The 108,074-nt window shown below is 66.8% G+C and carries 122 protein-coding genes and 1 riboswitch (2 of these 123 only partly in view); of the genes, 83 read left to right on the top strand and 39 right to left on the bottom strand.

Going from position 1 to position 108,074, the window contains the following annotated elements; all coding sequences use genetic code 11:
* The 30 genes from tuf to rplQ all read left to right on the top strand — a co-directional run.
* Positions 1 to 413 carry the end of an elongation factor Tu gene (tuf, locus tag IPP91_11900; GenBank protein MBL0142770.1) on the top strand. It extends 778 nt beyond the left edge of the window, so 413 of the gene's 1,191 nt are visible here — the last part of the coding sequence; its start codon lies off the left edge, out of view; it ends in the stop codon at positions 411 to 413.
* A gap of 4 nt (positions 414 to 417) precedes the next feature.
* Positions 418 to 738, top strand: a complete 321-nt coding sequence (gene rpsJ, locus IPP91_11905) for a 30S ribosomal protein S10 (protein ID MBL0142771.1) — start codon at positions 418 to 420, stop codon at positions 736 to 738.
* Between the two features lie 110 nt (positions 739 to 848).
* Positions 849 to 1,508, top strand: a complete 660-nt coding sequence (rplC, locus tag IPP91_11910) for a 50S ribosomal protein L3 (GenBank protein MBL0142772.1) — start codon at positions 849 to 851, stop codon at positions 1,506 to 1,508.
* Positions 1,508 to 2,128, top strand: coding sequence for a 50S ribosomal protein L4 (rplD, locus tag IPP91_11915; protein ID MBL0142773.1), 621 nt, complete (start codon positions 1,508 to 1,510; stop codon positions 2,126 to 2,128). The genes rplC and rplD overlap by 1 nt, the downstream gene beginning before the upstream one ends.
* Entirely contained in the window at positions 2,125 to 2,433 is a 309-nt protein-coding gene (rplW, locus tag IPP91_11920) for a 50S ribosomal protein L23 (GenBank protein ID MBL0142774.1), read from the top strand. Before rplD ends, rplW begins: the two co-directional genes overlap by 4 nt.
* A 1-nt stretch (position 2,434) precedes the next feature.
* Positions 2,435 to 3,256, top strand: coding sequence for a 50S ribosomal protein L2 (gene rplB, locus IPP91_11925; protein ID MBL0142775.1), 822 nt, complete (start codon positions 2,435 to 2,437; stop codon positions 3,254 to 3,256).
* Between the two features lie 10 nt (positions 3,257 to 3,266).
* Entirely contained in the window at positions 3,267 to 3,563 is a 297-nt protein-coding gene (gene rpsS, locus IPP91_11930; GenBank protein MBL0142776.1) for a 30S ribosomal protein S19, read from the top strand.
* Positions 3,564 to 3,573: 10 nt separating this feature from the next.
* A complete protein-coding gene (gene rplV, locus IPP91_11935) occupies positions 3,574 to 3,912 on the top strand; it encodes a 50S ribosomal protein L22 (protein ID MBL0142777.1) in 339 nt (112 codons plus the stop codon).
* A 10-nt stretch (positions 3,913 to 3,922) separates the two neighbouring features.
* The gene (rpsC, locus tag IPP91_11940; protein MBL0142778.1) at positions 3,923 to 4,633 is read left to right on the top strand and encodes a 30S ribosomal protein S3; all 711 of its coding nucleotides are present in this window, start codon (positions 3,923 to 3,925) and stop codon (positions 4,631 to 4,633) included.
* Complete coding sequence (gene rplP, locus IPP91_11945; GenBank protein ID MBL0142779.1) at positions 4,617 to 5,030, top strand: 50S ribosomal protein L16; 414 nt, start codon at positions 4,617 to 4,619, stop codon at positions 5,028 to 5,030. Before rpsC ends, rplP begins: the two co-directional genes overlap by 17 nt.
* A 10-nt stretch (positions 5,031 to 5,040) precedes the next feature.
* Positions 5,041 to 5,241 carry a 50S ribosomal protein L29 gene (gene rpmC / locus IPP91_11950; GenBank protein ID MBL0142780.1) on the top strand — a complete coding sequence of 67 codons (201 nt, stop codon included), beginning with the start codon at positions 5,041 to 5,043 and terminating at the stop codon, positions 5,239 to 5,241.
* Positions 5,238 to 5,504 (top strand): 30S ribosomal protein S17, encoded by a 267-nt coding sequence (rpsQ, locus tag IPP91_11955; GenBank protein ID MBL0142781.1) that lies wholly within the window; start codon positions 5,238 to 5,240, stop codon positions 5,502 to 5,504. The genes rpmC and rpsQ overlap by 4 nt, the downstream gene beginning before the upstream one ends.
* 270 nt (positions 5,505 to 5,774) lie before the next feature.
* Complete coding sequence (gene rplN / locus IPP91_11960) at positions 5,775 to 6,143, top strand: 50S ribosomal protein L14 (GenBank protein ID MBL0142782.1); 369 nt, start codon at positions 5,775 to 5,777, stop codon at positions 6,141 to 6,143.
* A gap of 10 nt (positions 6,144 to 6,153) precedes the next feature.
* Positions 6,154 to 6,471 carry a 50S ribosomal protein L24 gene (rplX, locus tag IPP91_11965; GenBank protein ID MBL0142783.1) on the top strand — a complete coding sequence of 106 codons (318 nt, stop codon included), beginning with the start codon at positions 6,154 to 6,156 and terminating at the stop codon, positions 6,469 to 6,471.
* 20 nt (positions 6,472 to 6,491) lie between these two features.
* Positions 6,492 to 7,091, top strand: a complete 600-nt coding sequence (gene rplE / locus IPP91_11970) for a 50S ribosomal protein L5 (protein MBL0142784.1) — start codon at positions 6,492 to 6,494, stop codon at positions 7,089 to 7,091.
* Positions 7,091 to 7,396 carry a 30S ribosomal protein S14 gene (gene rpsN / locus IPP91_11975; GenBank protein ID MBL0142785.1) on the top strand — a complete coding sequence of 102 codons (306 nt, stop codon included), beginning with the start codon at positions 7,091 to 7,093 and terminating at the stop codon, positions 7,394 to 7,396. The genes rplE and rpsN overlap by 1 nt, the downstream gene beginning before the upstream one ends.
* A gap of 10 nt (positions 7,397 to 7,406) precedes the next feature.
* Complete coding sequence (gene rpsH, locus IPP91_11980; protein MBL0142786.1) at positions 7,407 to 7,802, top strand: 30S ribosomal protein S8; 396 nt, start codon at positions 7,407 to 7,409, stop codon at positions 7,800 to 7,802.
* An 11-nt stretch (positions 7,803 to 7,813) separates the two neighbouring features.
* Positions 7,814 to 8,347, top strand: a complete 534-nt coding sequence (rplF, locus tag IPP91_11985) for a 50S ribosomal protein L6 (GenBank protein MBL0142787.1) — start codon at positions 7,814 to 7,816, stop codon at positions 8,345 to 8,347.
* 32 nt (positions 8,348 to 8,379) lie between these two features.
* On the top strand, positions 8,380 to 8,736 hold the full coding sequence (rplR, locus tag IPP91_11990) for a 50S ribosomal protein L18 (GenBank protein ID MBL0142788.1): 357 nt from the start codon (positions 8,380 to 8,382) through the stop codon (positions 8,734 to 8,736).
* Positions 8,737 to 8,767: 31 nt separating this feature from the next.
* Entirely contained in the window at positions 8,768 to 9,277 is a 510-nt protein-coding gene (gene rpsE, locus IPP91_11995; protein MBL0142789.1) for a 30S ribosomal protein S5, read from the top strand.
* A 14-nt stretch (positions 9,278 to 9,291) separates the two neighbouring features.
* On the top strand, positions 9,292 to 9,477 hold the full coding sequence (gene rpmD, locus IPP91_12000) for a 50S ribosomal protein L30 (protein ID MBL0142790.1): 186 nt from the start codon (positions 9,292 to 9,294) through the stop codon (positions 9,475 to 9,477).
* 1 nt (position 9,478) lies between these two features.
* Positions 9,479 to 9,913 (top strand): 50S ribosomal protein L15, encoded by a 435-nt coding sequence (rplO, locus tag IPP91_12005; GenBank protein ID MBL0142791.1) that lies wholly within the window; start codon positions 9,479 to 9,481, stop codon positions 9,911 to 9,913.
* Between the two features lie 17 nt (positions 9,914 to 9,930).
* A complete protein-coding gene (secY, locus tag IPP91_12010; GenBank protein MBL0142792.1) occupies positions 9,931 to 11,253 on the top strand; it encodes a preprotein translocase subunit SecY in 1,323 nt (440 codons plus the stop codon).
* 12 nt (positions 11,254 to 11,265) lie between these two features.
* Positions 11,266 to 11,484: a translation initiation factor IF-1 gene (gene infA / locus IPP91_12015; protein MBL0142793.1), complete on the top strand. Its 219-nt coding sequence runs from the start codon at positions 11,266 to 11,268 to the stop codon at positions 11,482 to 11,484.
* 10 nt (positions 11,485 to 11,494) lie between these two features.
* On the top strand, positions 11,495 to 11,608 hold the full coding sequence (rpmJ, locus tag IPP91_12020) for a 50S ribosomal protein L36 (protein MBL0142794.1): 114 nt from the start codon (positions 11,495 to 11,497) through the stop codon (positions 11,606 to 11,608).
* A gap of 38 nt (positions 11,609 to 11,646) precedes the next feature.
* Positions 11,647 to 12,015, top strand: a complete 369-nt coding sequence (gene rpsM, locus IPP91_12025; GenBank protein MBL0142795.1) for a 30S ribosomal protein S13 — start codon at positions 11,647 to 11,649, stop codon at positions 12,013 to 12,015.
* A 29-nt stretch (positions 12,016 to 12,044) separates the two neighbouring features.
* Positions 12,045 to 12,437, top strand: coding sequence for a 30S ribosomal protein S11 (gene rpsK, locus IPP91_12030; protein ID MBL0142796.1), 393 nt, complete (start codon positions 12,045 to 12,047; stop codon positions 12,435 to 12,437).
* Positions 12,438 to 12,474: 37 nt separating this feature from the next.
* The gene (rpsD, locus tag IPP91_12035) at positions 12,475 to 13,095 is read left to right on the top strand and encodes a 30S ribosomal protein S4 (protein MBL0142797.1); all 621 of its coding nucleotides are present in this window, start codon (positions 12,475 to 12,477) and stop codon (positions 13,093 to 13,095) included.
* A gap of 64 nt (positions 13,096 to 13,159) precedes the next feature.
* Positions 13,160 to 14,137 carry a DNA-directed RNA polymerase subunit alpha gene (rpoA, locus tag IPP91_12040; protein MBL0142798.1) on the top strand — a complete coding sequence of 326 codons (978 nt, stop codon included), beginning with the start codon at positions 13,160 to 13,162 and terminating at the stop codon, positions 14,135 to 14,137.
* Between the two features lie 93 nt (positions 14,138 to 14,230).
* Positions 14,231 to 14,629 (top strand): 50S ribosomal protein L17, encoded by a 399-nt coding sequence (gene rplQ / locus IPP91_12045; protein MBL0142799.1) that lies wholly within the window; start codon positions 14,231 to 14,233, stop codon positions 14,627 to 14,629.
* A gap of 63 nt (positions 14,630 to 14,692) precedes the next feature.
* Here the strand turns inward: rplQ and IPP91_12050 are convergent, their stop codons facing one another.
* Both IPP91_12050 and uvrA read right to left on the bottom strand, forming a co-directional pair.
* Positions 14,693 to 15,964, bottom strand: coding sequence for a glycerate kinase (locus IPP91_12050; GenBank protein ID MBL0142800.1), 1,272 nt, complete (start codon positions 15,962 to 15,964; stop codon positions 14,693 to 14,695).
* The gene (gene uvrA, locus IPP91_12055; GenBank protein ID MBL0142801.1) at positions 15,964 to 18,807 is read right to left on the bottom strand and encodes an excinuclease ABC subunit UvrA; all 2,844 of its coding nucleotides are present in this window, start codon (positions 18,805 to 18,807) and stop codon (positions 15,964 to 15,966) included. Before uvrA ends, IPP91_12050 begins: the two co-directional genes overlap by 1 nt.
* A gap of 118 nt (positions 18,808 to 18,925) precedes the next feature.
* Between uvrA and IPP91_12060 the strand changes: the two genes are divergently transcribed.
* The 10 genes from IPP91_12060 to clsB all read left to right on the top strand — a co-directional run bounded on the left by IPP91_12060 (position 18,926) and on the right by clsB (position 28,253).
* Positions 18,926 to 20,149, top strand: a complete 1,224-nt coding sequence (locus IPP91_12060) for an MFS transporter (GenBank protein MBL0142802.1) — start codon at positions 18,926 to 18,928, stop codon at positions 20,147 to 20,149.
* 15 nt (positions 20,150 to 20,164) lie between these two features.
* On the top strand, positions 20,165 to 20,632 hold the full coding sequence (ssb, locus tag IPP91_12065) for a single-stranded DNA-binding protein (GenBank protein ID MBL0142803.1): 468 nt from the start codon (positions 20,165 to 20,167) through the stop codon (positions 20,630 to 20,632).
* 105 nt (positions 20,633 to 20,737) lie between these two features.
* Positions 20,738 to 21,607: a protease HtpX gene (htpX, locus tag IPP91_12070; GenBank protein ID MBL0142804.1), complete on the top strand. Its 870-nt coding sequence runs from the start codon at positions 20,738 to 20,740 to the stop codon at positions 21,605 to 21,607.
* The gene (locus IPP91_12075) at positions 21,604 to 22,770 is read left to right on the top strand and encodes an MFS transporter (GenBank protein MBL0142805.1); all 1,167 of its coding nucleotides are present in this window, start codon (positions 21,604 to 21,606) and stop codon (positions 22,768 to 22,770) included. The genes htpX and IPP91_12075 overlap by 4 nt, the downstream gene beginning before the upstream one ends.
* Before the next feature lie 77 nt (positions 22,771 to 22,847).
* The gene (locus IPP91_12080; protein ID MBL0142806.1) at positions 22,848 to 23,135 is read left to right on the top strand and encodes a zinc ribbon domain-containing protein; all 288 of its coding nucleotides are present in this window, start codon (positions 22,848 to 22,850) and stop codon (positions 23,133 to 23,135) included.
* 45 nt (positions 23,136 to 23,180) lie between these two features.
* The gene (locus IPP91_12085; GenBank protein MBL0142807.1) at positions 23,181 to 23,846 is read left to right on the top strand and encodes a DUF502 domain-containing protein; all 666 of its coding nucleotides are present in this window, start codon (positions 23,181 to 23,183) and stop codon (positions 23,844 to 23,846) included.
* A 114-nt stretch (positions 23,847 to 23,960) separates the two neighbouring features.
* The gene (gene aspS, locus IPP91_12090; protein MBL0142808.1) at positions 23,961 to 25,787 is read left to right on the top strand and encodes an aspartate--tRNA ligase; all 1,827 of its coding nucleotides are present in this window, start codon (positions 23,961 to 23,963) and stop codon (positions 25,785 to 25,787) included.
* Between the two features lie 60 nt (positions 25,788 to 25,847).
* Positions 25,848 to 26,321: a dihydroneopterin triphosphate diphosphatase gene (gene nudB, locus IPP91_12095; protein MBL0142809.1), complete on the top strand. Its 474-nt coding sequence runs from the start codon at positions 25,848 to 25,850 to the stop codon at positions 26,319 to 26,321.
* Positions 26,318 to 27,076: an endonuclease/exonuclease/phosphatase family protein gene (locus IPP91_12100; GenBank protein MBL0142810.1), complete on the top strand. Its 759-nt coding sequence runs from the start codon at positions 26,318 to 26,320 to the stop codon at positions 27,074 to 27,076. Before nudB ends, IPP91_12100 begins: the two co-directional genes overlap by 4 nt.
* 19 nt (positions 27,077 to 27,095) lie before the next feature.
* Positions 27,096 to 28,253, top strand: coding sequence for a cardiolipin synthase ClsB (gene clsB, locus IPP91_12105; protein MBL0142811.1), 1,158 nt, complete (start codon positions 27,096 to 27,098; stop codon positions 28,251 to 28,253).
* 18 nt (positions 28,254 to 28,271) lie between these two features.
* Here clsB and argB read toward each other — a convergent pair whose 3' ends face one another.
* The gene (argB, locus tag IPP91_12110) at positions 28,272 to 29,180 is read right to left on the bottom strand and encodes an acetylglutamate kinase (protein MBL0142812.1); all 909 of its coding nucleotides are present in this window, start codon (positions 29,178 to 29,180) and stop codon (positions 28,272 to 28,274) included.
* 117 nt (positions 29,181 to 29,297) lie between these two features.
* Positions 29,298 to 29,723 (bottom strand): Hsp20/alpha crystallin family protein, encoded by a 426-nt coding sequence (locus IPP91_12115; GenBank protein MBL0142813.1) that lies wholly within the window; start codon positions 29,721 to 29,723, stop codon positions 29,298 to 29,300.
* A gap of 201 nt (positions 29,724 to 29,924) precedes the next feature.
* Between IPP91_12115 and IPP91_12120 the strand changes: the two genes are divergently transcribed.
* The 3 genes from IPP91_12120 to IPP91_12130 are packed head-to-tail and all read left to right on the top strand — an operon-like array spanning position 29,925 to position 31,858.
* Entirely contained in the window at positions 29,925 to 30,203 is a 279-nt protein-coding gene (locus IPP91_12120) for a DUF2282 domain-containing protein (protein MBL0142814.1), read from the top strand.
* A gap of 12 nt (positions 30,204 to 30,215) precedes the next feature.
* Entirely contained in the window at positions 30,216 to 31,082 is an 867-nt protein-coding gene (locus IPP91_12125) for a DUF692 domain-containing protein (protein ID MBL0142815.1), read from the top strand.
* Positions 31,079 to 31,858, top strand: a complete 780-nt coding sequence (locus IPP91_12130) for a putative DNA-binding domain-containing protein (protein MBL0142816.1) — start codon at positions 31,079 to 31,081, stop codon at positions 31,856 to 31,858. The genes IPP91_12125 and IPP91_12130 overlap by 4 nt, the downstream gene beginning before the upstream one ends.
* On the opposite strand, the gene IPP91_12135 is transcribed toward IPP91_12130, so the two are convergent.
* The 15 genes from IPP91_12135 to IPP91_12205 all read right to left on the bottom strand — a co-directional run bounded on the left by IPP91_12135 (position 31,855) and on the right by IPP91_12205 (position 44,842).
* The gene (locus IPP91_12135; GenBank protein MBL0142817.1) at positions 31,855 to 32,703 is read right to left on the bottom strand and encodes a nuclear transport factor 2 family protein; all 849 of its coding nucleotides are present in this window, start codon (positions 32,701 to 32,703) and stop codon (positions 31,855 to 31,857) included. The two genes, IPP91_12130 and IPP91_12135, sit on opposite strands and share 4 nt — an antisense overlap.
* A gap of 4 nt (positions 32,704 to 32,707) precedes the next feature.
* Positions 32,708 to 34,012, bottom strand: coding sequence for an ATP-dependent protease ATPase subunit HslU (hslU, locus tag IPP91_12140; protein MBL0142818.1), 1,305 nt, complete (start codon positions 34,010 to 34,012; stop codon positions 32,708 to 32,710).
* A gap of 64 nt (positions 34,013 to 34,076) precedes the next feature.
* Positions 34,077 to 34,616: an ATP-dependent protease subunit HslV gene (gene hslV, locus IPP91_12145; GenBank protein MBL0142819.1), complete on the bottom strand. Its 540-nt coding sequence runs from the start codon at positions 34,614 to 34,616 to the stop codon at positions 34,077 to 34,079.
* A 7-nt stretch (positions 34,617 to 34,623) separates the two neighbouring features.
* Positions 34,624 to 35,733: an anti-sigma factor antagonist gene (locus tag IPP91_12150; GenBank protein MBL0142820.1), complete on the bottom strand. Its 1,110-nt coding sequence runs from the start codon at positions 35,731 to 35,733 to the stop codon at positions 34,624 to 34,626.
* 13 nt (positions 35,734 to 35,746) lie between these two features.
* On the bottom strand, positions 35,747 to 36,247 hold the full coding sequence (locus tag IPP91_12155; GenBank protein MBL0142821.1) for a DUF3299 domain-containing protein: 501 nt from the start codon (positions 36,245 to 36,247) through the stop codon (positions 35,747 to 35,749).
* 10 nt (positions 36,248 to 36,257) lie between these two features.
* Positions 36,258 to 37,409, bottom strand: coding sequence for an ABC transporter permease (locus IPP91_12160; GenBank protein ID MBL0142822.1), 1,152 nt, complete (start codon positions 37,407 to 37,409; stop codon positions 36,258 to 36,260).
* A gap of 17 nt (positions 37,410 to 37,426) precedes the next feature.
* Positions 37,427 to 38,053, bottom strand: a complete 627-nt coding sequence (locus IPP91_12165) for an ATP-binding cassette domain-containing protein (GenBank protein MBL0142823.1) — start codon at positions 38,051 to 38,053, stop codon at positions 37,427 to 37,429.
* Between the two features lie 19 nt (positions 38,054 to 38,072).
* Positions 38,073 to 39,068, bottom strand: coding sequence for a GTP-binding protein (locus tag IPP91_12170; GenBank protein ID MBL0142824.1), 996 nt, complete (start codon positions 39,066 to 39,068; stop codon positions 38,073 to 38,075).
* A gap of 9 nt (positions 39,069 to 39,077) precedes the next feature.
* Positions 39,078 to 40,094 carry a GTP-binding protein gene (locus IPP91_12175; protein ID MBL0142825.1) on the bottom strand — a complete coding sequence of 339 codons (1,017 nt, stop codon included), beginning with the start codon at positions 40,092 to 40,094 and terminating at the stop codon, positions 39,078 to 39,080.
* Between the two features lie 29 nt (positions 40,095 to 40,123).
* Positions 40,124 to 40,564, bottom strand: a complete 441-nt coding sequence (locus IPP91_12180; protein MBL0142826.1) for a transcriptional repressor — start codon at positions 40,562 to 40,564, stop codon at positions 40,124 to 40,126.
* Positions 40,565 to 40,617: 53 nt separating this feature from the next.
* Complete coding sequence (xerC, locus tag IPP91_12185; protein ID MBL0142827.1) at positions 40,618 to 41,523, bottom strand: tyrosine recombinase XerC; 906 nt, start codon at positions 41,521 to 41,523, stop codon at positions 40,618 to 40,620.
* Entirely contained in the window at positions 41,492 to 42,166 is a 675-nt protein-coding gene (locus IPP91_12190) for a DUF484 family protein (protein ID MBL0142828.1), read from the bottom strand. The genes xerC and IPP91_12190 overlap by 32 nt, the downstream gene beginning before the upstream one ends.
* On the bottom strand, positions 42,163 to 43,047 hold the full coding sequence (dapF, locus tag IPP91_12195) for a diaminopimelate epimerase (GenBank protein ID MBL0142829.1): 885 nt from the start codon (positions 43,045 to 43,047) through the stop codon (positions 42,163 to 42,165). Before dapF ends, IPP91_12190 begins: the two co-directional genes overlap by 4 nt.
* A gap of 5 nt (positions 43,048 to 43,052) precedes the next feature.
* Complete coding sequence (locus IPP91_12200) at positions 43,053 to 43,940, bottom strand: lysophospholipid acyltransferase family protein (GenBank protein ID MBL0142830.1); 888 nt, start codon at positions 43,938 to 43,940, stop codon at positions 43,053 to 43,055.
* Entirely contained in the window at positions 43,934 to 44,842 is a 909-nt protein-coding gene (locus IPP91_12205) for a lysophospholipid acyltransferase family protein (protein ID MBL0142831.1), read from the bottom strand. The genes IPP91_12200 and IPP91_12205 overlap by 7 nt, the downstream gene beginning before the upstream one ends.
* A gap of 57 nt (positions 44,843 to 44,899) precedes the next feature.
* Between IPP91_12205 and IPP91_12210 the strand changes: the two genes are divergently transcribed.
* Positions 44,900 to 46,099: a methionine adenosyltransferase gene (locus tag IPP91_12210; GenBank protein MBL0142832.1), complete on the top strand. Its 1,200-nt coding sequence runs from the start codon at positions 44,900 to 44,902 to the stop codon at positions 46,097 to 46,099.
* 84 nt (positions 46,100 to 46,183) lie between these two features.
* Here the strand turns inward: IPP91_12210 and IPP91_12215 are convergent, their stop codons facing one another.
* Positions 46,184 to 47,407 carry a hypothetical protein gene (locus tag IPP91_12215; protein MBL0142833.1) on the bottom strand — a complete coding sequence of 408 codons (1,224 nt, stop codon included), beginning with the start codon at positions 47,405 to 47,407 and terminating at the stop codon, positions 46,184 to 46,186.
* A 423-nt stretch (positions 47,408 to 47,830) separates the two neighbouring features.
* Here IPP91_12215 and IPP91_12220 point away from each other — a divergent pair, with 423 nt between their 5' ends.
* The 9 genes from IPP91_12220 (at position 47,831) to IPP91_12260 (ending at position 57,712) form a co-directional block, all read left to right on the top strand.
* Entirely contained in the window at positions 47,831 to 49,021 is a 1,191-nt protein-coding gene (locus tag IPP91_12220; protein MBL0142834.1) for a cation:proton antiporter, read from the top strand.
* Positions 49,022 to 49,023: 2 nt separating this feature from the next.
* Positions 49,024 to 50,154 (top strand): glutamate--cysteine ligase, encoded by a 1,131-nt coding sequence (locus tag IPP91_12225; protein MBL0142835.1) that lies wholly within the window; start codon positions 49,024 to 49,026, stop codon positions 50,152 to 50,154.
* Between the two features lie 93 nt (positions 50,155 to 50,247).
* Positions 50,248 to 51,030 carry a GGDEF domain-containing protein gene (locus IPP91_12230; GenBank protein MBL0142836.1) on the top strand — a complete coding sequence of 261 codons (783 nt, stop codon included), beginning with the start codon at positions 50,248 to 50,250 and terminating at the stop codon, positions 51,028 to 51,030.
* 25 nt (positions 51,031 to 51,055) lie between these two features.
* The gene (locus IPP91_12235; protein ID MBL0142837.1) at positions 51,056 to 52,297 is read left to right on the top strand and encodes a sodium:proton antiporter; all 1,242 of its coding nucleotides are present in this window, start codon (positions 51,056 to 51,058) and stop codon (positions 52,295 to 52,297) included.
* A gap of 217 nt (positions 52,298 to 52,514) precedes the next feature.
* Positions 52,515 to 52,590: riboswitch (S-adenosyl-L-homocysteine riboswitch) on the top strand.
* A 66-nt stretch (positions 52,591 to 52,656) separates the two neighbouring features.
* Entirely contained in the window at positions 52,657 to 54,087 is a 1,431-nt protein-coding gene (locus tag IPP91_12240; GenBank protein ID MBL0142838.1) for an adenosylhomocysteinase, read from the top strand.
* Positions 54,088 to 54,132: 45 nt separating this feature from the next.
* Positions 54,133 to 54,978, top strand: a complete 846-nt coding sequence (gene metF, locus IPP91_12245) for a methylenetetrahydrofolate reductase [NAD(P)H] (protein ID MBL0142839.1) — start codon at positions 54,133 to 54,135, stop codon at positions 54,976 to 54,978.
* 130 nt (positions 54,979 to 55,108) lie between these two features.
* A complete protein-coding gene (locus tag IPP91_12250; protein ID MBL0142840.1) occupies positions 55,109 to 56,245 on the top strand; it encodes a magnesium transporter in 1,137 nt (378 codons plus the stop codon).
* A gap of 85 nt (positions 56,246 to 56,330) precedes the next feature.
* On the top strand, positions 56,331 to 56,840 hold the full coding sequence (locus IPP91_12255) for a hypothetical protein (GenBank protein MBL0142841.1): 510 nt from the start codon (positions 56,331 to 56,333) through the stop codon (positions 56,838 to 56,840).
* The gene (locus tag IPP91_12260) at positions 56,837 to 57,712 is read left to right on the top strand and encodes a M48 family metalloprotease (GenBank protein ID MBL0142842.1); all 876 of its coding nucleotides are present in this window, start codon (positions 56,837 to 56,839) and stop codon (positions 57,710 to 57,712) included. Before IPP91_12255 ends, IPP91_12260 begins: the two co-directional genes overlap by 4 nt.
* A 47-nt stretch (positions 57,713 to 57,759) precedes the next feature.
* On the opposite strand, the gene IPP91_12265 is transcribed toward IPP91_12260, so the two are convergent.
* Genes IPP91_12265 through IPP91_12275 form a run of 3 tightly spaced genes read right to left on the bottom strand, consistent with a single transcriptional unit; the run spans position 57,760 to position 60,674 of the window.
* Positions 57,760 to 59,013 (bottom strand): alanine--glyoxylate aminotransferase family protein, encoded by a 1,254-nt coding sequence (locus tag IPP91_12265; protein ID MBL0142843.1) that lies wholly within the window; start codon positions 59,011 to 59,013, stop codon positions 57,760 to 57,762.
* 1 nt (position 59,014) lies between these two features.
* Positions 59,015 to 59,929, bottom strand: a complete 915-nt coding sequence (gene ttcA / locus IPP91_12270) for a tRNA 2-thiocytidine(32) synthetase TtcA (protein MBL0142844.1) — start codon at positions 59,927 to 59,929, stop codon at positions 59,015 to 59,017.
* A gap of 4 nt (positions 59,930 to 59,933) precedes the next feature.
* A complete protein-coding gene (locus IPP91_12275; protein ID MBL0142845.1) occupies positions 59,934 to 60,674 on the bottom strand; it encodes a pteridine reductase in 741 nt (246 codons plus the stop codon).
* A 105-nt stretch (positions 60,675 to 60,779) separates the two neighbouring features.
* On the opposite strand from IPP91_12275, the gene IPP91_12280 reads away from it, so the two are divergent.
* The 3 genes from IPP91_12280 (at position 60,780) to IPP91_12290 (ending at position 63,868) form a co-directional block, all read left to right on the top strand.
* Complete coding sequence (locus tag IPP91_12280) at positions 60,780 to 61,961, top strand: SAM-dependent methyltransferase (GenBank protein MBL0142846.1); 1,182 nt, start codon at positions 60,780 to 60,782, stop codon at positions 61,959 to 61,961.
* A 107-nt stretch (positions 61,962 to 62,068) separates the two neighbouring features.
* Positions 62,069 to 63,037 carry a TAXI family TRAP transporter solute-binding subunit gene (locus IPP91_12285; protein ID MBL0142847.1) on the top strand — a complete coding sequence of 323 codons (969 nt, stop codon included), beginning with the start codon at positions 62,069 to 62,071 and terminating at the stop codon, positions 63,035 to 63,037.
* Between the two features lie 270 nt (positions 63,038 to 63,307).
* Positions 63,308 to 63,868, top strand: coding sequence for a phasin family protein (locus tag IPP91_12290; protein ID MBL0142848.1), 561 nt, complete (start codon positions 63,308 to 63,310; stop codon positions 63,866 to 63,868).
* 161 nt (positions 63,869 to 64,029) lie between these two features.
* Here the strand turns inward: IPP91_12290 and IPP91_12295 are convergent, their stop codons facing one another.
* From IPP91_12295 to IPP91_12310, 4 genes are read right to left on the bottom strand one after another with little or no spacing between them, the layout of a single operon-like run.
* On the bottom strand, positions 64,030 to 65,136 hold the full coding sequence (locus IPP91_12295; protein MBL0142849.1) for a multifunctional CCA tRNA nucleotidyl transferase/2'3'-cyclic phosphodiesterase/2'nucleotidase/phosphatase: 1,107 nt from the start codon (positions 65,134 to 65,136) through the stop codon (positions 64,030 to 64,032).
* Positions 65,137 to 65,157: 21 nt separating this feature from the next.
* Positions 65,158 to 65,832, bottom strand: coding sequence for a glutathione S-transferase family protein (locus IPP91_12300; GenBank protein MBL0142850.1), 675 nt, complete (start codon positions 65,830 to 65,832; stop codon positions 65,158 to 65,160).
* Position 65,833: 1 nt separating this feature from the next.
* On the bottom strand, positions 65,834 to 66,781 hold the full coding sequence (locus IPP91_12305; GenBank protein ID MBL0142851.1) for a complex I NDUFA9 subunit family protein: 948 nt from the start codon (positions 66,779 to 66,781) through the stop codon (positions 65,834 to 65,836).
* Positions 66,781 to 68,706 (bottom strand): lytic transglycosylase domain-containing protein, encoded by a 1,926-nt coding sequence (locus IPP91_12310; protein ID MBL0142852.1) that lies wholly within the window; start codon positions 68,704 to 68,706, stop codon positions 66,781 to 66,783. The genes IPP91_12305 and IPP91_12310 overlap by 1 nt, the downstream gene beginning before the upstream one ends.
* A gap of 154 nt (positions 68,707 to 68,860) precedes the next feature.
* Here IPP91_12310 and IPP91_12315 point away from each other — a divergent pair, with 154 nt between their 5' ends.
* The 6 genes from IPP91_12315 (at position 68,861) to IPP91_12340 (ending at position 74,265) form a co-directional block, all read left to right on the top strand.
* Entirely contained in the window at positions 68,861 to 69,604 is a 744-nt protein-coding gene (locus IPP91_12315) for a TerC family protein (GenBank protein ID MBL0142853.1), read from the top strand.
* Between the two features lie 45 nt (positions 69,605 to 69,649).
* Positions 69,650 to 70,075, top strand: coding sequence for a universal stress protein (locus tag IPP91_12320; GenBank protein MBL0142854.1), 426 nt, complete (start codon positions 69,650 to 69,652; stop codon positions 70,073 to 70,075).
* 225 nt (positions 70,076 to 70,300) lie between these two features.
* Complete coding sequence (locus IPP91_12325) at positions 70,301 to 71,311, top strand: tripartite tricarboxylate transporter substrate binding protein (protein ID MBL0142855.1); 1,011 nt, start codon at positions 70,301 to 70,303, stop codon at positions 71,309 to 71,311.
* A 60-nt stretch (positions 71,312 to 71,371) separates the two neighbouring features.
* Positions 71,372 to 71,881 (top strand): tripartite tricarboxylate transporter TctB family protein, encoded by a 510-nt coding sequence (locus IPP91_12330; protein MBL0142856.1) that lies wholly within the window; start codon positions 71,372 to 71,374, stop codon positions 71,879 to 71,881.
* Positions 71,882 to 71,897: 16 nt separating this feature from the next.
* Positions 71,898 to 73,424 (top strand): tripartite tricarboxylate transporter permease, encoded by a 1,527-nt coding sequence (locus tag IPP91_12335; protein ID MBL0142857.1) that lies wholly within the window; start codon positions 71,898 to 71,900, stop codon positions 73,422 to 73,424.
* 1 nt (position 73,425) lies between these two features.
* On the top strand, positions 73,426 to 74,265 hold the full coding sequence (locus IPP91_12340) for a cytidylate kinase family protein (protein MBL0142858.1): 840 nt from the start codon (positions 73,426 to 73,428) through the stop codon (positions 74,263 to 74,265).
* A 4-nt stretch (positions 74,266 to 74,269) separates the two neighbouring features.
* On the opposite strand, the gene IPP91_12345 is transcribed toward IPP91_12340, so the two are convergent.
* A complete protein-coding gene (locus tag IPP91_12345; GenBank protein MBL0142859.1) occupies positions 74,270 to 74,767 on the bottom strand; it encodes a hypothetical protein in 498 nt (165 codons plus the stop codon).
* 84 nt (positions 74,768 to 74,851) lie between these two features.
* The gene (locus IPP91_12350) at positions 74,852 to 75,460 is read right to left on the bottom strand and encodes a Crp/Fnr family transcriptional regulator (protein ID MBL0142860.1); all 609 of its coding nucleotides are present in this window, start codon (positions 75,458 to 75,460) and stop codon (positions 74,852 to 74,854) included.
* Positions 75,461 to 75,636: 176 nt separating this feature from the next.
* Between IPP91_12350 and oxc the strand changes: the two genes are divergently transcribed.
* The 5 genes from oxc to IPP91_12375 all read left to right on the top strand — a co-directional run bounded on the left by oxc (position 75,637) and on the right by IPP91_12375 (position 81,540).
* The gene (gene oxc / locus IPP91_12355; GenBank protein ID MBL0142861.1) at positions 75,637 to 77,439 is read left to right on the top strand and encodes an oxalyl-CoA decarboxylase; all 1,803 of its coding nucleotides are present in this window, start codon (positions 75,637 to 75,639) and stop codon (positions 77,437 to 77,439) included.
* A gap of 131 nt (positions 77,440 to 77,570) precedes the next feature.
* On the top strand, positions 77,571 to 78,842 hold the full coding sequence (gene frc, locus IPP91_12360) for a formyl-CoA transferase (GenBank protein ID MBL0142862.1): 1,272 nt from the start codon (positions 77,571 to 77,573) through the stop codon (positions 78,840 to 78,842).
* Between the two features lie 196 nt (positions 78,843 to 79,038).
* Entirely contained in the window at positions 79,039 to 79,971 is a 933-nt protein-coding gene (locus IPP91_12365; GenBank protein ID MBL0142863.1) for a methionyl-tRNA formyltransferase, read from the top strand.
* A 100-nt stretch (positions 79,972 to 80,071) separates the two neighbouring features.
* Positions 80,072 to 81,046: a quinone oxidoreductase gene (locus IPP91_12370; protein MBL0142864.1), complete on the top strand. Its 975-nt coding sequence runs from the start codon at positions 80,072 to 80,074 to the stop codon at positions 81,044 to 81,046.
* 86 nt (positions 81,047 to 81,132) lie between these two features.
* Positions 81,133 to 81,540, top strand: a complete 408-nt coding sequence (locus IPP91_12375; GenBank protein MBL0142865.1) for a DUF1499 domain-containing protein — start codon at positions 81,133 to 81,135, stop codon at positions 81,538 to 81,540.
* On the opposite strand, the gene IPP91_12380 is transcribed toward IPP91_12375, so the two are convergent.
* Genes IPP91_12380 through IPP91_12395 form a run of 4 tightly spaced genes read right to left on the bottom strand, consistent with a single transcriptional unit; the run spans position 81,541 to position 85,312 of the window.
* Entirely contained in the window at positions 81,541 to 82,194 is a 654-nt protein-coding gene (locus tag IPP91_12380) for a hypothetical protein (protein ID MBL0142866.1), read from the bottom strand.
* On the bottom strand, positions 82,191 to 82,838 hold the full coding sequence (locus IPP91_12385) for a hypothetical protein (protein MBL0142867.1): 648 nt from the start codon (positions 82,836 to 82,838) through the stop codon (positions 82,191 to 82,193). The genes IPP91_12380 and IPP91_12385 overlap by 4 nt, the downstream gene beginning before the upstream one ends.
* A 42-nt stretch (positions 82,839 to 82,880) precedes the next feature.
* A complete protein-coding gene (locus tag IPP91_12390; GenBank protein MBL0142868.1) occupies positions 82,881 to 83,630 on the bottom strand; it encodes a DUF3047 domain-containing protein in 750 nt (249 codons plus the stop codon).
* Positions 83,627 to 85,312, bottom strand: a complete 1,686-nt coding sequence (locus IPP91_12395; GenBank protein ID MBL0142869.1) for a SulP family inorganic anion transporter — start codon at positions 85,310 to 85,312, stop codon at positions 83,627 to 83,629. The genes IPP91_12390 and IPP91_12395 overlap by 4 nt, the downstream gene beginning before the upstream one ends.
* Before the next feature lie 207 nt (positions 85,313 to 85,519).
* Here IPP91_12395 and ppk2 point away from each other — a divergent pair, with 207 nt between their 5' ends.
* The 6 genes from ppk2 (at position 85,520) to IPP91_12425 (ending at position 90,422) form a co-directional block, all read left to right on the top strand.
* A complete protein-coding gene (ppk2, locus tag IPP91_12400; protein ID MBL0142870.1) occupies positions 85,520 to 86,344 on the top strand; it encodes a polyphosphate kinase 2 in 825 nt (274 codons plus the stop codon).
* A gap of 27 nt (positions 86,345 to 86,371) precedes the next feature.
* Entirely contained in the window at positions 86,372 to 86,524 is a 153-nt protein-coding gene (locus IPP91_12405; GenBank protein ID MBL0142871.1) for a hypothetical protein, read from the top strand.
* 127 nt (positions 86,525 to 86,651) lie between these two features.
* Positions 86,652 to 87,242, top strand: coding sequence for a DUF3302 domain-containing protein (locus IPP91_12410; GenBank protein MBL0142872.1), 591 nt, complete (start codon positions 86,652 to 86,654; stop codon positions 87,240 to 87,242).
* Positions 87,242 to 88,462, top strand: a complete 1,221-nt coding sequence (locus IPP91_12415) for an HlyD family secretion protein (protein MBL0142873.1) — start codon at positions 87,242 to 87,244, stop codon at positions 88,460 to 88,462. Before IPP91_12410 ends, IPP91_12415 begins: the two co-directional genes overlap by 1 nt.
* 3 nt (positions 88,463 to 88,465) lie before the next feature.
* The gene (locus IPP91_12420; GenBank protein ID MBL0142874.1) at positions 88,466 to 89,878 is read left to right on the top strand and encodes an efflux transporter outer membrane subunit; all 1,413 of its coding nucleotides are present in this window, start codon (positions 88,466 to 88,468) and stop codon (positions 89,876 to 89,878) included.
* Positions 89,879 to 89,924: 46 nt separating this feature from the next.
* Complete coding sequence (locus IPP91_12425; GenBank protein MBL0142875.1) at positions 89,925 to 90,422, top strand: hypothetical protein; 498 nt, start codon at positions 89,925 to 89,927, stop codon at positions 90,420 to 90,422.
* A gap of 225 nt (positions 90,423 to 90,647) precedes the next feature.
* Here IPP91_12425 and IPP91_12430 read toward each other — a convergent pair whose 3' ends face one another.
* Positions 90,648 to 91,088: a hypothetical protein gene (locus tag IPP91_12430; protein MBL0142876.1), complete on the bottom strand. Its 441-nt coding sequence runs from the start codon at positions 91,086 to 91,088 to the stop codon at positions 90,648 to 90,650.
* A gap of 302 nt (positions 91,089 to 91,390) precedes the next feature.
* Between IPP91_12430 and IPP91_12435 the strand changes: the two genes are divergently transcribed.
* From IPP91_12435 to IPP91_12450, 4 genes are read left to right on the top strand one after another with little or no spacing between them, the layout of a single operon-like run.
* A complete protein-coding gene (locus tag IPP91_12435; GenBank protein MBL0142877.1) occupies positions 91,391 to 92,068 on the top strand; it encodes a hypothetical protein in 678 nt (225 codons plus the stop codon).
* Between the two features lie 7 nt (positions 92,069 to 92,075).
* Positions 92,076 to 92,777, top strand: coding sequence for a glycine zipper family protein (locus IPP91_12440; GenBank protein ID MBL0142878.1), 702 nt, complete (start codon positions 92,076 to 92,078; stop codon positions 92,775 to 92,777).
* Between the two features lie 35 nt (positions 92,778 to 92,812).
* A complete protein-coding gene (locus tag IPP91_12445; GenBank protein ID MBL0142879.1) occupies positions 92,813 to 93,367 on the top strand; it encodes a GNAT family N-acetyltransferase in 555 nt (184 codons plus the stop codon).
* On the top strand, positions 93,364 to 93,702 hold the full coding sequence (locus IPP91_12450) for a hypothetical protein (GenBank protein ID MBL0142880.1): 339 nt from the start codon (positions 93,364 to 93,366) through the stop codon (positions 93,700 to 93,702). Before IPP91_12445 ends, IPP91_12450 begins: the two co-directional genes overlap by 4 nt.
* Before the next feature lie 33 nt (positions 93,703 to 93,735).
* Here the strand turns inward: IPP91_12450 and IPP91_12455 are convergent, their stop codons facing one another.
* Positions 93,736 to 94,998: a hypothetical protein gene (locus tag IPP91_12455; GenBank protein ID MBL0142881.1), complete on the bottom strand. Its 1,263-nt coding sequence runs from the start codon at positions 94,996 to 94,998 to the stop codon at positions 93,736 to 93,738.
* Positions 94,999 to 95,190: 192 nt separating this feature from the next.
* Here IPP91_12455 and IPP91_12460 point away from each other — a divergent pair, with 192 nt between their 5' ends.
* Complete coding sequence (locus tag IPP91_12460) at positions 95,191 to 96,066, top strand: VOC family protein (GenBank protein MBL0142882.1); 876 nt, start codon at positions 95,191 to 95,193, stop codon at positions 96,064 to 96,066.
* Between the two features lie 371 nt (positions 96,067 to 96,437).
* On the opposite strand, the gene IPP91_12465 is transcribed toward IPP91_12460, so the two are convergent.
* From IPP91_12465 to IPP91_12480, 4 genes are read right to left on the bottom strand one after another with little or no spacing between them, the layout of a single operon-like run.
* Positions 96,438 to 97,367, bottom strand: a complete 930-nt coding sequence (locus tag IPP91_12465) for an amino acid ABC transporter substrate-binding protein (protein ID MBL0142883.1) — start codon at positions 97,365 to 97,367, stop codon at positions 96,438 to 96,440.
* Between the two features lie 16 nt (positions 97,368 to 97,383).
* Positions 97,384 to 98,667, bottom strand: coding sequence for a dicarboxylate/amino acid:cation symporter (locus IPP91_12470; protein MBL0142884.1), 1,284 nt, complete (start codon positions 98,665 to 98,667; stop codon positions 97,384 to 97,386).
* Positions 98,668 to 98,707: 40 nt separating this feature from the next.
* Positions 98,708 to 100,033 carry an anaerobic C4-dicarboxylate transporter gene (locus tag IPP91_12475; protein MBL0142885.1) on the bottom strand — a complete coding sequence of 442 codons (1,326 nt, stop codon included), beginning with the start codon at positions 100,031 to 100,033 and terminating at the stop codon, positions 98,708 to 98,710.
* 40 nt (positions 100,034 to 100,073) lie between these two features.
* The gene (locus IPP91_12480) at positions 100,074 to 101,474 is read right to left on the bottom strand and encodes an aspartate ammonia-lyase (GenBank protein MBL0142886.1); all 1,401 of its coding nucleotides are present in this window, start codon (positions 101,472 to 101,474) and stop codon (positions 100,074 to 100,076) included.
* 235 nt (positions 101,475 to 101,709) lie between these two features.
* Between IPP91_12480 and IPP91_12485 the strand changes: the two genes are divergently transcribed.
* The 5 genes from IPP91_12485 to sucD all read left to right on the top strand — a co-directional run.
* Positions 101,710 to 102,669, top strand: a complete 960-nt coding sequence (locus IPP91_12485) for an ornithine cyclodeaminase family protein (GenBank protein ID MBL0142887.1) — start codon at positions 101,710 to 101,712, stop codon at positions 102,667 to 102,669.
* A gap of 163 nt (positions 102,670 to 102,832) precedes the next feature.
* Positions 102,833 to 105,427, top strand: coding sequence for a CHASE2 domain-containing protein (locus tag IPP91_12490; protein MBL0142888.1), 2,595 nt, complete (start codon positions 102,833 to 102,835; stop codon positions 105,425 to 105,427).
* Entirely contained in the window at positions 105,427 to 105,999 is a 573-nt protein-coding gene (locus IPP91_12495; GenBank protein ID MBL0142889.1) for a DUF2889 domain-containing protein, read from the top strand. The genes IPP91_12490 and IPP91_12495 overlap by 1 nt, the downstream gene beginning before the upstream one ends.
* A 91-nt stretch (positions 106,000 to 106,090) precedes the next feature.
* On the top strand, positions 106,091 to 107,254 hold the full coding sequence (sucC, locus tag IPP91_12500) for an ADP-forming succinate--CoA ligase subunit beta (protein MBL0142890.1): 1,164 nt from the start codon (positions 106,091 to 106,093) through the stop codon (positions 107,252 to 107,254).
* A gap of 13 nt (positions 107,255 to 107,267) precedes the next feature.
* Positions 107,268 to 108,074, top strand: partial view of a succinate--CoA ligase subunit alpha gene (sucD, locus tag IPP91_12505; protein MBL0142891.1) — the 5' portion only. Its footprint extends 69 nt past the window's final position; 807 of the gene's 876 nt are visible here — the first part of the coding sequence; its start codon is at positions 107,268 to 107,270; its stop codon lies off the right edge, out of view.

Raw genomic sequence — 108,074 nt, forward strand, 5'->3', positions numbered from 1 at the left:
GGGTGGAGATGTTCAGGAAGCTGCTGGATCAGGGGCAGGCCGGGGACAACGTGGGGGTGCTGCTGCGGGGCACGAAGCGCGAGGAGGTGGAGCGCGGCCAGGTGCTGGCCAAGCCCGGCTCGATCACGCCGCACACGAAGTTCGAGTGCGAGGTGTACGTGCTGAGCAAGGAGGAGGGCGGTCGTCACACGCCGTTCTTCAACGGCTACCGTCCGCAGTTCTATTTCCGCACGACGGACGTGACCGGTTCGCTGGAGTTGCCGTCGGGCGTCGAGATGGTGATGCCTGGCGACAACATCAAGATGGTGGTGACGCTGATTGCGCCGATCGCGATGGAGGACGGGCTACGCTTCGCCATCCGCGAAGGTGGCCGCACCGTCGGTGCCGGCGTCGTCACCAAGATCCTGGAGTAGGACCATGGCCCAGAATCCCGGCAAGCAGAAGATCCGCATCCGCCTCAAGGCGTTCGACTACAAGCTGATCGACCAGTCGGCGCAGGAAATCGTGGAAACCGCCAAGCGCACGGGTGCGGTCGTGAAAGGGCCGGTGCCGATGCCCACCCGCATCGAGCGCTTCGACGTCCTGCGCTCGCCGCACAAGAACAAGACGTCGCGTGACCAGTTCGAGATCCGCACGCACCTGCGCCTGATGGACATCATCGATCCGACCGACAAGACGGTCGATGCACTCATGAAACTCGACCTGCCGGCCGGGGTCGACGTGGAGATCAAGCTGTAGCGAATGGATGGACCGTCCCGGCAGCCGCCCGGACGGAAGGTGAATGGCCGGCCAATTGCAGCTGGCACCCGCGGGGAATCCGGCGGGCGAACAAGAAGAAAGGAAAGAAGATGAGTCTCGGACTCGTCGGCCGGAAGGTCGGCATGATGCGCATCTTCAACGAGGACGGCAGCAGCGTCCCCGTGACGGTGCTCGATTGCGCGGGCAACCGCGTCACCCAGATCAAGACCGCCGATGGCGACGGCTATTGCGCCATACAGGTGGCGTTCGGCAAGCGTCGCGCATCGCGCGTGACCAAGGCCATGGCCGGCCACTTCGCCAAGGCCGGGGTCGAGGCAGGCAGTGTCCTCAGCGAATTCCGCGTCTCTCCCGAGGCTCTCGCCGAGCTTGCGGTGGGCGCCGAGCTCAAGGTGGACATGTTCCAGGTCGGCCAGAAAGTCGACGTCACCGGGACTTCCATCGGCAAGGGGTACGCGGGCGTCATCAAGCGCTACCACTTCTCGTCGAACCGCGCGTCGCACGGCAACTCGCGGTCGCACAACAGCCCCGGTTCGATCGGCATGGCGCAGGATCCCGGCCGCGTCTTCCCGGGCAAGCGCATGGCCGGCCACCTCGGCAACGTTCAGCGCACGGTCCAGTTGCTCGAAGTGGCCCGCGTGGATGCCGAGCGCGGCCTCGTCATGGTGAGGGGATCGGTGCCCGGCGCGAAGAACGGCAGCGTGGTGCTGCTTCCCAGCGTGAAAGCCAAGGCGCCGAAGGGAGGCAAGTGATGGAACTCAAGGTCATCAACGAAAGGGGCGAGGCTCTCGCCCCAGTGGCCGCCTCCGAGGCCCTGTTCGGACGCGCATACAACGAGGCCCTGGTCCACCAGATCGTGGTCGCATACCAGGCCAACGGCCGCGCGGGAACGCGCGCGCAACTGGACCGCGGAAACGTCAAGCACTCGACGAAGAAGCCGTGGCGCCAGAAGGGCACCGGCCGCGCCCGCTCGGGCATGACGTCGAGCCCGCTGTGGCGCGGCGGCGGGAAGATCTTCCCGTCCTCGCCCGAAGAGAACTTCACGCACAAGGTCAACCGCAAGATGTATCGAGCGGGCATGGCTTCGATCCTGTCGCAGCTCGTCCGCGAGGAACGCCTTTCGGTGGTCGACGCACTCACGGTCGACCAGCCCAAGACGAAGCTGCTCACTCAGAAACTCAAGGCGATGGGGCTCTCCGAGGTGCTGATCATCACCGACCAGCCGGACGAGAACCTCTACCTCTCCTCGCGCAACCTGCCCAATGTGCTGGTTCTCGAGGCGCGCCATGCCGATCCGGTGAACCTCGTGCGCTTCCCCAAGGTCCTGCTTACCCGCGGCGCGGTCAAGCATTTCGAGGAGGCGCTCGCATGAATGTCGAACGTCTGATGAAAGTCATCCGCGCCCCGATCATTTCGGAGAAGGCGACGATGGTGGGCGAGAAGCACCGCCAGATCGTGTTCGAGGTGCTCGCGGACGCGACCAAGGCCGAAATCAAGGCTGCCGTCGAACTGCTCTTCAAGGAGCAGAAGGTGGAAGTCGCCGCTGTGAACGTGGTGAACCTCAAGGGCAAGCAGAAGCGCCACGGCCGCTTCGAGGGCCGGCGCCGCGATGTCAAGAAGGCGTACGTGAGCCTCAAGGGCGAAGGCGACATCAACTTCGTGGAAGGAGTGGCATAACATGGCCCTCGTCAAGACCAAACCCACCTCACCCGGCCGCCGGTCGATGGTGAAGGTCGTCAACCCCGACCTGCACAAGGGCAAGCCGCACGCCCCGCTCCTGGAGAAGCAGTCCAGGCGGGCCGGCCGGAACTCCTTCGGCAACATCACCACGCGCCACCAGGGCGGCGGGCACAAGCAGCACTATCGCCTGATCGACTTCCGTCGCAACAAGGACGGGGTCCCGGCGACGGTCGAGCGGCTCGAGTACGACCCGAACCGCAGCGCCAACATCGTGTTGCTCTGCTACGCCGATGGCGAGCGCCGCTACATGATCGCCCCCAAGGGGATCGCCGTGGGCCAGAAGGTCGAGAGCGGTGCGGAGGCGCCGATCAAGACCGGCAATTCGCTGCCGCTTCGCAACATCCCGGTGGGCACCACGGTGCACTGCGTCGAGATGCTTCCGGGCAAGGGTGCGCAGATCGCGCGCGCCGCCGGCGCCGGGGTGCAGCTGCTCGCGCGCGAAGGGGAGTACGCGCAGCTTCGCATGCGCTCTGGCGAGATCCGCCGTGTCCACGTCGACTGCCGCGCCACGATCGGCGAGGTGGGCAACGAGGAGCACAACCTGCGGCAGATCGGCAAGGCCGGCGCCAATCGCTGGCGTGGCATCAGGCCGACCGTCCGGGGCGAAACGATGAACCCGGTGGACCACCCGCTCGGCGGCCGCACGCGCGGCAACCGGCATCCGGTCTCCCCGTGGGGCCAGCCGGCCAAGGGCAAGAAGACGCGGTCCAACAAGCGCACGCAGACGATGATCGTGCGCAGCCGACACAAGAAGGCGTAAGGGGACCGACATGTCACGATCAATCAAGAAGGGCCCGTTCGTCGATGGGCATCTCATGAAGAAGGTGGAGACCGCTTCCGCGGCCAAGGACAAGCGCCCGATCAAGACCTGGTCGCGCCGTTCCACTGTCCTGCCGGATTTTGTCGGCCTCACCATCGCAGTCCACAATGGCAAGCAGCACATCCCCGTGTACGTGACCGAGAACATGGTCGGCCACAAGCTGGGCGAGTTCGCGCTCACGCGCACCTTCAAGGGCCACTCGGCCGACAAGAAGGTCGCGGCGCCCTCGGCCCCGGCGAAGAAGTAAGGAGACCGCGATGCAAGTTGACGCAAAGCTTTACGGCGCGAAGCTCTCGGCCCAGAAGGGCCGGCTCGTGGCCGACATGGTGCGCGGCCAGAAGGTCGATCGCGCGCTCAACATCCTCGCCTTCACTCCCAAGAAGGGCGCGGTGATCATCAAGAAGGTGCTCGAGAGCGCGATCGCGAACGCCGAGCACAACAACGGCGCCGACATCGACGAACTCAAGATCACCCGCATCGTCGTCGAGAAAGGCCCGGTGCTCAAGCGCTTCCACGCGCGTGCCAAGGGGCGCGGCAACCGTGTGCTGAAGCATTCCTGCCACGTGTTCGTTACCGTCGGCGACGGCAGGAACTAAGGGGAAAACCATGGGACAGAAAATCAATCCGATCGGCTTCCGCCTTTCGGTCAACCGCAACTGGACGTCGAAGTGGTACGCGAACTCCAAGAATTTTCCCGGCATGCTGCTGGAGGACATCCGGGTCCGCGAGTACCTCAAGAAGAAGCTATCGCACGCCGCGGTCGGACGCGTCGTCATCGAGCGCCCCGCCAAGAACGCGCGCATCACCATCTACTCGGCGCGCCCGGGCGTGGTGATCGGCAAGAAGGGCGAGGATATCGAGGGCCTGCGCCACGTCCTGCAGAAGCTCATGGGCGTGCCGGTCCACGTGAACATCGAGGAGATTCGCAAGCCCGAGCTCGACGCGCAGCTCATCGCCGACTCGATCACGGGCCAGCTCGAGAAGCGGGTGATGTTCCGGCGCGCCATGAAACGCGCGATGCAGAACGCCATGCGCCTGGGCGCTCAGGGAATCAAGATCACCAGCGCGGGCAGGCTGAACGGTGCCGAGATCGCGCGCACCGAGTGGTATCGCGAAGGCCGCGTGCCCCTGCATACGCTGCGCGCGGACATCGAGTGGGGTTTTTCCGAGGCCCGCACGACCTACGGCAAGATCGGCGTGCAGGTTCTCGTCTTCAAGGGTGAGGTCCTCGGCAAGGGTGAGCAGCCGGCGGCCGCAGCGCCCGAAGCGGAGAGAAAGACCAGGAAACCGGGGGTGAAACATGTTGCAGCCAGCTAGAAGGAAATATCGCAAGGAGCAGAAAGGCCGCAACAAGGGGGTCGCGACGAATGGCGCCAAGGTGTCGTTCGGCGAGTTCGGTCTCAAGGCCGTCGGCCGGGGCCGCCTCACCGCGCGCCAGATCGAGGCTGCCCGCCGCGCCATGACACGCCACATCAAGCGGGGTGGCCGGATCTGGATCCGCATCTTCCCCGACAAGCCGATTTCCAAGAAGCCGGCCGAGGTCCGCATGGGCAACGGCAAGGGCTCGCCCGAGTACTTCGTGGCGGAGATCGTGCCGGGCAAGGTTCTCTACGAGATGGACGGAGTCGAGGAAGCGCTGGCCCGGGAAGCGTTCGCGCTCGCCGCGGCGAAGCTCCCGATCCGGACCACATTCGTGCACCGCCTCATCGGTTGAAGGGATTGACATGAAAGCGAGTGAACTCCGAACCAAGAGCGTCGAGGTCCTGCAGAAGGAACTCCTGGAGCTGCGCCGCGCGCAGTTCGGCCTGCGCATGCAGCTGGCTACGCAAAGCCTCACCAAGAACAGCGAGATCCAGCGCGTGAAGCGCGAGATCGCGCAAGTGCACACCGTGCTCACCGAGAAGGCGAAAGCGAGCAAGCAATGAGCGAGACCGCGAAGAACCAGCGCCAGCTCACGGGCAAGGTCGTGAGCGACAAGATGGAAAAGACCGTGACCGTTCTGGTCGAACGCCAGGTGATGCACCCGGTCATCGGCAAGGTGGTGCGCCGCACCCGGAAGTACCACGCCCACAACGAGGGCAACGAGGCCAAGACGGGCGACACCGTGATGATCGTGGAATGCCGCCCGATCTCGAAGACCAAGGCGTGGAAGGTTGCGAAGCTGGTCGAGCGCGCCCGGCCGGAGTAGGCTTGCGCCCCGCGGCAAAAACCTGCTAATATTGCAGACTTTACTGCTTCCGGCCGCGGCTTCGTCGGCCGGAAGTCCGCTCTGACCCCGGGTAATTCCGGGGGCAACCCGGTCGTCGGCCGAAGCCGATGCACCCCAAGCGCCCGGGCCCAGAACCACTTCACGCCAGCCGGAGGCTTTCCCCGCGTGGGAGCGCCAACCGGCGGAAGACGGATCCAAGACTGGCCGGACGGGATTTGAACCCCGCCGGGTCAAGTTGGAGAGAAAACAATGATTCAGATGCAGTCGATTCTCGACGTCGCCGACAACACCGGCGCGCGTTCGGTGATGTGTATCAAGGTGCTCGGAGGCTCGAAGCGCCGCTACGCCGGCATCGGCGACATCATCAAGGTGAGCATCAAGTCGGCCGCCCCGCGCGGCCGCGTGAAGAAGGGCGAGGTCTACAGCGCCGTGGTGGTACGCACCGCGCACGGCGTTCGCCGCCCCGACGGCTCGGTCATCAAGTTCGACTCGAACGCCGCGGTGCTCCTCAATCCGAAGCTCGAGCCGATCGGAACCCGCATTTTCGGGCCCGTGACGCGCGAACTCCGTAACGAGCGCTTCATGAAGATCGTCTCGCTCGCGCCTGAAGTGCTGTAGGGAGCCACCCATGAAGAAGATCCGCAAGGGCGACCAGGTGGTCGTCAACACCGGCAAGGACAAGGGCAAGCGCGGCACCGTGCTGCGCGTCCTCGATACCGGCAAGGTCGTGGTCGAGGGAATCAACCGCGTCAAGCGCCACACCCGCCCCAACCCCATCAAGGGGCAGACCGGCGGCATCGTGGACAAGGAGATGCCGATCCAGGCCTCGAACGTGGCGCTGTTCAATCCCGCCACGGGCAAGGGCGATCGTGTGGGCTTCCGCGTGCTCGACGACGGCCGCAAGGTCCGCTTCTTCAAGTCGAACGGCGAAGTCGCCGACGCCTGAGAATCCGGGAGAACCATTCCATGGCAAAGGCCAAAGAACAGAAACCCGCCAAGTCAGAGTCGTCCGCGCTGCCGCCGCGCCTCCAGACCCTCTATCGGGAGACGGTCGTTCCGGCGCTGATGAAGCAGTTCGGATACAAGACCGTCATGCAGGTCCCGCGCATCGAGAAGATCACGCTCAACATGGGCGTGGGCGAGGCCGTCGCCGACAAGAAGATCCTCGACAACGCCGCCGGCGACCTCGTGAAGCTCGGCGGACAGAAGCCGGTCGTCACCAAGTCGCGCAAGTCGATCGCGAGCTTCAAGGTCCGCGCCGGCTATCCCGTCGGATGCATGGTGACGCTGCGCTCGCGCCGCATGTACGAGTTCCTCGACCGCCTGGTGACGATCGCGCTGCCGCGCGTGCGCGACTTCCGCGGGGTGCCGGCCCGGGCCTTCGACGGCCGCGGAAACTACAGCCTGGGCGTCAAGGAACAGATCATCTTCCCCGAGATCGAGTACGACAAGGTCGACGCGCTCCGCGGGATGAACATCTGCATCACCACGACCGCGAAGACGGATGCGGAGGCGAAGGCCCTCCTCGCCGCCTTCCGCTTCCCGTTCAGAACTGAGAGGGCGTAATGGCCAAGCTCGCACTCATCAACCGCGAGGCGAAGCGCCGCGCAACCGTGAAGAAATACGCGGAGAAGCGCAAGGCGCTCTTCGCGATCATCCAGGACTCCAAGGCGACCGACGATGCGCGCGACGAGGCCCTGGCGAAGCTCCAGGCGATGCCCCGCAACGCCTCGCCGGTGCGCCTGCGCAATCGCTGCGCGATCACGGGCCGCCCTCGTGGCACGTTTCGCAAGTTCGGCCTCGCGCGCAGCAAGATCCGCGAGATCGCGATGCGCGGCGAGGTCCCCGGCATGATCAAGGCGAGCTGGTAGGAGGCCATTTATGAGCATGAGTGATCCCATCGCGGATATGCTGACCCGGATCCGGAACGCCCAGGCAACGGAGAAGGTCAGCGTCGCAATCCCGTGTTCGAAAGTGAAAGTCGCGATCGCCAAGGTCCTGAAGGACGAAGGCTACATCGAGGACTTCGCGCAGCGCGCGGTGGACGGCAAGAGCGTCCTCGAGATCGGCCTGAAGTACTACGCCGGGAAGCCCGTGATCGAGAAGATCGAGCGCATCTCGCGACCCGGGCTGCGAATCTACAAGGGCCGCGACGACATTCCGCGCATCCTCAACGGCCTGGGCGTCGCGATCGTCTCGACATCCCGTGGCGTGATGACTGACCGGCGCGCCCGTGAATCGGGCGTGGGCGGCGAAGTCCTCTGCATCGTGGTGTAAGGAGGCGCGCCATGTCCCGCATCGCAAAATATCCCGTCGAGATTCCCGAAAAGGTCGAGGTTTCGCTCGGTCAGTTCGACCTCACCGTGAAGGGGCCCCTGGGCACCCTCAAGCAAGCGCTGTCGACCGACGTCGTCGTGAAGATGGAGGGCTCGCAGCTCACCTTCGCTGCGGCCAGCGGCTCGATCCAGTCCAATGCGATGTCCGGCACCATGCGCGCGCTCGTCGCGAACATGGTGCACGGTGTGAAGCAGGGCTTCGAGAAGAAGCTCACGCTGGTGGGCGTCGGCTACAAGGCGCAGGCGCAGGGTAACAAGCTCAACCTCGCGCTGGGATTTTCCCACCCGATCGTCCACCTGCTTCCCGATGGCGTGAAGGCGGAGACGCCGACCCAGACGGAAATCCTCATCAAGGGCGTCGACCGCCAGAAGGTTGGGCAGGTCGCCGCGGAGATCCGCGCGTACAAGTCCCCGGAACCCTACAAGGGCAAGGGCGTGCGCTATGCCAATGAGACCGTGGTGATCAAGGAAACGAAGAAGAAGTAACCCGGCGACGGCAAAGCTACGGAGAATCCCCCATGACCGACAAGAAAACATCGAGACAGCGCCGCGCCGCGAAGACGCGTGCTCGCATCCAGCGCCAGGAAGCCGTCCGCCTCACGGTGCACCGCACGAACCTGCACATCTATGCGCAGGTCGTCGCTGCTGACGGCGCGAAGGTCCTCGCCTCCGCTTCGACGATCGAGAAGGAAGTGCGCGCCCTGCACCCGAAAGGAAGCAACAAGGAAGCCGCGGCGCTGGTCGGCAAGCGCATTGCCGAGAAGGCCACGGCGGCCGGCGTTACGGAAGTGGCGTTCGACCGATCGGGATTCAGCTACCACGGCCGCGTGAAGGCACTTGCGGAGGCCGCCCGCGAAGGCGGACTCAAGTTCTAGGGCCGCTCAGGCAAGATCACAGGAAACCGACATGGCGAAATACGAGCAGAACGACGAGCGCAGCGACGGCCTCCGGGAGAAGATGATCTCGGTGAACCGGGTGACCAAGGTCGTCAAGGGCGGCCGCATCCTGGGCTTTGCCGCACTGACGGTGGTTGGCGACGGCGACGGGTCCATCGGCATGGGGAAGGGCAAGTCCCGCGAAGTTCCCGTGGCGGTCCAGAAGGCGATGGAGCAGGCCCGCCGCAACATGGTGAAGGTCGCCCTCAAGGGCGGCACGATCCATCACGAGGTTCTCGGCCAGCATGGCGCGACGCGCGTGTTCATGCAGCCCGCGGCCGAAGGCAACGGCATCAAGGCGGGCGGCGCCATGCGCGCGGTCTTCGAGGTGATGGGCGTGACCAACATCTCGGCCAAGTGCCACGGCTCCACCAACCCCTACAACGTCGTGCGCGCCACGCTCGACGGGCTGCTCCAGCAGCATCGTCCGTCGGAAATCGCGGCCAAGCGCGGCAAGAAGGTCGAAGAGATCGTCGGCTGAGGATGAACCCCGAGATGACTGCCTCCAAGAAAATCAAGGTGACCCAGCTCAAGGGCCTGCGCGGCGCGCTCAGCGAGCACAAGGCATCGGTGCGCGGCCTCGGCCTTCGCCGGATCCGGCACACCGTCGAGGTCGCCGACACGCCCTCCATCCGCGGGATGATCAACAAGGTGAGCTATCTCGTGAAAGTCGAGGACTGAGATGGAACTCAACACGCTCAAGCCCGCACCGGGCTCGAAGAAGAACAGGCGGCGCGTTGGCCGCGGAATCGGTTCGGGGCTCGGCAAGACCGCCGGCCGCGGGCACAAGGGCCAGAAATCGCGCGCCGGCGGCTTTCACAAGGTCGGCTTCGAGGGCGGGCAGATGCCGCTCCAGCGCCGCATGCCCAAGCGCGGCTTCGTCGCGGTCACGATCCAGCCGGCCGTCGAGGTGCGCCTGGGCGACCTGAAGAGGATCGAGGGCGACACCGTCGATATCGTCTCGCTGCAGGCGGCGGGTCTCGTCGCCGGTGGCGTGAAGCGCGCCAAGATCATCCTGACCGGCAAGGTCGAGAAGGCCTTCAAGGTACAGGGCGTGGGCGTCACGAAGGGCGCCAAGGCGGCCATCGAGGCCGCCGGCGGCTCCATCGCGGCCTGACGTCCGGGACCAAGCACTTGTCATCCAATCCCCTCTCAACCCTCGGAAAGCTGGGCGACCTCAAGCGTCGCCTGTGGTTTCTCGTGGGCGCGCTCGTCGTCTACCGCATGGGGACCTTCATTCCCGTGCCTGGGATCGACCCTGCGGAGCTCGCGAAACTCTTCCAGCAGACCAAGGGCGGCATCCTGGACATGTTCAACATGTTCTCGGGAGGGGCGCTGTCGCGATTCTCGATCTTCGCGCTGGGCATCATGCCCTACATTTCCGCATCGATCATCATGCAGCTCCTGACGGTGGTTTCGCCCCAGCTCGAGGCGCTCAAGAAGGAAGGCGAGGCGGGCCGCAGGAAGATCACGCAGTACACGCGTTACGGCACCGTCGTGCTCGCCGCCTTCCAGGCGCTCGGGATCTCCGTTGCGCTGGAAGCCCAGCCGGGCCTCGTCATCGACCCGGGTCTTGCGTTCCGGCTCGTGACGGTGATCACCCTCATGACCGGCACGCTGTTCCTGATGTGGCTGGGCGAGCAGATTACCGAGCGGGGCCTGGGCAACGGTATCTCGATGATCATTTTCGCGGGCATCGTGGCGGGTCTTCCGCATGCGATCGGGGGGACACTCGAGCTGGTGCGCACCGGCGCGATGACCATCTTCGTGGCGCTGTTCATCTTCGCCCTGGTGTTCGGGGTCACGTTCGTCGTCGTGTTCGTGGAGAAGGGCCAGCGCCGCATCCTGGTGAATTACGCCAAGCGCCAGGTAGGCAACAAGCTCTACGGTGGCCAGAGCTCGTTCCTGCCGCTCAAGCTGAACATGTCCGGCGTCATCCCGCCGATCTTCGCCTCGTCGATCATCCTGTTTCCCGCCACCCTCGCGAGCTGGTTCGGCGCCAACGAGAAGATGACCTGGCTGAAGGATCTTTCCGCGGCGCTCTCGCCCGGGCAGGCCCTCTACATCGTGCTCTACGCCTCGGCGATCATCTTCTTCTGCTTCTTCTACACGGCGCTGGTGTTCAATTCCAAGGAGACGGCGGACAACCTCAAGAAGAGCGGCGCTTTCGTCCCCGGAATCCGGCCCGGCGACCAGACGGCGCGCTACATCGACAAGATCATCACCCGGCTCACGCTGATCGGCGCCATCTACATCACGCTCGTCTGCCTGCTGCCCGAGTTCCTGCATACGCAGTACAACGTGCCGTTCTACTTCGGGGGCACCTCGCTCCTGATCGTGGTCGTGGTCACGATGGATTTCATGGCGCAACTCCAGGCCTACCTGATGTCGCACCAGTACGAAAGCCTGCTCAAGAAGGCGAACTTCAAGGGCACGGGCGGCTTCCCGGTGCGCTAGGGAAAACCGGGAATGGCGAAGGAAGAGACGATTCAGATGCAGGGAGAGGTCGTTGAGACCCTCCCGAATGCGATGTTCCGGGTGAAGCTCGAGAACGGTCACGTGGTTCTCGGTCACATCTCCGGGAAGATGCGGATGCACTACATCCGGATCCTGCCGGGCGACAAGGTGACCGTCGAGCTCACCCCGTACGACTTGACGAAGGCCCGGATCACGTTCCGGGCGAAGTGAGGAGAAAACGATGCGAGTTCAGGCTTCGGTGAAGAAAATCTGCCGCAAGTGCAAGATCGTGCGACGCAAGGGCGTCGTGCGCGTCATCTGCTCGGACCCGCGCCACAAGCAGCGCCAGGGCTGACCGCCCCGGCCCGCCCAGGATAAAGCTAAGGAAAAGCCATGGCCCGTATTGCCGGCATCAATATCCCGAACCACCAGCACGCCTCGATCGCGCTGACCGCCATTTTCGGCATCGGCCGCGCCCGCGCCCGTCTTATCTGCGACGCAGCCGGCGTGAAGCAGTCCGCGAAGATCAAGGATCTCACCGACGGCGAGATGGACAAGCTGCGCGAGCAGGTGTCGCGCTTCGGCGTCGAGGGAGACCTCCGGCGCGAGACGTCCATGAACATCAAGCGGCTCATGGACCTCGGTTGCTATCGGGGGGTTCGCCACAAGAAGGGCCTGCCTGTCCGGGGCCAGCGCACGCGTACCAACGCGCGTACCCGCAAGGGGCCGCGCAAGGCCGTGCGACTGTCGAAGTCCGCCTGACCCCATTCACGAGTTGAGGAATCCATAGCATGGCAAAACCTGCCGCCACGAGAGTCCGAAAGAAGGTCAAGAAGAATGTGTCCGAGGGAATCGCGCACATTCACGCCTCCTTCAACAACACGATCGTGACCATTACCGACCGCCAGGGCAATGCCCTGTCGTGGGCGACATCCGGCGGCGCGGGCTTCAAGGGCTCGCGCAAGTCCACGCCATTCGCGGCGCAGGTCGCCGCAGAGGCTGCCGGACGAGCCGCGCAGGAATGCGGCGTGAAGAACCTTGAAGTGCGCATCAAGGGTCCCGGCCCCGGCCGCGAGTCCGCGGTGCGGGCCCTCAACGCCCTCGGGCTCAAGATCCTTTCGATCGCCGACGTGACGCCGGTGCCGCACAACGGCTGCCGTCCGCCGAAGCGCCGCCGGATGTAACCCGGCCGGCCAGACGAAAAGAACACAGGAGAACACCGTGGCACGCTATCTCGGCCCCAGTTGCAAGCTCGCCCGTCGCGAGGGCACCGACCTGTTCCTGAAGAGCGCCCGCCGTGGGCTGGACACCAAGTGCAAGCTTGATGTGCGTCCCGGCCAGCACGGCGCGAAGATGACCCGCGTGTCGGAATACGGACACCAGCTTCGCGAGAAGCAGAAGATCCGCCGCATGTACGGCGTGCTCGAGCGCCAGTTCCGCAATTACTTCGAGAAGGCCGCGCAGAAGAAGGGCCCGACCGGCGAAACCCTGCTCCAGCTGCTCGAGAGCCGGCTGGACAACGTGGTGTACCGCATGGGGTTCGCCTCCACGCGCGCCGAGGCCCGCCAGCTCGTATCGCACAAGGCGATCGAGGTGAACGGCAGGCCCGTCAACATCCCCTCCTACCTGCTGCGCGCGGCCGACACCATCACCGTGCGCGAGAAGTCGCGGGCGCAGCTGCGCATCAAGAGCTCGCTCGAACTGGCCGAGCAGAACGGCTTCCCGAGCTGGGTCGACGTGGAACCGAAGAATTTCAAGGGTGTGTTCAAGAGCGTGCCCGACCGTTCGGAGATCGCCTCCGACGTGAACGAACAGCTGGTGGTCGAGCTCTACTCCAAGTAAGCGCTGCTCAAGCGGCACGGACGCAAGCTCGCTCCCTCAACCGACACTGGCAGAGGTTCCACGCATGCAAAGCAACGCCACGAATTTCCTGAAGCCCCGCATCATCGACGTGCAGAACCTTTCCCCCACGCACGCCAAGGTGGTGATGGAACCGTTCGAACGCGGCTACGGGCACACACTCGGCAACGCGCTTCGCCGCATCCTCCTGTCTTCCATGCCCGGCTACGCGGCGACGGAAGTGAAGATCGCGGGCGTCCTGCACGAATACTCGACCATCGAAGGCGTGCAGGAGGACGTGGTCGACGTGCTCCTGAACCTCAAGGGCATCGTGATGAAGCTGCACGGCCGCGGCGAGGTGGGGCTCAAGCTCAAGAAGGACAAGCCCGGCCCGGTGACGGCGGCGGACATCGAGCAGACCCATGACATCGAGATCATCAACCCCGATCACGTGATCGCGCATATCACGCAGGGCGGCAAGCTCGAGATGACGGTCAAGGTGGAAAGAGGCAGGGGCTACGTGCCGGCCACTTCCCGGCGCTCGGAGGATACGCGCGCGATCGGCGCAATTCTTCTCGACGCCTCGTTCAGCCCGATCCGCCGCGTGAGCTACCAGGTCGAGAGCGCCCGGGTCGAGCAGCGCACCGACCTGGATCGTCTCGTGATCGACATCGAGACCAACGGCGTCATCGAGCCGGAGGAAGCGGTCCGCTACGCTGCGAGTGTTCTCGTGGACCAGCTCTCCGTCTTCGCCTCGCTCCAGTCCACCAGCGAGGAGCGCATCGAAAGCGCGCAGCCGCAGGTCGACCCGATCCTGCTCCAGCCCGTCGATGACCTCGAACTCACCGTGCGTTCGGCCAATTGCCTCAAGGCCGAGAACATCTACTACATCGGCGACCTGATCCAACGTACCGAGAACGAGCTCCTGAAGACGCCGAACCTCGGCCGCAAGTCGCTCAACGAGATCAAGGAAGTCCTGGCCTCCAAGGGCCTGACCCTCGGCATGAAGCTCGAGAACTGGCCGGTGGCGGGTCTCACCAAGTAGGGCCAGGCGAACACCAGCCCCGGCAATCCGGGGTTTCCGAACACATAACGATAACAAGGCCGCACAGGCCAAGAGTGCCGAAAGGAAATCGACATGCGTCACCGTCACGGACTTCGCAAGCTGAACCGCACCAGCAGCCATCGTCTCGCGATGCTGCGCAACATGACCGTCTCGCTGCTCAAGCACGAGGCGATCCGCACGACGCTTCCGAAGGCGAAGGAACTGCGCCGCGTGGCCGAGCCCATCATCACGCTCGGCAAGAACCCGACGCTCGCCAACAAGCGCCTCGCCTTCAACCGCCTGCGCGACCGCGACATGGTCGTGAAGCTCTTCGCCGAGCTGGGCCCGCGCTACAAGAGCCGCAACGGCGGTTACCTGCGCATCCTCAAGTGGGGCTTCCGCGTGGGCGACAACGCGCCGATGGCGCTGGTCGAGCTGATGGACCGCCCGGAGCCCAAGGAAGAGTCCGGCAAGGGTGAAAAAGCGGCCTGAGCACCACCGCTGCTGCCGCAAGGAAAAGCCGACCCTCGCGTCGGCTTTTTCATGGCAGGACGATCATTGGACGAGGATGATCCGGTAATCGTTCACGTTGGTGCGCGTCGGCCCGGTCACCACCAGGTCGCCCAGCGCGCCGAAGAAGCCGAAACCGTCGTTGTTCGCGAGCATTCGCCTCGCGTCCAGCCCGAGCGCCGCCGCGCGCTCCAGCGAATCGGGCGCCGCGATCGCCCCGGCATTCGCCTCCGCGCCGTCGATGCCGTCCGTGTCCGCGGCAAGCGCCCAGATGCGCTCCAGGCCGCCGAGCTCGATGGCGAGCGAGAGCAGGAATTCGCTGCACCGGCCGCCTTTTCCGTTCCCGCGCAGCGTGACGGTCGTTTCACCGCCTGAAATGACGGCCACCGGTGGCTTGAACGGCTGCCCGTGCAGGCGCAACTGGCGTGCGATCGCGGCGTGCACCTTCGCGACTTCCCTCGACTCGCCCGTCACCGAGTCGCCCAGGACCATCGGCGTCACGCCCCGCTGCTGCACGAAGGCTGCCGCAGCCATGAGGCTTGCATGCGCCGTGGCGATGACGCGGACCTCCACGCGGTCGAACCCCGGGTCGCCGGGCTTGGGCGTCTCCGGGATCTCCCCGGCCGCGCCCCGGGCCAGCCGCGACGCGATCGAGGCGGGCGCCGTCACGCCGAAGCGCGAAAGGATGTCGATTGCGTCGCGGTACGTAGTCGGGTCTGGCGAGCAGGGCCCGGAGGCGATGTGGGTGGGCTCGTCGCCCGTCACGTCGGAAATCACCAGCGCGAGCACGCGCGCACGTGTTGCAAGGGCGAGGCGCCCGCCCTGGATGACGGAAAGGTGCTTGCGGATGACGTTCATGTCCTGGATGGGCGCACCGCTTGCGAGCAGGTCGCGCGTGACCGCCTTCAGGTCGGCCATCGCGACGCCATCGACGGGAAGCGATAGAAGGCTGGAACCGCCGCCCGACACGAGAACGAGCAGGAGATCGCCCTCGCCGAGCGCGGAGGCGAGCGAGAGTATCTGCCTTGCCGCCGCCTCGCCGGCTTCGTCTGGCACCGGATGTCCCGCCTCGATCACCTTGATCCGCTGCGTGGGCAACCCGTGGCCGTAGCGGGTGATGACCCGTCCCTCGAGAGGCGCGTCGGAGGGCCAGTGCCGCTCGACTGCCACGGCCATCGAGGCGGCTGCCTTGCCCGCACCCACCACGACCGTCCTTCCCTTCGGCGGCGCCGGGAGGTGAGCCGGCACGATCTGCAGCGGATCGGCCGCGGCGAGCGCTGCCCTGAAGCTGCCCTCGAGAAGTTCCCGCGGGTCCATCAGGCCGAAGCCTTCCGTCTGCCTGCCGGCACGAGCACCGGCGCGAGGAAGCGCCCGGTGAAGCTCGCCGGCGTGGCTGCGATGTCCTCCGGCGTTCCCTGCGCGATGACGGTGCCGCCGCCATCGCCACCCTCCGGCCCGAGATCGATCACCCAGTCCGCCGTCTTGATGACGTCGAGATTGTGCTCGATCACGACCACGGTGTTGCCGTGGTCGCGCAAGCGGTGCAGGACGCGAAGTAGCAGGTCGATGTCGTGGAAATGCAGCCCTGTCGTCGGCTCGTCGAGTATGAAGAGGGTCCGGCCGGTGTCGCGCTTGGACAGTTCCAGGGCCAGCTTCACGCGCTGCGCCTCGCCTCCCGAAAGCGTCGTGGCGCTCTGGCCCAGGCGAACGTACCCCAGTCCCACTTCCATCAGCGTCTGCAGCTTCCTCGCGATGGCGGGGACGGCGGAGAAGAGCTCGAGGGCCGCCTCGACGGTCATGTCGAGGACCTCGCAGATGTTCCGGCCCCGGTAACGCACATCGAGCGTTTCGCGGTTGTATCGCTTGCCGTGGCAGACGTCGCAGGTGACGTAGACATCGGGTAGAAAGTGCATCTCCACCTTGATGACGCCGTCGCCCTGGCACGCCTCGCAGCGGCCACCCTTCACGTTGAACGAGAAGCGCCCCGGCCCGTAGCCGCGCGTTCTCGATTCCGGCGTGCCCGCGAACAGGTCCCGGATGGGCGTGAACAACCCGGTGTAAGTGGCCGGGTTGGAGCGCGGCGTGCGCCCGATGGGACTCTGGTCGACGTTGATCACCTTGTCGAAGTGATCGAGGCCTTCTATCGCCTCGTGCTCGGTGGGCTCCGTCGTGGCGCCATAGAGGTGCCTCGCGGCAGAGGCATAGACAGTATCGTTGATGAGGGTCGACTTGCCCGAGCCCGACACGCCCGTCACGCACACGAAAAGCCCGACGGGAATATCCACCGTCACGTCCTTCAGGTTGTTGCCTCGGGCCCCCACGATGCGAAGGCCGGCGTTCGGGTCGCGCCGGTGACGCCGCGCCGGCAGCGCGATCGTCCGGCGCCTGCCCAGGTACTGGCCCGTGAGGGAGGACGGGTTCGCCTCGATTTCCGCGGGCGTTCCCTGCGCGACGACCTCGCCCCCGTGTTCGCCCGCGCCGGGCCCCATGTCGACCACGTGGTCGGCCGCGTGGATGGCCTCCTCGTCGTGCTCGACCACGATCACGGAATTGCCCAGATCGCGCAGGCGCTTGAGCGTCTCGATGAGCCTTGCGTTGTCGCGCTGGTGCAGGCCGATCGAGGGCTCGTCCAGCACGTACATCACCCCGGTGAGTCCCGAGCCGATCTGACTCGCCAGGCGGATGCGCTGCGCCTCCCCGCCGGAAAGCGTATCGGCCGAGCGGGTGAGGGAAAGGTAGTCGAGGCCCACGTCGTTCAGGAAGCGGATGCGGTTGGCGATCTCGCGCAGGATCTTGTCCGCGATGGCCTGCCGGTTGCCTCCGAGCTGCAGCGTTTCGAAGAAGGGCTGCGCGTCCTTCAGAGGCAGCGCCGAGACGTCCTGGATCGACCGCCCGGCCACGCGCACGTGGCGCGCCTCCTGGCGAAGCCGGGTGCCCGCGCAATCGGGGCAAGCGCGGTTGTTGAGGTACTTCGCGAGCTCCTCCTTCACCGCGGCGGAGTCGGTCTCCCGAAGGCGGCGCTCGAGATTCGGGAGGATCCCCTCGAAGGCATGCTCGCGCAACGCCGACTTGCCGCGCTCGCCGGGATACCGGAAGGCGATCTTCTCCTGGCCCGAACCCTCCAGCACCACCGCCTGGGCGCGTTCAGGAAGGTTCTCGAATGCGCTCTCCACGTCGAAGTCGAAATGCCGTGCGAGACTGACCAGCATCGAAAAGTAGAACTGGTTGCGACGGTCCCAGCCGCGAATGGCGCCGCCGGCGAGGGACAGGTGGGGGAAGGCGACGACGCGCTTCGGATCGAAGAAAGTGATCTGCCCGAGCCCGTCGCATCGCGGGCACGCGCCCATCGGGTTGTTGAACGAAAAGAGCCGCGGCTCGAGCTCGGGGAGCGAGAAGCTGCACAGCGGGCAGGCGAACTTCGCGGAGAAGAGGTGTTCCTTCCCCGAATCCATCTCCACTGCCAGCGCCCGTGCGTCGGCGTGCCGGAGAGCCGTCTCGAAGGACTCCGCCAGGCGCTGCTTGGTGTCGGGCTGGACCTTGAGCCGGTCAACGACGATCTCGATCGTGTGCTTGCGGTTGCGGTCAAGTTTCGGCAACTGGTCGATCTCGTGCACCTCGCCATTGATGCGAAGCCGCACGAAGCCCTGCGACCGAAGCTCCTCGAAGAGCTCGGCCTGTTCCCCCTTGCGGCCGGTAACCAGTGGGGCCAGCACCATGACGCGCGTTCCTTCGGGCAGGGACTGCACGTGGTCCACCATTTGCGAGACGCTCTGCGCGGAAAGCGCCAGGCCGTGCTCGGGGCAATGGGGCTCGCCCACGCGCGCGAAGAGAAGGCGCAGGTAGTCGTGGATCTCGGTCACTGTCCCGACCGTCGATCGCGGATTGTGCGACGTGGCCTTCTGCTCGATGGAGATGGCAGGCGACAAGCCCTCGATCAGGTCCACGTCCGGCTTTTCCATGAGCTGCAGGAATTGCCGGGCGTAGGCGGACAGGGATTCGACGTATCGCCTCTGCCCCTCCGCGTAGAGCGTGTCGAAGGCAAGGGAGGATTTCCCCGAGCCCGACAGGCCGGTGATCACCACCAGCCGGTTTCGCGGAATGTCGAGGTGGACGTTCTTGAGGTTGTGCGTGCGGGCGCCGCGGATTCGAATGTGGTCCATGCCCTGGATGGGAATCGAGGTCCTGTCGTGGCTTCTGGCGCCCCCACGGCGCCGAGGCGGACCGTGGAGGCAATCTGCTAATATACCTGAGCGTCCTACCCCGTTCGAACCCCCCCAGATGGCCCCATCTCCGGCCCGCATGAGCGCCGCGGAGCTCCGGGCGAGCCTTTCTCTCGCCTCGATCTTCGGGCTGCGCCTTTTCGGGATGTTCATCATCCTGCCTGTCTTCGCCCTCTACGCAGAGCGGCTGCCGGGCTGGAACCTCACGCTCGTGGGCATTGCCCTGGGCGCGTACGGGCTCACCCAGGCATTCCTGCAGGTCCCGTTCGGGTGGGCGTCGGACCGCCTCGGCCGCAAGCCCGTGATGGTGGCGGGACTCGCGATCTTCGCGCTCGGCAGCGCCACCTGCGCCTTTGCGGAAGCGCCGTGGGCGGTCATCCTCGGCCGGACGATCCAGGGCGCCGGGGCAATCTCGGGCGTCGCCCTGGCGATGGCGGCCGACTTCACACGACCCAGCCAGCGCACCAAGGCGATGGCGATCATCGGCTCCACGATCGGCCTTTCCTTTGCCGTTTCGTTTGCGCTGGCGCCGTACCTGCAGAAGGCGATCGGTGTTCCCGGGATCTTCGCGATGACCGGGTTCCTTGCGCTGGCCGCGATCGCGATCGTGGCATGGGTGGTGCCGGAGCAGCCGCCACGGCGCGATGGCGGCGACCGGGTTCCGTTTTCCGTCGTGCTGCGCGACCCCGAGCTCCTGCGGCTCAACGTCGGCATCTTCGGCCTGCACGCCATCCTGATGGCGCTCTTCGTCGTCGTGCCGTTCGCCCTCGTGCATTCGGGATTGCCGTCCGGATCCCACTCGGTCATCTACGTGGGCGCCGTCGGAACGGGCTTCCTGCTGATGCTCCCCTTCGTCGCGATCCGGAAGGTCGCCCGCCACGAGCGGGCAGTGTTTCTCGGCGCGATCGCCGTCCTCTTCGTTGGCATTGGCGTCCTGGCCTCGGGCCTGGATCGCCTCGCGTCGATCACCGCCGGACTTGTCATCTTTTTCGCTGCCTTCAACGTTCTAGAGGCAAAGCTTCCCGCGCTCGTGTCGAAGGCGGCGCCGCCCGCAGCCAAGGGCGCGGCATCGGGCCTTTACTCGAGCGTCCAGTTCTTCGGCACCTTCGTCGGCGGCGCGGCGGGCGGTGCCATCGCGCAGCATTTCGGCCCGGTGGCCGTCCTCTCGTCCTGCCTGGCGATCACCGCTTTCTGGTTCGCTGCCGCCTGGCCGATGGGAGACCCTGCAACCCGCGAACCCGAACCGCAAGAGCCCCACGAACCGCAAGCCTCCAACCCCTGACCCCGGGAGAAAACCATGGCATCCGTCAACAAAGTGATCCTCATCGGCAACCTCGGACGCGACCCCGAGACGCGCTACATGCCCGACGGCGGCGCCGTCACCAACGTGTCCATCGCCACCACCGAGTCGTGGAAGGACAAGAACGGCGAGAAGCAGGAGAAGACGGAATGGCACCGCGTGGCCTTCTTCGGCAAGCTCGCGGAAATCGCGGGCGAGTACCTGAAGAAGGGCAGCCAGATCTATGTCGAGGGGCGCCTGCAGACTCGCAAGTGGCAGGACAAGGACGGCCAGGACAAGTACTCGACGGAAATCGTCGCCGATCGCATGCAGATGCTGGGTTCACGGCAGGGCATGGGCGGCGGTGACCGCGAGCGGGATGCGGGCGGCGAACGGGAAGGGGCGGCCAAGCCCGCGGGCAAGCCGGCCGCAGGCAAGCCGGCCGGCACCAAGTTCGACGATTTCGAGGACGACATCCCGTTCTGACCGCCGGCTCGCTGCTCGACCACGTTTTCCTGCCGGCTCTTTCCTCGACGGCGCGGGGAGCGCCGGTAGAATGATCCCTCCATCGCGTATGCACCGGGTGCCACCATGAAGCGCATCGTTCTCTTCCTCGTCACGAACCTGTCCGTGATGCTGGTGCTTTCCATCACGCTCAACGTGCTGGGCGTGAACCGTTTCATGACGGCGCAGGGGCTCAATGTGGGCATGCTGGTGGTCTTCTCGGCGGTAGTGGGCTTCACGGGGTCATTCGTCTCGCTACTCCTGTCCAAGACCATGGCCAAGTGGTCCACGGGCGCGCAGGTGATCGACACCCCGCAGGGCGCGGATGAGCAGTGGCTCGTGAACACCGTGCGCCGCCTGGCTGAGAAGGCCGGCATCGGCATGCCCGAGGTCGCGGTGTACGAGGGCGAGCCGAACGCGTTCGCCACCGGCGCCTTCCGCGATTCCTCGCTGGTCGCGGTGTCCACCGGGCTCCTGCACTCCATGACGAAGGATGAGGTGGAGGCCGTCCTCGCGCACGAGGTGGCGCACGTGGCCAATGGGGACATGGTGACGCTCACGCTGATCCAGGGCGTCGTGAACACCTTCGTGGTGTTCTTTGCCCGCATCGTCGGCTACGTGGTCGACAAGACCGTGTTCAGGACCGAGCGCGGCACCGGGCCAGGCTATTACATCACCGTCATCGTCTGCGAGATCGTGTTCGGCATCCTCGCCTCCATCATCGTGGCCTGGTTCTCGCGCCAGCGCGAATTCCGGGCCGATGCGGGCGCAGCCAGCTTCCTTGGAACGCCGCGGCCCATGGTGTCGGCGCTGCGCCGCCTGGGCGGACTCGAGCCCGGCGAGCTCCCGAAGGCTTTCCAGTCGTCGGGCATTGCCGACAAGCCGGGCTTCATGGCGCTCTTTTCCAGCCATCCGCCCATCAAGGCGCGCATCGCTGCCCTAGAGTCGCGCGGTTGACCGACGACTCTCCGGCCGGAAGGAAGCCCGCCCGGCTCGCCTTCCTCATCGTCCTCACGGTCTTCGCGCACACCGCCTTCAACGGCAGCCGAGTCACCGTTTCGCTCTATGCGTTGAGCCTGCAGTCGAGCCCGCTGACCGTCGGCACGCTGATCTCGCTCTATTCGCTCCTGCCGATGCTCCTGTCGGTGAGCGCCGGACGCATGATCGACCGCGTCGGCATGGGCAGACCCGTTCTCTGGTCGTCGGTGGTGCTCGCCGTCGGCGTGGGGCTCCCCGTCCTATCGCCCGGCCTGCCGACCCTGTACCTTGCCTGCGTCGTGATAGGGCTCGCGTTCATGTTCTTCCACATCGCGGTGCAGAATGCGGTGGGCGCCCTGAGCCGACCGGAAGATCGAGCCGTAAACTTCAGCTGGCTGGCCCTGGGGTTTTCCATCTCCGGATTCCTCGGCCCAACCACGGCGGGGCTTGCGATCGACAACGCCGGGTATCGCGTCACGTTCGCCATCCTTGCCGTGTCGGCCATCGTGCCGGCGCTCGCGCTCGCCGTGAGAAAGCCGAGTCTTCCCCGGGCCCACCCCGGCCCCGCTCCGGGCGCGCGCCTGAAGGACCTGGTCGGCAGTCGCGAGTTGCGGCGCGTCTTCCTCGTGACCGGGTTTCTCGCGATGGCCTGGGACCTCTTCTTCTTCGTGATGCCCATCTACGGAACCTCTATCGGGCTTTCCGCTTCCACGATCGGGGGCATCCTGGGGTCGTTCGCGGCCGCCACGTTCGTCGTGCGGATGGTGCTTCCGTGGTTCGCGCGGCGACTGCCCCAGTGGCAGCTCGTGAGCGCCACCCTGTTCGTCGCCTGCGTGGCCTACACGCTGTTCCCCCTCGTCCGAACGGTGCCGCTCATTGCGACCATCGCCTTCCTGCTGGGGCTAGGGCTGGGCGCCTCGCAGCCCAGTCTCATGTCCCTCATCCAGCAATCGACACCGGAGGGGCGGCTGGGCGAGGCGCTCGGCATGCGAACCACGGTCATGAACGCCAGCCACACGCTTCTGCCACTCTTCTTCGGCGTCATCGGAACGGCGCTCGGCATGGCCTCCGTTTTCTGGTCCATGGCAGTTTGCCTCGGCACCGCCGGCGTTTATTTTCGCCGACATCGCCCTGGCGGCTGAACCCCTGGGGCGCCGCCGGGCACGATGCGCCAAGTGCTTGTGTTAAAATGGTTATTTTCTCCGATTCCGAGGCGTTGATGCCCATTTACGAATACCGCTGCTCGAATTGCGGCCACCAGCAGGAGTTCCTGCAGAAGATGAGCGACGCCCCGTTCACGCGTTGCACCCAGTGCGGCCAGGAAACGTTCGCGAAGATGGTCACCGCAGCCGGCTTTCACCTCAAGGGCAGCGGCTGGTACGCCACGGACTTCAAGGGGGGAGGAGCGAAGCCTGCCGCGAAATCCGAGGGGGCGTCCGAAGCAAAGGACAGCGCCAAGGGCCCGGCGCCCGCATCCGGCACGGGCGGATGCCCGGCCTCCTCGTAGGCCCTACTTGATCCCCTTCGGTCCGGAACGGTGCGCAGGCGAGTGATGGCCACGCTGAGGCGCTATCTCGTCGCGGGCCTCCTCGTGTGGATCCCGCTTGCGATCACGTTCTGGGTGCTCTCGCTGCTGGTCGAGCTGATGGACCAGTCGCTGCTGATCGTTCCCGCCCGCTATCGCAGCGATGCCGTGCTTGGCTTCCACCTGCCCGGGCTCGGCGCCATCCTGACGATCATGATCCTGCTTTCCACCGGCGCGGTGGTGGCCAATTTCTTGGGCAAGCGCCTGCTGCTTTTCTGGGAGTCCGTGCTGGGCCGCATCCCGATAGTGCGTTCGATATACGGCGGCGTGAAGCAGATCAGCGACACGCTCTTCTCGCCCGACGGCAAGGCCTTCCGCCGCGCGGTACTCGTGCGCTATCCCCACGCGGGCGCATGGACGGTCGCGCTCGTCACGGGTACTCCCGAGCACGAGGTCACGGACCACCTGGGCCACGACCAGGTGTCGGTCTTCGTGCCCACGACGCCCAACATCACGGCGGGGTTCTTTCTCATCGTGCCGCGATCCGACACGCTGGAGTTGCAGATGAGCGTGGACCAGGCGCTCAAGTACATCATTTCCATGGGCGTGGCCGAGCCGCCGCGCCCGGGAGCACGACCCGAGAGTCTCCACTCCGGGACCGACCCCAATCCGGTGCCGTCGCCGAAAACGTAGGCGGCGGCGCGAAGGGTCGGGCAGTCACTGCCCACGGCGTGCGAAGCCAGGCCTCCCGCGGTTGCGCGGGAGCGACGAACGAAATCGGCCCCGCGAGCGGGGCACAAAGAGAAAATGCGAACTGAATACTGCGGACTGATCGATACCCGATTCCTCGGGAAACCCGTGACGCTTTATGGCTGGGCGCACCGCCGCCGCGACCACGGAGGCGTCATCTTCGTCGACCTTCGTGATCGCGAGGGGCTCGTCCAGGTGGTGAGCGATCCGGACCGGAAGGAGACCTTCGCCAACGCCGACCGGGTCAGGAACGAATTCGTCCTTCGGGTGACCGGCATCGTGCGGCGCCGCCCGGAGGGAACGGTGAACCCGGGCCTCAGAAGCGGGGAAATCGAAGTGCTCGCCCACGACCTGGAGATCCTGAACCCTGCGGTCACGCCGCCGTTCATGATGGACGACGAGACGATTTCCGAGGAGGTGCGGCTTCGCTACCGCTACCTCGACCTGCGCCGCGAACCGATGCACAAGGCGCTGAAGATGCGCCACCGCACTGCGAAGGCGGTGCGCGACTACCTGGACGACCTGGGCTTCATCGACATCGAGACACCGGTGCTCTACAAGTCCACGCCCGAGGGCGCGCGAGAATTCCTCGTGCCTTCACGCATCCATGACGGGCAGTTCTACGCGCTGCCGCAGTCTCCGCAGCTGTTCAAGCAGCTCCTGATGATTGCCGGCTACGACCGCTACTACCAGATCGTGAAGTGCTTCCGCGACGAGGACCTGCGCGCGGACCGGCAGCCCGAGTTCACGCAGATCGACATCGAGACATCGTTCCTTTCCGAGCGCGAGATCCAGGACATCATGGAGGGGCTCGTTCGCCACGTCTTCAAGCGGGTGCTCGACGTGGATCTGCCTGCATTTCCGCGCCTGGCCTACGCCGACGCGATGGCCCGGTATGGCAGCGACAAGCCCGACCTGCGCGTGAAGCTCGAGCTGACCGAGCTCACCGACCTCATGAAGGGCGTCGATTTCAAGGTCTTCCGGGCGGCGGCGGAACTTCCCGATGGCCGCGTCGCCGCGCTGCGGGTGCCCGGCGGCAATGCTGCGTTCACGCGCAAGGAACTCGACGACCTCACGCCGTTCGTGGCGATCTACGGCGCGAAGGGCCTGGCATACATCCGCGTGAACGACCGCACGAAGCCGGGCGAGGAGGGCCTCCAGTCGCCGATCGTGAAGTTCTTCAAGCCCGCCGAGCTCGCCGCGATCCTCGAGCGCACCAGCGCGCAGGACGGCGACGTGATCTTCTTCGGCGCGGACCGCCGGAAGGTGGTCAACGACGCGATGGGCGCGTTGCGCATGAAGGTCGGGCACGAGAAGGGCCACGCCGAAGCCGGCTGGCGCCCGTGCTGGGTGCTGGATTTCCCCGCCTACGAATACGACGAGGAGGGCAAGCGCTGGCTGGCCGCGCACCACCCGTTCACGAGCCCGAAGGACGAGCACGTGGCCCTCATGGACACCGACCCCGGCAAGGTGCTTGCGAAGGCCTACGACATTGCGCTGAACGGCTGGGAGATCGGCGGCGGCTCCGTGAGAATCCACCGCACCGAGATCCAGGCCAGGCAGTTCAAGACGCTCGGCATCGGCGACGAGGAAGCGCGCGCAAAGTTCGGCTTCCTGCTGGACGCTCTCTCGTATGGCGCGCCCCCGCACGGGGGCATCGCATTCGGTTTCGACCGGATGGTGGCGATGATGGCGGGCGTGGACCAGATCCGGGACGTGATCGCCTTCCCGAAGACGCAGCGCGGACAGGACCTGATGGTCGAGGCGCCGAGCGCCGTGACGGAGCGCCAGCTTCGCGAGGTGCACATTCGCCTGCGCAGTCCGACGCAGCCTCCATCGCCACCCTCCGCCTTGGGAGAGGGCCGGGATGAGGGGCAGGGTTGACGATCGCACTCGTGGCCCACGGCGGTGCCGGCGTGGTTGCGCGCATGCGGGCCTAGTGGCTTGGAGACGCGGTTCAAGATTCCGGTCTCGACGCTGGTGGTCATCTACACGCCGGAACTGGACGTGCTACTCATCGAGCGCGCCGACCATCCCGGATTCTGGCAGAGCGTCACGGGAAGCCAGGACCCGGGCGAATCCCTCGCGCAAACCGCCATTCGCGAGGTCGGGGAGGAGACGGGCATCGACGCGACGCGTCACGTCCTCGCCGATTGGCAGGTGTCCAACGTTTACGAGATCTTCGCGGTCTGGCGCTACCGCTACGCGCCGGGCGTCACGCACAATACCGAGCACGTCTTCGGTTTGCGGGTACCGGGACGGCTCGAGGTGACACTCGCACCGAAGGAACACCTGCGCTTCCGGTGGCTTGCGTGGCAGGAGGCGGCGAACGAGGTGTTCTCGTGGAGCAACCGACAGGCGATACTCATGCTTCCCGAGAAGGACGCATCCTTCGCAAGCACCGGAACCGCGCCATGAATCCCGAAGCTGCCCCGTCCCTCACCGTCGTCACTTACAACATCCACAAGGGTTTCTCGGCGCTCAACGGCCGGCTGGTGGTGCACGAGATCCGGGAGCGGCTGCACTCCCTGGCCGCCGACGTGGTGTTCCTGCAGGAGGTGCAGGGGGCCCACCACCGGCATTCGCGCAAGCACGTCTCGTGGCCCGAGGCGGGCCAGCACGAGTTCCTGACGCAGGAGGGCGGCCACGGAGCCTACGGCATGAACGCCAGCTACCAGGACGGGCACCACGGCAACGCGATCGTGAGCCGCTTCCCGATCGTGAAGTCGGAAAACATCGACATCTCCCATCACGCGATGGAGAGCCGTGGGCTGCTGCACTGCGAGATGGCGGTGCCAGGCTGGACGGAGCCCCTGCACTGCATCAATGTCCACCTGGGGCTCTGGGCGAGGAGCCGTCGCTTCCAGCTCGAGTGGCTCTGCAACCGCATCCGCGAAACCGTGCCTCCCCGCGCGCCCCTCGTGGTGGCCGGCGACTTCAACGACTGGCGCGGAGTCGCCACCGCGATGCTTGAGCGCGAGCTCGACCTCGCCGAAGTCTTCGAGCAGGCGCTCGGCCGGCACGCGAGGAGCTTTCCCGCGCGACTGCCGTTCCTCAAGCTCGATCGCATCTACGTGCGCGACCTGAAGGTGGGTGTCACGCAACGCCTCTCCGGGGATCCCTGGTCGCGCCTGTCCGATCACGTGGCGCTCGCCGCGAAACTGTCCCGCTGAAGGCGCGCCGGGAAGAGTCATGAGGCCGGTCGCCGGCAATCGCGTGACGCTCCTGCGCAACGGCGCCGAGTTCTTTCCTGCGCTCGTGGCCGCGATCGACTCCGCTTCCGAGGATGTGCGCCTCGAGACCTACATCTTCGCCGACGACGCTGCGGGGCGGGCGGTGGGCGAGGCCCTCAAGCGCGCGGCAAGACGGGGCGTCAAGGTGCGGCTCATGATCGACGGCTTCGGATCGCGCGAGCTGGCGCCGGCGTTCCTGGAGGACCTGGGGGCCGCCGGCGTCTTCGTCCAGCGCTTTCGCCCGGAGCGGGGCTGGTTTTCATTTCGGCGCAGCCGCCTTCGGCGCCTGCACCGGAAGATCGCGCTCGTCGATGCGCGCGTGGGCTTCGTGGGCGGTCTCAACATCCTCGACGACCATTCCGGGCACGAGAGCGAAGCGCCGCGCTACGACTATGCCGTGCGCATCGAGGGACCGCTGCTCGCGGAAATCTACCCCGTCATGTACCGGCTGTGGTGGCTGGTGGCCACGCTCTCGCGCAACGGACGTCAGCCCGGGTTCCTTCCCCCGGTCGTCCCCTCCGGGCCTGTCGGTGAAACCACGGCGGCCTTCGTCTTCCGCGACAACTTCCGGCATCGCCACGACATCGAGGCGATGTACCTCGAGGGGATCAATGCCGCGCGCCGCGAGATCCTCATCGCCTGCGCGTACTTCATGCCCGGCTGGCGCGTGCGCCACGCACTCATGGAGGCGACGGCGCGCCGCGTACGCGTGGCCATCGTCGTGCAGGGCTGGTCGGACCACCGGATCTTCCAGAACGCGAGCCGGATCCTCTACGGAGCGCTGCTCGACCGCGGCATCGAGATCTACGAGTACGAGCGCAGCGAATTGCACGCCAAGGCCGCGGTCATCGACGGTCGTTGGGCCACGGTCGGTTCGTCCAACCTCGATCCCTTCAGCCTGTTCCTGGCACGCGAGGCCAACGTGGTGATCTTCAGCGAGTCGTTCGCGGGAGAGATGCGCGAATCCATCGACCACGAAATCCGCCTGGGGGCGCGGGCCGTTCCCCGCATCCTCTGGAGACGCCGGCCGTGGCTCCAGCGCGTCGGCGGATGGCTCGCGTACGGCTGCGCGCGGGTCGCGATGGGCATTGCCGGCATCGGCCGGCGGTGGTTCTGAAGGGGGGGCGAACGCCGCCTAGCGGTGATCCGCCCGGTCGGCCGAGGCGCCGCGGATGAGGGTGCCGACGCCTTCGCTGGTGAGCACTTCCAGCAGCAGGGCATGCGAGATCCGCCCGTCGATGATGTGCGCGGTCTTCACGCCGTTCTTCACCGCGTCCAGCGCGCACTCGACCTTGGGCAGCATCCCGCCGGAGATCGTGCCGTCCTCGATCATCGCGTTCACCTTCTTGGCGGTAAGGCCCGTGATCACCTTGCCCTCCTTGTCGAGAACGCCGGTGGTGTTGGTGAGGAGTATCAGCTTCTCGGCCTGGAGGGTGATCGCGAGCTTGCCAGCCGCGATGTCGGCGTTGATGTTGTAGGCTGTCCCGTTGTCGTCCGCGCCAATGGGCGCGATGACGGGGATGAAATTGCGCTCGTCGAGGAGCTGGATGATTTCCGGGTCGATGCGGACGACTTCTCCCACGAGGCCCACGTCGATTTTCTTCTTCTTGTCCTCCTTGCTCGCGACCTTGAGCTTGCGGGCGTGGATGAAGTGGCCGTCCTTGCCGGTGAGACCCACGGCGCGGCCGCCTGCCTTGTTGATGAGGGTGACGATTTCCTGGTTGATCAGGCCGCCGAGCACCATCTCCACCACGTCCAGCGTTTCCTCGTCCGTGACGCGCATGCCCTGGATGAACTCGCTTTGCTTGCCGAGCTTCTGCAGGAGCGCCCCGATCTGCGGGCCGGCGCCGTGCACGACCACCGGATTCATGCCGATCAGCTTCAGCAGCACGATGTCCTCGGCGAAGTCCTCCTGCAGCGCGACGTCGGTCATCGCGTTGCCGCCGTACTTGATCACGATGGTCTTGTCGTAAAAGCGCTGGATGTAAGGCAGCGCCTCTACCAGCACTTCGGCTTTCTGCGTGGAGGATAGCTTGGGAGGCATGTTGGGGCAGCTCGGAGGGGAAGGGGTGGGTGGCCGCTATTGTAGGCGGCGCTCCTCCAAGTAAAAAGGGGTCCGGAAGGCTTCGGGCCTGCGGACCCCGGGAAGCGGGAGCGCGCGCTACTGGATCGCGACCCGGCGGCCTGCCGCCGCCGCCTTCTTGGGCAGAGTGAGCTCGAGCACGCCGTCGGTGTATTTCGCTTCGGCTTTCGTCTCGTCGATATCCTGCGGGAGCGCGAAGCGACGGGTGGTCTTGCCGACGTAGCGCTCAGTGCGCAGCACCCGCTCGCCTTCCTTCGCCTCTGTCTCGCGCCGGCTTTCCGCGCTGATCTGGACCTCGTTTGCCTCGATCTCGACGTGGATGTCCTCTTTCCTCGCGCCGGCGATATCGGCCTGGAGCACGTAGGCGGCCGGGGTTTCGCGAACGTCGACACGGATGGGCGCAGGCTCGGATGCGCCCGCGCAGGCCGGGACCGTGCGGAAGAAATCGTTGAAAAGACCGTCGAGTCGCCCGGTGACGGGCTCGTAGCGCAGCAGCGAATTCATGCTTGCCTCCTGTTCAGTGGATGGGGTCCGGATGCGGCCCGGAACCTTCGGGACGCAACTGCGTCCGATGGGGACTATCTTTGGCCCGCAGCGCGAAATTCAAGGGGCAGGCGGGGCGGCAATCGCCGCGGTGTATCATTTCCCGCCTGCTCGGGGCCCCTCGCGAGCCGACTGTGCAACCCATCCGCAAAGGAGATTCCCATGAACTCGAAGCGAGCCCTCATCCGGTCGGCACTGGCCGGCGTGGTCGCGCTCGGCCTCGGCCAGGTCCGGGCGGCTGACGCCCACGACGGCCAGCCGGCGGCCGACAAGGAGAAGTGCTACGGCATCGCCAAGGCCGGCCAGAACGACTGCGGTACGGCCACCCACGCCTGCGCGGGACTTGCCAGGAAGGACAATGCGCCGGATGAGTGGAGGTTGGTTCCCAAGGGCACCTGCGCGAAGCTGGGCGGCAAGCTCAAGCCCCCGGCCGTCAAGTAGCGAACGCCACTCGTGCCCGCGCGCTTCCCGGCTCGCGCACCGGATTCCGCGAAGGCCGGCATCGGCCTGCGCACCCCGCACTTCGAGGCCCTGGCCGCAAGGCGGCCGGCGCTTTCCTTCCTCGAGGTGCACAGCGAGAACTATTTCGCCGACGGCGGACCCTCGATCGCGTGGCTGGAGCGATTTCGCGCCGACTATGCCGTGAGCCTGCACGGGGTGGGGCTCTCCCTGGGCTCGGTGGATCCGCTCGACGGGCCGCACCTGTCACGACTTGCACGTCTCGTGAAGCGTATCGAACCGGCGCTCGTCTCGGAGCACCTGTGCTGGTCGAGCCTGGGCGGGCGGCACCTGAACGAGCTGCTGCCGTTGCCGTATTCGGAGGAAGTGCTCGCCCATGTGTGCGGTCGCGTTGCCGAAGTGCAGGATCGCCTCGGGCGAACCGTGCTCATCGAAAACGTGTCGGCCTATGTGCGATTCACCTCCTCGACGATTCCCGAGGGCGAGTTCGTCGCCGAGGTGGCGCGCCGTACCGGATGCGGCGTGCTCCTCGACGTGAACAACGCGTGGGTCAATGCGGTGAACCATGGAACCGATGCGAGGCAGTTCCTCGGCGCCATCGACCCCGCGACCGTCGGCGAGATCCATTTGGCCGGCTGCGAGGTGACGCCTGACGGTCTCATCGATACGCACGGTGCCCCGGTCTTTCCCGAGGTCTGGGCGCTGTTCGAGGAGACGATCGCGCGCCTGGGCCCGGTGCCGACGCTCATCGAGTGGGACAACCACATTCCGGAGCTCGACGTCCTGCTCGCGGAAGCCGGAAGGGCTGATGCGATCCTCGGCTCATCCATCGCGCGAACCGGTCGCCGGGCGGCGGCATGACGCATCCGGAACGACTGGGCCGCCTGCAGGCGCAATTCGTGGATGCCGTCCTGGAAGGCGATCGCGAGGCACTTGCGCCGCATCTTGCGGGTGAAGCCGGATTGGCGACACGCCGGCTCGCCATCTATCGCGGCGCGATTTCCGCCAATCGCCGGGATGCCCTGCGCGCTGCGTATCCGGTCGTTGCGCGTCTCGTGGGCGATGCCTTCTTCGACGAGGCGGCGCGGCGCCACTCGCAAACGACGCCGCCGGATCGCGCCGACCTCAATCGCCATGGCGCGTCATTTCCGGCGTTCCTGGCCGCGTATGCGCACGCGCAGCCGATGCCGTGGCTCGCCGATGTCGCGAGGCTCGAGTGGGCGTGGCAGGAATCGCTCATGGCGGCCGACGCGCCGCGGCTCGATTTCGCCGCGCTCGCGCTCGTGCGGGAAGACGAGCAGGCGGATATCCGATTTCGCCTCCACCCCGGCGTGCGCCTCGTGCGCTCGGCCTGGCCCGTGTACTCGATCTGGGAGGCCAACCAGCCCGATCGTGACGGGACGCCGGATCGCGAGGAAGGCGCCGACGACGTGCTCGTCTGGCGCGAGGAGCAGCGCGTTCGGCAGGCGACCCTCGACTTGCCGGAAGCCGCGTTCGTTGAAGGGCTTGCGCGCGGTCTTGCGCTCGGCGAGGTGGCCGGCAGGCAGGACGGGTGGGATTGCACGGCGATTCTCCACCGTCTCGCGGAGCACGGGATGCTCTGCGGCTTCTCGACCGGCGACCCGCCCGGGCCCTAGCGCGACGTGATGTCGTTCACGACATCGAGCGCGATGCGCCAGCCCTGCGACTCCCGCCGCCAGACGCGAACATAGTGCCCCGCCGTGGCGGCGCCTCGCGGGCCATACCGGCCCCACGCGTAGCCCAGGTCCCCGGAAGCGCTCACCTCATGAGCCTCGAGAAACCATGCCGTGCGCGATTCGCGCGCCGCGGGAGAGCCCAGCGCGGCGTCGCGGCCGAGGAACGGCGCCTGTCCCTCGCGATACATGCGTATGGACGATGAGGCCGCAGCCGCGTAGGCGGCCGCGTCGCCGGCGTCGCTTGCGCGACTGGCGAACTGCGCTTCGGCAGCCGCGATCGAGCTGGAAGGGGGCGTGCCGGGAGGCGGCGTCGAGCCTGCCTGCAGGCGCGCTTCGGCGAGGGCGGCGCCCGGGTGGGAAATGCCGAGGTCGACATGGACTCGCCAGGGGCCGCCCGCATCGCGCTTCCACAGGGAAACGAACTGGCCATGCAGGGGGGCGGCGGAAGGATCCTTGCGGCTTGTGATCGTCCAGGGCCCGGTGGAAAGCCCGATCTCGCCGGAAGCCGCCACCTCGACGAAAACGGGTCGCCAGTCGAGGACAATGGGGGGATCCGGACGGGCGGCGATCGCCGCGGGGCCGTTCACCGGCCCGTCGCGAAAGAGGATGGCGTCCGGAGCGAACCACGCGAGGAACGCGGCGCGCATGCCTTCGCGAACGGACTGAGCCGCAAAGGCGGACTCCGCGGCGGCCAGCGACGTGGGCGCCTGCGCGGGCGGGGCAGGATCGGGCAGGCAGGCGCATCCTGCCAGGGCGGTTGCTGCCGCGGCGAACAGCCGTTTCATGTGCCTAGAGCACGTAGCGCGAGAGATCCTCGCTTTTCGCCAGCTCGGCCAGGCGCGCATCGACATAGGCCGCGTCGATGCGCACTTCGCGCGCGCCGCGGCCGGCGTCGAACGAGATCTCCTCGAGGAGCTTCTCCAGCACCGTATGCAGGCGCCGCGCGCCGATGTTTTCCGTGCGCTCGTTCACCGAGAAGGCGATTTCCGCCAGGCGCCGCACGGCTTCCGGCGTGAACGAGAGCGCGACTTCCTCGGTGGCGAGGAGCGCCTCGTATTGCGTCGTGAGACAGGCATCGGTGGCCGTCAGGATGCGCTCGAAGTCTTCCACCGAAAGGTTCGAGAGTTCCACGCGGATGGGAAGGCGACCCTGCAGTTCGGGGATGAGGTCGGACGGGCGCGACAGGTGGAACGCGCCGCTGGCGATGAACAGGATGTGGTCGGTCCGGACCACGCCGTACTTCGTCGTGACCGACGTGCCTTCCACGAGGGGAAGGAGGTCGCGCTGCACGCCCTGCCGCGAGACGTCGGCGCCGCCGGTTTCCCCGCGACTGGCGATCTTGTCGATCTCGTCCAGAAACACGATGCCGTCCTGCTCCACGGCGCGCATGGCCTTGAGGCGGATCTCCTCCTCGTTCACGAGCTTGCCGGCTTCCTCGTCGGTGATGAGTCGCAGCGCCTCCCGGATGGCCAGCTTCCGGCTCTTCCGGCGGCCGCCGCCCATGTTCGCGAACATGCCCTGGATCTGCTGGGTGAGTTCCTCCATGCCCGGCGGAGCCATGATCTCCATCGCCCCGGATCCCTGGGCCACGTCGATCTCGATCTCGCGATCGTCGAGCTTTCCCTCGCGCAGCATCTTGCGGAAGCGCTGGCGCGTGGAGCCGGCCTCCTGGCCCTCGGAGACAGGCACGCCGGGGAGCAGCGCGTCGAGGATCCGCTCCTCCGCCGCGTCCTCCGCGCGCGGGCGGACCTTGTTCATCTCCTGCTCGCGCGTGGCCTTGACCGCCACCTCGGCCAGGTCGCGGATGATCGTATCCACGTCGCGGCCGACATAGCCGACCTCGGTGAATTTCGTCGCCTCGACTTTCACGAACGGGGCGTTCGCCAGTCGCGCCAGCCGTCGCGCGATCTCCGTCTTGCCCACGCCGGTCGGCCCGATCATCAGGATGTTCTTGGGCGTGATTTCGCTGCGCAGCGGCTCCGGAACCTGCGAGCGGCGCCACCGGTTGCGCAGCGCGATCGCGACGGCCTTCTTGGCCGCGCCCTGGCCGACGATGTGCTTGTCCAGCTCGTGGACGATTTCCTGCGGCGTCATCATCGACGCGGCCGGCGGGGCAGGCAGGGTGGCGTTCGGGCTCATGGAAGCGCGGCCGGGCCGCTCAGAGCGTCTCGATCACGTGGTTCTGGTTCGTGTAGATGCAGATCTCGCCCGCGATCTCCAGGGCCTTCTTCACGATGTCCGCGGGGGCGAGCTCGGTGTTCGCAACGAGGGCCATGGCGGCGGCCTGGGCGAACGAGCCGCCGCTGCCCATGGCGACGATCCCGTGTTCCGGCTCGAGCACGTCGCCATTGCCGGTGATGAGCAGGGAAGCTTCCCGGTCGGCCACGGCAAGCATCGCCTCCAGGCGGCGAAGCATCCTGTCCGTGCGCCAGTCCTTGGCAAGCTCGACCGCCGATCGCAGGAGGTTGCCCTGGTGCTTCTCGAGCTTTGCCTCGAACCGCTCGAAGAGGGTGAACGCATCGGCCGTCGCGCCTGCAAAGCCGGCCAGGATGCGATCGTTGTAGAGGCGGCGTACCTTGCGCGCGCAGGACTTGACGACGACGTTGCCGAGGGTGACCTGGCCGTCGCCGCCCATGGCGACCCGGGCGCCCCGGCGTACGCAGACGATGGTGGTTCCGTGGAAGGATTCGTCGGCCATGGCGGGTCTAGTTCACCCTTCGGCGGATGAGGATCGCGTGGCGATTGAACCCGAAGGCTTCCAGCAGCGCGGCGTTCAATTCGGAAAGATTGGAAAGGATTACCCGCTTGCCAGCGAGCTGGATTGCCTTTACCACCTCGAAGAACTGGGCCCCGGCGGCAAAATCGACGCGCAGGACCTTGCTCATGTCCACGACGATTTCCGAACCCGCGGCCGAATGGGCGGCCAGGTCGGCGAACTGGTTCTGGCTTGCGGTGGAGATCACGCCCTTCAGAACGAAGGCGGAGTCCGGCACCGAGGCCGCGGCGGCCGCGGCGGGCGCGGCCGGGACGTGGGACGCCGCGGCCGACACGGTGTTCAAGTACACCTCCCAGCTGGGCGGCGATATCTCGAACGCGACGGCATATTCCAGTCCCAGCTCCTCGAAGGGCTCCATCTTCCCCTGTACCACGTAGAGCTCGAACAGGAGCTGCCAGAAGCTGCGCGTGGCGTCCGATGCCCGCTCGTTGAGTGCGGCGCGCAGCACGTGCTCGAGCGTCTCGACGCTGTTGAACCACATCGGCAGGCCGCCGCGCCGAAGGCGCCGCAGGGCCGCGGCCAGCAGCGCCGACTCCGAGGCGGTGATGGAGGCGACCTTTCCCAGGTCGACCCGCACCGTGCCCATCGACTCGGCAAAGGCGAGGAACTTCTCGATTTCCGGAGCGAGCTCGCCCATCGGATTGGGTTTGAGGGCGAAGAAATCCTTGCGTTCGCGACCCTGGACGCGCCTCGGATCCGAGGTGGCCTCGGATCCGCCCGCCCAGGCGGGGGGTGACTGCTCGAACTTCACCGTAAACAGCATGCAAAGCGCGTCGTATTCCGTCCGGTTCTGCGTGACCTCGAACAGGTCGAACAACATGAGCCAGGGCTGCTTGTTGGAACGGCTCGCGGGATTGCGCGTCTCGGCCTTGAGGATCGCCTCGGCGGCGGCCACGAGGTTCGCGGCGTAGAGCACGGCGGCTTCCTGCGCCGGGGGCAGGGGGGCGGAGTGGAATTCCTCGCTGCCGACGCGCCCGGCAGCGCGCGGCGCAGGCCGGGAAATGCCTGCCGGGGAGCTGCCGACGCCGGGAGAGGCCACGGTGGGAATGGCCTCAGGGCTTGAAGGGCGTCGCGTTGGTGAGGCGGTAGTACACGACGTCGTTGTCGAGAACCGACAGGCGGCCTGCAATGACAACGGGTTCGAAGGTGAAGTCGATCGGCGTGTCGGCGAGCACCTCGACGAGCGATTCCGGCCCGCCGGTCAGGCAGAACGAGCAGTGCGGCGGGAAAGCGGAGAGCAGGAACCGCTTCTGCTTCCTGGCCTGGTCGAGCGGCATCATGAACCCGTAGAGCTTGACCTGCTGCTTGTCCAGTTCCCTCACTTCCTTCGCGAAGACGGGGCCGAACTTCTTGTCGGCCTTCTGCACCGTTTTCGTCGACTGGAGCAGCTGCCAGGGCACGGTGCCGACCGGCGTGGGATCCGTCCCGATCCAGAAGCCGCCCTGCTCGGGGGATTTCGCGCGATCCTGGGGCTGCAGCGCCATCGCCCCGCAGGCGGTGATCGCGGCGACGACGGCAACGGCGGAAAATCGAATCGTTCCGGAATGCGCCATGGTGTCTCGCTTATCGTTTCGAGAGCAGGTTCGCGGGATCGGTGAAGTAAGCCTGTATTGCGGGCACGAGGCAGGTGAGGGCGCCGATCGCAAGGACTGCGGCGGCAAGGACCGCCTCGCCGGCGACCCACGTGAGCCCCGTGAGCGGCCAGGACCCGGACCTAGCGAGCCACAGGCCCAGAACATGCGTTGCACCATGTCCGAGTGCCAAGCCCAGTATAACGCCCGCCATGAGGAGCGTCACGCCCTCGACCAGGGTGAGCGCGGCGAGCGATGCCGGACGTGCGCCGAGAGTCCTCAGGAGAGCGAGGTCGTAACGCCTTTCCTGCAGGGCCGAGGTCAGGGCGACGAAGAGCGACAGCGCGGCGCTGGCCATGAGGATGATCGCGAACCACCGCAGCGTCTCGACACCGGCGCCGACAAGTTCGAGGAGGCGGGCGATCTCGTACGCCGGCGAGGCGGCCTGCATCGCGGTGGTGGCGTTTATCGAGCGCGGGAGCATCGCGGCGGCAAGCGGTGTGGCGTACCGGATGAGAAGAGCGGTGATCTCGGGCCGGGCGGTGGCGTGGCGCTCGTGGACGTGCCATACGCTTTCGACGGAGGTGACGACAAGCCGGTCGATCACGGCGCCGGTGGGCGCGAGGATCCCGGTGACGCGGTAAGGATGTTCGCCGTGGGCCGGTCCCGCAGCCGCGAGCCCGTGCGAGCCCGTGATGCTCGCACCCACCGTCACGGCCTGGCGGCGGGCGACCTCCGCGCCCACGACGGCTTCCATCGCGCCCGCGAAGAGCGCGCCCTGCGCGACTTTCGCCTCGTAGAGGCCGAGGAACGAGGCGTCGGTCCCGACAATGCGATAGCCGCGGAAGGAATCCCCGAGGGCCAGCGGCGTTGCGGAGGCGACCATCGGGTTCGCGACGATCGCCTCGGCTTCCTCGACGCCGATGTTGCCGGTGGGCACGTCGGCGTGGAACACCGTGGACAGGATGAGCTGCAGGGGGCTTCCCTTGGCTCCTACCACGAGGTCCACGGGCTTCGCGTCTCGCGCCAGGCGCTCCTCGGCCTGTTGCGTCACCAGGAGCAGGAAGGTGATCGTCGCCACCCCGAGCGCCAGCATCGTCGCGTTGAGCGCCGTGAGGAGCGGGCGGCTCGCGAGGTAGGCCATCGCCAGGCGGGCGGACCTCACAGCTCGAGTCTCCTGGAGAAGCGGCCGCGGATGCGGTTGTCGTGGGTCGCCACGAGCAGGGTCGCCCCGCACGCGGCGGCCTGTTCGAGCAGCAGGGCCAAGGCCCGCTCGCAGTTGGCGTCATCCAGGGCGGAGGTCGGCTCGTCCGCGAGGATGAGCGCAGGCCGGTTCACGACGGCGCGGGCGATGGCCACCCGCTGCGCCTCGCCGACCGAGATCTCGCGGGCCCGGGCGCCCGCGAGGGCTGCGATACCCAGGCTTCCCAGGACCTCGTCGATGCGGGTGTCGTCGACCCCCGACCCGGCCAGGCGCTGCGCGAGACGCAGATTCTCGCGCACGGAGATCACGCCGATGAGGTGCAGGGTTTGCAGCACGAGGCCGATCCTGCGTGCGCGGAAGGCATCGCGTCCGGCCGGCGTGAGGCGCGTCACGTCCTCGCCCGCGACGCGCACGCTTCCCGCCGTGGGTGCCGCGAGGCCGGCGATCACGTTGAGGAGCGTGGTCTTGCCGCTGCCGGAAGGGCCGAGCACGAGGCTCGCGTCGCCGCGCGCAACGTCCCAGGCCGGCACGTCGAGGACGGTGCGGCCCGCATAATCGTGGCGCAGGTTTCGGATCGCGAGCATGGGCCGCGGGGAAGCTCGTTCAGGCGACGCAGTAAGCCAGGCCTTCCTCGAACAGGCGGCGCGGGATCCTTCGGCCGATGAATACCATCACGGTCTCCCGGGCCTCCCCGGACGCCCAGGGCTTGCCGGGGGTGCCGCCCATCAGCATGTGCACGCCCTGGAAGATCATGCGCCGCGGCTCGCCCTGGATGTTGAGGATTCCCTTGTAACGCAGCAGGTCCTCGCCGTAGTTCTGCACCATGAGCGAGAGGAACGTCTCGATCTTCTCCATGTGCATGGGTCGCGGATCCCTCCAGACGAAGCTCTTCACGTCGTCGTCATGATGATGGTGGTCTTCAGCAAGGAAGGCAGGGTCGATCTCGAGCGCGGCATTGAGGTTGAAGCCCCGGATGTCGAGGATCTCCCGGATATCGGTTTCTCCGAAGTGGACCTTCTTCTGCTGGGCCCTGGGGTTCATGCCGCGCAGGCGGTCCGCCAGGTCCGCGATCTCGCCCTCGCCGACCAGGTCCGTCTTGGAGAGCAGGATTCGGTCCGCGAAGCCCACCTGCGCGCGCGCCTCGTCGTGCTCGTCGAGCTGCTTCTGGCCGTGCATCGCATCCACCACGGTGATGACCGCGTCGAGCAGGTATTCGCCGTGGATGCCTTCGTCCATGAAGAACGTCTGCGCGACCGGCCCGGGGTTGGCGAGGCCGGTGGTCTCGATGACGACGCGGTCGAACTTCAGCGCGCCCTCGCGGCGCTTCTTCCCGAGCTCGCCCAGGATGCGCACGAGGTCGCCGCGCACGGTGCAGCACAGGCACCCGTTGTTCATCTCGATGATCTGCTCCTCGCGGTCCTCCACGAGGATCTCGTTGTCCACGCCGGTCTCGCCGAACTCGTTCTCGATCACGGCAATCCGCTCGCCGTGCTGCTCGGTGAGGATGCGGTTCAGGAGCGTCGTCTTTCCCGCCCCGAGAAAGCCGGTGAGGATGGTGACGGGGATAAGGTCCTTGTCGGGGTTCGGGACGGCGGCCATGCGTTACCTCTAGGCGGGGGCGAGGACGAAGGAATCCAATGTCTGGGCGACAAACGATTCTTCAAGGTCGCGGACGATGAATACGAGGCGCGTGCGGCGGTCCGTGTCGGGCCAGGCCGGCAGGCGCGCGGCGGGATAAAGCGTGTGCTGGACGGCGTGCACCGCGACGGGGCCGGCCTCGCTTGCGGCGTTCACGAGCCCCTTCACGCGCAGGATCCGGTCGCCGGCGAGCTCGAGCAGGGTGGCGAGGCCGTCCTCGAAGGCCGGCCAGTCGACGGGTGTACCGGCGAACCACGCGAAAGCGCGCACGTGCGGATCGTGCATGGCGGGCGCCGGTGCGCCGGCCCGACGGTAGGCGCCGGCGTTCAGCCAGGAAACCGGGTCCGGCAGGCGTTGCGCGCCCCGGTAGAGACCTGTGTCGAGCAGTCGTTCCGGGTCGGCGTCGCCCTCGGCGCTGCGGATGCGCCGGGCGCCGGGGTTGAGCGCGGCGAGTCGGACCTCGATCGCATCGAGCGCGTCCGCCTGCGCGATGTCCGCCTTCGTGATCACCAGGCGGTCGGCGACCGCGGCCTGCTTCACGGCCTCGGGATGGCGATCGAGCTCGCCCATTCCATGCACGCCATCGACGGTGGTCACGATGCCGGAGAGCGAGTACCGCGCGGAGACCAGCGGAAGTTCGATGAGCGTGCGGGCGAGCGGCGCCGGGTCGGCGAGGCCCGTCGTCTCCACGATCACCCGGCCGAACGCCGGGATCTCACCCGACGCGCGCTTGAAGTAGAGGTCCCGCATGGCCTGCACGAGGTCGCCCGCCACCTGGCAGCACACACAGCCGCTGGGCAGAAGCACCACGTTCTCGGATGCGGTGCGCACGAGGAGGTGGTCGATCCCCACCGGCCCGAATTCGTTCACGATCACGGCGCAGTCGCCGGCCGCCGGGTGCCGCAGGAGCCGGTTGAGGAGCGTCGTCTTCCCGCTGCCGAGAAAGCCCGTGAGCAGCGTGACTGGGGTGATCGGGGTGGCGGTCATTGGGGGCGGCAGGTCGCGCAATCAAGGATTCAACGGCACGCCGCGCACCGGCCCTGCACGGTGAGCTCGACCTTCTCCCGCACGAAGCCCCTCGGCAGCTTCACGTTCGGCGGCATGGCGACCTCCTCGAGACAGACGGTCGTGCCGCAATGCGAGCACGTGAAGTGAGCGTGCGGGCCGTGGGAAGCGCCGCGGTTGGCGCGAAAGCGCCATGTCCGGTCGTCGCCCGGGATGCGGTGGACCAGGCCGAGTTGCACCAACCAGTCGAGCACGCGGTAGACGGTCACGCGATCGACGGGCAGGCTTGCCCGCAGCGCGGCCTCGACCTCGTGATGCGTGAGCGCCGTAACGGACCCCAGGAGGACCGCGAGGACCGCAGCGCGCGGGGCGGTCAGGCGCTCGCCGGAAAGGCGTATCCGGGCCTGCGCGGCTGGCAGTTGCGCCGCATGGAGCGATCGGGTCTTTCCCATGGCGGAATTCTAGGCCGCGAGCCGGTGCAGATGCAATTCGGTTGCGGCTTCGGTCAGCTCTTGCGCTTGGCGCGGGGGTGGGCCGCGTCGTAAATCTTCGACAGGTGCTGGAAATCGAGGTGCGTGTAGACCTGCGTCGAGGCAATGCTCGCGTGGCCGAGCATCTCCTGCACGGCGCGCAGGTCGCCCGAGGACTGCAGCACGTGCGAGGCAAAGGAGTGACGAAGCATGTGCGGGTGCACATCCACGGCGAGTCCCGCGGCGGCAGCCCACCGCTTGATGCGGCGCTGGACCTCCCGGGGCGACAACCGCTTTCCGGAGCGGCCGACGAAGATCGCCGTCTCGCCGGGCGCCGCGAGGCGGGCGCGGATCGGCAGCCAGCGCGCGAGCGCCTCCAGGGCCGGTGCGCCCACCGGGATGATCCGCGTCTTCGAGCCCTTTCCCGTGACGCGGGCCTCGCCTGCTCTCGCGTCGATGGCGCCCATGTCGAGGCCGGTGAGTTCCGAGACCCGCAGCCCGCAGGAATAGGCGAGCTCGAACAGCGCGCGATCCCGGATGCCGCCATCGGAGGTGTCCTCGATGGCGACCAGGCGCGATGCGTCGTCGGGGGAAAGCGTCTCCGGAAGCGTGCGCGCGGCACGCGGCGCGCGCACACCCTTGCACGGGTTGGCGGAAAGTTCGCGCTGCCGCACCAGCCAGTCGAAATAGCCGCGCCAGGACGAGAGCACCCGCGCGAGCGATCGTGGCGCGAGGCCGCGCCCGTGCAGGGTCGCCACGAAGCGGCGGATGTCGGCGGATTGCACGGCGCCGGGCTCGCGTCCGGACGAAAGCGTCTCGAGGAGCATCCCGTCGCGGGAGTAGGCGGCAAGCGTGTGCGCGGCCAGGCGCCGCTCGTGCCGGAGAAAATCGAGGTAGCGCGCGAACGCGCTAGCCGGCGGGCTCACGGATGGGGGTGAGATGGCGCCACAGGGCGCAACCGAGGAGTTCGCCGATGCGCGCGAGGTAGAGCGTGCCCATTTCCGGGTAGAAGCGCTGCGGGTCTTCCGATCCGAGCGCGAGCACGCCGAAGCACTGCTCGCCGTGCCGCAGCGCCACGAGCGCGAATGACTTCAGGTGCGCTGCCGACTCGCCGAACCAGGCCTGGCTTTCGTAAACGGCATGGCTGCCGCAGTACGGCGCCGTCATTTGCGCCACGAACTCGCGTATCTCCGCGGCGACCTCGCCGAACTCCTTTGTCTCGGCGCTGCCCTCGGCGACGTTCCACAGGCGAACGGCGACGTGGGGAACGGCGAAATGGTCGAGGAGGTCGAGATAGGCCGTGTCGAGGACGCCTTCCTGCCCCGCCGCTTCCAGGAGGCGGCAGGCCAGGCGGTGAACCTTTTCCGAGACGGCGTCGTTTTCCTCGCCGAACCCGATCAGCTCCCGCAGCTTGTCCTCGAGGAGCCGCGTCTTTTCGCGCACTGCAACGAGCTGGCGTTCGCCGATCGACACCGCACGCCCGCCATGCGGATGCGGGATCTGGATGTTCACCAGCAGGTCGACGTTCTGCTCGAAGAAGCCGGGGTTCTGGCGAAGGAATTCTGCGACTTGTTCCGGGGTCAGCAAGAGGGATTCTCCAGTGAGGCGGGCGCCGGGAGCTCGATCTCGCCCGCGAAAACACGCACCGCGTCTCCCGTCATCATAACGGGAGCGAAGTGGGGCGTCACATCCGCGCCCTGTCCCGCCCAGCCGATGGTGAGGTCGCCGCCTCTCGTCGTCACGCGGACCTGGGGGTCGAGGAGCCCGCGGCGAATACCGGCGACGACAGCCGCGCACGCGCCGGTACCGCAAGCAAGTGTCTCGCCGACGCCGCGCTCCCAGACCCGCAGGCGGATGTGGTTCCGGGAGAGGACCTGCAGGTAGCCCGCGTTCACGCGCTGCGCAAAGGCGGCGTGGTTCTCGATGAGCGGGCCCTGGCTTGCGACCGGCGCGGAATCGATGTCCGCCACCACCTGCACGGCGTGCGGGTTGCCCATCGACAACACGCTCACCTCGACCGTCGCGCCGCCCACCTCGAGCTCGTAGGTCGGGCGCTCGGCCGCTGCCGTGAACGGGATCTGTGCGGGCGCGAAGCGGGGCGGCCCCATGTCCACCGTTACCTGCCCCGACGGCTCGATGCGCGGGCGGATGACGCCCCGCGCCGTCTCGACCCGCAGCTCGTCCTTCGTGGTGAGTCCCTCGTCGCGCACGAATCGCGCGAAACAGCGCGCACCGTTGCCGCACTGCTCGACCTCGCCGCCGTCGGCGTTCCAGATACGGTAGCGGAAGTCGTTCGCCGGATCCGAGGCCCTTTCCACCATCAGGAGCTGGTCGCAACCGATGCCGAAATGCCTGTCCGCGATGGCGCGAACCTGTGCCGCGGTAAGGGCGATGGGCCGGCGCACGCCGTCGATCACGACGAAATCGTTTCCCTGGCCGTGCATCTTGGTGAATCTCAGGCGCATGGGCGTCATTTTCGCCGATAGGGGGAAGGTTCGCCGGGCGGGCGCGTCTTGAAGCGCTTGTGGGCCCAGAAATACTGCTCGGGATGCTCGCGCACGCGCTCCTCGATGAAGGCGTTCATGCGGCGCACGTCGGCCTCGATGTCGTCGGTGGGATAGTCCTCCCACGGCGGGTAGATCCGAACCTCGTAGCCGTGTTCCCGCTGCCAGCAAATCACCGGCACGACGGTCGCACGGCCCAGGCGCGCCAGGCGCGGCAGGGCGGTCACCGTCGCCGCGGGAACGCCGAAGAACGGCGAGAAGATCGCGTCGCGCGCCCCGAAATCCATGTCGGGAAGGAAGTAGAGGCACTTTCCCTCGCGAAGGACCTTGACGATCGCTCGCATGCCATCCTGGCGTGACAGAAGCGTCGGGTTGCCGAAACGCAGTCGTCCCTTGAGGAACAGGCGGTCGAGGACCGGGTTCTTCTGGCGGCTGTAGATGCTCGCAGAATCGGGAAACTCGTGTGCCAGGCGCCCCCCGCCCATGTTCAGGCCGACGAAGTGCGGCGCCAGCAAGATGGTGGGCTTGCCCTGCTGGCGCTCGAGGTGCTCGCGTCCGCGCACCGTGACCAGGCCGAGGACGCGCTCGTCGCTCCCGAACCACATCACGCTCAGCTCGATCGCGCTTCGCCCGAGCGCCTCGAAGTGGCGGCGCCCGATCGCCTTGCGCTGCTCCTGCGGCACACCGGGAAAGCAAAGCGCGAGGTTCGTATCCGTGACGCGCCCGCGCCCGAACCGGTAAAGGAGCCGCCCCAGGGCGCGCCCGATCCCCCCGAGAACCGGCATGGGAAGCCAGTGCAGCAGCCACAGCAGGGCGACGACCAGCCACGATCCGAGGCCGCGCAGGATCACCATCGCATCGCTCCCGGTGCCGGCGGCGCGCCTGCCGGCCGCTTGTAGCGGTTGTAGCCCCACAGGTACTGGGCAGGCGCCATCCGGATGAGAGCCTCGACGCCCCGGTTCACGGCGAGGGCGGCGGCGGAGCGCTCGGCCGGGAGGGGAGCCTCGCTCACCTGCAAGTGCAGGCGGAATCCGCGACTGTCGGCCAGGCGCTCGGCGAAGCAGTACACGATGACCGCCCCCGAGGCCTCCTGCAGCCGGCCCGTGAGCGTCATCGTGTAGGCGGGACGGCCGAAGAAATCGATCCATTCGCCCTCGCCCTCGCCCGGCACCTGATCGGGGAGGATCACGGTGCACCCACCCTTGCGCAGGTGCCTGAGGAGCATGCGCACGCCCGCCATGGTGGCCGGTGCGACGTTGGAGCCGTCGGGCGCCGCGCCGCGGTTGCGTCCTTCCCGGATGAGTTCGTCGAGCCAGCCGAGCTTGTGTGGCCGGTACATGGCCATGATCGGCAGTCGCGACCAGAGGTAGCGCCCCGCGATGTCATAGCTGCCCAGATGTGGCGTCACGAAGATCAGGGGGCGTCCCTCGGCGCGCAGGCGTTCCACCGTATCCCAGCCAACGAGTTCCTTCACCAGGCCCGAGACGTCCTCCACCGGGCGAAAGAGGGCCCAGGCCAGCTCGGCCGCCCCCTTGCCGATCTCGGCAGCGTTCTCGCGGGCGAGGCGGGCGAGCGCCGCATCGTCGGCGGCGATTGCGGCCGTCCGCAGGTTCTCGAGCGTGCGCAGGCGGAAGCGCGGAGACAGGAGGAAGACTAGCCGGCCGGCGACCGCGCCCAGCCGATGGTTCGCGGGAAGGTCCAGCCAGGCAAGGAACCGGAGGAGGAGTCTCAAGACGGGTCTGCCGGCGTTAGGCAGCGAGGGCGCAAAATTTGCTAAAATTACGGGTTCAACTGCGACTGTGGGGCGAACCCGATGAAATCGAACTACCTCTTTACCTCGGAATCGGTGTCCGAGGGCCACCCCGACAAGGTGGCGGACCAGATCTCCGATGCCGTTCTCGACGCCATTCTAGCGCAGGACCCCCGGTCCCGAGTCGCGGCCGAGACGCTGTGCAACACGGGCCTGGTGGTGATGGCCGGCGAGATCACGACGCACGCGAACGTGGACTACATCCAGGTCGCGCGCGACACGATCAAGCGCATCGGGTACGACAACACCGAATTCGGCATCGACTACAAGGGCTGCGCGGTCATGGTCTGCTACGACAAGCAGAGCCCGGATATCTCCGCGGCCGTCGACCACGCCTCCGACGAGTACCTGAACCAGGGCGCCGGCGACCAGGGAATGATGTTCGGCTACGCGTGCAACGAGACCCCGGTGCTCATGCCCGCGCCGATCTACTACGCCCACCGCCTCGTCGAGCGCCAGTCGCAGGTGCGCAAGGACGGCCGCCTCCCGTGGCTACGCCCCGACGCCAAGAGCCAGGTGACCATGCGCTACGAGAACGGCAAGCCCGTCTCCATCGACACCGTCGTGCTCTCCACGCAGCACGCGCCCGATATTTCCCAGGAGCAGATCAAGGAGGCGGTGATCGAAATGGTCATCAAGCCCGTGCTCCCGAAGGACATGATCAAGGACACGCGCTACCTCGTGAATCCGAGCGGGCGCTTCGTCGTCGGCGGACCCCAGGGCGACTGCGGCCTCACTGGACGCAAGATCATCGTGGACACCTACGGCGGCGCCTGCCCGCACGGTGGCGGCGCGTTCTCCGGCAAGGATCCCTCGAAGGTCGATCGCTCTGCCGCCTATGCAGCGCGCTACGTGGCGAAGAACGTGGTGGCCGCCGGCCTCGCGCGCCAGTGCCAGATCCAGCTCTCCTACGCCATCGGCGTGGCGAAGCCCATCAATGTGACGATCTACACCGAGGGCACGGGCGTCATCGCCGACGACAAGATCGCGAAGCTGGTCGAGGAGCATTTCGACCTGCGTCCGAAAGGCATCGTCACCATGCTCGACCTCCTGCGCCCGATCTACCAGAAGACCGCCGCCTACGGCCACTTCGGTCGCGAGGAGCCGGAGTTCATGTGGGAGACCACGGACAAGGCGAAGCTGCTGCGGGAAGCCGCGGGCTTGAAGGGCGTCGCCCACGTGGCTGCCGCGACCGCGGACTGACTTTCCCCGTGCATCGAGGCGCAGCCGGCCGCAGGGATGGCCCCGATCACGAGGGGGACCGGTGCGTGCATCGAGGCCTTCCGCTCAGCGCCCGAAGATGCCTTTCTTGAGGATGTCGAGCGGATTGATCGTCTCGTCCTTCTCCCTCCGCTGCTGTTGCGGCTGCCGTTCCGGTGCCGCCTCCTGCCCCAGCATCGTCATCGAGGTCGACTTCACGCGCACGCGCAACGACCACTCGGGGTTCCACGCGGCAAGCAGCTTCGCGGCGGTGGGACGCGGCGGGTGCAGCAGGTTCAGCTCGTTGCCGTAGGCGATGGCGCGAACCATCGCGCCCGCGGCCTTGGCGAAGATCCCTTCGGGAATCGCGCATTTCTGCGTCGTTGCCGGAAGCAGGACCTTGTCCTTCACCCACTGATCGATCTGGCCGTTGGCGAGGTAGTCCATGAGGCCGAGCCCGGCTTCGGGCACGTCGCTCGAGCTCCACAGGATGAGGTCGTCCCCGCCGCCGCCCATGGCCGAGAGGAAGTACGCCCGCGCAGTGGAGACGGCATTCCAGCTAACCGGAATGGAGGCCTTGGCGTCCCCGGGCGCGGCGAGATTGAGCCTTTCCATGAAGTCCTGCTTTTCCCCGATCGCGAACTTCAGGCTGGGCGGCACCCCTTCGCCGCTCACTGCGTGGTCGCCGGACAGCGAGGAATCCTTCGGCACGCGCTGCTTGTCCTTCTCGTTGGGCCAGATGGCGCGCCCCGGCTGGCTCGTGGCGCCGCGCTCGGGCGCGTAACGGCCCATGAAGAACTTTCCGAAGTCCGCCGGCCCGGCCGTGGCCATGTCGAGGACGCGTGGCTGCCCGGGGCGTACCGTCTCGCTGCAGCCCCAGTAAAGCAGCAGCCGGCCCTTCGGCCGCTCCGGCTCCTCGACCCCGCCTTGCGACGTGCCGCTGGGCTGCGGCCTCGCCACCGGCTGGAGCGGCAGGCCGGGGCCCATTCTCTGGCCGGGCGGAATCGCATGGGTCGCTTCGGTGCCGGCGGGCTTCTCGCGCGTGTACAACGCGAGGTCGAGCCACTTGCCGGGCATCATGCCCATCTTCGAGCCGCCGAAGAAGTTGCCCATCATGCCGCCGATGAGCGGCGAGTCGGCCATCTCCTCCATGCCGGGAATGGACATGTTCACGGTCGCGACGTCCATCCAGTAGTTGGCGATCGGCGTTTTCGCCGGCGCGGCCTTCGATTGCGCGAGCGCGGGCGCGGCGGAAAGGGCGAGTGCAACGGCGAGGGCGAGGCGGGCGACGTGGGGGGCTGGGCAGTTCACGGGATACCTCCGGCTGGAATGACGGGTCACGCCGCACGCTACCAAGCGGCGGGCCTTCGCGGCAAGCCAAATCTCCGGCCAGCCTCGATCTGTGTCAGCCGACGGGGCGCTTCACGAGTGGGGCGGCGCATCGAGGCCTCCCGTCCGCGTGGCGATGGCGACGAGCCTCGACTTGGTCGCCGCGAACTACTCCCGGCTGCCAGCCGTCACCGTAGGGGTCGATTCGCGAAAACCACTGTCCGTACCGGTGCGCGAGTTCCCATGCATCGATCCGCCCCGGGGATACATTAAACTCGGCCAACACACCTGCTCCGGGAATTCCTGCCTGCGGGGCCACGCGACTTCCGTTGCCCAAGGCAAGCCTCCGGCCCCGAAATGACTCGGGGTCGGGAGGCAGGGCAAGCGCGCTGAAAAGGAGAAGTCATGTTCGATAACGTGGATTCGGTCTTGACCAACATTGCCTGGCCTGTCGCCCTGGCGATCGCTTGGGTCGCGGGGGAATTTGGCCATCGCTGGGCTCGTCTGCCGCGAATCAGCAGCTACGGCATTGCCGGTTTCGCCATGGCGGCCAGCCAGGGCGGCTTTCTCCCGGATCCATCCGGCAGCCCCATCGCCTTGCTCGCCGACGTCGCGTTCGGCCTGATCCTGTTCGAGCTGGGCTATCGCATCAACCTGAAGTGGCTGCGCGCCAACCCGTGGCTGGGCGCCACGAGCCTGGTCGAGGCGGGCGGCACGTTCGCTGCCGTTTTTCTCGTCGCCCGTCTTTTTGGCGCGCCTCTTGTTCCGTCCCTGTTGCTCGCGTCGCTGGCGATGTCGACTTCTCCGGCGGCCGTCCTGCGCGTCGTGAACGAGGTCGGCGGGTCGGGCCAGGTGACGGAACGTACCCTGCACTTGTCCGCCTTCAACTGCGTATTGGCCGTGATCATGTTCAAGGCGATCGTCGGCTACTGGGTGCTGGCGAGCGCCGGCAGTGTCTTCCAGGCGCTTTGGAGCAGCGTCGTCGTCGTTCTCGTCTCGGCGGGGCTAGGAGCGCTGTTCGGTGTCGTCGTCCCGGCCGTGCTGCGCAGCGCGGGAGGCCTCGCCCGCAGCGCGACCATCGGCTTTGCCATCGCCGTTCTCCTCCTCACGGCCCTGACCCATTTCCTGAAATTCTCGCCGCTGCTGGCGGCACTCGCTTTCGGTGTGGTCGCCCGGCATCGGCGCGTCGTCCTGTCCCAGGCTCAGCGCAACTTCGGCGCCCTTGGCGACCTGCTGACTATCCTCCTCTTCGTGTTCGTCGCGGCCACCCTGGAATGGAAGCAGATTGTCGTCGGCGCGCCGCTTGCCGCCGCCGTCGTGGGCGCGCGCATGCTGGCGAAGATTGCGGCGACGACGCTCTTCGCGAGGCCCAGCGGCATCTCGGCGCGCAAGGGATTGCTCACCGGCCTTGCGCTGACGCCGGTATCGGTATTCGTCATCCTGCTCCTCGAGCAGTCCCGACACCTCAAGCTTGGCGTTCTCGAGGACATGGTCGGCGTCGCGGCGATCGTTCTCCTGCTCGAGGTGCTCGGCCCGCTGGCCACGCAGTGGGCGCTGATCTGGGCGGGCGAGAGCCGGCAAGGCGAGGAGGCCTGACGATGGCACTGGAACCCTTCAAGTCCGGCGAGTCCCTCACCATGGGCGTGGAACTCGAGCTGCAGCTGGTGAACCCGACCGACTATGACCTGTCGGCATCGGCGTCGGACATGCTGCACCTGCTCGAACGCGCGCCGTTCCCGGGCGATGTGAAGCCGGAAATCACCGATAGCATGATCGAGGTCTCGACGGACGTGCACAAGCGGCACGACGAGATGCTGGCACAGTTGCGAGGCATGCGCGGTGCACTGGTGGCTGCGGGAGACCGCCTCAATGTCGGCCTTTGCGGCGGCGGAACGCACCCATTCCAGCACTGGGTCGACCGGCGCATCTTTTCCAAGCCGCGCTTCAAGGAGATCTCGACCCTTTACGGCTATCTTGCCAAGCAGTTCACGGTATTCGGCCAGCATGTCCACATCGGCTGCAGCTCGGCCGATGAGGGCCTTTACCTGCTGCACGCCCTGAACCGCTATCTGCCGCATTTCATCGCGCTTTCGGCGTCGTCTCCCTTTTCACAGGGCGTCGATACGCTGTTCGATTCGGCGCGGCTGAATTCGGTATTCGCCTTCCCGCTGAGCGGACGGGCACCGTTTCTGCTGAAGTGGTCCGATTTCGAGCAGAAGTATTTCGCCAAGATGGAAGCAACGGGCGTGGTCAGGAGCATGAAGGACTTCTACTGGGACATCCGCCCGAAGCCCGAATACGGCACCATCGAGCTGCGCGTCTGCGACACTCCGCTGACGGTCGAGCGCGCGGCAGCGCTCGCCTGCTACCTGCAGGCCTTGTGCCGCATGCTGCTCGAGAAAGGCGAACCTTCGCCGGCCGAAGACGACTACCTCGTCTACAACTTCAACCGCTTCCAGGCCTGCCGCTTCGGGCTGGATGGGTCGATGGTTCACCCAAAGACCAACGAAAGCATTTCCCTGCGCGAGGACATCCTCTCGACCCTGCGCCTGCTTGCGCCCCACGCCGATGTCCTTGCCAGCCAGCCGGCGCTTGACGAGCTCTATGGCGTTGCCGCCAGTGGAGGCAATCATGCGAGCTATCTGCGCAGCCAGTTCTGGGATGCGGGCGGACTCCCCGGCATGGTCGAGGCCGCGGTGCTGTGCTTCCGTGGCGAACCCTCGCGGTGAGGTGCCGACAAGCGCTGCATAGCGGGATGAGGCATGCAGCCGTTCGCTAGGCTCCCCGGGCGGGAGCATCTTCGCCTTGTCTGGACCGGCGCCTTGGCCTGGTTCGTCCTGTTGGGCCTGTTGCGCACGTCGACCGATGCGGAGTACGCCTTTGCCTCCGCTGCCATCATTCCCGTCCTGCTGGTGACGTGGGCGGGCGGCTTGCGGCAGGGCGTGCTCGCGTCCATCTTCGCCGTCGCGATGTGGGTGGTCGCAGACGCGTTGTCCGATCGCGAATGGGCGAATGCCGGAATTGCGCTCCTGAACGGCTTCATTCGCCTGCTCACGTACTGCTTTGTCGCCTACATGACTTCCCAGGTCCGGATCCTGCTGAATCGGGAAGCCGAGCTGGCAAGATACGATGTCCTTACGGGGTTGCTGAACAGGCGGGCATTCCTGGATGCCGGGGCTGCGGAAGCGCGTCGCGCATCGCGTTATCCCCAGCACCTGGCGGTGGCATTCCTCGATCTGGACGACTTCAAGAAGCTGAATGACAGCCGGGGCCATAGCGCGGGCGACACGGCCCTGTCGGCAGTCGCGCTCGCCTTGAAGCAAGCCCTTCGAGGCACGGACACCATGGCCCGGCTGGGAGGCGATGAATTCGCCATCATGCTTCCCGAGACCGATCTCCCGGCCGCAACCGGGGCCGGCCGCAAGATCGCGGCCGCGGTCGCCGAAGCGCTGGCGCCTTTTGCACCGGTCACCGCGAGCGTGGGCGTCGCCTGGTTCGACAAGCCGGCGGACAACTTCGAAGCGATGCTCGAAGCGGCCGACTCCCTGATGTACGAAGCAAAGAGGGGCGGAAAGGGCGGCCTGTGCATACGCTCATTTCCGTGACCGTCAGCTACCGAACGACCGACCCATGATCGACATCGCCGCCACCTGCCTCGTCATCACGGCGCTGCTGGCCTACCTGAACCATCGCTTCGTGCGGCTGCCGACGACCATCGGCGTGATGGTCATCGCGCTCGGCCTGTCCCTTGCGATCGTCGCGCTCGACGCGGCCGGCTGGGTCCAGGCGCTGCGGCGTTACGAGGAGTCGCTGCTGGGCGCCATCGACTTCTCCGACGTGCTGATGCAGGGAATGCTGTCGCTGTTGCTGTTCGCCGGCGCCCTGCACGTGGACCTGAGCGAGCTGAAGGTCCAGCGCTGGTCCGTCGCGGCGCTGGCCCTGGCCGGCACGCTGCTGTCCACGCTGCTGGTCGGCTTCGGCCTTTGGCTGGCGCTGCCCTGGGCCGGCGCGCCGCTCACCCTGCCGTATTGCCTGCTCTTCGGGGCGTTGATCTCTCCCACCGACCCGATCGCCGTGATGGGCATCCTCAAGTCGGCGGGTGCGCCGAAGAACCTCGAGCTGCTGATCGCCGGCGAGTCGCTGTTCAACGACGGCGTGGGCGTGGTGATCTTCGCGCTGCTCGTGGGCATGCTCGCGGGCGGTGCGCCGCCGACTGCGGACGCGGCACTGACGCTGCTGCTTCGCGAGGCGGGCGGCGGCATCGCCTTCGGTGTGGTGCTGGGCTACGTCACCTACCAGCTGCTCAAGAGCGTCGACCAGTACCAGGTCGAGGTGCTGCTCACGCTGGCGGCGGTGACCGGGGGCTACGCACTGGCGAACCACCTGCACGTATCGGGACCGCTGGCAATGGTCGTCACCGGACTCGCGGTCGGCAACCAGGGGCGCGCGCGGGCGATGTCCGACACGACGCGCCGCTACGTGGACATGTTCTGGGAGCTGGTTGACGAGATCCTGAACGCGGTGCTGTTCGTGCTGATCGGCATGGAAGTGCTCGTCGTCGCGTTCTCCGCCCGCCTGCTGGTGGCCGGAGGCATCGTGGTCGCAATCGCCCTGCTGGCACGGGGACTGTCCGTCGGACTGCCCGTCCGTGTCCTGGGCAGGCGGTTCGGGCTGCCCCACGGCGCGTGGCGCGTGGTCACCTGGGGCGGGCTTCGCGGGGGCATCTCCGTGGCGCTTGCGTTGTCCCTGCCCGCCGGACCGCCGCGGGATGTCGTCGTCGCGCTGACCTACTGCGTGGTGGTGTTCTCGATACTGGTCCAGGGGCTCACGATCGGTCGCGTGGTCCGGGGGGCCATGCGCTCCGCGCGCTGACGAGCCGGCCATGTCGCGGTCACGGCTTCGCCAGCTGCCGGCGAATGGCCGGCAATCCCCTCTTTCGTTCCGCGCTCATCGCGGGACAGGACAGGTCGAGCGCCTCGAACGCGCCCAGGACGACCCGGGAGATGATCAGCCGGGCCTTCTCCAGGCTCTTACCTCGTTGGACAAGACTTTGCCTGGAAAAGACCGGCGGGGGCCTGTATAATCCGTCCCGTCCGAGGAGCGTTGCAACGGGGTACCCCATCCCGCCAGGCTCGGATGTTTCACCGCAACGGCGCTCACCCGACTGTGCAGGACCGGGTGAGAGTCCCCGTTCGCACAGCGGCATCCCTCACCCGAATCTGGAGAGAACGATGAACGCTGTCCTGAAACCGAAAACCGCCGACTACGTCGTCGCCGACCTGGCCCTTACCGACTGGGGCCGCAAGGAAATCGCCATCGCCGAGACCGAGATGCCCGGTCTCATGGCGATCCGCGAGGAATTCGCCGCCACCCAGCCGCTGCGCGGCGCCCGCATCACCGGGTCGCTGCACATGACCATCCAGACCGCCGTCCTCATCGAGACGCTCAAGGCACTCGGCGCGGACGTACGCTGGGCCTCCTGCAACATCTATTCGACGCAGGACCACGCCGCGGCCGCCATCGCCTCGGGCGGCACGGCCGTCTTCGCGAAGAAGGGCGAGACGCTCGAAGAGTACTGGGACTACACACACCGCATCTTCGAGTGGCCGCCCCAGTCCGATGGAACGCCCGGGTACACCAACATGATCCTGGACGACGGCGGGGACGCGACGCTCCTTCTGCACCTGGGTGCGCGCGCCGAGGCCGATGCGATGGTCCTGGCGAACCCCGGCAGCGAGGAGGAGACCTGCCTCTACGCTTCCATCAAGGCGAAGCTCGCCCGCGACCCGAAGTGGTACTCCACGCGGCTTGCCCGGGTGAAGGGCGTGACCGAGGAGACCACCACGGGAGTCAAGCGCCTGTACCAGATGGCCAAGGACGGCATGCTCAAGTTTCCGGCCATCAACGTGAACGACTCCGTCACCAAGAGCAAGTTCGACAACCTCTACGGCTGCCGCGAGTCGCTGGTGGACGGCATCAAGCGCGCCACCGACGTGATGATCGCCGGCAAGGTCGCGGTGGTCGCGGGCTACGGCGACGTGGGCAAGGGCAGCGCGCAGGCGCTTCGCGCGCTGTCGGCGCAAGTCTGGATCACGGAGATCGACCCCATCTGCGCCCTGCAGGCCGCGATGGAGGGCTACCGCGTCGTGACGATGGACTACGCCTGCGACAAGGCCGACATCTTCGTCACCGCGACGGGCAATTTCCAGGTGATCACCGCGGCGCACATGAAGCGCATGAAGAATCAGGCGATCGTGTGCAACATCGGTCACTTCGACAACGAGATCGACGTGGCGACGCTCAAGTCGTGCCGGTGGGAGAACATCAAGCCGCAGGTGGACCATGTCATCTTCCCGGACGGCAAGCGCATCATCCTGCTCGCCGAGGGGCGGCTGGTGAACCTGGGCTGCGGGACGGGGCATCCGAGCTACGTGATGAGCTCCTCCTTCGCCAACCAGACGATCGCGCAGATCGAGCTGTTCAACAACCCCGACCGGTACCCCATCGGCGTGTACGTGCTGCCCAAGCACCTCGACGAGAAGGTGGCGCGGCTGCAGCTGAAGAAGCTGGGCGCGCAGCTGTCCGAGCTTTCCGACGCGCAGGCCCGCTACATCGGCGTCGCGAAGGAAGGCCCGTACAAGCCGGATTCGTACCGCTACTAGCGAGGCGGGGGCGCGGGCCTCAGGCCCGCGCCCCCGAATGCGCCCATGCAGACGCAAGGAAACCGCCCAAGGCTCTTCAGCTTCGAGTTCTTCCCGCCCAAGACCCCCGAGGGCGAGGAGAGGCTGCGCAATGCGCGCCGCCAGCTCGCGCAGCTGAAGCCCGCCTTCATGTCCTGCACCTTCGGGGCCGGCGGCTCGACCCAGGAAGGCACGCTGCGAACCATCCTCGAGATTCACCGCGAAGGCCACGCCGCGGCCCCGCACATCTCGTGCATCGGCTCGAAGCGCGAGGCGATCGCCGACCTCCTCGACCAATACCGCGAGGCGGGCATCCGCAGGCTCGTGTGCCTGCGCGGCGACCTGCCTTCGGGCATGGCCGTTGCCGGGGAATTCCGCTATGCGGCCGACCTCGTGAGGTATGTTCGCGAACGCACCGGCGACTGGTTCCACATCGAGGTGGCTGCCTATCCGGAGTTCCACCCGCAGGCGCGCCGCCCGGCGGACGACCTGGCGCACTTCAAGGCGAAGATCGATGCGGGGGCGAACTCCGCCATCACGCAGTACTTCTACAATGCCGACGCCTACGCCCATTTCGTCGAGTCCGTCGAGGCGCTGGGCGTGGACGTGCCCATCGTCCCGGGCATCATGCCGATCAACAATTACTCGCAGCTCGCGCGCTTCTCGGACGCCTGCGGGGCGGAGATCCCGCGCTGGGTCAGGATGCGGCTCGAAAGTTTCGGCGACGACACCGCCTCCATCAAGGCCTTCGGCCTGGATGTGGTGACGCAGTTGTGCGACCGGCTCCTGGGCATCGGCGCCCCGGGGCTGCACTTCTATACCCTCAACCAGGCCGGCCCCGCGACCACCATCTGGCAGCGGCTGGGGTTGTAGCGCCCATCCGGGGTTAGAATCGCGGCACTTTCGCGACACTCCGGAGCCCGCTGTGACCCAGCCGAACGTCGAAGAGCGCCAGTCCCTCGCTGCAAGTCTGAAGTCGCAGCCTGCACGCGAGGCCGCAAGGATGTTGGCGGTCGAGGAGCCCGCGCGCGCGTTGGAGGCGCTCGCGCAGATGAACCCGGGAGCGGCCCAGGACATCCTCGCCGAGTTGCCGGCGGAAGCGCTCGCCATCCTCTCGCGGATGGCCGCGCCGGAAGTGGCGAAGCAGTGGCTGCGAAATGCCCGCTGCGCGACGGCCTCCATCGGGCGCCTCATGGAACCGGCCTATGCCGTTTTCTCACCGGACATGAGCGTGGGCGAGTCCATCGAGCAGCTGCGTGCGGTCGTGCAGACGGTGCACGTCACCTATGGCTATGTCACGGACCCGGAAGGCAAGCTCCTGGGGCTCGTGACGATGCGCGATCTCCTATTCAGCGAGCACGAAGCGAAGCTGGGCGACGTGATGCTCAGGGGCGCGTTCTCCTTCCGCGCCTCCATGCCGCTGTCCGAGGCCATGAAGCTCACCCTCAACCGGCATTACCCCGTCTATCCCGTCTGCGACGAGTCGGGCAAGCTCATCGGGCTCGTGCGCGGTGCGGCCATGTTCGAGGAGCAGGCTTTCGAGATCACCGCCCAGCCCGGCTCGATGGTGGGCGTGGAGAAGGAGGAGCGCGTGACCACCTCCCTCGGGCGGGCATTCAAGTTCCGCCATCCGTGGCTGCAGCTGAACCTCCTGACGGCGTTTGCCGCCGGGGGTGTGGTGGCCCTGTTCCAGGGCACGGTGGACAAGTTCGTGATCCTCGCGACCTTCCTCCCGGTGCTGGCGGGCCAGTCGGGCAACACCGGCTGCCAGGCGCTTGCGGTGACGGTGCGCGGAATTACGCTGGGCGATATCCGGATGGGTGCCGGCAAGCTGCTCGTCGCGAAGGAGTTCTTCCTCGGACTCGCCAACGGAGCGGTGACCGGGGTGCTTTGCGGGGTGGCAATGTACGTCCTGGCGATGATGCAGGATTCGCCTCACGCGACACTGCTGGGCATCTCCGTGTTTCTTGCGATGACGGGCAGCTGCGCGGTGAGCGGTGTTTCGGGGGCGCTCGTGCCGCTCGTCCTGAAGAGGCTGGGCGCGGACCCGGCCACGGCCTCGAGCATCATCGTCACCACGGCGACGGATGTCGCGAGCATGGGGATGCTGCTCGGCCTCGCGACGATTCTGGTGCGGTGAACTGCGTGGCCGGGGAACGAGCCGGCCCGATGGCCGGGCAAGGGGTGCATTGAATATTGGGGGCGGGAGACCTATCATCCCCGCCATGCTCATCCGATTCCTTCTTCCACTGCTCCTCGCGGGCTTGTCGCTGATCGGCGACGCCTTCGCGCAGGATCAGGCGTTCGCCAATCGCGCCACCGATCTCAAGGAGCGCCCCGCGGCCGATGCCCGGACGCTCGCGCCGCTGGCCGCCGATGCCCCGGTCAAGGTGCTCGCGCGCCAGGGCGCCTGGACCCAGGTCGAGGCCGGCACGCAGCGCGGCTGGGTTCGCGCCTTCCACCTGCGCTTCCCGTCCACGGTCGAGACATCGTCGTCGGGCAGCGGCATCACGTCCCTCTTCGGCTTCGGAAACAAGAAGGGTCCGGAGACGTCCAAGGTGGCTACCCTCGGCATTCGCGGCCTCACGCCCGAGGATTTCAAGAATGCCTCCCCCGACCCGGCGGCGCTGAAGAAGATGCAGTCCTGGCGGTCAGACAAGGCCTCTGCCGAGCGCTTTGCCCGGGAGGCGAAGCTCGCGCCGGTGGCGGTCGCGTACGCGGGAGGCGGCTCGTGAGAAGGCTCGTCGGGATGCTGGCGCTCGCCGCGGCGCTGCCTGCGCAGGCTCAGTTCGACATCGGCCGGATGCTCGACCTGGGCCGGAAGGCCGTGGAGGTCGCGCCCAAGATCCAGGAGGCCACGAAGGAATACTCCGTCGAGGAGGAGGTGGCCCTCGGCGACGGCATCGCATCGGGCTTTCTCGGGGCCACCAAGCTGCACCCCGACGAGCGCCTGCAGCGCTACGTGAACCGCATCGGCCGGTGGCTCGCATCCCAGACGGAGCGCCCGGACCTGCCTTGGACCTTCGGCGTGATCGACACCGACACCATCAACGCCTTCGCGATGCCCGGCGGCACCGTGATCGTCTCGCACGGGCTGGTGAAGCGCCTGGCGAGCGAGTCCGAGCTGGCGGGCGTGCTGGCCCACGAGATCGCGCATGTGCTGAAGAAGCACCAGCTCGCCGCGATCCAGTCGGGCGCGTGGGGCGACGTCGCGTCCTCCGTGGGCAAGGAGGCCATCGCGCAATCGAGGCTCGGCCGCAACGACGTGCTCGGGATCAAGGGGCAACTGACCGACATGGGCGTGAACCTCGTGAGGGACGGATTCTTCCTGCGGCCCCTGGATCGGGACATGGAATACGAGGCGGACCGCATCGGCGTGGTGGTCGCGACGCGCGGGGGCTACGATCCCTACGGCCTCGTCTCCGTCATGCAGATGCTCGCCCAGGTGAAGCCGGAGGATGCCGGGGCGTCCATCTCGATGAGCACGCACCCATCGGCGGCCGACCGCCTGACCGAACTCGAGAAGGTGGTGCCCGTGGCGCTGGAGAGATACGCGTCCCAGCCGCAGGTTGGCGGCCGCTTCCGCCAGGCCGTGGGCGTGAAGTAAAAAAGGAGTAAAAAAGGGGTCTGTCCCCTTTTTTGTTCTTGCTGCCGCTACTTGAGGTTCGCGACCTTCCTGCGCGCTTCCTGCGCGTGCAACTGCGCATAGGCCTGGTGCGCGGCGGCTTCCGCCTCGCCCACCTTGATTGGCAGCCCCATGTCCTGCAGGACGGAACCCAGGGCCGACAGGCACAGCATCACGTTTTCCGCCTTGCACGAGTAGCCCATGATGCCGACCCGCCAGATCTTGCCGGCGAGCGGCCCGAGTCCGGCGCCGATCTCGAGGTTGAATTCCGTGAGCAGGGTCTTCCTCACCTGCGCCTCGCGGTCGCGCGCGGCCTCGGGAATGTGCACCGCGTTCATCTGCGGCAGGCGTGCGCCTTCCTTGACCAGGTACTTGAGACCCATCGCCTCGAGCCCCGCCTTGAGCGCGACATGGTGGCGGTGGTGGCGCGCCCAGCAGTTCTCCAGGCCTTCCTCCTTGATGAGGAGGAGCGCCTCGTGCAGCGCGTACAGGCTGTTGGTGGGCGCGGTGTGGTGGTAGGTGCGGGTGGTGGCGCCCCAGTAGCCCAGCAGGAGGTTCATGTCCATGAACCAGCTGTGGATCTTGTCCTTGCGGGCCTTCACATGCTCCACGACGCGGTCGTTGAAGGAAACGGGAGACAGGCCCGGCGTGCACGACAGGCACTTCTGGCTGGCCGAATAGACGGCGTCGATCTCCCAGTCGTCCACCATCACCGGCGTGCCGGCCAGCGAGGTGACCGCGTCCACGATGGTGAGCGCCCCGTGCTTGTGGGCCACCGAGACGAGGGTCTTCGCGTCCGACTGCACGCCGGTGGAGGTCTCCGCGTGCACGAAGGCGACGATGCGTGCATCCGGGTTCTTCTTGAGTGCGCTCTCGAGCTTGTCGGGGTCGCAAGGCTCGCCCCAGGTGTCCTCGACCACCACGGCGGTGCCGCCCGCGCGCTCGACGTTCTCGATCATGCGGCCGCCGAACACGCCGTTGCGGCAGACGATCACCTTGTCGCCCGGGGCGACCAGGTTCACGAAGCAGTACTCCATGCCCACCGAACCCGGGCCCGAAACCGGGAAAGTGAGCGCGTTATTCGTCTGGTAGGCGTAGCGCAGCAGCGACTTCAGCTCCTCCATCATCTCGACGAAAATCGGGTCGAGGTAGCCGATGGCCGGCAGGCTCATCGCCGCCATCACGCGCGGGTTGATCTCGGAGGGGCCCGGTCCCATGAGGGTGCGCTGCGGCGGGTGGAAGGAATGGATCTTCTTCGTGGGGGCGAGTTGCTTGAGCGTCATTTCAGAATCCTTGCGTGAAGCGCACGACGGTTCCCTGCAGGGTGTCCTGCAGGGGCTGGGGATCCAGGGCGGTGTCGCCGTCGGGTTGCGGAGTGCCGTCGGCCACCAGGTTTGCGAAGTCGAAGAGCGCGCGGTCCATCAGGTGCGAGGCAGTCACGCGCGTGAGGGCGCTGAAGATCGATATCACGCGCCCGGGATGCGTCTTTTCCCATTCGCGCAGCATCGCCTTCACCTGCTTCCTCTGCATGTTTTCCTGGGATCCGCAAAGGTCGCAGGGGATGATCGGAAACTGCCTGTCCACGGCGTAGGCGGCGAGGTCCCTCTCCTCCACGTACGCGAGGGGCCGGATCACGATGTGGCGCCCGTCGTCGGAGGCGAGCTTGGGCGACATCGCCTTGATCTTGCCGTTGTGGAAGAGGTTGAGGAAGAAGGTCTCGAGGATATCGTCGCGGTGGTGCCCGAGCGCGATCCGCGTGGCGCCCAGTTCCTTCGCGACGCGGTAGAGCACTCCGCGGCGAAGACGCGAGCACAGGCTGCACATGGTCTTGCCCTCGGGGATGATGCGTTTCACCACCGAGTGGGTGTCCTGGACCTCTATCCGGTACGGCACCCCTCGCGAAGCGAGGTATTCGGGCAGGACGTGCGCCGGGAAGCCGGGGTGGCGCTGGTCGAGGTTCACCGCGACGACCTCGAACTTCACCGGGGCGCAGTCGCGCAGGTGCAGCAGGATGTCCAGCAGCGCGTAGCTGTCCTTGCCGCCGGACAGGCACACCATCACCTTGTCGCCCGCCTCGATCATCGAGAAGTCGGCGATGGCCTCGCCCACGAGGCGGCGAATGCGCTTGCGGCGCTTCGAGGCCTCGAAGTCGGCCTTGCGGGTATCCTGCGCGGGCACGGGAAGGATGGCGATGGTCATCGGGCTAGAGGGCAATCGAGCGCCCGCCGTCAACCGCGAGAACCTGGCCGGTGACGAATGGGGCATCGAAAAGCAGATATTTTACCGCGCCCGCGACGTCCTCCGGACTACCCACCCGGCGAAGAGGCGTTTGTACCGTGATGCGCTCGCGTTCCCCGGGCGGGAACGCCGCGCCATCGTCGGGCCACAGGATCGCCCCCGGGGAGACGCCGTTGACTCGCACCTCGGGCGCAAGCTCCAGGGCGAGGGCGCGCGTGAGGCCGACCAGCCCGCTCTTCGCGACGCAATAGGCGAGGAAGCCCGCCAGAGGCCGTTCGGCGTGGATATCCACGATGTTCACGATGGCGCCGCGCGAGGCACGCAGGTGCGGTGCAGCCGCCTTTGCGAGGAAGAGCGGCGCGCGCAGGTTGGTGCCGACGAGATCCTCCCAGGCCCCGGCCCCGAGGTCGGCAAGCGGCGTGGCATGGAAGGAGGAGGCGTTGTTCACCAGACCATCGAGCCGGCCGAAGCGGGCGGTGGCCTCCTCCACGAGACCGGGCAGGCGGGCGCAATCGAGGAGATCGCCTTCCACGAGCGCGGTCGAGCCGCCTCGAACGGCTTCGAGATCGGCGAGCAGGCGGTCGGCCTCGGCACGGGACCGATGGCAGTGGACGACGACACTCGCGCCGGCCGCATGCACGGCGCGAACGATGGCGGCGCCGACCCGGCGAGCGCCGCCCGTCACGAGAACCGCAGGCTGGCCCATGGTGCTATATTCCCTCAAAGTATCGCCCCGCCTTCGATGGGACGGCAGCAGAGGCGAGAGTGTAGCGAAATCCCCGAACGATTCCCGATCGCGACCTCATTCCCGATGCCTCCCCCGGTCGATTCATCCCTGCCGTTTCCACCGCCCGAGGCGGCCGCGCACTCGCGCGAGCTGGCCGAGTGCATCGCGAACGCGATCGCGGAAGAAGGCGGGTGGATCCCGTTCTCCCGATTCATGGAGCTCACGCTCTACACGCCGGGTTTCGGGTATTACGCCGCGGGGTCGCGCAAGATCGGGGTCGACGGCGATTTCATCACGGCGCCCGAGATCACTCCGGTCTTCGCCCGCTGCCTGGCGCAGCAAGTCCGGCAAGTGCTCGACTTTGCCGGAAGCGAAATCCTCGAGCTGGGGCCGGGGACGGGGGTCCTGGCTGCCGACCTGTTCGCGGAGCTCAAGGCCCAGGACGCCGCGCCGACGCGCTATCGCCTTCTCGAGGTGAGCCCCGAGCTGCGCGAACGCCAGCGTGCCCTCATCGCCGAGCGCCACCCGGGCGATGCCGGTCGCTTCGAGTGGATCGATCGGCTGCCGGAACGCATCGACGGCATGATTCTCGCCAATGAGGTGCTGGATGTCCTGCCCTGTGCGCTGGTGCATCGCACGGGCGGGGAAATCGTCGAAAGGGGCGTAGTCGTCACCGATGCCGGATTCGGGTGGGAAGACATGGCCCTGCCCGAAGGCGAGCTCAAGCGACGCGCGAACGTCGTGATCCCTGCGGGCGACTACGAGTACCTCACCGAAGTGAACCTCGCCGCCGAGGCGCTCGTGCGCACGGTCGCTGGCGCTCTGCGCCGCGGTCTCGCCCTCTTCATCGATTACGGGTACGCGCGCGGCGAGTACTACCACCCCCAGAGGTCGATGGGCACGTTGCGCTGCCATTACCGCCACCGCTACCACAACGACCCGTTCCTCGTGCCGGGGCTGCAGGACATCACGGCGCACGTGGATTTCACTGCCATGGCCCTCGCGGCGCAGTCGGCCGGCGCGGAGGTCATGGGCTACACGACACAGGCCCATTTCCTGATTTCCTGCGGCCTGGGGGTCATCGTTTCGGGAGGCGACCCCAGCATGACGCTCTCCCGCCTCAAGGTGACCAGCGCGGTGCGCCGGCTGATCGATCCGTCTGAAATGGGAGAGCTCTTCAAGGTGCTGGGGATAGGGCGTGGAATTGATTTTCCGCTGACCGGCTTCCAGTCCGCTCGGCCGCTATCGCTCGGCATTGCCGAGTAGGCCGCCGACTTTTCGATAGAATGGCGAGTTGCGTCGTCCGCAAGCCTGACGACTAACTGGCGGAGAGGGGCGAGATCCCCCCCGCGTGGACAAAAGGAGCGAAGAGAATGAGGAAGATCATCGCAGTCGTGGCCGCCCTGGTTGCGGCCGTCGGGTTGGGCACGGCCGGCGCGCAGGACAAGAAGGTCCGTCTGTCGATCGGCACGGGAGGCACGGCCGGGGTGTATTACCCCCTCGGTGGCGGCCTCGCCGCGCTCATTTCCAAGTTCGTTCCCGGCGTGGAGGCGACCGCCGAGGTGACCGGCGGGTCGGTTGCCAACCTGCAGCTCATCGGGGGCGGCAAGTCGGAGGTGGGATTCACCATGGCCGACTCGGCCTGGGATGCCTACAACGGCCTCGAAAAGTTCAAGGACAAGAAGGTCGGCGTGCGCACGCTCGTCGTCTTCTACCCCAACCGCATGCAGGTCGCGACGGTCGAGAGCACGGGCATCACGAAGATGTCCGACCTCAAGGGCAAGCGCGTCGCAACGGGCTCGCCGAGTTCCGGAACCGAAGTGATGTCCATGCGCCTGCTCGAGGCCTTCGGCCTGGACCCCAACAAGGACGTCCACCGCGAACGCCTCTCGCTCGCCGAGAGCGTCAACGCGCTCAAGGACGGAAAGGTCGATGCGCTCACGTGGGTCGGCGGCGTGCCCACGCCGGGCCTCACCGACCTGGCGGCCACGCCGGGCAAGAAGATCGTGCTCATCGACCACGGCGACGGCGCGGAGGCCATGCGAAAGAAGTACGGCCCGATCTACGTGAAGAACCGGATCCTCGCCAACGCCTATCCGGGCGAGTCGCGCGACACCACCAACGTGGACGTGTGGAACCTCCTCGTGGTGCCCGAGTCGGCTGACGAGAACCTCGTTTACCAGATCACGAAGACGATGTTCGAGAAGAAGGATGACCTGGTGAGGGTTCACAAGGACGCCTCCTTCCTCTCCCTCGACAACCAGCTCACCGGCGCCTCGCCGATCCCGTTCCATCCGGGAGCGCTCAGGTACTTCAAGGAGAAGGGCCTCAAGGTCAACTGAGGCGCCTTTCTGCCCGCCGGCTGCCGGCGCGGCGTACCGAAGGGGCCCGCTCGCGGGCCCTTTCTGTTTCCCGTGGCGGGAGTTCCGGCCCCCGGAGCGCGCGCAAGTCCTTGATTTCCCTTACCCGGAAAGTCTATGCTGCAGTGCAATAAATATTCTGTAAACCCTCTTGACTTGACTGCAGGAAGGTCTACAATTCGTATTTGTGCAGTGCAGCAATTTTTGCTGCCTCAGCCGATCACCCCAGGCCAATCCCACAAGGAGACAATCATGTTCAAGGTCGACCAGTTCAGCGCCACCAACGAAGCCGCGATCAACCAGTTCGCCTACTTCGCCCAGCTTTCCCTCGCCAACCTCGAGAAGTTCGCCGAGATGGGCCTCGATGCCGCCCGCGATTCCGTCGAGCAAGCCACCGCGCACGCCGCGGCACTGGCCGGCGCGAAGGACGTGCACGAAGTCATCGCCATCAACTCCGCCGCCCTCGAACCGGCGATGAAGCGCGCCTACGCCTACTCGCGCACCGTGTACGAGACCGCTGCCGAGACCAACGCCGAAGTGAAGGGCGTGTTCGAGAAGCAGGCCGCGGAAGCCAACAGGACCGCCGTTGCCGCCCTCGAAGAAGCCTTCAAGAACGCGCCGGCCGGCTCGGAAGCCTACCTGGGCAACGTGAAGTCCGCGATGGCCGCCGCGCAGAGCGCGTTTGCCAACCTCGCCTCGATCAACAAGCAGCTCTACGACACGGTCGAGAATGCTGTCGAGCAAAACGTCGCGACCGTCCAGTCCGCCGCCAAGGCCCCGAAGGCCCCGGTCCGCAAGGCGAAGCGCAAGTAATGACCCGCGCCCGCCAGGGCGCGTGAAGTGATCGCTCGATGAAGACCCCCGGTTTCGACCGGGGGTTTTTTTGCCTCGGGGAACCGGACTCGCGCCCGCGCCCAGGTACCGGACTGCTGCATGCAATCCCCCCGCGCCACGGATTGGGGGGAACGATCACCTCAGGCGCCCGGGAGGGCGTTCGCAATCCGCGCAGCGCGCGCGGCATGGATGGCGGTGCGCACCGATTGCGGGTGCTCGCGAGCGATGGCCGCGGCGTCCACCTCCAGGGCAGCCGAGCGGGCGGCCCGGATCCTTTCCCGAGGCACGCGCCGCGCAAGTCCGCGGGCGCGCAAGTCGCACTCGCACGCGTCCATGAGCCGCTCGAGCCGCTCGGGCCGGCGAAACGCGTCGGCTCGCTCGAGCAGGGCGAGGAGGGCCTCCGGTCCGAGGGCGGCGGCGCCTTCGACCGCGGCGCGTTCACGGGCGACGAGTCCGGCGAGATCGCGGCATTCGCCCGGGATATTGATGCGCTCGCAGAGCGCCGCCACCGCCTCGGGCGCGAGCCCGAGGGTGAGGCAGGCAAGGCGCACCGGAAGGTCGAAGGCGGTCGAAGCCTCGAGACGGACCGCCAACAGGGCCGCCCCGTCTCCCCGGGCGAGCACGTCCACTTCCGGCAGCACGCGCGCCAGGGCCCCGCACTCGCGAAGCACTTCGATCATCCGCGCCGGCGCAGTCTCCTGCAGGCCGCGAGCGAGCTCCTGCCAGACGCGCTCGGGGACGAGGTGGTCGGCCTCGCCCGATTCCACCATGCCGCGCATCAGGCGCATCGTTTCCGGGGCCACGCTGAAACCGAATCGAGCCGCGAACCGGGCCACGCGCAGGATCCGCACCGGATCCTCCGCGAACGCCTCGCTCACGTGCCGCAGAATTCCGCTGCGCAGGTCCGCGGCCCCGCCGTAGGGGTCGATCAGCACCCCGTCATCGCCGCGCGCGATGGCGTTGATGGTGAGGTCGCGCCGGCGCAGGTCGTCCTCGAGGGTCACGTCGGGCGAGGCGTGGAAGGCGAAGCCCCTGTAGCCGGGGGCGCTCTTGCGCTCGGTGCGGGCGAGCGCATATTCCTCGTGCGTCTGCGGGTGCAGGAAAACCGGGAAATCGGATCCCACGGCGCGAAACCCGCGAGCCGTCATTTCGGCGGGCGTTGCCCCGACCACCACCCAGTCCCGGTCGGCGACGGGGCGGCCGAGAAGCTCGTCCCGCACCGAACCGCCGACCGCGTAGGTCTTCATCTCGTCTTCCCGGGGCACGCGTCAGGGGCGCAGAAGCTGCGCGTAGGGTTCGTCCTCGGCCACGAGCTCCGTCTCCGCGAGCGCGCCTTCGACCCACGCCCGCACGCCGGGCGCCGCCTTCATCGCGTCGCAGTAACGCGAGGCGACCGGTCCGCAGGCAACGGCGTAGGTTGCGAAGCGCATGACCACCGGCGCGAACATCGCGTCGGCAGCCGAGAAAGCGCCGAAGAGAAAATCGCCGCCGGAGCCGAAGCGCGACCTGGCCTCGGTCCAGAGCCGCTCGATCCGGTCGATGTTGGCGCGCACCTGCGGCGTCATGCCCTTGCCCGGATGGCTCGAGCGGATGTTCATCGGCATCTTCGTGCGCAGGTCGCCGAACCCGGCGTGCATCTCGGCGGCGGCCGAGCGCGCGAAGGCGCGTGCGGCTGGGTCGGCGGGCCAGGCGCCCTTGTCCGGAAACCATTCGGCCACCGTTTCCATGATGGCGAGCGAGTCCCAGACGGCGATGTCGCCCCTCCAGAGGACGGGCACGAGCCCGGAGGGCGACCAGCGACCGATGCCGTCGTCCCATTCGCCGGAATGGAAGCGCAGCTTCTTCTCCTCGAAGGCGATGCCGAGCTGGGTCAGCAGCACCCAGGGCCGCATCGACCACGACGAGTAGTTCCTGTTGCCGATGACAAGGGTCAGGCCGGCCATTTCACCTCCCGAAGCGGCGGCGATAGTTTGCGTAGCGGCCGCGAAGGCCCGTGCCCGCCATGTATTCCGGCACGATCGCCTCCATTGCCGCGGGCGCGATCCCGAATACCCCGGGGAAAGGGCATCCGCACACGCTGTCGATCTTCATCGAAGCCAGGTTGTCCCGCGTCATCACCGGACCCGGCAGGTGCTCGAGCACGAATGCCTGGGCAAGCGCCGCCCACCCGGGCAGGGCGATGATCACGCGGCTTTTCCCCTGCAGCCCTGCCACGAAGCGGACAATCTGCGCGAGCGTGTATGTGCCGGGTCCGCAGAGTTCGTAGGACTGTCCGATGGTGCGTGTGTCGTCCACCGACACGGCAACGGCTTGCGCGACGTCTTCCACCCACACCGGCTGAAACCTTACGCCCGCACCGGCGAGAGGCACGATCGGAAGGGGCTTCACGAGCCCCGCGAACAGGTTGAGAAAGCTGTCGTCCTGCCCGAATATCACCGAGGGCTTGTACACCGTGACGGCAAGCCCGGCCCCCTCTTCGCGCAAGGCGTCCTCGCCCTGGCCCCGGGAACGCAGGTATTCGCTGGGCCCGTCGCGCCCGGCGTGCAGAGCGCTCATGTGCAGGAGCCGCGAAACCCCCGCCGCGCGGCAGGCGCGCGCGAGGCGGCGCGGCAACTCGACGTGGACCTTCTCGAAAGGCTCGCGGCGGCTCTGGTGGAGTATGCCGACGAGGTTCACCACCGCATCGACGCCGTCCAGCGCACGGGCGAGATCCCCGTCGTCGTGCGGGCTCCCGGCGACAATGTCGATCGACGGGATCACCTGCAGCGGCCTTGCCTTCATGCGGTCGCGCGTGAGGATGCGAGGCGCGATGGCGCGCGCGGCAAGTTGCGAGCACACCGACCGGCCGACGAAGCCGGTAGCGCCCAGGACGAGGACGCGACTGGGGCTCATCACGGAATCGCGGCGACGCTGGCCGCCTCATTGGCATTGCGGCCGGGCACCGTCCCCATGAGGCTGCGCAGGCTGGCGGTGCGGCCGGTGAGGCGGTGGGTGTAGTACCACGCGTTGGCCATGACTTTCTTCACGTAGTCGCGCGTCTCGTTGAAGGGGATCGACTCGGCGTAGATCGCGCCTTCGAGGGGCTTCGCGTCCCGCCAGCGTTTCGCGCGACCCGGCCCGGCGTTGTAGCCGGCCGTGGCCAGCACGGGGTCGCCCAGGTCCGCGAGCACCCGGTGGAAGTAATAGGTGCCCATCGTGACGTTCACGTCCGGCTGTGCGAGGAGGGCGGGACGGTAGGATGGCAGGGAGATCTGCTTCGCAACCCAGCGGGCAGTGGCGGGCATGAGTTGCATGAGCCCCATCGCGCCCGCACGCGACCGGGCCGAGGCGTTGAACCGGCTTTCCTGCCGGATGATGCCGAAGACCAGCGCTTCGTCCACGTTCCATTGCCGGGATGCAGCGGAGAGCGGCGCCTGGTGAGGGGTCGGATAGCGACGCGTGAAGTCGTGCAATGCCGCCGTGCGATCCGCGGCGCCGATGGCGCGGTCAACGAGTCCGGCCTGCAGGGCAAGTTCGGAAGCGGCGAGGTAGCCCCGGTCGTCCAGCGCGCGCAGGCCGTAAAGCCATTCGCGAAACGCTTCGGGGTTCATGTCCAGCTTGTACAGCGCGATGGCCCGGCCAATCGCGGGAATGGCGCGGACGCGGGCGAGGTCTTCCTCGGCGATGGGCGGGGAGGTCCAGTCGGGGCTTTCGACGGCGCCGACCGCTTCGGCGGCCAGCAGGCCGTAGAAATTGCGTTCGCCGGCGAGCGGACGCATCAGGGCATCGGATGCCGGCCGCTCCCCCTCCTCGGCGAGCGCCCGGGCCAGCCAGTAGCGCCACGCGGGATCGCGCGCCTCTTCCGGCGACATGAGGTTCACCGCGGCGCGCACCGAGCCCCAGTCGCCTGCGCGAAGCGCCGCCCTCACTTTCCACTGCAGTTGGGCGTCGGTGAAGGGCCCCTCGCCGGCCTCGAGGTACCACTCGAGGGCGCGTGGGTGATGCACTTGCGCCGCGGCGTGCGCAATCTGTGCCCAGCCGTATCGCGTGTCGTCGGCCCCAAGCACCGTGGCTCGGGATTGCAGGTGCTTCGCGGCGTCGTCCGGACGGGAGCGCGCCAGGCGCGAAACGGCGAAGAGAAGCAATTCGTGGGTCGCGCGCCCCGGAATGCTCGATTTCTCGGCGGCCAGGTAGCGATCCGGTTCGGCCCGGGCGCGCTCGAGCGCCTTTTCATTCATCTGTTCCGCCGTCGCGAGGAATGCATTCGCGCGGCGCACATCCTTCAGGAGGCCCGCGGCGAGGAGTTTGCGGATTCTCTCCCACGCTTCAGGCGAGCCGATGAGGCGCTCGCGGGCCGCTGCCTCGAAGGGCGGCGTGCAGGAGGCGGGCGCCTCGCGTCCGGCGAGCCACAGGCCGCGGGCTTCGCGAAGCGCTTCGGCATCCCCGCGGGCAAGGCGCTCCTGGAGGGAATAGCAGGTGACTTCCGTGTCCTCCTGCGCGAGAGCCGGATACTCCTGGCGGAACAGGTCCCACTGCCGCGTGGCGCCCAGGCTGCGCAGCCATTCGCGGCGCAGCGGGTCCGCCAGCGGGCTGTCGGCGTGGGCCGCGAGAAAGGCGCGGATGGCCTCGGGCGAGGCCTTGTCGAGAGTGGCCGAAAGAAGCCAGTAGGCCGGGTACGATTCCAGCGGGTGCCCGATCGTGCGCGCGCGAAAGGTCTCGAGCGCCTTCACGTTGCCGCGCTGGGCGGCATCGCGCGCCGCGACGATATCCGCGTCGGCGGCCTGCGCCGCGACAGCGAACGCCATGAAGGCCGGCGCCAGGAAACGATTCTTGAACAAGGTCAACGCCACGAGGGTTCCGATCGCCTATTCTCGCGGCCATTATAGGGGCTCGGCGCATCCATTCCCGCTTGATGATCGGGAGGAGATGAACGATCGGGTACCATTGACGTGGCCGGCCGGAGAGAGCGGGCGGACAGGGAGGAAACGAAGCATGGGCGAAGTGATGACGGCGCAGTTCTGGACCGGGCTGATGGCGATCATCGGCGTGAACATCGTGCTGTCGGGAGACAACGCCGTCGTGATCGCCCTGGCCGCCAGGTCGCTGCCGCCCAAGCAGCAGAAGGCCGCCATCTTCTGGGGCAGCAGCGCCGCCATCGTGATGCGGATCATCCTCACGATCGTGGCGGTGGAGCTGCTGCGCCTGCCCTTCCTCAAGCTCGTGGGTGCCGCCCTGCTGGTGTGGATCGCGGTTCAGCTGCTGCTTCCGGAAGGCGAGGGCGAAGGCGGGGAGCCGGTCGCAGGCAACCTCTGGTCAGCCATCCGGACGATCCTCATCGCCGACCTCGTGATGAGCCTGGACAACGTGATCGGGGTGGCGGCTGCCGCCAAGGGCAGCATTACGCTGCTGGTCCTGGGGCTCGCGATCAGCATTCCGCTGGTGATATTCGGGAGCACCCTGCTGCTGAAGCTCATGGTGCGCTTTCCCATCATCATCACGGGAGGAGCGGCGCTCCTGGGCTGGGTGTCCGGCGACATGGCGGTGACCGACCCGGCGGTGGGCGAGTGGGTCAATAGCCATGCGGCCTGGCTCCATACGGTCGCACCGGCGGCGGGAGCCATCGCGGTCGTGGCCTTCGGCAAGTGGCTCGCCTCGAGGGCGCAGGCCAGGATCTATGCCGAGCCGGCGGTGGACCTTGCCAAGGCCGACCCGCCGGGTGGCGGGACGGGCGCCTGAGGGCTTCCGAAAACCGGTCAATCTGTCTGATCCAGGGAGAACGAGATGTTCCGGATTCTGGTTGCGGTCGATGGGTCCGAGTCCTCGGACCGGGCTGTTGCTCACCTGTTGAAAAAACTGGCGTGGTACAAGGAGAGTCCCGAGATCCACCTGCTGAACGTGCAGACGGCCCTGCCGAGCGACGTGAGCCGGTTCATCTCCGCGGAGCAGCTCCAGCGCTTTCACTGGGAGCAGGGAGAGGCGGCGCTCGCCTCCGCCCGGGCCATCCTGGCCGGGGCGAGCATTGCCCACGTGACCCACATCGGCGTGGGCGAGCCGGCCCACGCGATCGCGCACTACGCGAACGAGAAGGCGATCGACCAGGTTGTGATGGGAACACGGGGCCTGGGTTCCGTCGCGGGCCTCGTGATGGGCTCGGTCACCACCAAGGTGCTGAGCCTCACGGACGTTCCCGTCCTGCTCATCCGCTAGACGCCTGGATGCCGCGCGCCGCGCTGGCCGCCTCGTGCGGCGACTATTGCGGCTTCGATTGACCCGGGTCAAGAGACGGCCTCCCCCTCGCGGTCCTAGAATGGGTTCGTCGCCGTCCGAGCGGCCTGGGGATGGACGCGGAAAGCAATTAACGTCCGCAATCCTTCTGCGCGAGATAACATCCGTCATGCCCATGCAAACTTCCGCCACTTGAGGAGATATTCGATGACACATTGCACTTTCGCGAAAAGCCTGCTGGTCGCCGTGGTCGCCAGCGCTTTCTCCATCCTGACTCCCGCGCTCGCCTGGGAGCCCACGAAGACCGTCGAGTTCATCGTGCCCGCGGGCACGGGAGGCGGCGCAGACCAGATGGCGCGCTTCATCCAGTCGGTCGTCGCCAAGAACAACCTGATGAAGCAGGGCATGGTCGTGGTGAACAAGGGCGGCGGCGCGGGCGCCGAAGGCTTCCTCGAGGTGAAGAACTCGAAGGGCGACCCGCACAAGATCGTGATCACGCTGTCGAACCTTTTCACCACGCCGCTCGCGACGGGCGTGCCCTTCAGCTGGAAGGACCTCACGCCGGTCCGCATGATGGCGCTCGACCAGTTCGTCCTCTGGGTGAATGCCGAGACACCCTACAAGACGGCCAAGGATTACGTCGAGGCGGTGAAGAAGGCCGGTCCCGGCAAGTTCAAGATGGGCGGCACCGGCTCCAAGCAGGAGGACCAGATCATCACGGTTGCCCTCGAGAAGCAGGCCGGCATCAAGTTCATCTACATCCCGTACAAGGGCGGCGGCGAGGTGGCCACGCAGCTCGTCGGCAAGCACATCGATTCGAGCGTGAACAATCCGATCGAGGCCGTGGCCCAGTGGCGCGGCGGCAACCTGCGTCCGCTGTGCGTGTTCGACGCGCAGCGCATGCCCTACAAGGAAATGGTCACCAAAGACATGAGCTGGGGCGACATCCCCACGTGCAAGGAGTCCGGCGTGAACACGGAGTACGTGATGCTGCGCGGCATCTTCATGCCCGGAGGCGTGACGCCGGACCAGGTGAAGTACTACGTGGACCTCCTCGAGAAGGTCCGCAGCACTCCGGAGTGGAAGAAGTTCATGGAAAATGGCGCGTTCAACCAGACGGCGCTTACCGGCAAGGAGTACCTGGACTGGGTCGAGAAGGCGGACAAGGTGCACCACGAACTCATGAAGGAAGCGGGCTTCCTCGCGGCCCCCAAGTAGTGCGCCACCTGGGGCCCCGACATCCGGGGCCCTTTGTTTCCGTTTCCGGGAGGCAGTGGAATGGATGAGAAGAAGCCGGTGGCGTCCGTACGCGCCGCCGAATCTGTTGTTGCACTCGCGTTTCTCGTGTTCGGGCTCGTGGTGGTCTGGGACAGCCGGCGGCTGGGTGCCGAGTGGGGGTCGGATGGCCCGCAGGCGGGCTACTTTCCCTTCTACGTGGGGCTGCTGGTGTGCGTATCGTCCGTGGCCAACCTCCTTCGCGCGATCGGCATGGGCGAAAAGGGGAAGGAAGCCTTCGTGGAATGGGGGCAGCTGCGGATGATCCTGGTCGTCATGATCCCGACCGTCATTTACGTCGCGCTCATTGCCAATCCGTGGTTCAGCATGGGCATCTACGCGGCCTCGACGCTCTTCATTGCCATATTCATGTACTTCCTGGGCAAGTACACGTGGCGCAGAATCATCCCGGTCTCCGTGGGCACCATGGTCTTCTTCTTCCTGATGTTCGAGATCTGGTTCAAGGTACCCCTGCCCAAGGGGCCGCTCGAAGCGGCATTCGGGTTCAACTGACGGGGACCAGAGAGAAATGGAAGAAATCCAGTCCCTCATCGGCGGCTTCGCCGTCGCCCTGTCGTGGTTCAACGTGGCGCTCATGCTCGCGGGCATCAGCCTGGGTGTGCTGATCGGCGTGCTGCCCGGACTCGGGGGCGCCAACGGCGTGGCGATCCTCCTGCCCCTCACCTTCACGATGGCGCAGCAGCCGGGGGGCGCCACGTCGGCGATCATCCTGCTTTCGTGCATCTACTGGGGCGCCCTGTTCGGCGGTGCCATCACGTCGATCCTGTTCAACATCCCGGGAGAGCCGTGGTCCGTCGCGACCACCTTCGACGGCTATCCGCTGGCGCAGAAGGGGCGGGCGGGCGCGGCACTCACCGCCGCCTTCTCCTCGTCCTTCGTGGGCGCCCTGGTCGCGGTGATCCTCATCACGTTCATCTCCCCGGTCATCGCGAAATTCGCGTTGCGGTTCGGGCCTCCGGAGTTCTTCTCGGTCTATCTGCTCACCTTCTGCGCCTTCGTGGGGATGTCGAAGGGCGCGCCCTTCAAGACCGTCGCGGCGATGATGTCGGGCTTCGCGCTCGCCGCCGTGGGGATCGATACCGTCACCGGGCAGTTGCGGCTCACGTTCGACATCCCGGAGCTCCTCAAGGGTTTCGACTTCCTCATCGCGGTCATCGGCCTCTTCGGCATCGGCGAGATCCTGCTCACGATCGAGGAGGGGCTGGAGTTCAAGGGCACGCGCGCCAAGCTCGACATGAAGGTCGTGATAGAGACGTGGAAGGAGCTGCCGAGGTACTGGAGGACATCCGTCCGCGCCTCGTTCGTGGGCTGCATGATGGGCATCGTGCCCGGAGGCGCCACGCCCGCGTCGTTCATGTCCTACGGGCTGGCGAAGAAGATGAGCAAGGATGGCGAGCTCTTCGGCACCGGAATGGTGGAGGGCGTGGTGGCGCCGGAAACCGCGGCGCACGCCGCGGGCACCTCCGCCCTGCTGCCCATGCTGACGCTCGGCGTCCCGGGCTCTCCCACGGCCGCGGTGCTCCTCGGCGGACTCCTCATCTGGGGCCTGCAGCCCGGCCCGCTCCTCTTCACGGAGCAGAAGGATTTCGTGTGGGGCCTCATCGCCTCCATGTACCTGGGCAACATCGTGGGCCTCATCGTGGTGCTCACCTGCGTGCCGCTTTTTGCCGCGATACTGCGCGTGCCCTTCTCGATCATCGCGCCGGTGATCCTGGTGATCTGCGCGATCGGCGCGTACACGGTGCACAACTCGATGTTCGACGTCTGGCTGATGGTGGCTTTCGGCGTCCTCGGCTACGTCTTCAAGAAGCTCGACTACCCGATGGCTCCGCTCGTGCTCGCGCTCGTGCTGGGCGACCGGGCCGAGGACTCCTTCCGCCAGTCGATGCTCGGCTCGGGAGGCGACCTGTCGGTGTTCTTCGCGAACGGACTGGTGGGCACGATCACCGGCCTTTCGCTCCTGCTCCTCTTCTGGCCGCTCATCTCGCAGGGGATCGCCCTGCTGCGCGACCGCCACGGCAACGGAGGCAAGTGACATGGCTGTCATCGCGTTCACCCAGGAGATGGCGACGCTCGGCTCCGACGTGGCCCTGGGCGTGTGCGAGGCCCTGGGCCTCGAGATGGTCCGCCACGAGGTTGGCGACCACGTCGCCGGCAAGATGCAGGTGAAGAAAAGCCTCATCCGGCGACTGCGCGAAGGCAAGGCCGGCCCCTTCGAGCGCTGGACCGCCGACGAGAAGTCGATCTCGATCTTCACCGCGGAGGAGATCTACGATCTCGCCGTGAAGGGCAACGTGCTCGTCCGGGGCTGGGGAGCGACGATGCTCCTGCAATCGGTGGCCCACGTTCCCTGCGTGCGCGTGTGCGCGCCGATGGAGCTGCGCGTGCAGCGCCTCATGAAGCGGCTCGAAACGGACGACGAAAAGCTCGCCCGGCACGAGATCACGGTGGACGACCATGCGCGGGCCTCGCGCATGTCGGAGCACTTCGGCGTGCAGTGGGGCGATCCGACCCTTTACGACCTCACGCTCAACACCGAGCGCATCCCAATCGCCACCTGCGTGGACATGGTGGTCGGGCTCGCGAAGAGCGCGTCCTTCCTGGAGACGCCAGAATCCCGCCGGCACCTCGCCGATCTCGCGCTGCGCTCGAGGGCGCGGGCCGTGCTCAAGGCGAATCCGGGCACGGCGGGGATCGACGTCGCCATCGAGGCGAAGGACGGACGGCTGATCCTGCGCGGCATCGTTGCCAACGAGCGGGAACACGCGCTTTGCCGGGAAGTGGTCGGCGCCCTCGCGGGCAGTGCCGGCATCGAGGACGAACTCACGACGATGTCGGGCCGCATGAAGACCTTCCCGCAGCAACCCCGCAAGTAGCCCGCTAGAGGAGGTCGCGCCCGATCTTCCGGGCGAAGGTGCGGCCGTACTCCGCCCCGAGGAAGCTGGCGAGGATCTTCTCCGCCTCTCGCAGGGCCGCACGCAGGTCATCGGGGGACTTGCAGCGCTCGATCTTGAGCGCCAGCGTGTCGCCATTGGGTCCCATCCGGTCGGAAATTTCCCGCATGGCGCGCCGGCGAACTTCCTCGAAATGCGTTCCCGTGATGGACCAGTCGGCGAGCTCGGGCGTGCCCGAGGCGGAGGGTGCGGGCATCGCGGCGGCGGCGCCGCCGGCAAGCGAGACGAGGCCCTTCGCCTGCAGGTCGAGGAGGATCGCATCCACCTCGCCGGGGCGAAACGCGGACGCCAGGTCCGCGACTCGCTTGGCGCCGTCCACCAGGATCAGCGCGCGACGCAGCTTGGGGGCAAGACCGTGAGCGGGCGACGCGATTTCACTGGCACCGGTTCCGGTCTTGTGAAACACGAGGTTCTCGTCGAGCATGGAACGCTCCCTTGCCGGCGCGCCTGGGCCGGCAGACCCACTATAGGACGCCTGCCGCGCTTTCGCCAGTCCCTAGGGCGGGCGTCAGATCTTGCCGGCGTGCTTGAGGCGGGAGAGCGTCTCGGCCGAAAGATTGAGGTAGGAGGCGAGCTCCTTCTTCGGGACGCGCTCGGCGAGGTCGGGGTGCTTGCGGACGAACCGGTGCACCCTGCCCGGAGCATCCAGCAGGTGCAACGTGATGGTGTGGGCCATCACCTCGCTCATGAGGTGCATGACCTCGTACTCGAAGTCGTCCTTGAGCTCCGGGTGGCCATCCAGGAATGCCGCCCACTGGGGAAGGGGAAGCTTCGCCACGCGCGCCTTGGTGACCGCGCGGATCGAGTAGGGTGCGGGTGTTCGCAGGCGCCACGCGGCATAGCTCGTGTCCATGTCGTCTTCCTTGGCGAAGCGCAGGATCATCTCCTTGCCCTCGTGGTTGGACACGACGCGCTTGAGCACCCCGTCGATCACGAAGTACTGCTCCATGTCGTGCGCCCCCTGGGTGAGCAGCACGTCGCCCTTGCGGTAGTCCACGATCGCGAGCAGCGGCTCGAGCGCCTCGAAATCCTCCATCGGGAGGCTGCGCAGGACGATGTTCGTCCGGAGCTGGGCGCTGATCGGCGCGCGCTCGGGGTGATTGGCCAACAGGGTCATGGAAGGTGGACTATTGACCCGCATCAAGGCAGGTGGCTCGCGCGGTTGCCTACCATTCTATCGCGATTCAATGCAGCCGAGCCTCCAGGCAATTCGGCCGGCCACGAACAATCGATCGAGCCCCCGACCGTCGAGCCCGCAAGGGCTCCGGAAGGGGCGTTTCCGAGGAGAGCAGCATGGCAACCGTCAACGATCCCGTCGTATCCGGCCAGAGCGCCGCGCAAGCCCCCGACCCCGCGGGCAGCGGACAGGTCATCGCCAACGCGCAACCCCAAGACATGACCGACGGCTTTCACCTGCTCATCGACGCCCTCAAGCTCAACGGCATCGACACGATCTTCGGCGTGCCCGGCATCCCGATCACCGACCTGACCCGCAAGGCACAGGCCGAAGGCCTGCGCGTCATTTCATTCCGCCATGAGCAGAACGCCGGCAACGCCGCCGCCATCGCCGGCTTCATGACGCAAAGGCCCGGCATTTGCCTGACGGTGTCCGCCCCCGGCTTCCTCAACGGCCTGACCGCGCTGGCGAACGCCACCACCAATTGCTTTCCGATGATCCTCATCAGCGGCTCCAGCGAACGCGAGATCGTCGATCTCCAGCAGGGCGATTACGAGGAGATGGACCAGTTGGCCATTGCCAAGCCGCTCGCCAAAGCCGCCTTCCGCGTGCTGCACGCCCAGGATATCGGCGTCGGCGTCGCGCGCGCCATCCGCGCGGCCGTCTCCGGCCGTCCCGGCGGCGTTTACCTCGACCTGCCGGCCAAGCTGTTCGTCCAGGGCATGGATGCGCAGGCCGGCAGGAAATCGCTGATCAGGGTGATCGATCCGGCGCCGCGCCAGATCCCGGCCCCGGACGCGGTGCAGCGCGCCCTTGACCTGCTCAAGAGCGCCAAGCGTCCGCTCATCCTGCTGGGCAAGGGCGCCGCCTACGCCCAGGCCGACGCGGATATTCGCGCCCTGGTCGAGAAGACCGGCATCCCCTACCTGCCCATGTCGATGGCCAAGGGCCTGCTTCCGGACACGCACCCCCAGTCCGCGGCTGCCGCCCGCTCGTACGTGCTGCCCGAGGCCGATGTGGTGATCCTGGTCGGCGCCCGCCTGAACTGGCTGCTCTCGCAGGGCAAGGGCAAGACCTGGGGCGCCAAGGACCCCAAGGCGTGGGGCGGCCAGAAATTCATCCAGATCGACATCTCGCCGCAGGAGATGGACAGCAACGTCCGTATCGATGCCCCGCTGGTCGGCGACATCGGTTCCTGCGTGTCCGCGCTGCTCGCCGGCATTGGCGACGATTGGGCCCAGCCGCCCATGGAGTGGCTCTTCGCCATCGCCGAGCGCAGGAACAAGAACCTGGCCAAGATGGCCGAGACCCTGGCCAAGGATCCGGTGCCGATGAATTTTCACAGCGCGCTGAACGTGGTGCGCGACATCGTCAGGGCCAATCCGGACGCGATCCTCGTCAACGAGGGCGCCAACGCGCTCGACTTCACCCGCAGCATCGTGGACATGTACAAGCCGCGCAAGCGCCTGGACGTCGGCACCTGGGGCGTGATGGGCATCGGGATGGGCTTTGCCGTCGCGGCCGCCGTGGTGAGCGGCGGGCAGGTGATCGCGATCGAGGGCGACAGCGCCTTCGGCTTCTCCGGCATGGAAGTCGAGACCATCTGCCGCTACAACCTGCCGGTCTGCGTGGTCATCATGAACAACAACGGCGTCTACCGGGGCAACGAAGTCAATCCGACCGGTGGTGCCGATCCGGCGCCCCTGGTGTTCGTGAAGGGGGCACGTTACGAGAAGCTGATGGAGGCCTTCGGAGGCGTGGGCGTGCACGTGACGACCCCGGCCGAGCTGCGCAAGGCCATGGAAGAAGCCATCCGCTCGCGCAAGCCCACACTCATCAATGCCGTCATCGATGAATCCGCCGGCACCGAAAGCGGCCGCATCACGAACCTGAATCCGAAGAGCGCAGGGAAGAAATAGCGCTTCGAGGGGACGCGAGAGAGAAAAAATTCTAATATGAACGATCGGGCGCGCCGCCCAAGGGGGCGTCCGGACGAACGGTCGCAAGCGCCGTTCATCGTCCGCCGGGAAACCGCATCGAGAGGAACAGCATGGAAGCATTGAAGGGCGTACGCATTCTGGACATGACCCACGTGCAGGCAGGCCCCACGTGCTCGCAACTGCTCGCGTGGATGGGCGCGGACGTGATCAAGTTCGAGCCCCCGCAGGGCGACGCGACGCGCGGCCAGCTGCGCGACATCCCCGGCGCGGACAGCCTGTATTTCACGATGCTCAACTGCAACAAGCGCTCGATCACGGTCAACATGAAGAGCGCCGAGGGCAAGGCGGTCTTCGTGGACCTGCTGAAGAAGTGCGACATCATGATGGAGAATTTCGGCCCCGGCGTCCTCGAGCGCCTGGGCTTCACCTGGGACAAGATCCACGAGATCAACCCGAAGATCGTCGTGGGATCGATCAAGGGCTTCGGGTCCTCGGGCCCCTATGCGGACTTCAAGGCCTATGAGAACGTGGCCCAGGCGATGGGCGGGGCGATGAGCACCACGGGCGTTCCCGACGGGGCTCCGTTCGTTACAGGCGCGCAGATCGGCGACTCGGGCACCGGCCTGCACCTGGCCATCGGCCTGCTCGCGGCGCTGCGTCAGGCCGACCGGACGGGGCAGGGCCAGTACGTCGAGGTTGCGATGATGGATGGCGTCATGAACCTGTGCCGCGTCAAGTTCCGCGACCACCAGCGGCTCACGCGCCAGGCCCTCGCGGAGTATTCCGTTCCCACCTACCAGGGCATGGGCGACGTCCCGCGCGCCGGCAACGATTCCGGCGGCGGCCAGCTCGGCAATGCCATCCACTGCAAGCCCCACGGCGCCAACGACTGGCTCTACGTGGTGGTGCAGGAGGCGGTCTGGACCGCTCTCGCGAACCGCATCGGCCCGGACGTGCACGTGCCCGATCTCGCGAGCGATCCGCGGGTGGCGACCATTGCCGAGCGGCGCAAGAACCAGAACCTGGTGTGGACGCTGCTCAACAAGTTCGCCGAGCAGTACACCAAGCGCGAGCTGATGGCGATCCTCAATCCCCTGGACGTTCCCTGCGGCCCCATCATGTCCACGGAGGACCTCGCCACCGACGAGCACATCCGCGGCCGCGACATGTACGTGGAAATCGACCACCCGCAGCGCGGCAAGTGGTTCAACGTCGGCATGCCCATCAAGCTCTCGGCCTCGCCCGCGAAAATCGAGCGAAGCCCGCTCCTGGGCGAGCACACCGACGACGTGCTGAAGAACGTGCTCGGCTACGACGACGCGAAGATCGCCGCCATGAAGACGGCGGGCGCGTTCTCCGCTCCCCCCAAGAAGGTTGCGTAGCAGAGTTACGCTGCCCGAAGACGTCGGACACGGATGAACACGGATGAACACGGATAAGGGCAAGTGAGTGTCGGGAAGCACCATCGACGGTTGCCGACCGACATGCGATCAATACGTCATGAGCCTTAATCCGCCTTTATCCGTCGTTATCCGTGTTCATCCGTGTTCCAAAGGTTTACTTCCCGGATAACTCCCCATGCGCATCGCAATTGTCGGTCAGCAGGATTTCGGCAAAGCCGTCCTTGAAGCCTTCCTCGCCCGCGGAGACACGGTCGCGGGCGTGTTCTGCGCCCCGGAGAAGGAAGGTGCGAAGCCCGATCCCATGAAGGTCACGGCAACCGAGAAGGGGCTCGAGGTCTTCCAGTTCGCCTCCCTCAAGGCGCCGGAAGCCGCGGCCGCGATGAAGGCGCTCGACGCCGACATCGGCATCATGGCCTTCGTGCTGCAGTTCGCGCCGCAGGGATTCGTGAACATTCCGAAGCACGGCACCATCCAGTTCCACCCCTCGCTCCTGCCGAAGTACCGCGGTCCCAGCTCGATAAACTGGCCGATCGCCAGGGGCGAGACGAAGACGGGCCTCACGATCTTCCGCCCCTCCGATGGCCTCGACGAGGGCCCGGTGATCCTGCAGAAGCAAACGCCCGTCTCGGAGAACGACACGCTCGGCACGGTCTATTTCGACCGCCTTTTTCCCCTGGGCGTGGCGGCGATGCTGGAAGCGGCCGACCTCGTGGTCGCCGGCAAGCACAAGGAAAGCGTTCAGGACGAATCGCAGGCCTCCTACGAGGGCTGGTTCCGCGCGGGCGAGGCGAAGATCCACTGGAACAACCACGTGGACACCATCCACGACACGATCCGCGGGTCCGACCCGGCGCCCGGCGCGTGGACCACGATCGGTGGCAAGAAGCTTCAGCTCTTCGGCTCGAAGAAGCACCTCGTGCGCACCTTCGGCGCCGTGAGGGGAAAGATCGGCGAGATCACCGAGGTCGGCGCGGAGTCGATCCGCATCACCGCGCAGGGCGGCCAGGTCGAGATCGCCAAGGTGAAGCCGGAGGAGGGCAAGAAGATGTCCGCGGCCGAGTGGGCGAAGTCCGCGGGCGTCGGCCCCGGGACGATCCTGGGAAGCTGAGCTGCTCGCCCTTCGCCCCGCAACGCCCCGCGCCTGCGGGGCGTTGCATTTGCGCGGTATGCTGCGAGACGAAGAAACGACGAAACCCAAGGAGATGAAAATGCCCCACGCAATCCGAATCCACAAGAACGGCGGTCCCGAAGTCCTGCAGTGGGAAGAAGTCACCATCGGTGAACCCGGCCCCAATGAAGCCCGCATCGCGAACAAGGCGATCGGTCTCAACTACATCGACACCTACCACCGCACCGGCCTTTATCCCATGCCCATGCCCTCCGGGCTGGGCCTCGAGGGCGCGGGCGTCGTGGAAGCGGTCGGCCCGGGCGTAACCGAGCTCAAGGCGGGCGACCGCGTGGCCTACTGCAACGGGCCCATCGGCGCGTACGCAGAGAAGAAGATGCATCCCGTCGAGCGCCTGGTGAAGATTCCCGACGGGATCTCCTTCGAGCAGGCCGCCTGCATGATGCTGCAGGGCCTCACCGTCCAATACCTCTTCCGCCGCACCTATACGCTGAAGGCCGGCGAGACGATCGTCTTCCACGCGGCCGCGGGCGGCGTGGGCCTCATCGCCAGCCAGTGGGCAAGAGCGCTGGGCGTGCACATGATCGGCACCGTGAGTTCCGACGAAAAGGCGAAGCTCGCCACCGACAACGGCTGCGAGCATATCGTGATCTACACGAAGGAGGACTTCGTCGCGCGCACCAAGGAGATCACCGGCGGCAAGGGCGTTCCCGTCGTCTACGATGGCGTCGGCAAGGACACCTTCATGAAGTCGCTCGACTGCCTGCAGCCGCGCGGCATGATGGTGAGCTTCGGCAACTCCTCCGGCGCGGTCGAACCGCTGAATCTCGGCATCCTCGCGGCCAAGGGTTCGCTCTACGTGACGCGGCCGACCCTCATCACGCACACTACGCCGCGTGCCGCCCTCATGGCTGCCGCCGACGAGCTCTTCGGCCATGTGCTCGCCGGGCGAATCAAGATCAACCCGCGGCAGTCGTACCCGCTCAAGGATGCGGCGCAGGCTCACCGCGACCTCGAGGCCCGCAAGACCACGGGCTCCACCATCCTGGTGCCGTGATACCGCGGCGGGCGGGCCGCCGAATCGCGATCGGCGTCGCGGCCCTGGCCCTCGCGGGGCTCGCCACCGTCATCGCCGGATCCGCCATGGGCCTCTTCTCGGGAAAGCGACCCGCAGACCTCGGTCTTCACGACGGGAAACTGCGCGGCGGCGACTGGCGACCCAACTGGGTCTCCTCCCGGGCGCCGGCGAGCGACGTGACGCACTACATCGCGCCATTGTCTTTTTCAGGGGATGCGACAGATGCGTGGAAGTCGCTCGAGGAAATCATTCGCACCACGCCGCGCGCGAACGTGATCACCCGCGATGCGCGCTACATGCACGTCGAGTTCTTCTCGAAGGCGATGGGCTTCGTGGACGACGCCGAGTTCGCGCTCGATGCGGCGGCAGGCGTGATCCACGTCCGCTCCTGCGCGCGGCTGGGCGTGCGCGACTTCGGCGTCAACCGCGATCGAGTCGAAGCCCTTCGCGCGGAGCTGTCGAAAAGGCGCTGATCAGAAGGCGATGCCCAGGGACGTGATGACGATCTGGTCCGCCGAACCGGGGTTGAACCAGTAGGCGCCGAGCGTGAACTCGCCCAGCGAAACCTGGGCGAAGCCCCCGCGCTGCAATTCCCGATCGCCGCCATAAATCCGCGTGCGCTGCGCCACGATTCCCGCGCGCAGCCATTCGGCGGGACGAAAGCCCAGTTCGCTCCAGGCGTAGGTGTAGCTCGCTTCCCGTTCGTTGCGGTCGCGGACGTATTCGGCCTCGACGTAGAAGTCGAACCGGCCGGAGGAAACGCTCGCCTCGAATCCGGCGATCGCTCCGCGCACAGCCCCCGTCACCCCACCCACGATCGGCGTGGCCTCGAACTTGATGGCGTCGCCGCCGGAGAAGGTCCAGCCGACGAACGCGGATTGCGCGTGCACGGCCTCGTAATTCGCCCGTGCCTCGAGGTGTAGCGGTCCGCGGTCAGCAGCGAAGATGCCGGAAGCGTAGTCGGCGCTGCCCCGAGGCGAATTCCAGTAGCCGGTGGCCGCGAGTTCCCAGTCGGACGCCTCCGGACGCGATGCCCGCCGCCCCCCGGGCTCGCCACTCTCCTGCGCCTGCGCGAGGACGGTCGCGAATCCGAAGGCGAGCGCCGCGAAATGCGCTGCGCGCCTCATCCGCCCAGGGCGATGATGGCAACCGTGAGCGTGATGCCCAGCGCCATCATGCCTAGGCCGCCCTTCCACCCGGGGTAGCCCGCATGCCGCGCGAGCGTCAGCCCGCCGAAGAACAGCATCGCAAGCGTGAGCGCGCGCGAGACGTGCAGCGCCATTGGCACGTCGCTCATGAGCACGAAAGGCAGCGCGACCGGAAACGTGGAGAGCACGACGATGAAAAAGATCCCGAGCGCGCCGCGAATATCGCCGGATTGGAAGCCCGGGCCTGCCGGGAGCGTGGTCGCCTCCACGAGGCGCGTGCGGATGGCGTCGAGTTCCTTGTCCTCCACGAGGGTTCCGATCGGGCGGGGCATCGCGTCCCGGAGAAGCCGGACACCGTCTTCCGGACGGGGCGCGGCGCGCACGGCGAGAGCCAGCGTGAGTTTCTTGCCGCGCACCGTGAGCGTGCGGACGAGGTACATGACTGCATCGACCAGCCCCCACGCGAGGTTGCATCCCAGGGCGGCATACAGCACCGTGCGGCCGGGATCCTGGCCGGCCGTGGCGGCCGAGACTGCGCCAACGAAGGTGAGAGCCATGAAGAGGCCGAAGCACATCTCGGAAACGCGCTCGACGATGTCGAGCACGGGCTCGCGCTCGCGCATCTCGCGCCCGTCACCGCCGCCGGGAAGAGCCGCGCTCATGCGCTACCTGCCGGCGGGCGCCGCGCAGGCGAAGCGAATCTCGCCGTAGTAGCCTTCCGTCTTTGCTCCGGTGTTGTCGGTGTCGGTCATGACCGCCACGCCGACGATCTTCCCGGGCATCGTGCCGAAGGCGAGCTGATAGTCCTGCACGAGATTGCGCCGGTAACTGTGCCATGCGCCCGCGCGCTGCGCACCGCTTTCGGCAACGATCATCTTCACGCGCGCGCTGTGCGCGCTGGGGATCACCGTGCCGACCGGATTGCGGTTGTCCCAGATGTACATCAAGGTGGCGTAGGGAGGAGCCAGGCCGGAGGCCTGCTTTGCGAGGGCAAGCCGGCGCTTCTCCTGGCCCGACAGGGTGGATTTGTCGCCGTCGAAGCCGACGATGACGCGAACCGGGGCGTCTTCGCGCTTCGGATCCCGGTTGTCGGCCGCGCCGATAAGGGCGTTGACACGCCAGCTCCATTCGAGGACAGGCACACGGGTGGGGTCCGACGTCTCCATGTGGACATAGGCCGAAGCCGAAGCGTCCGCCGTCGCTTTCAGGACTACCCGGCCGTCCTCCTTCGTGACCGCGTACTGCGTGTCGCGCTTGAGCCTGGACAGCGGCACGTGAATCCATGCGGGCTTGCCGGCGGAAACGGCGTCGAACGGGGGAAGTGCCTGCGGCGCGCAGTCCGACGCATGCGCCGCCGGTCCGCCAACGAGCAGCGCGATGGCCGGCAAGACTCGAAGGAGCAAGGCCGGGCTCATGGGCCGCTGCGCTCCCGGAAGGCGGCCACCGCGTCCTCGACCGTGAAGAACATGCGTTCGCGCCCGAGCCTTTCGGCCAGCGGCGTGCGCATCACCATGTCGAGGGCCTCGGGATTGAGCGCGGCGAGCCACAGTTGCGCGCCACGCTTGCGCAGGTGCTCCTCGCCGTCGACCAGCATCTTGAGCGCAGTGAACTCAAAGCCTGGAACGGCGCCGCAGTCGAGCAGCAGGACCTGCGGCTTCTCATGGTCCACGAGCTTGCGCAGCTTTTCGCCGATGACCTGGGCATTGCCGAAATAGATGCGCCCCTCGGTCCTGGCGATCGCCAGCCCCGGGAATGCCTCGTCGTCGGGGTGCTCGCCGCTGCGGGGGCGGAACACGTTCGTGCCGGGCTTTCGTCCCAGCACGTGCAGGGGCGGGTTGTTGGCCAGGTGCAGCAGGCTCGCCATCGAGAGGATCACCGCGACGAGGATGCCCTGGAGCGTGCCGAGCACGGCAACCCCGGCGCAGGCCACCAGCGACCACCGGAACTCGATCGTCCGGATCCGCCGGATGGCCGCGATCTCGCGCGGGCTGATGAGCCCGATCGAATAGGCGATCACGACGGCCGCCAGGGTCGCATTCGGCAGCGGCGCCATGACGGGCGCGAGGAAGAGCATCGTGGCGACCGACACCGCCGCGGTGACTAGCTCGGCCGCCTGCGTGCGCGCGCCCGCGCTCAGGTTCACGTTGGTCTGCGACGTTCCGCCGCCCGCCGGCATGGCGCCGAAGAGCCCGCCGATCACGTTGGCCGCGCCGATGCCCACCAGTTCCTGGTCGGCATCCACGCGGGGATCGCCCGGGCGTGCGAAGGCCCGCCCGGCGGCGATCGTCTCCGTGAAGCTCATGAGCGCGATGCCCGCGGCGGCCGGCCAGAGTTCCAGGGCGAGCGAGAGATCGGGCAGCGTGAGCGCCGGGAATCCGCCGGGGATCACCCCGACGACGCTTACCCCCCGGGCCTGGAGCCCCAGCCAGGCGGAAGCGGCGATCCCTCCGGCCACTGCCACCAGCGGCGCGGGAGCGCGAGGAATGAATTTTTCGAAAAGCAGGATCGCGACGAATGTGGCCAGCGCAACGGACAGCGTCGGGATCGACGTCTCCGGAACGTGGCCGGCGATCGCGACGAGGTCGCGGAAGAAACCTTCCTTGTGGATGTGCACCCCCAGGAGCTTGGGGAGCTGGTCCACGACGATCACGAGCCCGATCCCCGCCTTGAATCCGGTCAGCACGGGGTCGGAGATGAAGTTCGAGACGAAGCCCAGCCGGAACAGCCGCGCGACGAGAAGGATCGCGCCCACGAGCACGGCGAGCGTGGCCGTCGCGGTGACGGGACTGACGTCCGGATGCGCCTGCGACACCGAGCCGAGCGCGGCAGCGCCCAGGATGGCGATCGTCGTCGTGGTGCTCATGCTCAGCATGCGCGACGTTCCCAGGATCGCGTAGACGACCATGGGAATGCAGGCGGTATAAAGGCCCACCTGCAGGGGCAGCCCCGCGATCGTCGCGTAGGCCATTGCCTTCGGGATCACGATGGCCGCCGTCGTGAGGCCCGCGACGACGTCCGCCCTCAACCACGCCAGTTCATAAGTGGCCAGCCAACCGAGGGCGGGCACCAGGGGTACTTTGTGATCGGCCGGGTTCATGATGGGTCCTCCGTGCAGGCCCTCCGCGGGAGCGGTTTCTTTCCTCGTTACTTACGGCCGCTGCAATCCAATGCTGCGCACCCCGGCCCTTGCCGCGCCCGAACGGCATCACGACGCTTGATCGTGAGTCGGATAATATCGTGGATTCGTTTCAACAGCCGGGAGCCCGCAAGCGGGCGCAACCGGCCCACGCACAGGAGACAACCGATGGCTGCGCGCAAGAGCAAGGGCAAGGAACCGAAGTCCCCCGACACCAACGGCAAGGTGTCGCGCAAGGACTACGACAAGGAGCTTTCCCGCCTGCACGCCGAGCTCGTGAAGCTCCAGGAATGGGTTGTGCACAAGGGCCTCAAGGTCTGCATCGTTTTCGAAGGGCGCGACGGTGCCGGCAAGGGCGGCACCATCAAGGCGATCACCGAGCGGGTGAGTCCGCGCGTCTTCCGGGTCATTGCGCTGCCGGCCCCGACCGAGCGCGAGAAATCCCAGATGTACGTCCAGCGCTACCTGCCGCATCTCCCGGCCGCGGGCGAGATCGTGATCTTCGACCGCAGCTGGTACAACCGCGCGGGAGTCGAGCGGGTGATGGGGTTTTGCAGCGAGGAGCAGGCGCGCAAGTTCCTCACGGGGGTGCCGCTGGTCGAGCGCAACATGGTCGACTCCGGGATCATCCTCATCAAGTACTGGCTGGAAGTGAGCATGGAGGAGCAGACGAGGCGCCTCGAGCAGCGCATCAAGGACGGCCGCAAGGTCTGGAAGCTCTCGCCGATGGACCTCAAGTCCTACAGCCGCTGGTACGACTACTCGCGGGCGCGCGACGAGATGTTCGCCGCAACCGACGTCGATTTCGCGCCCTGGTACGTGGCGGTCTCCGAAGACAAGAAGAAGGCGCGGCTCAACATCATCAGCCACCTCCTCTCCACCATTGCCTACAAGCAGGCGCCCCGGGTCAAGGTGACGCTGCCCAAGCGCCAGAAGCCCGGCGACTATCGCGATCCGAAGTACCCGTTCAAGTACATCGCCGAGAAATTCTGATTCGACGGGAGTCCCTGCGGGGCGCAGGTGGCGCAGGCCGGGGCCGTGCAGCAGCAGGCGCCCTGCGCCGTCGTGTCGGTCCACTTGGCGATGGGCGCGGGCTGGATCGACGCTGCCGGCAAGTCCACGGCAACGGGCGCCTCGCCGCCCTTCGAGGAACGCGAGAGGAACCTGTTCTGATCTTGATGCGATCCCGGTCCGGGCGTGACAAGCCGGCGCATACGAAATGATACTATTCGCCTTTGCCTGGCACAGCCTTCGACCACGATTGCGCCTGGGTCGGATCACCGCTGGAGAATTGAACCCCATGTCACCCCGCATTGTGAAAGCAAGCGTCCTTCGCCGTGCGAAGCTTTCCTTGCTTGGCAGCGCCGTTGCATTCCTGCCGGCTGTCGCCCGGGCCTCGTTGTTTTCCGGAGACACGCTCGACAGCGTTGCCACGTTCATGGCGTGGTTCGTGATCCTGTTCGTGCCGATCGTCGGGATCGGCCTGTTCCTGGTGGTCCATGTCCTCCCGGAGAAGATCGCCGAGAGGCGCCACCATCCGCAGGTGAACGCGATCAAGACCCTGTGCTTCCTGTCGCTCGTGTTCGGAGGTCTGCTCTGGCCGCTCGCGTGGCTGTGGGCGTTCACGCGGCCCACGCAGTACCGGATGGCGTACGGCACGGAGATGCACGAAAGCTACTTCATCGAGATGGGCGAGAGGGCCTCACGCGGAGACCTCGACACGCTGGAGCTCGAGCACCTGCGCGACGAACTCGCCGAGTTGTCCTCGCGTGGCGTGCTGCCGAAAGCGCTGCGGGAACTGCCCGCGATCCTGGCGCAGGCAAGGCCCAAAGCGCAGGCGCCCGCTCCCGCTCCAGGTGCGGTCGCTGCCCAGCCGGGAGGGGGCCGGTAATGGAACTGCTCCTCCTTGCGATCTATTCGGGAATCGTCTGGTTCATCTTCATCAAGATGAAGTGGCTGCCCTGGAACATGGTGTCCCAGGTCATCGTCGCCGTCATCCCGATCGTGGGACTCACGGCGCTGATTCTCGTCCTGAACGTGGTCGCGCCTTCGTCCTCGGACGTGCGCGTGATCAAGTACGTGATCAACGTGGTCCCGCAGGTCCGCGGCCGCGTGCTCGAGGTGCCGGTGGAGGCCAACCGGCCCGTGAAGAAGGGCGACGTGCTCTTCCGCATCGATCCGACGCCCTATCAGCTCCAGGTGCAGGCGCTCGAAGCGCAGCTCGCCAACGCGATCGGGACCTCGAAGGAGCTCGAGGAGCAGGCGGCCGGCGCGGCCGGGCAAGTGGCGCAGGCCCGCGCTGCGATCCAGCAGGCGCAGGCGCGCAGCCGCGAAGTTTCGGCGCGTGTCGACCTCGCGAGGATGCGCGTGGAGCAGAACCGCGAGCTGGTTGCGACGGGGGCGGGAAGCAAGTTCGACCTCGAGCAGGCCGAGGCGAATCTCAAGGAACTCGAAGGCCAGCTCGACGGCGCACGAAGCGCCGAAGCGCAGGCCCAGGCGACCGAGGTGCAGGCCACGGCGAGCCAGCGCCAGGTGGCCCAGCGACTGGGAGCGAAGGCGAACGGCGAATACGCGCAGGTCGCGCAGGTCCGCGCGCAACTGGAAAGCGCGAAATGGGACCTTTCCCAGACCACCGTCACCGCGCCCGCCAACGGCTACGCGATCAACCTGCAGCTTCGGCCGGGGTCGATGACGGCGGCCTTTCCGGTGACGCCCGCGCTCACCTTTGTCGAAGACGAGTTCCAGGTGATCGCCCTCTACCAGCAGAACGAGCTTCACCAGGTTGCGCCGGGCAACGAAGCGGAGATCGCGCTGGAGACCTATCCGGGGCGGATCATCAAGGCGAAAGTCGACTCCATCGTCTGGGCGCAGGGGCAGGGGCAGTCCCAGATGAGCACGGCGCTGCCGACGACGGGCGCCATGCCAACGGCTCCGAATCGCTTTCCGGTGCGACTGGAGATCGAGCCTCGCGACCGGGAAGTGTTCCTTGCCGCGGGAGCCGTGGGTCATGCGGCGATCTACACCGAGCATGGGGAAGCCGTCCACATCCTGCGCAAGATCCTGCTGCGCGTGGGATCGATCACCAACTACCTCATCCTCAAGATGCACTAGGCGATGCGTAAGCCCCTGATTTCCGTCGGGGCGCTGCTGGTCGCGGCGGTGCTCTCCGCCTGCGCGCTCCAGGAGCTGCCGAAGGCCAGCGACCTGGGCCCGCAGGCCATGCCCAATGTCCGCGTGCCGCAGCAATGGGCGAGTCCGGACGCGGCGCAAGGCGCGGTAGCCAACGGGTGGCTGGCGTCCTTCAACGATCCGAAGCTCGATGAACTCGTGCAGGAGGCGCTCGCCTACAACGCCGATCTGCGCGTCGCCGGGGCGCGTGTCGAGCAGGCTGCGGGCCATGCCAGACTGGCCGGCAGCACGATCTATCCGACGCTCGACCTGCTCGCCCACGGCAGCGGCGGCAGCAGCGGCGGGGACGGGTCGGGCCTGAACGGCGGCGGCTTCTTTGCGAGCTGGGAAATCGACCTGTGGGGTCGGGTACGCGCTGCCCGGGACGCCGGAGAACTGCAGTACTTCTCGGTCGAATCGGATGCCGAGTACGCCAGGCAATCGATCGCGGCGCTGGTCGCCAAGAGCTGGATGCTGGCCACCGAGGCTAGGTTGCAGCGCGCTCTCGCGGGCGAGATGGTGCGTTCGGGCGAGCAGTTGCTGAGCCTGGCCGGCGACCGCAAGCGTGTCGGCAGGAGCGACGACTACGATCTCGTGGCGGCGCAGGCGAGCCTGCAGTCCTATCGCGACGCGCAAAGGCAGCTCGACTTGGGGTACCAGCAGGCCGTTCGCGCTCTCGAGACCCTGCTCGGGCGTTACCCGGCCGCGGCCATGGAAGTCGCTCCCGCTCTTACGGCGATGCCCGGCCCGGTGCCGGTGGGTCTGCCCTCGGAGCTTCTCGAGCGCAGGCCCGACGTCGTCGCTGCCGAGCGGCGGGTTTCGGCGGCATTCCGGCGCTTGGAGGAAGCGCAGGCGGCGCGGCTGCCGAGGATCGCCCTCACCGCGAGCGTCACCAGCATCTCGAGCGACCTCATCGTGCTCAAGGACGTGAGCAACCCGAGCTGGAGCTTCGGCGGCAATCTCACGGCGCCGATCTTCAACGGCTACGCCCTCGCGGCGCAGGTCGATATCGCCACGGCGGAGCAGAAAATCGCCGTCGCGGACTACGGCCGCATCGGCGCCCGCGCCTTCGGCGAGGTGGAAGCGGCGCTGTCGGCCGGCTTCACCGCCAACGAACGCGCCGCCATTCTCACGGGCGCAGTCGGCCAGAACGAGCGTCTCGTCGAGATCGCGAACATCCGCTACCGCGTGGGGTCGGCCGACCTGCGTGCGGTCCAGCAGCAAAGCCTCGCGCTGTTCGCGTCCCGCGCTTCCCTGGTGCGGATGCAGAGCGAGCAGCGCGTCCAGCGCGTCAACCTGTACCTGGCGCTAGGCGGCAGCTTTGGGGAACCACCCCCCGCTCGCTCGGCCCAACGCTGATCGGGATTCACCAACAACGCTCCCAACCGAAAAAGGGAAAGATCCGATGAAAGCGATTCGCACCCTCGTCCTGGCCTCTGCGATCGCAATCGCGATGCCCGCCTCCGCCCAGTCGGGAACCTCCGCGCCAATGCCGGCCGGAGGCGCCGATGCCGCCACGATCCAGAAGCTGCGCGAGCGCATCCGGACGGACCCCAAGGCCGTCGTCGCGCAGAACCTGAATCTCACCGAGGCCGAGGCGAAGGTCTTCTGGCCCGCATACGACAAGTGCCATGAGGGCATGGACGCCGCCCAGCGCAAGATCAACCGGGCCATCCTCGACTACGTCAACGGCGAGAGCTCCATGTCGGATGCCCACGCCAGGCAGATCACCAAGGACCTGCTCGCCGCGGAGAGTGACGAGGCCGGTGCGCGCAAGTCGTGCTTCAAGAGGGTCTCGAAGGTCCTTCCGGGGAAGAAGGCAGCCCGCTACCTGCAGATCGAGTCCAAGATCCGGGCGCTGACCCGGTTCGACGCCGCCGTCGTGGTTCCCCTGGTCAACTAGGATCCGTCCACACCCGTGGTCATTGAAACAAGGCAGCCGGCTCTCGCCCCCGGGTTCACTCCCTTCTCAAGGTCGTCGCGGCCGATCGCGCGTCTGGCACGATCCGGGGCGCGCGCGGTGCCGTCGAGGGCATCATCATCGTGCGCACCCGGCCTTATGGACGCGTTGGCGTGGAAATCTCGGCTCGCGGCCCGGACAACCAGGATCCGGCGCTGATCCAGCGCCTTACGGAGTCCTGCAATCGTCGGATGGGGCGCTGACTGAAACCGGTTGGCCGATGAGTAGCGACAGCGCAGTGAATCCGCGCATTTCATTACCTTGAAACTCATGGAGGGTGATCATGGCGAAGAAGGTCGGAGAGAAGGAAAAGAAGGCATTGAAGAAAGCCGGGAAGAAGGCGGACAAAGCAGCAAGAAAGGCAGCCAGGAAGGCCTTGAAGGAAGCAAGGAAGGCGGAGAAGAAGGCTGCGAAGGAAAGCAGGAAGGCCGCAAAGGAGAGCAGGAAGGCTGAAAAGGCGGCAGGGAAGACCGCGGCAAGCAAATCGAAAGAGACGGTCGCCAGGGCAAGCCCTGTCAAGAGGAAAGCGGCATCCCCGAGCAGGCCGAAACGGAAGGCAGTCGCCAGGAAGCCGGCGTCGAAAACCAAAGTGAAAAGAGCGCCACGCAAGCGGTAGCGGCGACCGCTGCTTTTGCCGACCGCCGCGAACTCATGTCAGCGGGCGGACACCGTCGCCGTTCCCCCTCACCCGATGCCGTACGGCCCGTGATGCCAGGGCCCGTCGAGGTTGATCGGTCCGATCTCGACGCCGGGCGCGACGGGCTGCAGTGGCACGGGAAAATCCCATTCGGCTGGAGGATGGGAGATTGCTGAACTTGCGCCCGATCTTGCTTTCCAACAACCTGTAGCCCAGCCGTTGTGTGGAACTGGGTAGTTTGGCGTGGTGGGCTCTCCCCGAGGAGAAAATGGCGATGAAAAGGTTCGTTCTTGCGCTCGTCGCGTTGGTGGCGGTGATGATGACGGCTGATCTTTCCTGCGCCCAGGGTCGCGGTGGTGGGGGGGGAGGCGGCGGCGGTGGTCATTCCGGCGGCGCGGGCGGGGGTGGACACGGCGCAGGCGGCTACGGCGGCGGTGCAGGACGCGGGGGGGGTTACTCCGGAGGGGGCTCAGGGTATTCACATGGTTCCGGCGGGCAGGGCGGCTATCGCGGGGGCCATTACGGCGGTCATTACGGCGGTCATTACGGCGGCCATTACGGGGGCTATTACGGCGGGTATCGCGGCTGGTATGGCGGCGTCGGCCTCTACTACGGTGGCCTCGGGTACTGGGGCGGCTGGCCATGGTATTACGCAGGCGCCTATGGATATCCGTATTACGGGTCGTACCCGGTTTACGATACGGCACCCACCGTCTATTTCGAACCGGCACCGCCCGCGGACGCGACCTATGCGCCCGAGCCCGCGCCAACGAATCTCTGGTACTACTGCGCGAATCCGGCTGGCTACTTCCCGTACGTGCAGAACTGCAACGAGCCCTGGGTGAAGGTCGTTCCGCCGCCCTCGACACCGGCAATACCGAGCGGCAAGATCGCCCCGACACCCGTGAACCCCGTATGGCAGACGTCGCCCTCGGGCGTGACCACGAAATGAGGTCGCCATGACCGGACGTCCTGCCGTGGGCCGTGCTCGCCTCGTCGCGTTCCCGCTTGCGGCGAGCTTACTGCTCGGCGCATGCACGGTGATGCCCACCGGGCCGAGCATCATGGCGCTCCCGGGCTCGAGCAGGAGCGTGGAGCAATACCAGGGCGACGCCATCGCGTGCCAGCAGTACGCCGGCGCGGTCGTTGCCGCCAGCAGCGGTACGGCGGCGAACGCCGACAACAGTGCCGCCTCGGCAGCGGCCGCAAGCGCGGTGTTCGGTGCGGCTGCCGGCGCCATCATCGGTTCCGCCACGGGCCAGGCCGGCCAGGGCGCGGCCATCGGCGCAGGCACCGGATTGCTGTTCGGCAGCATGGCCGGCAGCAACTACACCGCGATGTCGTCCTACCAGTTGCAGCGCGGCTACGACAACGCATACCTGCAATGCATGTATGCGCGCGGCAATCGCGTCCCGGCGCCGCGGGGCTACGGTATGGCGCCCCACAGTGGCCCCTATGCATACCCGGACTCGGCGCCTTCACGCTATCCCCCCCCGAACATGCCTCCACCACCCGGGGTGACGAACGTCAATCCCTCGCCGTCGTACGCTCCGCCTTCACACGCGCCGCCGTCGGGTTACGCGCCACCTTCGAACGTGCCGCCTTCAAGCTACCCGCCGCCCGACGCGCCTGCGCCGGTGAATCCACCGGCACGAGGCTGAGGCCGTTGCCCGAAGCATTGCCGGGCGCGGCGCCCATGGCCGAAGAGGCGGGGACACGACCTGCAGCGGCAAGGTATTGCGCGCAGGAGGTTCTTCGCGACGGTCGCCGCGCCCTGATCCGCGCGCAAAGTCCGGACGATCGCGAGGCCATGGCGGCGGCGGCCCGGCAAACCAGCGAGCGCACGCGTTACCTGCGGTTCTTCGCGCCGAAGCGATCCATGTCGGAACGCGAAGTTGCCTTCCTGATGGATGCGGACTTCGTCAATCAGGTGGCTCTCGTCGCCATCCTCGAGGAAGACGGAAAGCCCCTCGTTGCCGGCGGCGGGCGATACATCATCGTGAAACCGGGAAGCGCGGAAGTCGCCTTTCTCGTGGTTGACGCCTGCCAGGGCCTCGGAATCGGTTCGCTCTTGATGCGCCACCTCGCGATCCTCGGCCGGGCGGCCGGGCTCTCCGAACTTGTGGCGGAAGTGCTTCCGGATAACATGCCCATGCTCGGCGTCTTCCGGAAGTCCGGTTGCCCCATGAAGACGAGGCGCGGCGACGGCGTCGTGCACGTGCTACTCGACCTGAAAGGAAGTCCACCATGAAATGCATTCGGATGATTCTCGCTGCCCTCGCGTCCCTGCTGCTGCTCGCGGGCTGCGTGGTCTACGAACCCGTTCCTGTTCCGGTGGATCCTTTCGAGGCGCCCTGGCAGGCGGCGACGGGTGCCATCAACGACGCCGGGCTCACGCTCGTGACGGCGGACCGCGGGACCGGCACGATCCGCGGCACGCGCGGCGCCGTCGAAGGCATCATCAACGTGCGCACCCGGCCCGATGGCCGCGTGGGCGTGGAGATCTCTTCCCTTGACCCGAACAAACAGGATCCGACTCTCACCCAGCGCCTGACGGATTCCTACAACCGCAGAATGGGGCGTTGAGCGTGCCAGGATGATTTGTCGATCGGCAGCGAATCAAGGCCGGAACCACGAATTGCCGATCTGAAAATACACTGCCGTCGTCCCGGGGCTGTGCGCGACGTCGATGCCCGCATGCATGCCGAACTTGCGAGCCAGTTCGTAACGAAAGCCGACGCCGCCGCTGCCGACGTTCTGCGTGGCGGTGAAGGTATCGCGGTTCGTCCTGGTCGTGCCGGCGCCGCCGAAGGCGACGAGACTCCATCGCCCCTCGAGCTGCCATCGAACTTCCGCTTCCGCCGTCGCCATCCGGTCACCTTGATAGCGCATGGCGGGGACACCGCGCAGCTGGACGAACGGACGGAGAAAAAATGGGGTGCCCTCGGAGGCCCACGCGTAGTTGCCGCGGGCGCCCAGCGTTACCTTGCGCGCCAGCGGCTGCCAGCCCATCAGGACCTGCTGGAAGCGCTCGAAGTCGTCGCTCGCGCCCAGGGCCTGGCGCGAAGCCAGGTAGGAGGATTCTGCATAAACTCCGCGCGTGGGCGTGAATACGTTGTCGCGAGTGTCGAATTCGACGATGGCGGTCGGCGCGGAAACCTTGACGCGAATCGAATTGGCGAGACCCGGGAAGACCGCCTCGTCGCGCAGCTTCGGATCCACGTCGGCGTAGACGTAGCGAAATCCCAGCGACCAGGGTGACCTGGGCGCGAGCTGCCAGTTGGCCTGGGCAACGGCCCCGGTGAAATCCAGTGAATAGCGCACCTGCCGATCGAGCGAGGCGCGATCGAAGCCCAGCCCGTAGAAATCGAGATTGACGCGTCCGGTCCCTGCGCCCGCCACGGTCTTCAGGCGCCCGTCGAACCAGAGGCTCGTGTCACCGCCGAAGGCGCCCCGCGTTCCGTTCTGCGTCGCCAATGCGCCTGCGGCAGAGATGTCGGGCCGGGACCAGCCCTCCTCCCCAGCCTCCTTGCGCGGCCGCAGGAACATCCCGACCCCGCCGCCGCCGTAGCCGACAGCGGGCTCGGTCACGATGATCGGAATGGGCAGAAAGCCGCGGGGATTCTCCAGGAAATAGCTCAGGTCGAGCTGCTGGTCCTCGGGATCGAAGAAGCGCGCCCGGCCCTCGCGCTTGTCCGCTCCCGAAACGGAGTCGGCAGCGATCCGGGCATCGCGTGTCGCTTCTGGCGCCTGTTGGGCGAGAGCGATGGACGATGCGCCGCTCCAGAGCGCGGGAGCCAGGACAATCCAGGGAATGCACGTTCGCAGCCGGCTTCTGGCGGGCCGGCGGCGACTTGCATGCGCGGATGATGACGGACGCATGTCGGTCAGTGTAGCCGGAAGTGGCATCGTGGAGACCACGCGCGTCGTGAAGCGGCACCGGCCGGACCGATGCATCGGGTTGCGCTCCGCGCGATTCGCGCCAGGTGGCGCCTTGCGCTTGACTGAGTGTTGTCAAACAGCGCAGCGCGCTTCATGCTTGCGGGCAACGACGGGGAAAGGGTCCTTCCAAAGATGAAATTGCGCGTGGCAATCGTGGTGTTGCTTGCCGTGGCGAGTGCGTTTTCCCATGCCTCGCCGCTGGGCCCCGACGGCCAGGCGGGGCACTTCCATCCCGGAAAGTTCATCTGGTTCGACCTGGCGACCGACGACCCGGCGGGCGCGCGCAAGTTTTACGGCGCCGTGTTCGGCTGGCGCTTTCGCCAGACGGACGGCGGGCCGTCCTCCTACATGATCATCGAGCACGCCGGCGGCAAGGTGGGCGGATTGTTCTTCCATGCGCGGCCGCCCCGCGCCCCGGTTGGTTCGCGCTGGCTCTCGCTCATGGCCGTCCGCGACGTGGCAAAGACAGCAAGTGAAGTTCGGCAGCGCGGGGGCGAGGTGGTCCTCGCGCCGGTCACGGTGCCGGGGCGGGGCACCCACGCCCTCTTCCGCGATCCCCAGGGTGCGGTGTTCGGCGTGCTCGCCGCGGTTGACGGAGACCCGCCGGACAATGCGGTGGACGATGGCGAGGTGTTCTGGCTGGATCTGTTCACCACGGATCCGTCGAGGGCATCGGCGTTCTATTCCGGGATCGCCGGTTACGAGGTGAGCGAGAGCGATGCCCTGGCCGGCCGCAAGCGGCGGGTCCTTGCGACCGAAGGGATCGCGCGCGCCGGCATCGTGGCGCTCCGGCCGGACACGTTCGGCCCCGGGTGGCTGCCCTACATCCTCGTTGATGACGTGCACGGAACGCTGAAGCGGGCATTGGCCGCGGGAGGAAAGGTGGTCGTGGAGCCTCGCGCCGACCTGCTCGACGGAAATCTCGCGGTGATCGCCGATCCCAATGGCGGCGTCGTGGGGGTGGTCGATTGGCTTCCCCGCGAAAAAGCGGAAGGACCCGTTCGGTGACGCCGCAAGCGAAGTCACGCGCACGCGCGAACCCGCGATGGATCGCCGCGCTGTTTGCGGCCATTGCCCTGCTCGGCACGGGATGCGCGACCGATGGAACCGCCGGCGCCGGCTTCTATGGCGACGCCTATGACTACTACGCCGATCCCTGGTACTGGGGCGGGTGCTGCGCCGGTCCTCCCGTCGACATCGGCCCGCCGCCCCCGCGCCCGGAACATCCCATCGCCAATCCACCTCCAGTGCGGCCTGCGCATCCGATCGCCACCCCCACCCCCCCTCGGCCGACGCCCATGCCGCGCCCTGCGGCGAGGTCCCGAGGCGGCCGGCGCTGAGACCGGCGTTTCATCCGGACGTGCAGCGAGGGTGGAACGCTAGTTCGGCGGAAGGCCGAGCATCTCGAACGAGCGCTCGAGCGCGGGGCTCATGGGCACGTCGAAGCGCAGTCCGGAAGGAAGGGTTCGCCGGAACCACTTGTCGTAAATCCAGCGCAACTCGCGCGTGACCGCCAGGCGCCGGAATGCAGCCTGCACGGCACCGGCAAGCGGCGCGTCTGCCCGCGCGAACATGATCCCGTAGGTCTCGAAGGAAAGCAGTTCGCCGACCGCGGCGTACTGTCCCCGCAGGCCCTTCTGCGCGAGCAGGCCGGCGATGAGAATGTCGTCCGCCGCGAGTGCGTCGACCTCACTGGACGCGAGCTGCGCCAGGGCCCGCTCGAAATTCTCCGCGACCACGACGGTCATCCCGCGGCCCCGGCCTTCGGCAAGCCGGTGCATGGCCTCCTCGTTGGTCGTGCCGCGCGCGACCACCACCTTGCGGCCGGGCAGATCCCGCAAGGAACGCACCGCTGCGCCGCGCTTCACGAGGAGCCGGGTGCCCGTCACGAAGACGAGCGGCGAGAACTCCACCAGCCGGCGGCGCTCGGCATTCGCGGTTGTCGTGCCGCACTCCAGGTCGATGCGTCCCTCCACGACCTGCTCGAAGCGGTCGGATGGCGTCACCTTCCTGTACTCGACTCGAAGCAGCACCGCACCGGCCGCCGCTGCGATGTCCTCCACGATGGCGTGGCACAGGTCGATCGAGTAACCATGGGGCCGCCCGTCAGATCCGGCGAACGAGAAGGGGACGGCATGCTCGCGGTAGCCGAGACGCACGACCCCCGTCTCCTTGATGCGCTTGAGTATGCCCGTGAGCGCCCCGGCAGGCGGCTCGTCGAGGGGTTGCGCGCGCGCGCCTGCCGCCGCGAACAGCAAGATGGCGACGATGCATACGCTCGCCACCTGCCTTGCGCCTCGCCTCGCCATCAGCGGTTCCTTCCAGTCAGGCCGCGGGTTGCGGGAGACTCTCCCCTGTGCCGGCTCCCGCATCCTCGAGCGGTGGGCCGAGCTGCCCCTCCCACTTCGCCACGACCGAGGTCGCGATGCTGTTGCCGATCACGTTGGTGGCCGTCCGCCCCATGTCGAGAAACTGGTCGATCCCCATGATCAGCAGCAGTCCCGCCTCCGGCAGCCCGAACGTGGGAAGGACGGCGGCCACGACCACGAGCGAGGCTCGCGGAACGCCGGCCACCCCTTTGCTGCTCACCATCATCACGAGCAGCATCGTGACCTGTTGACCGAACGACATATCGATGCCGTAGGCCTGCGCGATGAACAGCGCCGCGAAGGACTGGTAGACCATGGAGCCGTCCAGGTTGAACGAATAGCCAAGCGGCAGCACGAAGGAGGTCACCCGGTCGTTCACGCCGAACCGGTGCAGCTGTTCCATGAGTTTCGGGTAGGCCGCCTCGCTGCTGGCGGTGGAGAAGGCCACCATCAGCGGCTCCTTCACCAGCCCCATCAGGCGGAATACCCGGGGCCCGAGGGCGAGGAATCCCGCGCCGATGAGCACAATCCAGAGCACGAGAAGCGCCGCGTAGAACGATCCGATAAGCCTGCCGTAGGTGGCGAGAACGCCGATGCCCTGCACCGTGATGGCCGAGGCGATCGCCCCGAAGACGCCGGCGGGCGCGGCCCACATCACGAAATCCGTGACTTTGAGCATGACCGGCACCAACTCGGTCACGAACGCGGTGACGGCGGCCGTGGACTCGTTCTTGACTGAAGCGATGGCGAAACCGAAGAAGCACGAGAACACGAGGATCTGGAGGATCTCGTTTGTCGCCATCGCCTGGAAGAAGCTCGACGGGAAGACGTGCGTGATGAACTCCTTGAGCCCCATCCCACCCGTCTTCAGGCTGGTCGCCGCATCCTTGTCGGGCAGGGGGAGCCCGAGATCCTGGCCCGGGTGGAACAGGTTGGCGAAGAACATGCCCAGCAGGAGCGAAACGAGGGAGGCGGTGATGAACCACAGGAGCGCCTTTCCCCCGATGCGCCCCACCGACTTCGCATCCCCCATGCCCGCGATTCCCGACACCACCGTCGCAAAGACCAGTGGCGCGATGATCATCTTGATGAGGCGCAGAAAGATGTCCGAGAGGATGGACAGGTATCCCGCCAGCGACGCGGCCGCGGCCGCGTCGGGCGAGAAGGCATTTCCGGCCCAGCCGGCAGCGATGCCCGCGACCGCCGCGACAAGGATCCACGTCGTCAGCTTCGAGTTCATCGTCGTTCCCCGCCGCCGGAGCGAGTTCCGCCGCCTGCGCTCAGAAAAGCGCCTTGGCAATCACCAGGCCGGTGGCGACCGCGACGGACGTTGCGACAATCCCCGGGATCATGAAGGAATGATTGAGCACGTACCTGCCGATCTTCGTCGTCCCCGAAAGGTCGAAGTTGATCGCCGCGATGAGCGAGCCGTAGGTCGGGATGAAGAAGTAGCCGTTGACCGACGGGAACATCGCGATGAGGAACTGCGGCGGGATGCCCAAGGCCATGCCCAGCGGCATCAGCGCGCGCGTCGTCGCCGCCTGGCTGTAGAGGAACACCGAGGCGAAGAAGAGCCCGAAGGCGAAGGTCCACGGCGCAGCCTTCGCCATGTCGCCGATCGAGGTCACGATGACATCCTTGTTGGCCGCGATGAAGCTGTCACCCAGCCACGCAAGCCCGAAGATCCCGATGACCGCAACCACGCCGGCCCGCAGGGTGGCCGTCTTGGGAACCTCGTCGACATCGATCTTCGTGACGAGCAGCATGGTCGCCGCCACCGATAGCATCAGGATCTCGATCACGATCGGCATGCCCAGCGCGCTCTTCGCCCCGGGCAGCTTGCGAAGCTCGGGGAAGAAGCCGAACAGCACCACGAGCGCCACGCCCGTGAGAAAGACGAACGCCGACGCCTTGGCCGCCGGCTTCAGGGGCGCTCGCTCACCGGCCCCCTTGGGCGCCGGGATCTGCCCGGCCTTGAGCCGCGCCTGATACTCCGGGTCGTCCTTCAGGTCCTTGCCCAGGAACATCGAGATGACCGCGCCCGCGATCACGCCGGTGAGAGTGGCCGGGACGCACACCATGAGGATCTGCGGCAGGCCCCATTCCGTCAGGCCCTTCTCCGAGAAGAGCCCGATCATCGCTGCCGTTGCAGCCGCCACGGGACTTGCGGTGATGGCCTGCTGCGAGGCGATGGTGGCAATCGCCATCGGGCGCTCCGGACGGATGCCGTTCTGGTGCGCCGTCTCGAAGATCACGGGCAGCAGGGGATACACGATATGCCCCGTGCCCGCCACGAAAGTGAAGCTCCACGTGGTCAGCGGCGCCACGATCGTCACGTACTTCGGGTTCGCGCGGATGATCCGCTCGGCAATGCGCACCAGGAAATCGATGCCGCCGGCCGCATCCATGACCGAGGCGGCCATGATCACCGCCAGGATGATCAGCATCACGTCGATGGGCGGCGAGGTCGGATTCACCCCGAAAGCAACCACGAGAACGAGCAGGCCCACCGCGCCCCACAGGCCCAGGCCCACGCCGCTGTAGCGCGAGCCCATCCAGATCGCCGCAAGCATGACGACGAATTGCATGAATATCGACAGTGTCATGATCTCTCTGCTCCCTTGTGGAAATGGCCCGCGGCCGGGGTTATTGCTCAAACCTGGGGTTGATCAGGTTCTCGAAGGCGAACACCTCGTCCCACTTCTCCTGCGTGAGAAGCTTCTTCTCCTTCACCACGATGTCGTGCAGGCTCTTGCCCGTCTCGTAGCCCTCGCGCGCAAGCTCGGCGCACTGCTTGTAGCCCAGGGTCGTCTTGAGCGCCGTCACGATCCCCAGCGAATTGAGGACCATCTCGCGGGTGCGCTCGGCGTTCGCGGTGATTCCCTGGATGCAGTTCACGCGCAGGCTGTTCACCGCGTTCTCCATCGTCGAGATGGAGGTGAAGAGCGCAAAGGTGATGACCGGCTCCATGACGTTGAGCTGCAACTGCCCGGCGGAGGCGGCGAGCGTGACCGTCAGGTCCAGGCCGATCACGAGGAAGCCGGTCTGGTTCACCACCTCCGGAATCACGGGATTGACCTTGCCCGGCATGATCGAGGAGCCCGGCTGCATCTGGGGCAGGTTGATCTCGTTGAAGCCGCAGCGCGGCCCCGAGGCGAGCAGGCGCAGGTCGTTGCAGATCTTCGTGAGCTTGGACGAGGTGCGCTTGAGCACGCCGGAGAGCAGCACGTACGCCCCCGTGTCGGAGGTGGCCTCGACCAGGTCGCCGGCCAGGATGAACGTCGTCCCCGTGATCTCGGACAGGTACTTCGTCGCCAGCTCCGGATACCCGGGCGCGGCCGTGACCGACGTGCCGATCGCCGTCGCCCCGAGGTTGATCTCGTGCAGGAACTGCCGGACCTCGGCGATGCGCTGCACTTCCTCTCCGATGGTGGTCCCCCAGCCGTGGAACTCGGAGCCGAGCGACATCGGCACCGCGTCCTGCAGGTGCGTGCGGCCCATCTTGATGACCTTGTCGAACTCCTTCGCCTTGGCGAAGAACGCGTCCTGCAGGCGGCGAAGCGCTTCCATGTAGCTGCCCAGCCGCAGGATCAGCGCGAGGCGGAAGGCCGTCGGGTAGATGTCGTTGGTCGACTGCCCGAAGTTCACGTGGTCGTTCGGGTTGACCAGCTGGTACTGGCCCTTCTTCTGGCCCAGGTGCTCGAGCGCGAGGTTGGCGATCACCTCGTTCGCGTTCATGTTGGTCGAGGTGCCCGCGCCGCCCTGGATGAAGTCGGTCACGAACTGGTCGCGGTATTCACCGGCGATCAGCTTGTCGCAGGCGTTGATGATGGCGTCGGCCACCACGGCGTCGAGGACCTTGAGATCCCGGTTGGCCATCGCCGCGGCCTTCTTCACGTACCCGAACGCCTTGACGAAATTCGGCTCCGTCGACATCGGGATGCCGGTGATGTGGAAGTTGTCCTTGCCTCGCTGGGTCTGGACGCCGTAGTAGGCGTCGTCGGGAAGCTCCTTCTCGCCGAGGAAGTCCTTTTCAATTCGTGACATGGCTGATCCTTTCAGGAATTGGACATCTTATACCTGCGGGAGAAAAGCAGTGCGGACGGCATTTTCTCGGGGAGGCTGAACAACGGCTGTACTGGGCGCGCGGGCCTCCCGCCGCCAGGCATCAGGCTTGCTTCGCGTTCCCCGGCAAGGCGCAGGCCCGGAGGGCTCATGGCGAAGCCGTCCGGTTGCTACAATCACCCTTTCCGAAACCGTCACTGTCAACGCGACCCACGCCATGGCCCTGCTGCTGAAGGAAAAGGACGTCGAGCAACTGCTCACGATGCCGCTTGCGATCGACCTGATCGAGCGGGTCCACAAGGAGTATTCCGCCGGCAACGCGATCGACGTGCCGCGCGAGCGCACGCGACTGCCGAAGACCGCCCTGCACATCCTGCAGGGCGCGGTGCCCTCGGCCGGCGTATTCGGCTACAAGGCCTACACCTCCAGCCGCGAGGGGATCCGCTTCATCGTGTATGCCTTCAATGCGGAGCGCGGCAACCTCGACGCCATCGTGGAAGCGAACTTCCTCGGCATGACCCGCACGGGCGCGGCCGGCGGCGTGGCGGCGAAATACCTGGCCCGGCCCGAGGCGAAGGTCGTCGGTTTGTTCGGGTCCGGATGGCAGGCGCAGGGGCAGATCGAAGCGCTGGCCCGGGTGAGGAGCCTCGAACTCGTGAAGGTCTACTCGCGCAAGGCGGACAAGCTTGCGGCGTTCTGCGCGCGCATGAGCGCAAAGCTGGGCGTGGGGATCGTTCCCGCGCAATCCGCGGAGCAGGCGGTGCGGGGCAGCGACATCGTCGTCACCGTCACGACGTCGGCCACGCCGGTGTTCGACGGCGAGTGGGTCGAGCCCGGCACGCATATCAATGCCGCCGGCTCCAATTCGCTGCTGCGCCAGGAAATCGACGAGGCGACGGTGCGCAAGTGCTCGCCCATCGTGGTCGATTCTCGCCCCACGGCGATCAAGGAAGCCGGTGACCTCCTGCCGGCCCTCGAGAAAGGACGGGTTCACGCCGGCCAGTTCGTCGAGATCGGTGAAGTGATGAACGGCACGCGGCCCGGCCGCACCCGCCCCGACCAGGTCACCCTGTTCGAGTCGCAGGGCATGGCCATCCAGGACCTCATCATCGCCGCCGAACTCGCGAAGATGGCCCGGGCGAAGGGCCTGGGCACCGAGGTCGACGTCGGCGCGTGACTGGCCACGGTGCCCGGCACGCGTGCCGGGCACTACCGGGGCGATCCCATGGGGCCCGCGGAGTCAGACACCCGTGACCGACACCGTGTAAGATTCCGGCACTTGGAGAGCCCGCCACCGGCAGCTCACCGCCCGGGCGTTGCGCAAGAACTAGGGAGAATCCATGAAGAGCCAATTCTGGAAGGCCGACTGGTTCCTCGGCGCCGTCATCGCCGTCGCCATTCTCGTCTTCAACTCCACGTCGAACCTGATCCCGGGCCTGGAACGCTGGGCGTACGACCTCGGCGTGAAGATGACCTCCAAGACCCCGAGCGACAAGATCGCCGTGATTGCCATCGACGAGCAGTCGATCGCCAATATCGGCCGCTGGCCGTGGCCGCGCGAGGTGCACGCGAAGCTGATCGACCAGCTCTCCGCCGCGAAGGCGAAGGTGATCGGCAACACGGTGTTCTTCTTCGAGCCCCAGATCGATCCGGGCCTTGCCTACGTCGAGAAGATGCTCGAGATCTACGACAAGGCCTACCCTGGCGCGGCGCCGCAGGAGGCGCCCGGCGTCGGGACCATCGGCGCGGCCACGCCCGCGGCGCAGGTTGCCCAGCCCGCCGGCGACGTGGCCGAGATCGGAAAGCTCCTGAAGGAGGCCTCCGTCTCGCTCAACAACGACATCCGCCTGGCCGCCAGCGTGAAGAAGGCGGGCAATGTCGTCGTGCCGTTGATGTTCGACGAGATCATGGGCTCGCCCCCCCCGGGCAAGCCGGACAAGCCGCTCCCGGAATATGTGGCGCGCAACGCAATCAGCGGAGCCTCGCAATCGCACGGGTCCCTGATCTACGGCGCCTCGATCATCGTGCCCATCGAGCAGATCGGCGCCAACGTGGCCGCCATCGGCCACCTCAATTCCACGCCCGATCCGGCTGACGGCGCGATCCGCAGCGAGCCGCTCGTCATCGACTACTACGGCCAGCAGTTTCCTTCGCTGGCGCTCGTGATCGCGGCGAAGAGTCTCAACCTCGGGCCCAAGGACATCAAGGTGAACCTGGGCGAGAGCGTGGCGCTCGGCAGCAAGGTGGTCCGCACCGACGAGCAGGCCAAGATGTTCACGTACTTCTACAAGGACCGCGACGGGCGGGCGGCCTTCCCGGTCGATTCGTTCTTCGACGTCTACACGGGCAAGATTCCCGCGACGAAGTACGCCGACAAGATCGTGCTCATCGGGGCGGTCGCCGCCGGCATCGGCGCCAACCAGGTGACGCCGATCTCCGCGCAGATGAACCCGGTCACGACGCTCGCGCACTCCGTGTCCTCCCTGCTGCAGGAGCATTTCTTCGTGGCGCCCACGTGGGGCCTGTACGCGACGATCGCCGTGTACCTGCTCGTTGCGGCCTACCTCATCGTGCTGCTGCCGCGGGTGGGCGCCGGCATGGGCGCGGTTCTCACCGCGGCCCTTTTCGCGGCGCTTTTCGGCGCGCACCTGGGGCTCATGACGGGCGCGGGGCTGTGGCTGCAGCTCATGCTGCCCGCCACCCTGCTCGTGGTCGGGCACCTGCTCCTTACCACCAAGCGCTTTCTCGTCACGGAGCGCGGCAAGGAGAAAGCCGACAGCGAAGGCGCGGAATCGAACCGGATGCTGGGCCTCGCCTTCCAGCAGCAGGGCCAGCTCGACATGGCCTTCGACAAGTTCCGCAAGTGCCCGTACGACGAGCAACTGGGCGAGAACCTGTACGCGCTCGCGCTCGACTTCGAGCGCCGCCGCCAGTTCAACAAGGCGGAGTCGGTGTTCGGCTTCATCCACAAGTCCGATCCCAAGTTCAAGGACGTGGCCGATCGAATGCAGCGCAACAAGGCGATGAGCGAGACGATCATCCTGGGCGGCTCCTCCGGCGCGCGCTCCACGAACGCGACCATGGTGCTGCAGGGCGGGCAGGCCGAGAAGCCCATGCTCGGCCGCTACCAGGTCGAGAAGGAGCTGGGCAAGGGCGCCATGGGCGTGGTGTACCTCGGCAAGGACCCCAAGATCGGCCGCACCGTGGCCATCAAGACGATGGCGCTTTCCTCCGAGTTCGAGGGCGACGAGCTGACCGAGGCCAAGGAACGCTTCTTCCGCGAGGCGGAGACGGCCGGCCGCCTCCAGCATCCCCACATCGTCACGATCTACGACGCGGGCGAGGAGCACGACCTCGCCTACATCGCCATGGAATTCCTCAAGGGCAAGGACCTCGTGCCCTATGTGAAGCAGCCCAACCTGCTGCCGCCCGACAAGGTCCTGTCCATCGTCGAGCGCGTGGCCGACGCGCTGAGCTACGCGCACACGATGGGCGTGGTGCACCGCGACATCAAGCCCGCCAACATCATGTACGAGCCGGAAAGCGACACGGCCAAGGTGACCGACTTCGGCATCGCGCGCATCACCGACTCGTCGAAGACCAAGACGGGCATGGTGCTGGGCACGCCGTCCTACATGTCTCCGGAGCAGCTCGCGGGCAAGAAGATCGATGGCCGCTCCGACCTCTTTTCCCTGGGCGTCACGCTCTACCAGATGCTCGCCGGGCGCCTGCCGTTCGAGGGCGAGTCGATGACGCAGCTCATGTTCGCCATTGCGAGCAACCCGCACCCGAACATCCACGACTACAACCCGGGCCTGCCTGCCTGGATCGACGCCATCATCGACAAGGCGCTCGCCAAGGACTTCGAGAAGCGCTACCAGACGGGCCAGGAGTTCGCGGAGGCCATCCGCCAGGCGCGAAAGGGCGCCGTCTGATGACGCTTTCGGAGCCCCGCGCCAGACGGGTGCCGCTGCATCGCCGCAGTGTCGAGATCACCGGCTACAAGCGCGACGACGGACTCTTCGACATCGAGGGGCACCTGGTGGACGCCAAGGACATCGAGTTCAAGGTGGGCGGCCGGGTGCTCGAGCCGCGCCAGCCGGTGCACGGCATGTGGCTGCGGATTACCGTCGATCGCGAGCTTCGAATCGTGGACGCTGAAGCCTGCACCGAGGCCATGCCCTACCCGGGCCACTGCGACGGCATCACGCCCGCTTACGCGAAGCTCATCGGCCTTTGCATCGGGCCCGGGTACCTGCGCCGCGTGAAGGAACTCCTCGGCGGCGTGCGCGGCTGCACGCACATCACGGAGCTGGCCGGCGCGCTGGCGACGGTCACCTTCCAGACCTTCGCCGGCCAGGGGCTGATCCCCACCGACCGCAAGCCTCCGCAGCTCGACCGGTGCCACGCGCTGGATAGCCGCAGCCCCGTGGTCGGCCGGTTCTACCCGAAGTGGTACCGCGGCGCCGCGGCCGTCGTCGAGGCAGGAACTCCGGAACAGCATTGACGGCCATCGGCCGGTTGCTGACCCGCATCAAGCATTCCCCGCAAACCCGGCTGCTAGAATGGCCGGGCTCTCCAATCCGCCCCCCACGTCCATGAACATCCACGAATACCAGGGCAAGGAAATCTTCCGGAAATTCGGCGTGCCCACGCCGCGCGGCATTCCGGCGTTCTCGGTCGATGAGGCGGTGAAGGCCGCCGAAACCCTCGGTGGCAAGGTCTGGGTGGTCAAGGCCCAGATCCACGCCGGCGGGCGCGGCAAGGGCGGCGGCGTGAAGGTCGCCAAGTCCCCGGCCGAGGTGAAGGAGCTTGCCGGGAAGATCCTCGGCATGACGCTCGTCACGCATCAGACGGGCCCGGAAGGCCGCAAGGTGCGGCGCCTGCTCATCGAGGAGGGGGCCGACATCAAGAAGGAGCTCTACGTGGCTCTCGTCGTCGACCGGGTCACGCAGCGCGCCACGCTCATGGCCTCGAGCGAAGGCGGCATGGATATCGAGGAAGTCGCGGCGCACACGCCGGAGAAGATCCACCGCGTGGCGATCGACCCCAAGACCGGGCTCAAGGACGCGGAAGCCGAGGACATCGCCCGCAAGATCGGCGTGCCCGAAGGCTCCGTCGCCCAGGCGCGGGACCTCCTGAAGAACCTGTACCGGGTCTTCGACGAGTGCGACTGCTCGCTGGCCGAGGTGAATCCGCTGATCCTCACCGGGGACGGCAAGGTGATCGCCCTGGACGCCAAGCTCAACTTCGACTCCAACGCGCTCTTCCGCCACCCCGATATCGTCGCCTACCGCGACCTGGACGAAGAGGATCCCGCGGAAGTCGAGGCCTCGAAGTTCGACCTGACCTACATCTCGCTCGACGGCAACATCGGCTGCCTCGTGAACGGCGCCGGGCTCGCCATGGCGACGATGGACACGATCAAGCTCTACGGCGGCACGCCGGCCAACTTCCTCGACGTCGGCGGCGGCGCGACGGCGGAGAAGGTGACGGAGGCGTTCAAGATCATGCTCAAGAACGACAAGGTGAAGGCGATCCTCGTCAATATCTTCGGCGGCATCATGAAGTGCGACACGATCGCCACCGGCGTGGTCACCGCGGCGAAGGAGGTCTCGCTCAAAGTGCCGCTCGTCGTGCGCCTCGAGGGCACCAACGTGGACCTCGGCAAGAAGATCCTCGCCGATTCGGGGCTGCCGATCATCTCGGCATCCGACATGGGCGACGCGGCGCAGAAAGCCGTCGCCGCCACCAAGGGCTGACAGGGAAGACGACATGAGCATCCTCATCGACAGGGACACCAGGGTCATCACGCAGGGCATCACCGGCAAGACCGGCCAGTTCCACACCAAGATGTGCCGCGACTACGCCAACGGGAAAAACTGCTTCGTGGCCGGCGTGAACCCGAAGAAGGCGGGCGAGGACTTCGAGGGCATCCCCATCTACGGCACGGTGAAGGACGCGAAAGCCGCCACGGGCGCCACCGTCTCCGTGATCTACGTGCCGCCGCCCTTCGCGGCCGCGGCCATCGACGAGGCGGTCGACGCCGACCTCGACCTCGTGATCTGCATCACCGAGGGCATCCCGGTGCGCGACATGATCCGCACGCGCGACAGGATGCGCGGGAAGAAGACGCTGCTCCTGGGGCCGAACTGCCCCGGCACGATCACGCCCGACGAGATCAAGATCGGCATCATGCCCGGCCACATCCACAAGAAGGGCCGCATCGGCGTGGTGTCGCGCTCGGGCACGCTCACGTACGAAGCCGTCGGCCAGCTCACGGCGCTGGGGCTCGGGCAGTCCTCGGCGGTGGGCATCGGCGGCGACCCGGTGAACGGGCTCAAGCACATCGACATCCTCAGGCTCTTCAACGACGATCCCGACACCGACGCCGTCATCATGATCGGCGAGATCGGCGGCTCCGACGAGGAGGACTGCGCGCGCTGGGTGAAGGCGAACATGAAGAAGCCCGTCGTGGGCTTCATCGCAGGCGTCACCGCCCCTCCCGGCAAGCGCATGGGCCACGCGGGCGCCATCATCTCCGGAGGCAAGGGCACCGCGCAGGAAAAGCTCGCGGTGATG

Source organism: Betaproteobacteria bacterium (assembly GCA_016720855.1).
Lineage (GTDB): Bacteria > Pseudomonadota > Gammaproteobacteria > Burkholderiales > Usitatibacteraceae > FEB-7.

What these genes read in the sequence shown, in the direction of transcription:
- IPP91_12370 (MBL0142864.1), top strand. Translation starts at nt 80,072, where the DNA reads ATGCCCCACGCAATCCGAATCCACAAGAACGGCGGTCCCGAAGTCCTG.
- rpsQ (MBL0142781.1), top strand. Translation starts at nt 5,238, where the DNA reads ATGAGCGAGACCGCGAAGAACCAGCGCCAGCTCACGGGCAAGGTCGTG.
- IPP91_12160 (MBL0142822.1), bottom strand. Translation starts at nt 37,409, where the DNA reads ATGGCCTACCTCGCGAGCCGCCCGCTCCTCACGGCGCTCAACGCGACG.
- IPP91_12290 (MBL0142848.1), top strand. Translation starts at nt 63,308, where the DNA reads ATGTTCAAGGTCGACCAGTTCAGCGCCACCAACGAAGCCGCGATCAAC.
- IPP91_12220 (MBL0142834.1), top strand. Translation starts at nt 47,831, where the DNA reads ATGTTCGATAACGTGGATTCGGTCTTGACCAACATTGCCTGGCCTGTC.
- IPP91_12275 (MBL0142845.1), bottom strand. Translation starts at nt 60,674, where the DNA reads ATGGGCCAGCCTGCGGTTCTCGTGACGGGCGGCGCTCGCCGGGTCGGC.
- uvrA (MBL0142801.1), bottom strand. Translation starts at nt 18,807, where the DNA reads ATGGACCACATTCGAATCCGCGGCGCCCGCACGCACAACCTCAAGAAC.
- rplP (MBL0142779.1), top strand. Translation starts at nt 4,617, where the DNA reads ATGTTGCAGCCAGCTAGAAGGAAATATCGCAAGGAGCAGAAAGGCCGC.
- rpsH (MBL0142786.1), top strand. Translation starts at nt 7,407, where the DNA reads ATGAGCATGAGTGATCCCATCGCGGATATGCTGACCCGGATCCGGAAC.
- IPP91_12280 (MBL0142846.1), top strand. Translation starts at nt 60,780, where the DNA reads ATGCCTCCCCCGGTCGATTCATCCCTGCCGTTTCCACCGCCCGAGGCG.
- IPP91_12210 (MBL0142832.1), top strand. Translation starts at nt 44,900, where the DNA reads ATGAAATCGAACTACCTCTTTACCTCGGAATCGGTGTCCGAGGGCCAC.
- IPP91_12180 (MBL0142826.1), bottom strand. Translation starts at nt 40,564, where the DNA reads ATGGGAAAGACCCGATCGCTCCATGCGGCGCAACTGCCAGCCGCGCAG.
- IPP91_12375 (MBL0142865.1), top strand. Translation starts at nt 81,133, where the DNA reads ATGGGCCTCTTCTCGGGAAAGCGACCCGCAGACCTCGGTCTTCACGAC.
- IPP91_12450 (MBL0142880.1), top strand. Translation starts at nt 93,364, where the DNA reads ATGAAATGCATTCGGATGATTCTCGCTGCCCTCGCGTCCCTGCTGCTG.
- IPP91_12100 (MBL0142810.1), top strand. Translation starts at nt 26,318, where the DNA reads ATGAATCCCGAAGCTGCCCCGTCCCTCACCGTCGTCACTTACAACATC.
- IPP91_12300 (MBL0142850.1), bottom strand. Translation starts at nt 65,832, where the DNA reads ATGGCCGGCCTGACCCTTGTCATCGGCAACAGGAACTACTCGTCGTGG.
- IPP91_12425 (MBL0142875.1), top strand. Translation starts at nt 89,925, where the DNA reads ATGAAAGCGATTCGCACCCTCGTCCTGGCCTCTGCGATCGCAATCGCG.
- metF (MBL0142839.1), top strand. Translation starts at nt 54,133, where the DNA reads ATGCAGACGCAAGGAAACCGCCCAAGGCTCTTCAGCTTCGAGTTCTTC.
- IPP91_12130 (MBL0142816.1), top strand. Translation starts at nt 31,079, where the DNA reads ATGACGCATCCGGAACGACTGGGCCGCCTGCAGGCGCAATTCGTGGAT.
- IPP91_12085 (MBL0142807.1), top strand. Translation starts at nt 23,181, where the DNA reads ATGGCCACGCTGAGGCGCTATCTCGTCGCGGGCCTCCTCGTGTGGATC.
- IPP91_12480 (MBL0142886.1), bottom strand. Translation starts at nt 101,474, where the DNA reads ATGTCACGAATTGAAAAGGACTTCCTCGGCGAGAAGGAGCTTCCCGAC.
- IPP91_12330 (MBL0142856.1), top strand. Translation starts at nt 71,372, where the DNA reads ATGGATGAGAAGAAGCCGGTGGCGTCCGTACGCGCCGCCGAATCTGTT.
- rplD (MBL0142773.1), top strand. Translation starts at nt 1,508, where the DNA reads ATGGAACTCAAGGTCATCAACGAAAGGGGCGAGGCTCTCGCCCCAGTG.
- rplW (MBL0142774.1), top strand. Translation starts at nt 2,125, where the DNA reads ATGAATGTCGAACGTCTGATGAAAGTCATCCGCGCCCCGATCATTTCG.
- IPP91_12155 (MBL0142821.1), bottom strand. Translation starts at nt 36,247, where the DNA reads ATGGCGCATTCCGGAACGATTCGATTTTCCGCCGTTGCCGTCGTCGCC.
- IPP91_12265 (MBL0142843.1), bottom strand. Translation starts at nt 59,013, where the DNA reads ATGACGCTCAAGCAACTCGCCCCCACGAAGAAGATCCATTCCTTCCAC.
- IPP91_12420 (MBL0142874.1), top strand. Translation starts at nt 88,466, where the DNA reads ATGCGTAAGCCCCTGATTTCCGTCGGGGCGCTGCTGGTCGCGGCGGTG.
- rplN (MBL0142782.1), top strand. Translation starts at nt 5,775, where the DNA reads ATGATTCAGATGCAGTCGATTCTCGACGTCGCCGACAACACCGGCGCG.
- rpsK (MBL0142796.1), top strand. Translation starts at nt 12,045, where the DNA reads ATGGCAAAACCTGCCGCCACGAGAGTCCGAAAGAAGGTCAAGAAGAAT.
- IPP91_12285 (MBL0142847.1), top strand. Translation starts at nt 62,069, where the DNA reads ATGAGGAAGATCATCGCAGTCGTGGCCGCCCTGGTTGCGGCCGTCGGG.
- IPP91_12445 (MBL0142879.1), top strand. Translation starts at nt 92,813, where the DNA reads ATGGCCGAAGAGGCGGGGACACGACCTGCAGCGGCAAGGTATTGCGCG.
- argB (MBL0142812.1), bottom strand. Translation starts at nt 29,180, where the DNA reads ATGCCTCCCAAGCTATCCTCCACGCAGAAAGCCGAAGTGCTGGTAGAG.
- IPP91_12135 (MBL0142817.1), bottom strand. Translation starts at nt 32,703, where the DNA reads ATGAAACGGCTGTTCGCCGCGGCAGCAACCGCCCTGGCAGGATGCGCC.
- IPP91_12315 (MBL0142853.1), top strand. Translation starts at nt 68,861, where the DNA reads ATGGGCGAAGTGATGACGGCGCAGTTCTGGACCGGGCTGATGGCGATC.
- hslU (MBL0142818.1), bottom strand. Translation starts at nt 34,012, where the DNA reads ATGACGCCGCAGGAAATCGTCCACGAGCTGGACAAGCACATCGTCGGC.
- IPP91_12470 (MBL0142884.1), bottom strand. Translation starts at nt 98,667, where the DNA reads ATGAACTCGAAGCTGACGACGTGGATCCTTGTCGCGGCGGTCGCGGGC.
- frc (MBL0142862.1), top strand. Translation starts at nt 77,571, where the DNA reads ATGGAAGCATTGAAGGGCGTACGCATTCTGGACATGACCCACGTGCAG.
- rplR (MBL0142788.1), top strand. Translation starts at nt 8,380, where the DNA reads ATGACCGACAAGAAAACATCGAGACAGCGCCGCGCCGCGAAGACGCGT.
- hslV (MBL0142819.1), bottom strand. Translation starts at nt 34,616, where the DNA reads ATGGCCGACGAATCCTTCCACGGAACCACCATCGTCTGCGTACGCCGG.
- IPP91_12365 (MBL0142863.1), top strand. Translation starts at nt 79,039, where the DNA reads ATGCGCATCGCAATTGTCGGTCAGCAGGATTTCGGCAAAGCCGTCCTT.
- rplE (MBL0142784.1), top strand. Translation starts at nt 6,492, where the DNA reads ATGGCAAAGGCCAAAGAACAGAAACCCGCCAAGTCAGAGTCGTCCGCG.
- rplF (MBL0142787.1), top strand. Translation starts at nt 7,814, where the DNA reads ATGTCCCGCATCGCAAAATATCCCGTCGAGATTCCCGAAAAGGTCGAG.
- IPP91_12120 (MBL0142814.1), top strand. Translation starts at nt 29,925, where the DNA reads ATGAACTCGAAGCGAGCCCTCATCCGGTCGGCACTGGCCGGCGTGGTC.
- IPP91_12225 (MBL0142835.1), top strand. Translation starts at nt 49,024, where the DNA reads ATGGCACTGGAACCCTTCAAGTCCGGCGAGTCCCTCACCATGGGCGTG.
- dapF (MBL0142829.1), bottom strand. Translation starts at nt 43,047, where the DNA reads ATGCGCCTGAGATTCACCAAGATGCACGGCCAGGGAAACGATTTCGTC.
- IPP91_12410 (MBL0142872.1), top strand. Translation starts at nt 86,652, where the DNA reads ATGTCACCCCGCATTGTGAAAGCAAGCGTCCTTCGCCGTGCGAAGCTT.
- ssb (MBL0142803.1), top strand. Translation starts at nt 20,165, where the DNA reads ATGGCATCCGTCAACAAAGTGATCCTCATCGGCAACCTCGGACGCGAC.
- rpmJ (MBL0142794.1), top strand. Translation starts at nt 11,495, where the DNA reads ATGCGAGTTCAGGCTTCGGTGAAGAAAATCTGCCGCAAGTGCAAGATC.
- aspS (MBL0142808.1), top strand. Translation starts at nt 23,961, where the DNA reads ATGCGAACTGAATACTGCGGACTGATCGATACCCGATTCCTCGGGAAA.
- rpsC (MBL0142778.1), top strand. Translation starts at nt 3,923, where the DNA reads ATGGGACAGAAAATCAATCCGATCGGCTTCCGCCTTTCGGTCAACCGC.
- rplB (MBL0142775.1), top strand. Translation starts at nt 2,435, where the DNA reads ATGGCCCTCGTCAAGACCAAACCCACCTCACCCGGCCGCCGGTCGATG.
- IPP91_12165 (MBL0142823.1), bottom strand. Translation starts at nt 38,053, where the DNA reads ATGCTCGCGATCCGAAACCTGCGCCACGATTATGCGGGCCGCACCGTC.
- rpmC (MBL0142780.1), top strand. Translation starts at nt 5,041, where the DNA reads ATGAAAGCGAGTGAACTCCGAACCAAGAGCGTCGAGGTCCTGCAGAAG.
- rpmD (MBL0142790.1), top strand. Translation starts at nt 9,292, where the DNA reads ATGACTGCCTCCAAGAAAATCAAGGTGACCCAGCTCAAGGGCCTGCGC.
- rpsS (MBL0142776.1), top strand. Translation starts at nt 3,267, where the DNA reads ATGTCACGATCAATCAAGAAGGGCCCGTTCGTCGATGGGCATCTCATG.
- IPP91_12385 (MBL0142867.1), bottom strand. Translation starts at nt 82,838, where the DNA reads ATGCGCGAGCGCGAGCCCGTGCTCGACATCGTCGAGCGCGTTTCCGAG.
- IPP91_12050 (MBL0142800.1), bottom strand. Translation starts at nt 15,964, where the DNA reads ATGGACCCGCGGGAACTTCTCGAGGGCAGCTTCAGGGCAGCGCTCGCC.
- IPP91_12460 (MBL0142882.1), top strand. Translation starts at nt 95,191, where the DNA reads ATGAAATTGCGCGTGGCAATCGTGGTGTTGCTTGCCGTGGCGAGTGCG.
- IPP91_12455 (MBL0142881.1), bottom strand. Translation starts at nt 94,998, where the DNA reads ATGCGTCCGTCATCATCCGCGCATGCAAGTCGCCGCCGGCCCGCCAGA.
- rpsJ (MBL0142771.1), top strand. Translation starts at nt 418, where the DNA reads ATGGCCCAGAATCCCGGCAAGCAGAAGATCCGCATCCGCCTCAAGGCG.
- IPP91_12320 (MBL0142854.1), top strand. Translation starts at nt 69,650, where the DNA reads ATGTTCCGGATTCTGGTTGCGGTCGATGGGTCCGAGTCCTCGGACCGG.
- IPP91_12345 (MBL0142859.1), bottom strand. Translation starts at nt 74,767, where the DNA reads ATGCTCGACGAGAACCTCGTGTTTCACAAGACCGGAACCGGTGCCAGT.
- IPP91_12235 (MBL0142837.1), top strand. Translation starts at nt 51,056, where the DNA reads ATGATCGACATCGCCGCCACCTGCCTCGTCATCACGGCGCTGCTGGCC.
- IPP91_12485 (MBL0142887.1), top strand. Translation starts at nt 101,710, where the DNA reads ATGGCCCTGCTGCTGAAGGAAAAGGACGTCGAGCAACTGCTCACGATG.
- ttcA (MBL0142844.1), bottom strand. Translation starts at nt 59,929, where the DNA reads ATGACCATCGCCATCCTTCCCGTGCCCGCGCAGGATACCCGCAAGGCC.
- IPP91_12390 (MBL0142868.1), bottom strand. Translation starts at nt 83,630, where the DNA reads ATGAGCCCGGCCTTGCTCCTTCGAGTCTTGCCGGCCATCGCGCTGCTC.
- ppk2 (MBL0142870.1), top strand. Translation starts at nt 85,520, where the DNA reads ATGGCTGCGCGCAAGAGCAAGGGCAAGGAACCGAAGTCCCCCGACACC.
- IPP91_12175 (MBL0142825.1), bottom strand. Translation starts at nt 40,094, where the DNA reads ATGACCGCCACCCCGATCACCCCAGTCACGCTGCTCACGGGCTTTCTC.
- rpsN (MBL0142785.1), top strand. Translation starts at nt 7,091, where the DNA reads ATGGCCAAGCTCGCACTCATCAACCGCGAGGCGAAGCGCCGCGCAACC.
- rplC (MBL0142772.1), top strand. Translation starts at nt 849, where the DNA reads ATGAGTCTCGGACTCGTCGGCCGGAAGGTCGGCATGATGCGCATCTTC.
- rplX (MBL0142783.1), top strand. Translation starts at nt 6,154, where the DNA reads ATGAAGAAGATCCGCAAGGGCGACCAGGTGGTCGTCAACACCGGCAAG.
- IPP91_12380 (MBL0142866.1), bottom strand. Translation starts at nt 82,194, where the DNA reads ATGAGGCGCGCAGCGCATTTCGCGGCGCTCGCCTTCGGATTCGCGACC.
- IPP91_12490 (MBL0142888.1), top strand. Translation starts at nt 102,833, where the DNA reads ATGAAGAGCCAATTCTGGAAGGCCGACTGGTTCCTCGGCGCCGTCATC.
- IPP91_12240 (MBL0142838.1), top strand. Translation starts at nt 52,657, where the DNA reads ATGAACGCTGTCCTGAAACCGAAAACCGCCGACTACGTCGTCGCCGAC.
- sucC (MBL0142890.1), top strand. Translation starts at nt 106,091, where the DNA reads ATGAACATCCACGAATACCAGGGCAAGGAAATCTTCCGGAAATTCGGC.
- IPP91_12060 (MBL0142802.1), top strand. Translation starts at nt 18,926, where the DNA reads ATGGCCCCATCTCCGGCCCGCATGAGCGCCGCGGAGCTCCGGGCGAGC.
- IPP91_12395 (MBL0142869.1), bottom strand. Translation starts at nt 85,312, where the DNA reads ATGAACCCGGCCGATCACAAAGTACCCCTGGTGCCCGCCCTCGGTTGG.
- IPP91_12200 (MBL0142830.1), bottom strand. Translation starts at nt 43,940, where the DNA reads ATGGTGATCCTGCGCGGCCTCGGATCGTGGCTGGTCGTCGCCCTGCTG.
- IPP91_12440 (MBL0142878.1), top strand. Translation starts at nt 92,076, where the DNA reads ATGACCGGACGTCCTGCCGTGGGCCGTGCTCGCCTCGTCGCGTTCCCG.
- IPP91_12305 (MBL0142851.1), bottom strand. Translation starts at nt 66,781, where the DNA reads ATGAGCCCCAGTCGCGTCCTCGTCCTGGGCGCTACCGGCTTCGTCGGC.
- rpoA (MBL0142798.1), top strand. Translation starts at nt 13,160, where the DNA reads ATGCAAAGCAACGCCACGAATTTCCTGAAGCCCCGCATCATCGACGTG.
- IPP91_12170 (MBL0142824.1), bottom strand. Translation starts at nt 39,068, where the DNA reads ATGGCCGCCGTCCCGAACCCCGACAAGGACCTTATCCCCGTCACCATC.
- IPP91_12465 (MBL0142883.1), bottom strand. Translation starts at nt 97,367, where the DNA reads ATGGCGAGGCGAGGCGCAAGGCAGGTGGCGAGCGTATGCATCGTCGCC.
- htpX (MBL0142804.1), top strand. Translation starts at nt 20,738, where the DNA reads ATGAAGCGCATCGTTCTCTTCCTCGTCACGAACCTGTCCGTGATGCTG.
- IPP91_12335 (MBL0142857.1), top strand. Translation starts at nt 71,898, where the DNA reads ATGGAAGAAATCCAGTCCCTCATCGGCGGCTTCGCCGTCGCCCTGTCG.
- IPP91_12080 (MBL0142806.1), top strand. Translation starts at nt 22,848, where the DNA reads ATGCCCATTTACGAATACCGCTGCTCGAATTGCGGCCACCAGCAGGAG.
- infA (MBL0142793.1), top strand. Translation starts at nt 11,266, where the DNA reads ATGGCGAAGGAAGAGACGATTCAGATGCAGGGAGAGGTCGTTGAGACC.
- IPP91_12250 (MBL0142840.1), top strand. Translation starts at nt 55,109, where the DNA reads ATGTTGGCGGTCGAGGAGCCCGCGCGCGCGTTGGAGGCGCTCGCGCAG.
- IPP91_12295 (MBL0142849.1), bottom strand. Translation starts at nt 65,136, where the DNA reads ATGAAGACCTACGCGGTCGGCGGTTCGGTGCGGGACGAGCTTCTCGGC.
- rplV (MBL0142777.1), top strand. Translation starts at nt 3,574, where the DNA reads ATGCAAGTTGACGCAAAGCTTTACGGCGCGAAGCTCTCGGCCCAGAAG.
- rpsE (MBL0142789.1), top strand. Translation starts at nt 8,768, where the DNA reads ATGGCGAAATACGAGCAGAACGACGAGCGCAGCGACGGCCTCCGGGAG.
- oxc (MBL0142861.1), top strand. Translation starts at nt 75,637, where the DNA reads ATGGCAACCGTCAACGATCCCGTCGTATCCGGCCAGAGCGCCGCGCAA.
- rpsM (MBL0142795.1), top strand. Translation starts at nt 11,647, where the DNA reads ATGGCCCGTATTGCCGGCATCAATATCCCGAACCACCAGCACGCCTCG.
- IPP91_12340 (MBL0142858.1), top strand. Translation starts at nt 73,426, where the DNA reads ATGGCTGTCATCGCGTTCACCCAGGAGATGGCGACGCTCGGCTCCGAC.
- IPP91_12435 (MBL0142877.1), top strand. Translation starts at nt 91,391, where the DNA reads ATGAAAAGGTTCGTTCTTGCGCTCGTCGCGTTGGTGGCGGTGATGATG.
- rplO (MBL0142791.1), top strand. Translation starts at nt 9,479, where the DNA reads ATGGAACTCAACACGCTCAAGCCCGCACCGGGCTCGAAGAAGAACAGG.
- IPP91_12255 (MBL0142841.1), top strand. Translation starts at nt 56,331, where the DNA reads ATGCTCATCCGATTCCTTCTTCCACTGCTCCTCGCGGGCTTGTCGCTG.
- rplQ (MBL0142799.1), top strand. Translation starts at nt 14,231, where the DNA reads ATGCGTCACCGTCACGGACTTCGCAAGCTGAACCGCACCAGCAGCCAT.
- IPP91_12115 (MBL0142813.1), bottom strand. Translation starts at nt 29,723, where the DNA reads ATGAATTCGCTGCTGCGCTACGAGCCCGTCACCGGGCGACTCGACGGT.
- IPP91_12415 (MBL0142873.1), top strand. Translation starts at nt 87,242, where the DNA reads ATGGAACTGCTCCTCCTTGCGATCTATTCGGGAATCGTCTGGTTCATC.
- clsB (MBL0142811.1), top strand. Translation starts at nt 27,096, where the DNA reads ATGAGGCCGGTCGCCGGCAATCGCGTGACGCTCCTGCGCAACGGCGCC.
- IPP91_12350 (MBL0142860.1), bottom strand. Translation starts at nt 75,460, where the DNA reads ATGACCCTGTTGGCCAATCACCCCGAGCGCGCGCCGATCAGCGCCCAG.
- IPP91_12325 (MBL0142855.1), top strand. Translation starts at nt 70,301, where the DNA reads ATGACACATTGCACTTTCGCGAAAAGCCTGCTGGTCGCCGTGGTCGCC.
- IPP91_12495 (MBL0142889.1), top strand. Translation starts at nt 105,427, where the DNA reads ATGACGCTTTCGGAGCCCCGCGCCAGACGGGTGCCGCTGCATCGCCGC.
- IPP91_12475 (MBL0142885.1), bottom strand. Translation starts at nt 100,033, where the DNA reads ATGACACTGTCGATATTCATGCAATTCGTCGTCATGCTTGCGGCGATC.